The organism is Curtobacterium sp. VKM Ac-2865, assembly GCF_015350905.1.
In the GTDB taxonomy this organism is placed as follows: Bacteria; Actinomycetota; Actinomycetes; order Actinomycetales; family Microbacteriaceae; genus Curtobacterium.
This window is the reverse complement of record NZ_JADKRZ010000001.1, coordinates 682,678-794,829: the sequence shown is the minus strand read 5'-3', so window position 1 is coordinate 794,829 and position 112,152 is coordinate 682,678. Positions and strand designations below refer to the sequence as shown.

Genomic DNA, 112,152 nt, shown 5'->3' with positions numbered 1-112,152 from the left:
AGCCGTACCTCATGACCCCGGGAGGCAGCGTGTCGTGCCAGGGCCAGGAACGGCTCCACGTCACCCCGGGTGCCGGCTGTCAGCAGCATCATGCGCATCCGCCCAGTCTGGGCCGTGGGCCGTGAGCCGTGAGCCGTGAGCCGTGGGGCCGGTGTCCACGCAGGCGGCGTACGGTCGACCTCGTGACCGATGGCAGTGAGCGAACTGCGCGCATCGCGCCGTCGGGGATCGGGCTGGCCGTGCGTCGCCTCGTGCTGATCTCGCGCCCGGTGTTGTGGATCAACACCATCGGTTCCGGTCTGGTCGCCGTGTGGCTCACCGGTGCACTGTTCGACCTGCGGGCCCTCCCGGTCATCCTGTGGCTCACCCTGCCGTTCAACCTGCTCATCTACGGCGTCAACGACATCTACGACCAGGACACGGACGCGGCCAATCCCCGCAAGGGCTCGATCGAGGGCGCCAGGATCCGGCAGTCCGAGGTGCGGTTCATCGCGATCGCCGTCGCGATCGTCAACCTCCCGTTCCTCGTCGTCTTCGCCCTCACGCTGCCGCCGCTCGCGAACGCTGCGATCCTCCTCTACGCGGGCGTCTTCGTCTTCTACTCCGCACCGCCGCTGCGCTTCAAGGCGCGGCCCTTCCTCGACTCCCTGAGCAACGCGGCCTACGCGCTGCCGCTGGTCATCCTGCCTGCTGCCCTCGCGGTCACGCCGGTCTGGCCCGCCGCCCTCGGGCTGATGGCCTGGAGTGTGGCCAAGCACGCCTTCGATGCCGTCCAGGACATCGTGGAGGACCGCGACGCGGGCATCGAGACCACCGCGGTGCGGCTCGGTGCGCGCGGGACGGCCCTGTGGAGCGGATCGTGGTGGCTCGTCTCCACGGCGTTGTTCGCCGTGGTGAGCGTCCCCGTGGCCGCCGTCAACCTGCTCATCGCCGGCATCCTCGTGGTGCGCCTGCTCCGCGACCCGACGCCGGCCACCGGTCACCGCCTCTACCGTCTGTCGGTCGCCTTCCCCTACATCGCCGGGTCGTTCGCCGGGGTGCTCCTCATGGTCTCGATCGTGCTCGGGGGCTCGTCGTGAGCCGCGTCGTCGTGGTCGGTGGCGGGATCGGCGGTCTCACCGCCGCCGCGCTGCTCGCGCACGCAGGCCACCGCGTCACCCTGTTCGAGGCCTCCACCGAACTCGGCGGCAAGAGCCGTCGCATCCACCTGGGAACGGACCGCATCGACACCGGGCCGTCGCTCGTGACGTTCCCGGCGGTGTGGGACGAGCTGCTGCGGCGACTCGGGGACGGTGGGCGCGCCTCCGATCGCGCCCGCGACGACGGTCACCTCGAGCTGGTGCGGATGCCCGAGGTGGGCCGGTACTACCACGACGGCGAGCAGACCTCGCTGCCGGTGGCACCCGACCACCCCTGGTACCCCGCCTGGCGTCGGTTCTCCGACCTGCACGCGCCCCTCGCCGACGACGTGACCGAGCTGCTGCTCGCCGACCCCCTCGACCGGGCCGCCCTGCCGGCGCTCCGCAGGCTGCTGGCCGTCTACGGCTCGCGCCTCACCACGCGCGCCTACCTCGACAGCCTGCCATGGCTGCCGGACGGGCTCCGCGAGGTCATCGCGATCCACACCCTCAACGCGGGCGTCTCGCCCTCGCGCACCCCGGCCCTCTACGCGAGCATGCCGGCGATCATGGCGGAGACCGGCGCGTGGGTGCCGCATGGTGGCGTGTACGAGATCGTGCTGGCGCTGGGCCGGCTGGCCGAGGCCGCCGGGGTCGAGGTCCGCACCGGCGAGGCCGTCACCCGCGTCGAGCGCGGGTGGGTCACCACCGATGGAGGCCGCCATCCCGCTGACCTCGTCGTCAGTGCCCTGGACGCCGACCGGCTCGCCACGCTGATGGGTCCGTCGCGGATGCCGTCGCTGCCGCGCCTGCGTCCCCGCACCCTCTCCTGCTCGGCCATCGCGGTGTACGGCGTGCTCCGGGAGGCGTTGCCGGCGGAGCTCGCGACGCACAGCGTGGTGCTGCCGACGAAGCCGGCAGCACTGCACCGCAGCCTCGAGGCGGGCGACGAGCCGGCGGACACCATGGTGTTCGTGAACCAGTACCGCGCCGGAGCGGTGTACCCGAACCCGCGTGGCACCGTCGGCATCCTGCTCACCGCGCCGGCCGACGGCGGTCACTACACGGCCGAGCACCCCTTCGTGCGCCGCGAGGTCGACCGCGTGTCGTCCGCGATGGGACTCGACGAGCCCCTCACCGACCTCCTCGACGAGCAGGTGGTGCTCGATCCGCAGTACTACGCCGGTGGCGGCGAACCACACGGCGCGCTCTACGGGGCGGCGCGTCCGCCGTGGCTGAGCGGGCCGTTCCACCGCCCCTCCTACAACGACCCCTGGAGGCCGTGGCTGTGGCGCGTCGGCGCGTCGGTGCACCCCGGCGGCGGGATCCCCGCGGTCGTGGGCGGCGCGATGATCGCGGTGACCCGGCTGCTGAAGTCGACGCCGGTCTGATCCGGCCCTGAGGCCGGCTGGCCGCCGCGACGAGGACGGACGGGAGGCTCGGTGCCAGCTGGCACCGAGCCTCCCGTCCGTCCTGGGTCGTGTCTCAGGCCTCCGGGATGGTCCGCGCGTCGAAGCGCGAGGAGTCCCCGTCGGGGTCCGGGCCGCTCCGGCGGCCGGTGTCGAGGCCGTCGAGACGGCCGAGCTCGTCGTCGGACAGCGTGAAGTCGAAGACGTCGAAGTTCTCCGCGATCCGTCCCGGGTTCGTCGACTTCGGGATCGCGTTCCTGCCCTGCTGGACGTGCCAGCGGAGCATGACCTGCGCCGGTGTCCTGCCGTGCGCCTCGGCGATCTGCCGGATCGTCGCGTCCTCCATGACACTGACCCGCTCGTCGCTGCCCCAGCCGGGGTAGAACGTGATGCCGCCGATCGGCGACCAGGCCTGGTCGAGGATCCCGTGCTCCGCATCCGCGCGCTGCACGTCCGGCTGCGTGAAGTAGGGGTGCAGCTCGATCTGGTTGAGCGCCGGGATGACGTCGGTCTGCTCGAGCAGGGATCGGAGGTGGTGCGGCATGAAGTTGCTGACGCCGATCGCTCGGACCTTGCCGTCCGCGTACAGCGTCTCGAGCGCCTTGTAGGCCTGCACGGTCTTCTCGAACCGGTCCGGTGCGGGCTGGTGCAGGATCAGCACGTCGATCGTGTCGATCCCGAGCTTGCCGGTGGCCTTCTCGAACGCATGGAGTGTCTCGTCGTAGCCGTAGTCGGTGGGGAAGACCTTGGTCTCCACGACGATGTCGTCGCGGTCGACGTCGGACGCGCGGATCGCCTCGCCGACCTGGCGTTCGTTGCCGTACGCGGCGGCGGTGTCGATGTGGCGGTAGCCGACCTCGAGTGCCGTGCGCACCGCGTCGACGGTGTCCTCGGGGGAGCTCTGGAAGACGCCGAAGCCGATCGGGGGGAGCGTGAGACCGTTGTTGAGCGTGATGTCGTCCATGCGTCCGACGGTAGGTCGAACCGGGGCACGGTGGCGGGGGCTGTCAGTACCTCCTTCGGCCACTGTCGGCTGTTCCACCGTGACGGGCAACGCCGAGCCCGGTGCCCCAGCGTGCCTGGCGACGGTAGCGTGGGCGACGGAGTGGCGAGCGGCATCGGGGGAGCGGCATGAGTGAGACACCACAGGGAGTCCCAGCGGTCCATCGATCGCGGGCGACATCGGTCACGCTGGCGGTCCTGGCGCCGGTGGCGCTGGTGGTGTCCCTCGTGCCGTACGGCATCGGCGGACTCCTCGCCCACTACGGCACTCCCGGCAGCGATCCCGGGGACTTCGCCGGGTACGGCGTCGCCGCGCTCGTCCTCGGTCTCGTGATGCCCGTGTGGGCGCTCGTCTGGGGGATCCTGGACTACCGCCGCACCCGGCAGCTCCCGGGGAGCGCGGCACTGCTGCTCGGCGCGCTGACGACCGGGATCGCCCTGTGCGTGATCCTGCCCGGTGGGATCATGATCATCCGGACCTCGGCGATGCTGAGTGCTGCGTACGGGTGAGCCCCGTGGCGGTCACCGCAGCTTCGGCGGGCCCGAGTACCTGGCGGCGATGACCAGGCCGTAGACGCGTGACCAGACGTACGCGATGATCGCGACGCCGAGGCCTGCGAGACCTATGCCGCCCAGGACCGCGCTGTTCAGATGAGCCGTCGTGTCGATGCCGAACGCCACCAGCCCGATGAGCGCTCCGACGAGCGCGACGAGCTGGATCCGCACCTTCAACCGGACGCGCTTCTCGTGTGCTGTCCTCGCGATGACGTCTGACATGGTGTTCCCCGTCCCTGGCAGACCACCTGCCCCCACGATGATCGTACCGGGACGTCCGGCCGCGTCGGGAACGGTCTGGCGGTCTGGCGGTCCGGCGGTCCGGCGGTCCGGCGGTCCCACGATCCGGCGTCCTTCGGCCCAGGGCGAGGCAGACGCCACGTTCGAATTCGGCCGTGACGGATCCGGTTCGCGAGACTCGGGATCTGCGAACCGGATCCGTCACGACCCGATGGCAGGACAGCCGTTCGGTAGCGGTGGTCCCGCGACCGCGACCCGGTCCCGCCACGGATACCACCTGACCGCCCGCGTCGTCATCAGCTCTGTACGACGAGCGCGACTGCGAACAGCACGAACGCGATGCCGGCGGCGGTCGAACGGAGCACGTCGATGCGCTCCCACCGGGTGACGACGGTGCGCCAGTCCGCCGGTGGGTGCTCGGGGTCCCAGCCGTCCACGCGGATGTTGATCGGCACGGTACCGAGGAACGAGGCCAGGAGGAACGTCAGCAGCGCCACGGCGCCAGCGACGCGGATGGCGAAGCCGTCGGCGGTGCCCGCGGCGACGAGGACCGCGATCGAGGCCGCGACAGTGGGGAGCATCAGGATCGGCACCACCACCTTGAGCCGCTTGACCAGAGCCACGCGGGTGGCGAGGTGCGCAGTGTCCGGCAGCGACGCGATCGCGGGCTGGACTCCCCACCGCACGACGAACTCCTCGCCAGCGAGCAGACCGGCGAGGACGACCTGCACGACCAGGAGCGCGGTCATGACCTCGCGCCGATCGAGCCGAGCAGCGCTGATGCTGCGCGCTCTGCTGCGGCGATGATCGTGGCGTCGGACGCACCTCGTCCGGCAGCGGCAGCGACGGCGGCGTTGATGCTCAGGAGCGCCATCCGCAGGACCATCACGTCCTCGTCGTCGTGCTCCGGCACCAAGTCCGTCAGCGCGTCCACGAGTGCGTTCAGCGCTGTCCCGATCCGGTCGCCACCGGAGTCAGCCAGTCCGCGGAGCAGGAGCGGGTTGGCAGTCATGAACCTGATGCCGCGCAGCTTGTCGCCGGAGAACGACCGCACCCAGCCCAGGACCGCAGTCTCGAGCAGATCGGACGTGCGCGGTTGATCGCGCAGCCAGGCCACTGCGGTGATCCGGGCATGCCGCGACTGTACGGCCGCGTGCCCACGCCGTCAACCGGCCGGTAGGTAGATGGTTCCTGAGATCAGGAGGAGGGCCTGCTGAACAGGTTGACGACGTTGCCGTCCGGGTCCCTGAGGAGCGCGGAGCGGTTGCCCCACGGCATCGTGGTCGGTTCGAGGACGACGTCCCCGGGCTCGGGCCGGAGCCTGGCGAAGTCGCCGTCGACGTCGGCCACCTCGAACTCGATGACGACCGAGCGGTTCGTCGCGGGCCGCAGCGCGCCGCCGAGCATCGCGACCGTCGCGGAGCTGGCGATGGCGAGGACCGCGCCCGGTCCGCCGAACTGCGCGAAGACGGGTGACGGGCGCTCGGCCTGCTGGCCGGTGACCTGCTCGTAGAAGGCGACGAGGCCGTCGAGGTCGTCGGTGATGATGCGGATGGATGCGAACGACATGGGGTTCCTCCGGTGGTCGGTGACGTCGGACCACCACCGTCGCCGGTCGTCGCGACACCGTGGTGTCGGTGTTCCCGCGATCCGCTGGGACCGGTTCAGTCGTCGGCGACTGAGCGCAACCGTCCGTACTGGATCGCGAGGTCCTCAGGCCGCACGGTGCGCTGCGCCGGCCGCTCGTCGGTGACCTCGATCGAGCGCATCCGGTCCGCACGGAACGCCCGGACGCCGTCACGGAGTCGGCACCACGCGACGAGGTACCACTGCCCGTCCTTGCTGATCGATCCCAGCGGTTCGACGTCGCGGACGGACTCTGCGCCGGTGCCGTCCTGGTAGCGGAGCCGCACGACGCGGTCCGAGCGGAGGGCCGCCGCGAACTCGGCGGGCAGCACCGTCTGGTCCTCGGGCTCCAGGAAGTGCACGCGGGAAGCGAGCGCACTGGCCCGTGCGGCGTCCGCGTCCGGCATCACCGCGAGCAGCTTCCTGCCGGCGGTGTGAGCGGCGTGCCGGAAGGGGCTGTGCCGGAGCGTGCCGAGCCCGATCAGCACCGCGAGGGCCTCGTCGAGCGTGAAGCCCGCCGGGCCGAGGGTCGCAGCCGCGTCGATGACGTACCCGCCCGTGCGGCCGGGTTCCACCCAGATCGGCAGGCCCGACTGCTGCAGGGCGGCGAGGTCCCGCTCGATGGTCCGCACCGACACCTCGAACCGCTCCGCGAGACGACGAGCGCTCCGCGGACGAGGTGACGTCGCTCGCAACTCCTCGACGAGGCCGTAGAGACGATCGGTGCGGTTCACGGAGCAATCATCCGCCAGTTCGCACCGGTCGACTGCGGTCCGTCAGGCGAGGGTGCTGTCTGGTGCCACCTCGAACGCCTCGAACCGTCCGTCGGCGAGCACGTCCACGATCAGCTGGCGCGACCCGGCGACGATGGTCGAGTCGGTGTCGATCTCGGTCGCGACGACCCAGGTGTGGCCCTCCGGCCACAGCAGCTGCGGGGTGTGCCCGACCTCGAGGTACGTCCCCACGCGGGCGTCGTCCATCCACGAGGGGTCTGCCAACGCCGGCAGGGTCATCCCCAGCACGATGTACGCACGATGCGGCAGGTGGAGTCGTGGCCCGGCCAAGGACGCGCGGAGGGCCTCCTGCTGCGCTCGGTGCTCCGCTGCCATGCGTTCCCCGTACTCGCGGAGTTCCGCCCGCTCGGCGGCATCGGGCGAACCGCCCTGCCATCCGACCGCCAACGTCGAGCTGCCGTTCAGGTCACCCCAGCCGTCCCAGACGGCCGCCACCACGTCGAGCGGGGTGGTCGTCGCGACCGTGAGGTGCTCCGTCAGCGCTGCGAGCTGCGTCGGGTCGAACCACCCCTCCTCCGGCAGCCGACGCGCCACCCGTCGTCGAAGAGCAGCTCGGTCTCGTCGTCGCGTCCGCTCACCGCGCTCCACGCCACGTCGGGGTGCACCGTCCGTCCGGTCCTGGCTGCCACGTCGGACCACCGCCACACGCTCGACTCGAGCACCAGCGGTTCCCCGTGTTCGTCGGCGGTCGACGGGTCGACCCGGTCCGCGGTCAGGGGGTGCAGCAGGCGGACGTACGCCTCGAAGCCGGAACCGGCCGTCCCGCCGACGGTCCCGAAGGCTGCCATGCGCGGGAGCAACCAGGCGGACCGGGCGGGATCGGTGATCAGCTGCATCCGGCCGAGCGTAGTGGGGACGACGCGGGTGCGGTGCGGCGTCAGACCCGGGCGATCCGGAGCACGGTGTCCACCAGGCGGTCCGTGTCCTTCGCCGGGTCGAGCGGGGCGCCGAGCTGTGCCCAGAGGTACGCGGGTGCGATCACGAGCTCGATGCACCCCATGCCGTCGATCGCGGTGACGTCGGCGGCGTCGAGCATCGACTGGAAGTCGTCGACGCGCGGCTGGACGAGCTCGGTCACCGCCTGGAGGTCCGGCGCTGTCCGTGACGCAGCCAGCAGGGCGCGGAGCAACCCGAGCGCATGCGGGCCACGCAGACTCGTGAGGAGCTGGTCGACGTACCTCGTGAGGTCGGCGCGGAGGTCGCCCGTCGCCGGGATCGGGGAGGCCTGCCGGACGTCGCTGACCACGACGTCGAGCAGGAGCGACTCGATGGTCTGCCACCGCCGGTAGACCGTGGTGGCGTGCACGCCCGCGCGGTGCGCGACCGCGGGCACGGTGAGTTCCGCTGCCGGGTCGGCGAGGGTCTCGCGGACCGCGTTCAGCACGGCTTCCCGGGTGCGAGCGGTCCGTCCACCCGGACGGAGGGAACCGGCGACTTCTGGCATGCGGCCAGCCTATTGCACATTTGACTGCATTAGGTATGCTCCAGCTACTAACGCAACACCAGTTGCAGGAACGGAGCATCCTCATGACGCACGCGCTCATCGTCGGAGCCGGCATCGCCGGCGACACCCTGGCGCTCTGTCTCGCCAGGGACGGATGGCAGGTCACCGTGGTCGAGATCGCCTCCGAGCTCCGGACCGGCGGGCAGACCGTCGACCTGCGGGGCGACTCGCGGCAGGTCCTCGTCGACCTCGGGATCATCGACGCGGCGCTCGGACGACTGATCCCGCAACGTGGCATCGCGTGGATCCGCGCCGACGGCACACGGATGGCCGAGATGCCGGTCGAGGCGTTCGGCGGGCACGGGTTCATCTCGCACGAGGAACTCCTGCGGGCCGACCTGGCAGCGCTCCTGCACGACGAAGCCCGTGCCGCCGGTGTCGTGCACCGGTTCTCGGACACGGTGGACGCGCTGACGGACACCGTCGACGGGGTCGAGGTGCGGTTCCGGTCCGGGCAGGTCGGAGTGTTCGACCTGGTCGTCGGAGCGGACGGCACCCATTCCCGGACGCGAGCGCTGCGGTTCGGGCCGGAGTCCCGCTACCGGAAGCCCCTCGGTCTCGCGCACGCCTGGTTCACCTTCGAGGAGCGTCCCGGAACGGCACCGCTGCACGGGTGGGCGCTGTCCTACAACGAGCCGGGGCGTCGCGGTGTGACCGCTCGACCCGGGCACGACGGCCAGCAGCAGGTGGGGTTGACGTTCGCGGCATCCTCGGTCCCGCGCGACAGGGACGAACAGCTCGCGCTCCTCGACACCGTGTTCGCGACCACCGGGTGGCGCACTGCCGAGTTCCTCGACGCAGCACGCACCGCGCCGGACTTCGCACTCGACACCTACGACCAGATCCACGTCCCCGACAGCTGGTCCGACGGACGCGTGGTGCTCATCGGTGACGCCGCGTGGTGCGCCAGTCCACTCAGCGGCCTCGGGACCGCACTCGGTCTCCGCGGAGCAGCAGAACTGGCCGGGGCCCTCCGGCAGCATGCCGTGCACGAGGACGCGTCCAGCGCTCGGGTGGACGCAGCACTCGAGACCTACGAGGCCGCCATGCGCCCCCGGGCTGCTGCAGCGCAGCGACTGCTGCCGGGACGCGTGGCCATGGTCGCGCCGCAGCACCGCTGGGGCATCCACGCGAACGCCCTGGCGATGCGCGTGCTCCAGTCACGCGTCCTGCTGCCCCTCGTCGGGCTGCTCGCCCGCGACCGAGGCCACGATCCCGCGAGGGAACAGGCCTCGGTCGCCGGGTGACTCAGTCGGCGTCGACGACGACGGCGGTGATCACCGGGGTGCGGCGGTGCCGGCGGAGGAACCAGCGCTCGAGCCCCTCCGCGATCGCCCGCTCGGCCGCGGAGCCGTCGATGTGGCCTCGCCCGGCTGCCTCGGCGAGGGCCTTCGAAGCGACCTGTTCGGCGTGCTGCATCCACCCGGCTTCCTCGACGAAGCCCTTCGGCAGGAACTCGACCGGGTCGACGAGCTTCTGCGTGCCCTCGTCGAAGATGCCGAGGACGGTGATGTGCCCTTCCTCCGCCAGGGCGAGACGGTCCTTCAGCGCGGACTCGGTCGCGACCCCGATGGTGGTCCCGTCGACGAACACGTACGGGGCGGGGATGCGACCGACGATGCGCGCCCTGCCTCGGTCGAGGTCCACCACGACGCCGTCCTCGACGACGAGGACCCGGTCCTCCGGGACGCCGGTCCGCACGGCGAGCTCGGCGTTGGCGACGAGGTGCCGCCACTCGCCGTGCACCGGCAGCACGTTCTTCGGCTTGACCAGGTTGTAGCAGTAGACGAGCTCCCCGGCGCTGGCGTGTCCGGAGACGTGCACCTTCGCGTTGCCCTTGTGCACGACGGTCGCGCCCCAGCGGATGAGCCCGTTGATGACGCCGTAGATGGCGTTCTCGTTGCCCGGGATCAGGGAACTCGCCAGCAGGATCGTGTCGCCCTCACCGACCGTGATGATGTGCTCGCGACGAGCCATCCGGGACAGCGCGGCCATCGGCTCGCCCTGTGAGCCGGTGCAGATGAGGACGCTCTTGTGGTCGGGGAGCTTCCCGAGCCGCTTCAGGTCGACGACGAGGCCGTCCGGGATGTGCAGGTACCCGAGGTCGGCGGCGATGCCCATGTTGCGCACCATCGACCGCCCGACGAAGGCGACCTTGCGTCCGTGCCGCTGGGCGGCGTCGAGGACCTGCTGGATGCGGTGCACGTGGCTGGCGAAGCTGGAGACGACGATGCGCTTCGGGGCCTCGCGGAACACCCGGTCGATCGCCGGTGCGATGTCCTGTTCGGCCGTGGTGAAGCCCGGCACCTCGGCGTTCGTCGAGTCGACGAGGAACAGGTCCACGCCCTCGTCACCGAGCCGGGCGAACCCGTTGAGGTCCGTCAGCCGGTGGTCGAGCGGGAACTGGTCCATCTTGAAGTCGCCGGTGTGCAGCACGGTGCCGGCACTCGTGCGGATGGCGACGGCGAGGCCGTCCGGGATCGAGTGGTTGACCGCGACGAACTCGAGGTCGAACGGACCGGCTGCGTGCCGGTCACCCGCGGCGACCTCGTGCGTCTTCGGGGTGATCCCGTGCTCCTGGAGCTTCGCGGTGATGAACGCCAGCGTCAGCTTCGACCCGATCACGGGGATGTCGGGGCGCTCCTTCAACAGGTACGGGACACCGCCGATGTGGTCCTCGTGGCCGTGGGTGAGGACGATGCCGTCCACCTGGTCGAGGCGGTCCCGGATCGCGGTGAAGTCCGGGAGGATGACGTCGATGCCCGGCTGGGTCTCCTCGGGGAACAGCACGCCGCAGTCCACGATGAGCAGCTTCCCGCGGTGCTCGAAGAGGGTCATGTTCCGCCCGACGTCGCCGAGGCCGCCGAGCGGTGTGACCCGCAGTGCGCCACGCTTCAGCGCGGGGGGAGTCTTCAGGTCGAGCGCGTGCTGGGGGGCTGGCATGGTGGGAGATGTTGCCTCTCGTCGATGAGCCCGCGGGGACTCGGCAGTCGACCCAGCGTAGACGGACCGCAGTCCACGGCGTGACGCCGCGCCTGGCTGTCAGGCGCCGAAGCACCCGATGTCGGACTGGTCGTGGCCTTCCCCGATGCCCACGCCGAACGACTCCGGATCGGTGACCGAGCGGGTCGTGCCGAGCGGCCCGGCGGTGGTCACGACCAGACCGTGGAGTCGACCGGCGTCTGCTCCGTCGTCCAGCACGACACGGCCGACGACGACGAGCTCGCCGTGTGCCGGCACCACGACGCCGCTGTCGATCGGCACGGTGCGGCCGAACTGGCGGGGCATGTCCGGTTCGTCGGTGATCACGAGCCCGGGGCTGTCCATGGTCGGCTTCGTGGCGATGGACAGGTGCGAGAGCGCCAGGTGGTGCAGCTCCACCGCTCGGACGTCACGCACCCGGATGCCGTGCCAGGTGTCGTTCCGGAACGAGGTCGCGAACCATGCTGCGGCCGACGTCGCCCCGGCCGGGTAGGTGCCGCAGACGCCACCACCATCACCCCTGGCATCGGTCGAGAGCGTGCTCCCCGGCGCGACCACGACACCGAAGCCGACCGCCAACGCCACGGCTCCGACTGCGCTCGCCCCGAGGATTGCTCGTCCGATGTCCACACTGCTCACCGTAGAGGACCGCCGGCGCTGGTGGCCGTCCCCGACTCTCGTGCCAGCGCGCCCGCTTGGGGGTGGCGACGGCGGAGTTCGGGACCGACCCGGGCCTCCCGGCCATGGTGGCGACCGTGTGTGGGTCGGCGAGCGTCCTCAGCGCTGGTCGAGCTGTCCCGCGACGGCGGGGAGCAGCAGGGCCACCGCGGCGTCGGTCACCTCGTCCACCTGGTCCGGCGCGAGTCGGCCGGTGCTGGCCAACGAGCTGATGCCCTCGAACATGCCGGCGACCAGGTACGGCAGGGGGCCCGGACGACCCTGGCCCTGCTCGCCGAGCATCGCGGCGCCCTGGGCGAAGAACCGGGTCGCCGCCTGAGCCGCTGGCGAGTCGACCGCGCGGGGAGCGCCCGCGAACATCAGCTCCATGAGACGCCCGTTCTCGAAGGCGAAGCGGACGTGGGCGTGCGCGTAGTCGCTGAGGCGGGCGTGCAGGTCCTCGTGGCGGTCGGCGGTGCCGAGCGCGGCCGTGAGCTCGTCGAAGCCCTCAGCGGCGATGGCGTCGAGGAGCGCGTCCCGGTCCGGGAAGTGCCGGAGCGGTGCGCTGTGGCTGACCCCGGCGCGCTTGGCGAGCCCGCGGATCGTGACGGCCTGGGCTCCCTCCTCCATGAGCAGCTGGCGGCCCTCGGCGATGAGGACCTCCCGCAGCGAGCCGTGGTGGTACGGAGTGGACATGGACCGATCGTACCGCAATGTAGACGTTGACAACAATGTGTGCGCCGTCTACATTTGCGACATGACGAACTCGACTCCCACCGCCGACCTGGCCGGCCGCACCATCCTCATCACCGGCGCCACCAGCGGGATCGGCCGGTCCACGGCGGTCGCCGTCGCTGCCAGGGGCGCCCGGGTGGTCCTCGCCGTCCGCGACACCGACAAGGGCCGGCGCGTCGCGGCCGAGCTCCCCGGGGCGGCCGGCACCCACGTCGTGCGGGCCCTCGACCTGGCGGACCTCGCCTCCGTCCGTCGCTTCGCCGACGAGACGACCGAGCAGATCGACGTCCTGGTGAACAACGCCGGGGTGTCCGCGTCGACGCTCGGTCGCACGCGCGACGGGTTCGAGATGCAGTTCGGCACGAACCACCTCGGGCACTTCCTCCTGACGACCCTGCTCCTGCCCCGGATCACCTCGCGCGTGGTGACCGTGTCCTCCCAGGCGGAGCGGATGGGCCGGCTGGACCTGGCGGACCTGAACTGGCAGAGCCGCCCGTACGCGGGTGGTCGGGCGTACGCGGACTCGAAGCTGGCCAACCTCGCCTTCACCCTCGAGCTCGACCGCCGTCTCCGTCAGGCCGGCTCGCCCGTGCGGGCCCTCGCCGCACACCCCGGGATCGTCGTGACGCCCATCTACGACCGCCCGGCCGGCACGCGTGCCGGCCTGTGGGACGTCCTGCTGCCGGTCATCGGCCAGGGGCCGGACCAGGGCGCCCTGCCCGTGCTGCTCGCGATCACGGGTGACCTGCCAGGAGGCTCGTTCACCGGTCCGGAGCACCTGTTCCACATGCGCGGTGGGGCACAGGTGATCACGGCCTCCGCCCGGGCGCAGGACGCGACCCTCCAGGCCGACCTGTGGGCTGCGTCCGAGGCCATGACCGGCAGCACCGGCACCGGCACCGCTCGTAGTGCGGATTGATGCCTGGCTCTCCCTGGACGAGCGTGCTCGACCTCGACGCCGGACACGAGTACGTCGTGATGGCCACCCGCTTCACCGTCCAGTCCCGGCGACGGCTGCTCGGCATCATGGCTGCGACGCAGGGACTCTGGCAGTCCCTCCCGACCACGCCAGGACTCGCCGGCCACCAGTTCGCGGTGTCGCCGGTGCGGGGGACGCTCTCCACCCTCACGGCCTGGCGCGACCGGCCCTCGCTCGAGGCCTTCGTGCGCGGCCCGCTCCACGCATCGCTCGCCACGGACACCCGTCCGCTGATGCAGGCCAGCCGGTTCGTGGACTGGGTCGCCCTCGGGGCCGACCTGCCGCCGTCGTGGCGGGGAGCGAACGAGCGGCTCGACGCCGCTCAAGCGCGCTGACGACTGCTCCCACCTGGCCGCGGCGGTGCAGACTGAGCGTCCCACGACCCCTGAGGACACCCATGCAGCCCCTGACCCTCGACGGCTCCGTCGCCCTCGTCACCGCCGCCTCACGCGGGATCGGCCGCGCGATCGCACTCGACCTCGCCGAGCACGGCGCCGACGTCGCCCTCGGCGTGCGGGACCCCGACGCCGCCGCCGAACTCGCCGACACCATCCGGGCCACGGGTCGCCGCGTGGCCGTGGTGGCGATGGACGTCACCGACCTCGCCGCGTGCCGGTCGGCGATCGACAGGGTGGTCGCTGAGCTCGGGACGATCGACGTGCTCGTGAACAACGCCGGCGGCGGGATCGTGGAGGACGCCCTCGACGTCACCGAGGAGCACTTCGACACGGTGTGGGAACTCAACACCAAGTCGACGTTCTTCGTCTCGCAGCACGTCGCGAAGCACATGCGGTCCTCCGGCGGCGGCTCGATCGTGAACATCGCGTCCCAGGCCGGCCTCGTCGCGTTGCCGGGGGAGTCGTCCTACTGCCTGAGCAAGGCGGCCGTGATCCACATGACCAAGTGCCTCGCCGTCGAGTGGGGCCAGTACGGCATCCGGGTGAACGCCGTCGCACCGACGTTCGTGGAGACCGAGGGGACCGAGACCGCGCTCGCCGACGAGGCGTTCCGCGCGGACACCGTCGAGCGCATCGCCGCGCTGCACCGCATCGGCCAGCCCCGCGAGGTCGCGGCGGCGGTCACCTTCCTGGCCGGCGCGGGCGCCTCGCTCGTCACCGGGACGGCCCTGCCGATCGACGGCGGCTGGACGGCGCGCTGACCCCGGTCAGGAGGCCGTGGCCGGCTCCGCCTGTCCGCTGAACTGCTCGACGAGGGTGCGTTTCAGGACCTTGCCGCTCGGCCCGAGCGGGAGGGCGTCCAGGACGTGCACGACGCGGGGGAACTTGTACGCCGCGATCTCCGCCGACACGAAGGCGACCAGGTCCTCCGGCGTCACGGTCGCGTCCGCCCGCAGCACCACGGCGGCCTCGATCTCCTGCCCGTGCACCTCGTGCGGGACGCCGAAGACCGCGGCCATGGTGACGTCGGGGTGGGTCGCGAGGACCTCCTCCACCTGCCGCGGGTACACGTTGTAGCCGTTCCGGATGATCATGTCCTTCGTCCGGTCGACGATCGTCAGGTAGCCGTCGGCGTCCTTCGTGCCGAGGTCACCCGTCCGGAACCAGCCGTCGACGATCGCCGCCGCTGTGTCCTCGGGCCGGTCGAGGTACCCGTTCATCAGGTTGTGGCCGCGGATGACGAGTTCGCCGACCTCGCCGCGGGGCAGCAGCACGGTGCGGTCGGTGGTCGCCGCGTCCGCGATCTCGACGTCGACGCCCCAGACCGGGGTGCCGATGGTGCCCGGCCTCGGTGGTGTGCCGACGTGGTTGAACGTCGCGACGGGGGAGGTCTCGGTCAGTCCGTAGCCCTCGTGCACCGGGGCGCCGTACACCTGCTGGAAGCGCTCGAGCACGGCGAGCGGCAGCGACGCGCCACCGGAGATCGCGTAGCGGAGCGCCGGGCGGTCCTCGCTCCGGGTCGCCGCGTCGAGCAGCGCCATGTACATCGTCGGCACGCCCATGAAGATCCCGCACCGGTGCTCGACCATCGCGGCGAGGGCCGAGTCGCCGTCGAACTTCGGCAGCATCACGATCGTCGCGCCGGCGCGGAACCCGGTGTTCATCGTGCAGGTCTGCCCGAACGTGTGGAACAGCGGGAGCGCCCCGAGGAGCACGTCGCCGTGGTGCATGTCGAACGTGGTGAGCAGGTTCGTGTTCACCTGCTCCAGCAGGGCGAAGTGCGATCCCTCCGCGCCCTTCGGCTGGCCGGTGGTGCCGCTCGTGTAGAGGATCGTCGCGGTGTCGAACGGGTCCCGCGGGACGTACGTGGTGAGGGGCTCGCTCGAGGCGGCCAGGGCCTCCAGGCGGTCCGGGGCGTCGTCACCGTCAGCCGACGCGGCGGGGGCGAGCACGGTGACGACGTCGACCCCGGCCAACGCGGCACCGGCAGCGCCCTCGCCGAGCAGCGGGGCGGCGCACACCAGGAGGGTCGCCGCGCTGTCGCGGAGCACGTACTCGATCTCACGGCGCTTCAGGAGCGCGTGGACGGGGACCGCGACCGCACCGAGCGCGAGGGTGGCGTAGTAGACGCGGGGGAAGTCGGCCACGTTCGGCACGAGCATCGCGACGCGGGCGCCCGCCGTGACACCGCGGGCACGGAGCGCACCGGCGTAGGCGAGCGTCTGGGACCAGAGCTCGGCGTAGGTGGTCCGCTGGTCGCCGACCACGACGGCGACGTCGTCCGGGTACCGTGCCGCCGACTCGGCGAGGATCGCGGCGACGGACGCCGTGGCACGGCTCCTGGGGATGGTGGTGGTCTCGGGCATGCCGGGCTCCGTCTCCGTTGACGAGGGGATGCTCAGGATCATACGGCGACGCCCCGACGCTCGGCCGCACCCCGTTCGGGCACGGCCCGTAGTGTCGTGGGGGTGAGTGTGATCATCGCCGGGTGCGGCGACCTCGGCATCGAGGCAGGACTCCGGTTCGCAGCGGCCGGCCACCGCGTCGTCGGACTCCGACGCTGCGCCGAGCTCGTCCCGGACCCCATCGAGGGACGGTCCGTGGACCTGCGACAGGACGTGCCGACGATCGACCAGGACGCCGAGGTCGTCGTCGTGGCGCTCGCCGCGGGCAGTCGGCAGGTCGAGGAGTACCGCGCGACCTACGTCGACGGACTGCGGAACGTGCTGGACGGCATCGCCGCGGCCGGTGTCGCACCGCGGGTCCTCGTCGTGTCGTCGACGGCCGTGTACGACGTCGAGGACGGCGCGACCGTGACCGAGGACACCCCGGCGCGCGGCGGCACGCCCACGGCGGACGTGCTCCTCGAGGCCGAGGCGCTGCTCCGCGAACGCGCACCCGAGGCCGTCCTCGTGCGCCTCTCGGGCATCTACGGACCCGGCCGCGAGCGGCTCGTCGACCAGGTCCGGAGTGGCGCAGCCCGCCTCGCGCCGACGCCCGACGGGTCGATGCTGACGAACCGCATCCACCGGGACGACGCCGCTGCGGCGCTCGTGCACCTCGCCGCGCTCGACACCGTGCCGCCCGTGGTGCTCGGCACCGACGACGAACCCGTGCGGCTGGACGCCGTGCTGCGGTTCCTCGCGACGGAGCTCGGGCTGCCCGAGCCCCCGGTGCGGACCGAGGGCGACGCGGACCGGCGTGCGGGCGGCGGCGAGAAGCGGCTGTCGAACGCGCTGCTCCGCTCGACCGGGTTCACGTTCGCGTACCCGACGTACCGCGAGGGGTACCGCGCGGTCCTGGCGGGCGAGGGCACCCGCCACCCCTGACCCCGCCGACCGACCCCGAACGACCGCACGGCCGTCACCGCGACAGCCGCGTCGGCCGCGACCCGGCGCTCAGCGCCCCGCTGCGTCCAGCACCGTGCCGGCCACCGCGCGCGCCACGGTGGTGTCGTACCCGGGGTCGCGCAGCCGCATCGCGAGCGAGCCGGACACGACGAGCGCGAGCTGTTCGCCGACGGCCGGCGCGGCGGCAGCGCCGACGACGTCCACCGCCATCGCCGTCAGTCGTGACCGCAGCACGTCCGACTCGACGTCGAGCACGGCACGGATCTCCGCGGGTGCGTCCGCGTACTCCGACGCCGTCCCGAGGAACGCGCACCAGCGTGAGGCGTCCGACCGCGTCCGGAAGGCGTCCAGCGCGTCGAACACGGCGAGGACCCGGTCGCGGGGTGCCGTCGCCGCTTCGACCGCGCGGGTCCAGGTGTCCTCCCAGTCCTGCTGCCGCCGGGTGAGCGTCGCGGCCACCAGGGCCTCCTTGCTCGGCCAGCCGCGGTAGAGCGTCGCCGAGGACACCCCGGCGCGCTCCAGGACGGCGTCCACCGAGGTCGCCGCGATGCCGCGCGCGAAGAAGAGCTCCTCGGCGGCGTCGAGCAGCTTCCGCTCGGTTCCTGCACGCATCGCCATGCCAGCACCCTAGACTCCGAAAAGTGAAACGATCGTTTTCGAACGGGATGCACCCGACCGCCCTCGTCGTCGTCGGCACCGCGCTGATCGCCGTGACCTACGGGCTCGTCCGCCTGGCGTACGGCCTGGTGCTGCCCGACGTGCAGGCGGACCTCGGGCTGAGTGCCAGCACCGCGGGTGGCATCGCGTCCGGGGCATCGCTGCTGTACTGCGTCGGCGCGGTCGTCGGCTTCGTCCAGGCGGCACGGCACCCGCGCGCGCTCGTCGTCGCCGCCACGCTCACCGCGGCCGTCGGCTCCGTCGGGATGGCGCTGGCGCCGGACGCCGGGGTGTTCGGCGCCGCCGCCGTGCTCGGCAGCGCGGGCGCCGGTCTCGCCTCGCCGGCGCTCGTCCAGGTGGTGATGCGGAACGTCGCGCAGGCGGGGGTCTCCCGGGCGCAGACGATCGTGAACTCGGGCACCGGGCCGGGGCTGGTGGCCGCGGGGCTCGTCGCCCTCGTGGTGCTGCCGGACTGGCGCGCGGCGTGGCTCGTCGCTGCGGGCAGCGCGGTCCTCGCCGGTGCAGCCGTCCTGCTGCTCGACGCGAACGCCGACACCGACACCCACGACACCGACACCGACACCGACACGACCGAGCACGACACCGACACCACGCCCCACCGCCCGACCCGACCCTGGTTCCGCCGCCACACCACCCCGCTCGTCGCCGCGGGCCTGCTCGGCGCCGGCTCCGCCGCCGTCTGGAACGCCGGCCGCGCGGCCCTCGTAGCAGCCGGGGCCGACCGGACCACCTCGATCGTGGCGTGGATCGCGATCGGCGTCGGGGGAGCGGCCGTCGTGCTGACCGCGAGGTGGCTGGCCGACCTGGGGCACCGGCGGGCGTGGGCGGTCACGGTGACGGCGGTGGCGATCGGCACCCTCGCCCTCGGTCTCGCCCCTGGGCAGGTCGTGGTCGCACTCGTGGCCTGCGCCGTCTTCGGCTGGGGCTACACCGCCGCGACGGGCGCTCTGCTCACCTGGACCGCCGCGATCGACGCCGAGCGGGCCCCCGCCGGTGCCTCGATGCTCTTCGTCGTCCTCGTGCTCGGACAGGCCGTCGGTGGCGCGGTCGCCGGCTCGGCCGTCGACGCGGTCGGCTACGGCGCGACCCTGATGGGTGCCGCGGTCGTGACCGCGCTGGCGGTGGTCGCGACCACCCACCGGACGGGAGGCTCGGTGCCGGCTCGCACCGAGCCTCCCGTCCGCCATGGGGCAGGATGGTGACCGTGAACCCTCAGGAGCAGCAGCCCCGGTGGCGGAAGACGTGGTCGATGGTCCAGGTCGGTGTGCTGTCGGCCGCCGTCGTCACGCTGATCGTCCTGCTGGTGACCGGTGACGGCAGCCTGGACCGCGTCTACGCGGTCGCCCTCGTGTTCTTCGGGATCGCGCTGCTCGGGCACACGACGTTCCTGGTGTACACGGCACGGCTCGAGCAGCGCGACCGCCGCTGACGCCAGGTCAGGGGGTGACCATGCCCCCGTTGACGTTGAGCGTCTCGCCGGCGACGAAGCTCGACTCCTGCGACGCCAGGAACACGTACGCCGGGGCGAGCTCGGCCGGCTGGCCGGCGCGGCCCATCGGCGACTCGCTGCTGCCGAACTCGGGCAGGGACTCGGGGTCGACGCCACCGGTGACCTGGAGCACCGACCAGGTGGGGCCGGGGGCGACGACGTTCACGCGGATCCCGCGCTCGACGAGCAGCTGCGACAGCCCCTTCGAGAAGTTGTTGATCGCGCCCTTCGTCGCCGCGTAGTCGAGCCGGTCCGGGGCGGGCTGGTAGGCCTCCATCGACGCGGTCGTGATGATCGTCGAGCCGGGCTGCAGGTGCGGCAGCGCCGCCTTCACGAGCCGGAACAGCGCGAAGACGTTGACGTCGAAGGTCTCCTCGAACTGCTCGTCGGTGATGTCGAGCAGGTCGGGCTGCCAGCGCTGCTTGCCGGCCACGCTGACCAGGGCGTCGAGCCCGCCCAGCCCGGCCACGGCCTCCTCGACGAGTCGTCCGGCGTACGCGCGGTCCCGCAGGTCGCCGGGGATCGCGACGGCGGTGCGACCCGCCGCGCGGATCTGCTCGATGACCTGGTCGGCGTCCTCCTGCTCGTCGGGCAGGTACGCGAGGGCGACGTCGGCGCCCTCGCGGGCGTAGGCGATCGCGACGGCTGCGCCGATGCCGGAGTCGGCACCGGTGATGAGCGCCTTGCGGCCGGCGAGCCGGCCGGTGCCGCGGTAGCTGTCCTCGCCGAGGTCGGGCACCGGCGTCATCCGGGACTGGAGGCCCGGCTCGGCCTGGGTCTGCGGCTCCGGGGAGACGTTCGGGTAGCGGGAGCGGGGGTCGCCGAACTCGTACTGGTCGGTGGGCATGGCAGTGGCCTCCGGGCGGATCGTGGGTGGGGATCGGACGCCCACCAGTCAACGCTCGCAGTGCTCTGTGTCGGCTCGGTGCCGCCTCGGCGGCGTGCGCGAACCGGACCGCGCCGGCCGTGCCGACCGCGGTGCTCGCCGCTCAGTCGCTGGCGACGTGCAGCAGCAGCGGACCGAGCAGCCCGATCACCCAGATGGCGACGATCGCCGCGGCACCGATCGCGAGACCCCGGCGCTTCCACCGGCGGCGCGGCGTGGGCGGCGTCTCGCCCCACATCTGCGTCCGGACGAGCATCCGGTTCGCCTCACCGACCAGGTGGCGGATCTCCGGGTCGTCGAGGTCGAGGCGCCCCTCGCGGGCGTGCTCCGCGATCGCGGTCGCCTCCTCGAGGGAGAGCCCGTCGCTGGTGCCGTTCCGACCTGCCATGGCGCCATCGTCCCACGACCTCGGGAGGACGGTCAGCCGGGTGCGCGTATCGAGGACGCATGGGAAAACGGTTCCGCGGACAGGTCGTCGTCATCACCGGAGCATCGAGCGGGATCGGCCGTGCCGCAGCGCACGAGTTCGCCCGGCGCGGTGCGACGCTCGTGCTCGCCGCACGCAGCCACGACAGCCTCGAGGCCGCCGCCGCCGAGTGCCGGAAGCTCGGCGCCGAGGCGATCGCCATCCCGACGGACGTCGCCGACGAGCACCAGGTCAAGGACCTCATCGCCACGGTCACCAGCCGCTACGGCGGGATCGACGTCTTCGTCGGCAACGCGGCGCTCTTCGTCTACGGCCTGTTCGAGCAGACCCCGACCGAGGCCTTCAAGCGCGTCGTCGACACGAACCTCTACGGCCACCTCAACGCCGTCAAGTACCTGCTCCCGCACTGGAAGCAGCGCGGCCGGGGCACGTACGTGCTCGTCGGCAGCATCCAGTCCCTGCTCTCGGCGCCGTACCAGTCGGCGTACGTCACGAGCAAGCACGCCGCGCTCGGCCTGGTGGACGTGCTCGGTGACGAGTTCGCCGGCACCGGCATCGAGTTCACCACGTTGATGCCCTCGACCATCGACACCCCGATCTACCAGAACGGCGCCAACTACACCGGCAAGAACTCGCACCCGCTGCCGCCGACGGTCTCGGTCGAGCGCGCGGGCAAGGCGGTCGTGCAGGCCGCGGTCCACCCGAAGCGCTACCGCTTCGTCGGCCGGATCCAGGCGTCGCTCGTGCCGCTGCAGTACGTGTTCCCCGGGCTCTTCCACAAGATCACCAAGCCGATGGTCGAGATCTTCGCGCTCCGCGGCAAGCAGGCGCCGACCGACGGCAACCTGTACCAGCCCGCCGACGCGGGCAACGCCACGAACGGTGGCTGGGTCGCCAAGCGTCGGCGCGTCACGCGCCCGCTCGTCTGGCTCGGCGCTGCTGCCGCCGTCGCGGTCCTGCTCGGCGGTGGCCGCCGCCGCTGACGGTCTGCGGCGCTGACGCGCTGTCGGCCTGGAGGCTCGGTGCCGGACCGGCACCGAGCCTCCCGTCCGTCAGGTGGTCGCGACCACGGCGCCCACAGCGGTCAGTCGACGACGGCGGCGACCGCCTCGATCTCCACGAGCTGGTCGTCGTAGCCGAGGACGGTGACGCCCATGAGCGTGCTCGGGACGTCGTGGTCGCCGAAGGCGTCGCGGACGACCTCCCACGCGGCGAGCAGGTCGGCCTGCCGTGAGGACGCCACGAGCACCCGCGTCGACACCACGTCGGTGAGCTCTGCGCCGGCATCCGCGAGGGCCTGCCGGAGGTTCGCGATGCACGCGGCCGCCTGTCCCGCGGGATCACCCACGGCGACCGTGCGGCCGTCGGCGTCGAGCGGGCAGGAGCCCGCGAGGAACACCAGCCGGGCCTCGGCGGGCGCGGTCGCCGCGTAGGCGTACTGGGCGACCGAGCTGAGCGTGGCGGAGCGGATGAGGCGGACGGCGCTGACCATCCGTCCATCCTGGCCCATCCGTCTGCGGCTGCTCAGGCCGTGTCGGCGCGGTGTGCGCGGAGCGCCTCGACCACGAGCGCGTGGTCGTCGTGCATCTCCAGCCCGCTGACCCCGACCGCGCCGAGGAGCATCCCGCGCACGAGCACCGGGAACCCGCCGCCAGCAGCCTGGTACTGCCGCGGGTCGAGGGCGGCGGCCTCGTCGAAGGTGCTCCCGCCGACCTCGTACTGCGTCCGCACGGCCAGGGTCGAGTGCGCGAAGTGCCGGACCACGCGGAACTTCCGGTCGAGCCAGGCGTCGTTCACGGCTCCGGAGCCCGGCGTCGCGGCGTGGAACACCCGCTGCTCGCCGAACGACACCGCGATGCCGATGCCGAGCCCGCGTTCGAGCGCGGTCGCGCGCAACCACGACCCGACCGCCCACGCGTCGTCGTGGTCGAACGCGTCGTGGTCGAGCTCGCGCTCCTCGTCGAGCAGGACGCGCAGCTTCTCGTCGGGCTCGAGCGCGCGGTACCGCGCTCCGTCGGTGTCGCTCATGGGGCTCCTCATCGAGTCGGTGACGGGGCGTGCGCCCCGCTCGCGACGCTAGCCCCCACCCACTGGCCTCGCACCGTGCGTGTTGCTGCAGTCGGTGCGGCGACGGTCGCCCGGTGCGAGGTCATGGCAGCGCACGGAGTGGGGAACCTCGCACGGAGCGGGGGCGGTCAGGAGCGGACGAGCCGGGCGATCGCCTCGGAGGCCTCCTTGACCTTGGCGCTCGGGTCGCCGCCGTCGGCCACCGCATCCGCCACGCAGTGGGTCAGGTGGTCCTCGACCAGGCCGAGGGCGACGGACTGCAGCGCCTTCGTCATGGCGGAGACCTGCGTGAGGATGTCGATGCAGTACTGCTCGTCCTCGACCATGCGCTGCAGGCCCCGCGCCTGGCCCTCGATCCGCTTGAGGCGCTTCAGGTAGGCGTCCTTCGACGAGATGTAGCCGTGCGTGTGGTCGGTCATGACGCCTCCGGGAGTCGGTACCCCTCCAGGGTATGGTATCGCGCTGATGCGGTTGACGTGGTTGACACGGCGGTCGTAGGATCGGTTGACACGGTTGCAGGAGGGCGGACACGATGCCGACGACACAGCACGCAGGGACCAGCACGACCGAGGCGGCGCTGCTGTCGGCGATCCGCGACCGACTCCGCGGGGGACGGTACGACGAGGCCCTCGCCGCGGTGCCCGACGTCGGGGCACTCGCCGACCGGATGGTCGCGGCGCTGCCGTCGGTGAAGCACGAGGCCGACGAGCTCATCGGCCCCTTCTACGACGCGTCCTCGCTCGCGGCGTGGCGCGGGGTCACGCGGCAGGCGATCAGCAAGGCCAGCGCGAAGGGCGACCTGCTCGGCCTGAAGATCGGCGACGGCAGCCGGATCTTCCCCTCGTTCCAGTTCGGTCCGTCCGGAGCGCCCCTGCCGCACCTCCGCGAGGTCCTGGCGCTGCTCGACCCGGAGCGCATCGACCCGTGGGGCAGTGCGCTCTGGCTGAACACCGTCGCCGACGAGTTCGGCGGGACCACCGCTGCCCAGGCGCTCCGCGACGGACGGCACGACCCGGTGCTGCGTGCGGCGCGCCGGGCCGAGCGCGCCTGGCTGGCCGACGCGTGACCGAGCGCCGCACCGAGGTCGCGCAGCTGGCCCCGACGGCGGAGGCCGACCTCGCGGACTTCCCGAGCGTCGAGTCGCGCGGCACCACGTTCTACCGGGCGAAGCGCCACGACCGCGGTGCCTGGTGGTTCGCGAGCACCCCCGCGGACGCTGACGGCGTCGACGGTGGACGGTTCGACCTGGCCGACCCGCGTGGCACCTGCTACTGGGCCGACTCGGTCGAGGTCGCCGTGCGCGAACGACTGGCCCACCACACGCTCCACACGAACACCGTGTTCGTCGGTCGTGCGCGCGAGATGGTCGTCGTCGCGGCTCGTGCGTCCCGTGGTCGTCGCTTCGCCGACGTCACGGCCCCCGACGCCGTCCGGCACGGGGTCGGGGCAGAGCTGCAGACGATGGTCGACTACCGCGTGCCTCAGGCATGGGCGCGGGCGTTCAACGCCACCGGGTTCGCCGGGGTCCGGTACAGCACGCGGTTCACGAGCGACGCTGCTCCGAACGCGTGGGCGGTGTTCGGGGACGCCGGTGTCCCTCGGCGACCGCGCCCGGAGCGTGTGCACCGCGACGGAGTGTCGGCGTGCGTGGAGTCCGGCATCCGGGTGCTCGAGGACGGGTCGACGGCTGGTCCCGAGCGCTTCACCATCGTCCCGCCGCCGCGCTGACGGATCCGGTCCGCGTTCCCCGGCTTCCCTGAACCGGATCCGTCACGAGCCAGACCGAAGTCCCGGGCCGGGTGGGGATCGTTGGGGGTCGTTGGTGTCGTTGGTGTCGGTGGTGTCGGTGGTGTCGGTGGTGCGCTCTACCGTGACGGCCGTGGTGGAACCCGTCGACGCGTGGTGGCGCCGCCGACAGTGGTCGCGCGGTGTGCCGATGCCGTACGCCGTGGGGGAGTTCCGCGAGGCGTGGGCGTCCTACCCGGTGCTCATCCGGCAGTACCACCCCGACTGGAACGCCGGCGTCGTCCTGACGCAGGTCCCGCCGGCGGCCGAGGTCCTGCTGACGTGGGAGTGCGACGTCGGCCACGTCTTCGTCGCGACCCCGGCCGAACAGCGCGGTCGCCCCGGGCGCGAACGCCGACGCTCCGTGTGGTGCCCCGAGTGCTCCCTGATGGCGAAGCCGCAGCGCTGGCCCACGCTCCCCGAGGACTGGCCCGCCGCGGTCCCCGCTCCGCAGCGCGCCGTGCGAGCGACGGGCCGACAGACCCTGCCCGCAGCGCCCGCCCGCCGTGGTGGTGGGAGTGGTGGCTCGGGCATGCCCGTCGGGGCGGTCGCCTCGTCGCGGGCTGGCCGAGGCGTCGGGCGGTCGTCGGGCACGCGGGCCGCGGTACCGCGCACGATCTGCCCGAAGACGCCGAGGCTGCCCTCGGGGGAGCCGTTCGTCAGCGTCTGCGCCCCCGCGACGGCCTCGGCGGTGGAGGCCGAGCTCCGCGCCGCACTGTCGTCCCGGTTCGACTTCACGTTCGACCAGAACGCGATCCGCCTCGACCGCCCGTTCCACGACCACGTCGAGGCCTGGCCGGACGTCATCCTGCCGGAGCTCCGCGTGGCGATCGAGTACGACTCGACCGGACGCCACGGCCTCGAGCACGTGGGGTCACGCGAGGACTCCGACCGGCGGAAGGACCGCGCCCTGCGGAGCGTCGGGTGGGAGGTCGTCCGGATCCGCACCGGTCGGCTGCCGGCACTCGGCCCGTACGACCTGCAGGTGTCGGGCATCTCCGGCCGCACGGTCGACCGGCTCGTCGACACGCTCCGCGACCTGCGCGGAGCCCTGTTCGTGGACGCCTACGCCCGCTGAGCCCGCTGAGCCCGCTCGGCCAGCGAGCCCGACCCGCTGCGGAAGGACCGCAGGCGCAGGCTGTTGCTCACGACGAAGACCGACGACAGCGCCATCGCGGCACCGGCGATCATCGGGTTCAGCAGGCCGGCCATCGCGAGCGGGACCGCGGCCACGTTGTACGCGAAGGCCCAGAACAGGTTGGCCTTGATCGTGCCGAGGGTGCGGCGCGCGAGGGCGATCGCGTCGGCCGCCGCGCCGAGGTCAGCACGGACGAGGGTGATGTCCGCGGCCTCCATGGCGGCGTCCGTCCCGCTGCCCATCGCGATGCCGAGGTCGGCGGCGGCGAGTGCCGCAGCGTCGTTGACACCGTCGCCGACCATCGCGACGGACCGGCCCTCCCGCTGCAGTCGGACGACGGTCTCGTACTTGTCCTCCGGCCGGACCCCGGCGATGACGTCCTCGATGCCGACCTCGGCCGCGACGGTGCGCGCGACGTCCTCGGCATCGCCCGTGAGCATGACGGTGCGCAGCCCCATCGCGTGCATCCGCCGGACCGCGTCGCGGCTGGTCGGTGCGACGGTGTCGGCGACGCTGACGACGCCCCGAGCGGTACCGTCCCAGGCCACGACGACGGCGGTCGCCCCGGCGCGCTCGGCCGTCCGGACGGCCGCGGTCAGGTCCTCGGTGACGCCGACGGCCCACTGGTCGGCGAGCCACGCCGGTCGGCCGACCAGCACGAGGGACCCGTCGACGACGGCCTGCACGCCGAGCCCGGCGCTGGACCGGAAGGCGTCGGCGACCGGGTGGTCCGGGGCCGCGGCGACGACCGCCCGCGCGACGGGGTGTTCCGACCCGGCCTCGGCGGCGGCGGCACGGGCCAGGACCTCCTCCTCGGTGGTGCCGGCCAGGGCGGTCACACCGTGCACGGTCATCCGCCCCGTGGTGACGGTGCCGGTCTTGTCGAGCACGACGGTGTCGACGCGACGGGTGGCCTCGAGCACCTGGGGGCCTCGGATCAGGATCCCGAGCTGGGAGCCGCGTCCGGTGCCCACGAGGAGCGCGGTCGGCGTCGCGAGGCCGAGCGCGCAGGGGCAGGCGATGACCAGGGTCGCGACGGCGGCGGTGAACGCTGCCTGTACGTCCCCGGTGCGCAGGAGCCAGCCGACGAGGGCCAGCACGGCCAGACCCAGCACGATCGGCACGAAGACGGCGGACACGCGGTCGGCCAGGCGCTGGACGTCCGCCTTGCCCGTCTGCGCGGCGACCACGAGCCGACCGATGCGGGCGAGTTCGGTGTCCCGGCCGACCCGGGTGGCCTCGACCGTGAGACGGCCGCCGGCGTTGACGGTCGCACCGGTGACGGCGTCGCCAGGGCCGACCTCGACGGGGACGGTCTCGCCCGTCATCACGCTGGTGTCGACCGCGCTGCTGCCCTCGACCACGACGCCGTCGGTGGCGATGCGGTCACCGGGACGGACCACGAAGCGGTCGCCCACCCGGAGCGCCGTGGTCGGCACGTCGGTCTCGACGCCGTCGCGGAGCACCCGCGCGGTCGGTGCGCCGAGTGCCAGGAGTGCCTGCAGCGCGGCGCCGGACCGGTCCTTCGCCCGCGCCTCGAACCACCGGCCGGCGAGCAGGAACACCGTCACCGCGGCAGCGACCTCGAAGTACGGCTCGGGGGCCGTGCCCGGGTGCGGCAGCCAGGTGAAGGCCATCCGCATGCCGATCGTGCCGGCACCGCCGAGCACGAGCGCCCACACGGACCACAGCGTCGCAGCGGCGACCCCGACGCTGACCAGGGTGTCCATCGACGCGGCACCGTGGCGGGCGTTCACGGCGGCGGCACGGTGGAACGGCCACGCGCCCCACACGGCGACGGGGAGCGCCAGGACGAGCGCGACCCACTGCCACCCGGGGAACTGCAGCGGCGGGACCATCGACAGGGCGACCACCGGGACCGCCAGGGCCGTGGAGACGACGAGCCGCCGACGCAGCGGTGCCGTCGCGTCAGAGTCCTCCGGAGCCGGTTCGGGCAGGTGTGCCCCGTAGCCGGCGGCCTCCACCGTGCGGATGGCGTCGTCGACCGCGAGCTCGGCCGGCAGGGTGACCGTGGCGCGCTCGGTCGCGTAGTTCACGCTGGCCGAGACACCGGGGAGCTTGTTGAGCTTCCGCTCGATGCGGTTCGCACAGGACGCGCAGGTCATGCCCTCGATCGTCAGCTCGACGGGGGTGTCCGTGGCCGTCACGAGGCGACGAGCGTGTAGCCCGCTTCCTCGACGGCAGCGGCGACGTCGTCGGCCGACAGGGGCTGGCTGCTGGTCACGCGGGCGGTCGAGACACCACCGACGGTGAGTTCCACCGCGACGTCGGTGACCCCGGGCAGCGCGCTGAGCTCCTCGTCGACACTCATCACGCAGTGCCCGCACGTCATGCCGGTGATCCCGTAGGTACTCGTCAGCTGCTCGCTCATCACGTCAGTCCCTTCGTCGTCGTGCCTCCCATCGTATACCCCATGGGGGTACCACGGGCGGTGAGATCGCAGTTGGTGTCGGGTCCGCGCGTGCGGAGGCGACATGAAGTGCGACCTCAGCGCCGCGACCGGTCGCGGGGCGCCGCCGCCGACGCCGGCGACGACGGCGACGACGACGGCGACGGACCGGCTCAGCCGCGGAGCGCGAGCGCCTCGCTGGTCCACCGCGCGTGGGCGTCCCACGGGTCGGACACCCCCGCGGCGACGACGTCGACGTGCGCGAGCAGCTCCGGCGTCACGCGGAACCACTCCGTGCCGGGGTACCGCGTCGCCGCGAACTGCTCGTGGCGTCGGCGCTCCAGGCGGCGGTCCCCGCGCTCGAACGCCAACAGGTCCTGGTGGCTGATCCGGGCGAGCCGCTGCCGGGGGTTCGCGGTCGTGCCGATCTTCACGCGGTCGCCGACGTGGTCGCGCTGCCGCAGGTAGTAGACGACGTCGACCCGCGGGGGAGCGAGGTCGCCGTCGGGCACCTCGCCCCACCGCCACTCGCACACCGCGCACACCATCCCGACGGCGAAGCGCACGCCGACCCGGGATCCGCACACGGGACACGGCCCGGGCAGCAGGTCCTCGACACCGACCGTCTCGGCCGCGTGCTCCGCGACCACGGCGACGTGCAGTTCGCACAGCGGCACCGGCGCGCCGGGCGCGGCGTCGCCCGCGCAGCCGGGGACGCAGCAGGACGGGACCATGCGCGGCACGCTACCCGGCACGTCCGACGCCACCCGCGCCTCCAGTCCGGCACCGGCTGCACCCGCACCGGACCGACGGCCGACGGCCGACGCTCAGGCGAAGATGACACCGATCGGTTCGCGCTTCTCCTCCTGGAACCGGTCCTCGGCACGGCCGAGCGCCCAGTACGCGGAGAGCGACAGGTCGCGCTTCTCCAGCTGCCACTCGTCCTGCAGCAGCCGACGGATCGCCTTCATCGCGGCCCGCTCGCCGTGCGCGAACACCTGCACCGGACTGGAGGGACGGGTCAGCGCCCGGGCCGCTGCCACCAGGAGCGTGCCCGGCTCGGCGCCGGTGGCGTCCCGGTGCAGCCACCGCAGGTCGACGCCGGCCGGGTGTCGGAGCTCCTGCTCGTCGCCGGGCCCGGCCACCTCGACCAGGGCGACGCCCGTGGCGGCGTCGTGCATGGCCTCCAGGGCGGCGCCGACGGCGGGCAGTGCGCTGTCGTCGCCGAGCAGCACGTGCGTGACGGCGGGGTCGTCGCTCGGGGCGTAGCCGCCGCCGGGGAAGGACATGGCCAGGCGGTCACCGGGCTGCGCCGATGCCGCCCACGGTCCGGCGAGCCCGTCGTCGCCGTGCACCACGAAGTCGACCGCGATGGTGCGGGTGCCGTGGTCCACGGCTCGGACGGTGTACGTGCGGCGGGCGGGCCGGTCCTGCTTCGGGAGCGTCTCGCGCAGGGCCTCGAGGTCGTACGGCGGTTCCAGGCCGAGCCCGGGCTTCGCGAGCAGGAGCTTGACGTACGTGTCCGTCGCGGCGAGGCACTCCGGGTCGGCGCCGGCGACGAAGTCGTCGAACGCCGGGCCGCCGAGGTGCACGCGGACCATGTGCGGCGAGAGGCGCTCCGTGCGGTCGACGACGAAGACGGACTGGGGGCGGTTCTTGGAGCTCATCGTGGGGGAAGGGTCCTCTCGGGTGGCGACCGGGTTCCTGGGAGAAGACCCTTGACGTCGCCAAGGGTAAGGCTAGCCTTACCTCCATGGACACCACGGTCACCCCGTTCTCCGAGCTGTTGCGCCGACGCACGCACCGCTCGCACGGGACGTCCGCGGGCACCGGGTTCATGCTCGACCTGGTCGACGGCCGGTGCGACGTGGCCGACTACGCCGCCCTGCTCGGGCAGTACGCCTTCGTCTACGACGCCCTCGAACGCGCTGCCGGACGGATGGCGGAGCACCCGGTCGCCGCGCCCTTCGTCACCCCGCAGCTCACCCGCATGCCGGCGATCCGCGCGGACCTGGAGTACCTGGTCGGGCCCGACTGGGCCGAGCTCGTCTGCCCGCTCCCCGCGACCACGGCCTACGTCCGCCGCCTCAACGAGGTCGCGTCGACGTGGCCCGGCGGGTTCGTCGCGCACCACTACACGCGGTACCTCGGCGACCTGTCCGGCGGTCACCTGCTCGGCTCCCTGCTCGCGGAGCAGTTCGGGTTCGACACGAACGGCGTCCTCTTCTACATCTTCGACCAGGTCGCGGACCCGACCGCGTTCGGTGACACGTACCGGGCGCAGCTCGACGCGGCACCGTGGGACGACGCCGAGCGCGAGCGTGTCATCGCCGAGGTGGAGCTGGCGTACGCGCTGAACACCGGGCTGCTCGCCGACCTCGACGCCCAGCGCGGACCGCTCGCGCCGCCGTCGTCCGTCGCGACCGCCTGACCGCGGCAGCGCGTCGCAGCCACCGCGCGTCGCGCACGGTGCCACCGCGCGGCGCGCATGGTGCCACCGCGCCAGTGCCGTCCGGACGGTCGTCGTCATGCGCGGCTCCCTCCCGATACGCTGCTGAGGTCCCGGACCGGTACCCCGGGCGAGCCTGACCCGAAAGGACCCCATGACGGCGATCGACGGTTCGACACGCTTCGGCAGTGCCCGCGACGATGTCAGCGGCGCGGTCGACAGCGACCTGCGCGCTGACGTCCGCTACCTCGGCGAACTCCTCGGCCGGGTGCTGCGGGAGAGCGGCGGCGACGAGCTCCTCCGCGACGTGGAGTCCCTGCGCGCCGCGGTCATCACCGCGTACGAGGGCTCCGACGCCGACGGTGCCGCACGGGCCGAGGCCGTCGTGGCCGACATGTCCGCCGAGCGGGCCGAAGAGGTCGCACGGGCGTTCACCACGTACTTCCACCTGACGAACCTGGCCGAGGAGCACCACCGCGTACGCGTGCTCCGGCTGCGCGGGGACGACGGCGGCGTCGCGGGGGACTCCTTCCCGGCGACGTACGCGCGCCTCGTCGACGAGCTCGGCCCCGACGAGGCCGCCGCGCGACTCGACGGCCTCCGGTTCCACCCCGTCCTGACCGCGCACCCGACCGAGGCCCGTCGTCGCGCGGTCACCACGGCCGTCCGACGCATCACGGACCTCATCGACGAGCGGGACTCCGCGAAGAACGCGATGGCCCGCGCGGAGAACGAGCGCCGGCTGCTCGAGGAGATCACGACCCTCCTCCGCACGTCCCCGCTGCGCACGACCCGGCCGACCCCGCTCGACGAGGTCCGCACGGCGATGAGCGTGTTCGACCAGACGCTGTTCGAGATCGTCCCGCAGGTCTACCGTCTGCTCGACGACCGGCTCCTCGGGGACGCCGCCGGCAGCGCCCCCGTCCGCGCCCCCGCCTTCGTCCGCTTCGGCACGTGGATCGGCGGCGACCGCGACGGCAACCCGCACGTCACGGCCGCCGTCACCCGTCAGGCCGCGGAGATCGCCGCCGAGCACATCCTGCTCGGCCTCGCCCGCGCCGCCACCCGCATCGGCAGCACCCTGACGCTCGACCACGACGAGACCCCGGCCGACCCGGGACTCACCGCGCTCGTGTTCGCGCAGGAGTCCCTCGACGCCGAGATCGCCGAGCGCATCGGCATCCGTGCGCCGAACGAGACCCACCGGCGTGCGCTGCTGTTCACCGCGGCCCGTCTCGACGCCACCCGTCGTGGCGAGCCGCGCCTGGCGTACGACGGTCCCGAGGCCTTCCTGGCCGACCTCCGCGTGATCCAGGCCTCACTGGTCGTCGGCGGTGCAGCCCGGCCGGCCTACGGCGAGCTGCAGAACCTCATCTGGCAGGTGCAGACGTTCGGGTTCCACCTCGCCGAGCTCGAGATCCGTCAGCACTCGCAGGTGCACCGGACCGCCCTGGCCGAGGTCCGGGCCGGCGGCGCGCTGAGCGAGACCACGGAGGAGGTCCTCGCGGTCTTCCGGACGATCGCCGACCTGCAGCGTCGCTACGGCGTCCGGGCATCGAACCGCTACATCGTCTCGTTCACGCAGTCCGCCGCCGACCTCGCGAACGTGCACGAACTCGCGGTCGCCGCCCTCGGGTCCGTCGAGGACGCGCCGGTGCTCGACGTCATCCCGCTGTTCGAGACCTTCGCGGACCTGCACGCCAGCGTCGACATCCTCGACGAGGCCGTCCGCACCGAGGCCTTCCAGCGCCGCCTCGCCGTGACCGGGCGGAAGCTCGAGGTGATGCTCGGCTACTCCGACTCCTCGAAGGACGTCGGCCCCGTCTCGGCGAACCTGGCGCTCTACGACGCCCAGGCCCGCATCGCCCGCTGGGCCAGGGACAACGACGTCGAGCTCACGCTGTTCCACGGCCGCGGCGGCTCGCTCGGCCGCGGTGGCGGGCCCGCGAACGAGGCCGTCCTGGCGCAGCCGCCCGGGTCGATCGACGGCCGCCTGAAGATCACCGAGCAGGGCGAGGTCATCTTCGCCCAGTACGGCGACCAGGACATCGCGGCCCGACACCTCGAGCAGATGGCCGCGGCGACGCTCTTCGCGTCCTCGCCCTCGAACGAGTCCCGCACCGAGGCCGCCGCCGACCGCTTCCGCGACCTCGCGCAGCGCCTCGACGACGTCTCCCGCGAGGCCTTCCACGGCCTCGTCAAGGCCGAGGGCTTCGCACCGTGGTTCGCCCGGGTCACCCCGATGGAGGAGATCGGGCTGCTGCCGCTCGGCTCCCGTCCCGCCCGCCGCGGCCTGTCGGTCGAGTCGCTCGAGGACCTCCGCGCGATCCCGTGGGTGTTCTCCTGGACCCAGGCCCGCATCAACCTCGCCGGCTGGTACGGCCTGGGCTCCGCACTCGAGGCCGTCGGTGACCTCGACCTGCTCCGCACCGCGTTCCGGGAGTGGCCGCTGTTCGGCGCGATGATCAAGAACGTCGAGATGTCCCTGGCGAAGACGGACGAGCAGATCGCCCGCCGCTACCTCGACCTCGCGGACCGCGACGACCTGGCGGGTGCCGTCCTCGACGAGATGGTCCGCACCCGCGACTGGGTCCTCCGGGTCTCCGGCGGCTCGGACGTCCTGCAGGACCGTCCGGTGCTCGCCCGTGCCGTGCGGCTCCGCAGCCCCTACGTCGACGCCCTGTCGCACCTCCAGCTCCGGGCGCTCCGCGCGATCCGCACCACGGGGAGCACCGACCCGACGGACGCCGACCACCGGCTGCTGCTGCTGACGGTGAACGGGATCGCCGCCGGCCTGCAGAACACGGGCTGACCCGCCGCCTGGTGCGAGGTCGCGCACGGTGCGCGCGACCACCCGGCGGACGGGAGGCTCGGTGCCAGCTGGCACCGAGCCTCCCGTCCGTCTCGTCGCGACCAGGCACCGGACGGTCACCCTCCCCGAGTGGTCGCGACACCCCGTCGGCGCGACGCCGACCGGTCACGGATCGTCGCTCCGCCGCCGTCCGAACGACGGTTGCCGGCCGCTCGGCACACCTGAGCGGGGTGTCGTGACCGCTCGCGGCCCCGCCGGCCGCCGACGAAGCGCCACCCGGGGGCTGCGTCGAATCGATTCGGCACCGCGTAACGTTGCCGCCGTGACGACGGCGCGCACCCGCAACCGACCCATCCGGACGACCCTGCCCCCGATCGTGCCGCTGGCGCTCATCGTCGGGGTGTCGCCCTTCGCGACGGACATGTACATCCCGGCGCTGCCCGCGATCGCCCGCGACCTCGGCAGCACCCCGAGCGCCGTCCAGCTCTCGCTCACCGCGTTCCTCGTGGCGTTCGCGGTCGGGCAGCTCCTCGCCGGGCCGGTCAGCGACGGGATCGGCCGCCGCCCCCTGATGCTCGGCGGGACGGCGCTGTTCGCGCTCGCCTCGCTCGGCTGCGCCCTGGCGCCGGACGTCGGCACGCTCGTCGTCGCCCGGGTCGTGCAGGGCCTCGCCGGGGCCGCCGCCGCCGTCGCCGGTCGGGCGATGGTGTCCGACGTCACCGAGGGGCCGCGGATGGCGAAGGTCTTCGGCACGCTCGCCGCGATCAACGCCATCGGCCCGGTCGTGGCGCCGCTGGCCGGGGGAGCGGTGCTGCTCGTCGGCACGTGGCGGGTCATGTTCGTCGTGCTGGCGGTCCTCGGCGCGGTGTTCTTCGCCCTCGTCGTGCCGTTCTTCCACGAGACCCTGCGTCCTGCTGCCCGTGGTGGGATCGGCCTCGGTGCGAACTGGCAGCGCATCCGGCAGCTGGTGGCGATCCCGCGCTTCCGGGCGTACCTGCTCACCGGGGTGCTCTCGACGATCGGCTTCTTCGCCTACATCGCGACGAGCTCGTTCGTGTTCCAGACGCAGTTCGGCTTCTCCGAGCAGCTGTACACGATCGTCTTCGCCACGAACGCCACGATGATGATCGTCACGACGCTCGTGTTCCGACGGGTCGTCGGGCGGTTCTCCGAGGACGCGCTGCTCACCACCGGTCTGCTCGTCGGGACGATCGGCGCCGCCGGGGTGTTCGTGTCGGCGGTCTCCGGCCTCGGTCCGGTCGCCGTCTGGTGCTCGCTCGCCGTGGTGACCGCCGCGTGGGGCTTCGTGCTGCCGGCCGCGATGACCCGCACGCAGCACGTCGGCGCCGCGCACCCGGGGACGGCCGCCGCACTGCAGGGAGGCCTGTCGTTCGGGCTCGGCGGGCTCGGCACGCCCCTGGCCGGGCTGCTCGGCGGCACCGCGATCGCGATGGGGTCGGTCATGGTGGTGCTCATGGGCGCGGCGGTCGTCGTGCAGGTCGTGGCCACACGACGCGCCGACTGACGGCGGAGCACCGGAGAACCGGTAGGGTCGCGGAGCAAGACGTTCCGATCAGAGGGGGCTTCCGCATGGACATCGTCGTACACGAGACAGGCACGGACACCGCCGTCCTGGAGTGCACCGGCCGACTCAACATGGTGTCGGCTCCGGCGTTCCGCGAGACCGTGGCCTCGGTCGTCGACGGCGGGCACCACCGGGTGGTCGTCGAGCTGTCCGGGGTGGAGTTCATGGACTCCTCCGGACTGGGCGCCCTGGTGGGCTGCCTGAAGACCGCGCGACAGGCCGGCGGGGACCTGCGCATCGCCGCCCCGTCCGAACAGGTGACGATGGTGCTCACGCTGTCGAACATCGACAAGATCCTGCGCACGTACCCCGACGGGGACGCCGCGGTCGCCAACTGGGCCTGAGCGGGACCACCGTGGCCGAGCACCGCCTCGACTTCGCGTCGCCGCCGGACGACGTCACCGCCGTCCACGAGTTCCTCGCACGGGTCTGGGGCACCGAGCCCTCCGTCGGGCCCGAGGACCGCATGGCCTTCGAGCTCGCCCTCGTCGAGCTCGCCTCCAACGTCGTCGAGCACGCCGGTGCCGACGCGCGGGTCGCCTGCTCCCTGGCCCTCGCGGTCCGCGACGGCGGCCTGGAGGCTCGACTCACCGACGACGGTCTGCCTGCCTCCGTCGACCCCTCGGCCGCCGAGCTCCCCGACGCGTCCGCTGAGAGCGGTCGCGGTCTCGCACTGGTCGGCATGGTCGTCGACGAGCTGCGCTACGCGCGTGAGGGCGAGACGAACACCTGGACGGTCCGCCGTCTGATCCGGTAAACGCAGCGAGTCGGCCGGAACCCGCAAAGTCGTGTGAACGATTGAGACACCTGGCATCCGCCGTGTCACGATCACCGCGATGAACGACCAGTCCGATCCCAGGAGCACCTTCGAGACCTCGGGGACCGTCCTCGAGGACGCCCTGCGGATGTACGAAGACGCCTACGAGGGTGCCGGCTTCACCGCCGCACGCACCGATCGTCCCTTCGCGTACCGGTTCCGCGGCGTGGGCAACGACCAGATCTCCTTCCGCTCGACCCGCTTCGACGCACGCGTCCGCGGCGAGGTCGAGATGCGGGACGAGTACGCGGTGATGTGGACGGCCGACGGCGGCGGACGCATCGACATCGGCCGTGACGAGGCCCTGCTCCGTCCCGGGTCGCCGATGATGTTCCCGTCCGGCCGACCCTTCGTCTTCGAGCTCGCCGACGTCCGGCAGAGCCTGGTGCAGTTCGAGCGGACGCACCTCGAGGAGATGGCCGCCGAGCTCCACGGCGTCCAGCCCGGGCCGCTCGTCTTCGACCACACCGCGGCACCGCGCCCCGAGGACCTGCGCGCCTGGAACCAGCAGGTGCAGCGCGCGGCTGGTGTCGTGCTGGGCTCCCCGCCCGTCTCCGCCATCGGGCTCGCCGAGATCGCGAGGGCCACGGCGCTCGCGCTGCTGAGGACGTTCCCGCACCGCCTGCTCGCACCCGAGGTCCCGCTGCCGCAGGGTGCCACCGGCCGTGTCCGCGAGGCCGTCGAGTACATGCACGCGTTCGCCCACACCCCGATCTCCACGACCGACGTCGCCGAGCACGTGGGCCTCAGCGTCCGCGGGCTGCAGCAGGCCTTCCAGCGACAGGTCGGGACCGCGCCGAACTCGATGCTGCGCGGGATCCGCCTCGACCGCATCCGCGAGGAGCTCCGTCGTGGCGCGCCCGGCGAGCTGACCGTGGCTGCCGTCGCCGTGCGCTGGGGGTTCGCCCACCTCGGCCGCTTCTCCGCCGCGTACGCCACCCGCTTCGGCGAGTACCCGCGGGACACGCTGCAGGCCTGACCACCCCGACCGCGGGGTCACCTACGCTCGGGGTGTGAGCAGACCGCGACCGTGGGTGATCGTGCCCGGGATCTGGAACTCGGACGCCGAGCACTGGCAGTCCGTCTGGCAGGCCGACCGGCGCGAGGACGCCGTCCGCATCGCCCCCACCTCGTGGTCGGAGCCCGACCCGGCCGACTGGTCCGCGGCCCTCGACGCAGCGGTCACAGCCGTCGACGGCCCGCCGGTCCTCGTCGCGCACAGCCTCGGGGTCCTCGCCGTGGCCGACTGGCTCGCCGAGCACGACGACGGCCGGGTCGCCGGAGCGTTCCTCGTCGCGCCGCCCGACCCCGACGCGCCGGGCTTCCCGCACGCGGCCAGGGGGTTCGCGTTCCCGACGCGGGGAACGACGACGCCGACGCTGGTCGTGGTGAGCGACGACGACCCGTACTGCACCCGCGACCGCGCCGAGGGACTGGCCGCGGTCCTGGGTTCCGACGTCGAGCGGATCGGTGCCCACGGACACGTCAACATCGCCAGCGGGGTGGGGGACTGGCCGGCCGGTCGCGCGCTCCTCGAGGCCTTCGTCGACCGACTCTGACACGTCGGGAGCCTCACGGTCGTCACGGCTCCCGCATCCGGCCCTGCTCGCGCCTGACATGCCAGCCGATCCCGCGACACACCGCCGATGTGCCGCGGAGTGACGCTCACGATGTTTCATACTTCCACCATGGAGACGCAGTCCGGGACACGCACCCCGCTCGTGGACCCCTTCGGTCGCGAGGTCGAGGAGTGGCTCAGGGACGCCCCGGCCACCCGCACCCCCTACCTGGCCGACCTGGTGGTGCCCCCCGTCACGGGTCCCGTGCAGCGTCCGGACCTGCTGGTCGAGACGCCGGCCGGGCCCTCCGAGGTCACCCCGGAGTCCACCGAGGCCGCCGCCCCCGAGTCCGCCGCAGTCGCTGCCACCGAAGCCGTTGCGCCCGCCCCGTCCGACGACACCGCGTTCCGACGTCCTCGCGACCACGGCCGGCACCGCTCGCTCTGCGCCCCGTCGTTCCCTGAGCCGCCCGAGCGCCTGGCCCTCCGCTTCGAGGAGCTCGCCGTCGAGGTCTCCGCGCAGAGCGGCCGCGCGACGCTCGAGCGCATCGTCGTGCTCGAAGAAGAGGTCCGCCGCCGCGACGAGGACCTCGCCCGCCTGCAGGCGTGGGAAGCCGCCGTCGCCGACCTGTCCGACCCCGAGGTCGACGCCGCCCGCGCCTACGCCCGGTCCGTGTTCGACGACCTCCTCGCCGATGCCGCTGACGAGGCCGACCGCCGTGACCGCGCCGCAGCTCGTCGTGCAGCGACCACCGGCGCCGTGACCGTCCTCGCCCCTGCACCCATCCCCGTGCCCCGCGCCGCTCCGGCGCTCGTGCTGCCCGTCGCCGCACCGGTCGCTGTGACCGGCACCGCTGCGTCGGACGACACCGATGCCGACCGTGACGAGCCCGCGCGACTCGTGCCGAGCCTCCTGGCCGTCACGCCGGTGTCCGCGAACACGCGACCGACCCCGCTCGTCTCGCCCGCCACCGGGCCGACCGTCATCGACCGCGACGCCTTCGCGGCGGTCCTGCGGGCGCACCGTGCGGAGTCCGACGCCACGGCGGCCACGGCCAGCACACCCGTCGTCTTCCCCGAGGAGCACGCGGCGGCCCTGTCCGAGGCGTCGACCGCTGCAGACGACGACACTGCGACTGCCCGCCCCGGCTGGTGGGCCCGCGTCGTCGCTGCCGTCCTCCGCGCAGTCGGCCGTCGGTGACCGCGAGCCGGACCCCGTCGACGTGCGGGGCCCGGTCGCTCCGGTCCGCTCGGTAGACTGACGGGATGCCGACGCTCCGCGATCTCCAGGCCGTGATCGAGACCCTCTGGCCCGTTGCCGGCACCGAGTCATGGGACGCCGTCGGGCTCGTCTCCGGCGACCCGGACGCGGTGGTCGAGCACGTGCACCTCGCCGTGGACGCCGTCCCGGACACCGCGCAGGAAGCCGTCGAGCTCGGGGCCGACCTGCTCCTCACGCACCATCCGCTGCTGCTCCGCGGCGTGACGACGGTCGCCGAGTCGACGTACAAGGGCTCCGTCCTCGCCACGCTGATCCGCGGCGGGTGCGCGCTCGTCGCCGCCCACACGAACGCCGACGTCGTGACGACCGGCACCTCCGCGGTCCTGGCGGAGCGGCTCGGGCTCACCGACCTGCGCCCGCTCGAGCCCGGCGACGCCGACGGCACCGGGATCGGTCGTGTCGGGGTGCTCGCCGAGCCGGTGTCGCTCGGCGTCCTCGCCCGGCGCATCGTCGACGTCTTGCCCGCCACGGCCTCCGGCGTCCGCGTGTCCGGCGCCTACGACCGGCCCGTCCGCACCGTCGCGCTCTGTGCCGGCGCCGGGGACTCCCTGCTCGGCAACGCCGCCGTGCTCGACGCCGACGTGTACGTCACGAGCGACCTGCGCCACCACCCGGCGTCGGAGTTCCGCGAGCAGGCGATGCTCGTCGACGGCCCGGCCCTCATCGACACCTCGCACTGGGCCACCGAGTGGCTCTGGCTCGACGTCGCCGCCGAACAGCTCCGCCAGGACGCCGGCGTCCGCGTCACCGTGAGCGACCTGCGCACCGACCCGTGGGACTTCGCGGTCCTGCCGTCAGCCCCCACCACCGAGCACCACAACGAAGGAGCCTGACCATGAAGGCAGCACCCGAGGACCAGGTCATCCTCCTCGACGTCCAGCGACTGGACAACGACATCACCCGGATCGCCCACCGCATCAGCTCCCTGCAGAAGGGCGACCGGCTGACCGAGCTCGGCAAGACCGCCTCGTCGCTGCGCAGCGAGCTGGCCGCGGCGACCGGTGACGTCGAGGACTCCGAGCGCGACCTCGCGCGGCTCGAGTCCGACACCTCGACCGCACAGGCCCGGGTCGAGCGGGACACCACGATGCTCCAGCACGCCAACGCGAAGGACTCCGCCGGCCTGCAGAACGAACTCGATTCGCTGCAGCGCCGGATCGGGGACCTCGAGACCTCCGAGCTGGAGATCATGGAACGGCTCGACGTGTACCGCGCCCGCGTCGGTGACGTCGAGGCCCGCCTGGCCGACGTCGAGGCCGCGCGCGCCGGGCTCGTCGCCGAACGGGACACCGAGATCCAGCGGCTCGAGAACGACCGCGCCGCGGCCACCCAGAGCCGCGCGGACATCGCCGCGAAGGTCCCCGAGGACCTGCTCGCGCTGTACGAACGCCAGCGCGCGCGGTACGGCTTCGGCGCCTCGCTGCTCCAGGGCGGCGTGTCGACCGCCTCGGGCGTGACCCTCACCGGCGCGGACCTGCAGGCCGTGCGCCGTGCTGCTCCGGACGACGTCGTGCTCTGCCCCGACAGCGAGGCGGTCCTGGTCCGCACGAAGGAGTCCGGGCTGTAGACCGGAACACCGACAGACGGGAGGCCCGGTGCCAGCTGGCACCGGGCCTCCCGTCTGTCTGGTCTGACGTGGCCTGCGCGAACGGGCCGGCCGTACGCCGGGTTCTGTCCCGCCTCGCGGCGGTGACGGCCATCTCTCTCGGACCGACGTTGCCGTCGGCCTCCAGCGGTCTACCCGAGGACTCGGCGAGCAGCCTCAGCGTCCTCTGTCTGACCTTGCTCCGGGCGAGGTTTACCGAGCGGATCCGGTCACCCGGACCCCTGGTGGTCTCTTACACCACCGTTTCACCCTTACCGGTGTCGCCACCGGCGGTCTGTTCTCTGTGGCACTGTCTCGCGGATTGCTCCGGGTGGGTGTTACCCACCGCCCTGCTCTGTGGAGCCCGGACGTTCCTCGGCACTCCCGAGGGAGTGACGCGACCGTCTCACCGACCCGTTCGCGAGATCAGTCTAGAGCCAACGGTGAGATCGCACTTCGTGTCGGGTCCGGGGCGCCGGACCCGACACGAAGTGCGATCTCACCGGAAGGGGGCGTCGCAGCCGTGCGGGGACGTTGAAGCGCCCGCGGCTGCGGCCGCTACTTCGAGGTCGCCGCCAGGGTCGCCGCACCGATGATGCCCGCGTTGTTGCGGAGCGTCGCGGGGATGATGTCGGCCTGCAGGTCGAGCAGCGGCAGGAACTCCTCGTACTGCTTCGACACCCCGCCGCCGACGACGAAGAGCTCCGGGGAGAGCAGGGCCTCGAGCCGCGAGTAGTACTTCTGCAGGCGCTTCGCCCAGTGCTTCCACGACAGGTCGTCGCGCTCCTTGGCCGCGAACGACGCCTTCGTCTCGTAGTCGACGCCCTCGATCTCCAGGTGCCCGAGCTCCGCGTTGACGATGAGCACGCCGTCGTTGATGAGCGCCGTGCCGATGCCGGTGCCGAGGGTCGTCACGATGACCAGGCCCTCGCGCCCCTTCGCCGCGCCGAACTGCTGCTCGGCGAACCCGGCGGCGTCGGCGTCGTTGACGAAGTGGATGGAGCGGCCGAGCTCCTTCTCGAACAGCGCCTCGGCCTCGAAGCCGATCCACTTCTTCGACACGTTCGCCGCCGACATGGTCTTGCCGTCGCGGACGATCGCGGGGAAGCAGACACCGACGGGGACGTCGGACGCCGGGGAGAGCTCGTCGAGGATCGACTTCGCGACCTCGACGATGTCGTGCGGCTTGCCTCCCTCTGGCGTCGCCTTCTTGATGCGTTCCGTGGTGAGTTCGCCGGTCGCCGTGTCGACGATGGCGCCCTTGATGCCCGTACCGCCGATGTCGACGCCGACTGCGAGGGAGGTCATGTGGAGCCTTTCGGTAGGGAGGGTGTCAGGAGACGGTGAGGAGTTCGGCACCGCGCTCGGTGACGACGAGCGTGTGCTCGAACTGCGCGGTCCAGGACTTGTCGCGGGTGCTGACGGTCCAGTCGTCGGCCCAGATGTCGGCTTCGATGCCGCCGAGCGTGAGCATCGGCTCGATGGTGAACACCATGCCGGGCTCGATGACGGTGTCGTAGTGGGCGGCGTCGTAGTGGGGGATGATCAGCCCGGAGTGGAACGCCCGGCCGACCCCGTGCCCGGTGTAGTCGCGGACGACCCCGTAGCCGAACCGCTTGGCGTAGGCCTCGATCGCCCTGCCGATCACGTTCACCTGGCGGCCCGGCGCGACGGCCTTGACCCCGCGACGCAGTGCCTCTTCCGTCCGCGTGACGAGGTCCTGGACCTCGGGCGCCGCCGTGCCGACGACGAACGTGCGGTTCGTGTCGCCGTGCATGCCGTCCTTGAACGCGGTGATGTCGATGTTCACGATGTCGCCGTCCTGCAGCACGGTGTCGTCGGGGATGCCGTGGCAGATCACCTCGTTCAGCGACGAGCAGAGCGACTTCGGGTAGCCCCGGTAGCCGAGCGTCGAGGGGTACGCCCCGTGCGACACGACGTACTCGTGCCCGATGCGGTCGAGCTCGTCGGTCGTGACACCGGGACGGATCGCGGCACCGACGGCGTCGATGGCCTGCGAGGCGATGCGACCGGCCGTGCGGATCAGCTCGACCTCGTCCGGGGTGTACGTGTCGCCGAGGCCGTGCTCGTGGGGCTCGACCCGACCGACGTACTCTGGCCGCTCGATGTCCTTGGGGACGGCCCGCTGCGGGGAGATGCGGCCGGCGGTCAGGTGTCCGTGTTCGTCCCGGGGCATGCGCACCACTCTAGTGGCGCACCGACGCGGGTCGTGGCCGGTGCCGCGCGGGTACGGTGGCGGCATGAGCGACGAACGCATCGAGTCCCAGTGGTGGTTCAACGACAAGACCCGCACGGTCGAGCAGGGCCCGCAGTCCCCGCAGCGCGACCGCATCGGGCCCTTCGAGACGCGCGAGGAAGCGGAGCACGCCCTCGAGCGCATCCAGGCCAACAACGACAAGTGGGACGAGGAGTCCTGACGGCTCGCGTTCCCGACGCGGCCCGCTGACTGACTGGAGGCCCGGTGCCAGCTGGCACCGGGCCTCCCGTCCGTCTCGGGGTTCCGTCAGCCGTCGACCGCGGGCGACGGCCGGTACGTGATCGGGAGCCGGCGGTCACGGCCGAAGGCCATGCCGGAGGTCTTCGGGCCGATCGCGCCCTGACGGCGCTTCCACTCGGAGCGGTCGACCAGGCGGGTGACCTCGGCGACGGTGGCCGCGTCGAAGCCCATCGCGACGATGTCCGCGGCGCCCTGGGCGCGGGTGACGTACTGCTCCAGGATCGCGTCGAGGACCTCGTACGGCGGCAGGCTGTCCTGGTCCTCCTGCCCCTCGCGGAGCTCCGCGGACGGCGGCTTGCTGATCGAGTTCTCCGGGATCGGCTCGGTCTCGCCGCGGGACGCCGCGACCGCGTTCCGCCAGCGGGCCAGCGCCCACACGGTCGTCTTCGGGACGTCCTTGATCGGGGCGAAGCCGCCGACCGAGTCGCCGTAGATGGTGGAGTACCCGACGGCGAGCTCGGTCTTGTTGCCCGTGGTCAGCACGAGGTGGCCGTCCAGGTTCGACAGCCCCATCAGGATCAGGGCGCGGACGCGGGCCTGGATGTTCTCGGCGGCGAGCCCGGTCAGCCCGAGTTGCGCGTCGAAGGGTGCGACGAGGTCGGCGATCGGCTCCGTGCGGTACTGCATCCCGAGCCGTGCGGCCACGTCGTCGGCGTCCGACCGGGAGTGCGTCGAGGACCACCGCGACGGCATCGAGACGCCGAACACGTGCTCGGCGCCGATGGCGTCGACGGCGATCGCGGCGCACACGGCGGAGTCGATGCCGCCGGACAGGCCGAGCACGACCGAGCGGAACCCGTTCTTCCGCACGTAGTCGCGCGTGCCGAGGACGAGGGCGTCCCACACGGCCTGTCGGTCGTCCGGCAGTTCGGCGACGTCGCGGGGGAGCGGCGGGCGGCCCGCGAGCTCGCCGGGCGTCGTGTTCGGGGTGTCGAGCGACACCCGCTGCACGTGCTCGGTGACGACGGGGTCGGTGGCCGGGGCCGGGTCGACGTCGACGAGCAGCAGGTGCTCGCGGAACTGCGGTGCCCGGGCGATCACCGTGCCGGTCTCGTCGACCACGACGGAGTCGCCGTCGAAGACCAGGTCGTCCTGCCCGCCGACGATGTTGACGTACGCGACGACCGTGTCCGACTCGGTCGCACGCCGGGTGACGAGGGGCAGCCGGACCTCGTCCTTGTCGGCCACCCACGGCGAGGCGTTGACGACGAGCAGCAGACCGGCGTCCGCGTCGAGCACCCGGGCGACGGGGCCGCCGTCGCGCCAGAGGTCCTCGCAGATGACGATCGCCACGTCGACGTCGGCGATCCTGGCCACGAGAAGGTCGTCGCCGGGGATGAAGACCCGGTACTCGTCGAACACCGAGTAGTTCGGCAGGTGGTACTTGGCGGTCGTGGCGACGACGCGCCCGTGCTGCAGGACGCTCGCGCAGTTCTTCGCGATCGCGGTCGGGGCCGTGCTGACGTCGACGGGCCGCGGGGTGAAGGGACCGTCCGGGTGCCCGACGACGACCGCGACGTCCCCGAGGCCCTCGTCGTCGAGGGTGCGGGCGAGGTGCTCGACGGCCGACCGCGCGGCGCGCAGGAAGGACGGACGCGAGGCGAGGTCCTCGATCGGGTAGCCGGAGATCGCCATCTCCCCGGTGGCGACCAGGTCGGCGCCGCGTGCTCGAGCGGTGCGGACGACGTCGACGATGCCCGCGGCGTTCCGGGCGAAGTCACCCACGACCGGGTTGGTCTGGGCGAGTGCCAAGCGGAGACGGGGCATGAGCACTAGCCTATTGACCACGGTCGCGAGCTCGACCGTGGAACGCGGAAAGGGCGTGCATGGACAAGCAGACGGACTTCGTGCTCCGCACCATCGAGGAGCGGGGCATCAAGTTCATCCGACTCTGGTTCACGGACGTCATCGGCACGCTGAAGTCGGTCGCGATCGCCCCGGCCGAGGTCGAGGGCGCGTTCGCCGAGGGCATCGGGTTCGACGGCTCCGCGATCGAGGGCCTCAGCCGCTCGTACGAGGCCGACGTCCTGGCGCACCCGGACCCCTCGACGTTCCAGATCCTGCCGTGGCGCGGTGAGATCGACCCCACCGCGCGGATGTTCTGCGACATCGCGACCCCGGACGGCCAGCCCGCCGTGGCCGACCCGCGCAACGTCCTCAAGCGCACCCTGGCTCGGGCGAGCGACCACGGGTTCACGTTCTACACGCACCCCGAGATCGAGTTCTACCTGCTCAAGGACCGCGACTGGAAGGACGGCGGCCCGAAGCCCGTCGACCAGGCCGGCTACTTCGACAACGTCCCCGGCGGCAGCGCGCACGACTTCCGTCGCCGTGCCGTCCGGATGCTCGAGGACCTCGGCATCTCGGTGGAGTTCAGCCACCACGAGGCCGGCCCCGGGCAGAACGAGATCGACCTGCGGTACGCCGACGCGCTCACCATGGCCGACAACATCATGACCTTCCGCACCGTGGTGAAGGAGGTCGCCATCGAGCAGGGCGTCTACGCGACGTTCATGCCGAAGCCGATCTCCGGGCAGCCCGGCTCGGGCATGCACACCCACGTGTCGCTGTTCGAGGGCGACCAGAACGCGTTCTTCGAGCCCGGCGGCGAGTACCAACTGTCCCCGACGGCCAAGCACTTCATCGCGGGCCTGCTCCGGCACGCCCCGGAGATCACGGCGGTCACGAACCAGTTCGTGAACTCGTACAAGCGCCTCTGGGGCGGCGACGAGGCCCCCTCGTTCGTCACCTGGGGTCACAACAACCGCTCGGCCCTGGTGCGGGTGCCGCTCTACAAGCCGAACAAGGGCCAGTCCTCGCGCATCGAGTACCGCGGCATCGACTCGGCGGCCAACCCGTACCTGGCGTACTCGCTCATCCTCGCTGCCGGCCTCAAGGGCATCGAGGAGGGCTACGAGCTCCCCGCCGAGGCCGAGGACAACGTGTGGAGCTTGACGGACGCGGAGCGCAAGGCCCTCGGGTACGCGCAGCTGCCCGCCAGCCTCGACCACGCGCTGTCCCTGATGGAGGACTCCGAGCTCGTCGCGGAGACCCTCGGCGAGCAGGTCTTCAACTTCGTGCTGCTGAACAAGCGGCAGGAGTGGAAGCGCTACCGCGACCAGGTCACACCGTTCGAGCTGGACACCAACCTCGGCATGCTCTGATCGTCCCGGGTACCCCATGACCGGCAGGACGAAGACGTCGCGCTCCGAGCTGGCCCGCGTGGGCTTCGCGGAGCTGTCGGAGAGCCTCGACCGGCTCGCCGACCTGCAGGAGCGCTTCGGTGCGGCCATGCGGGTCTCGGTGACCGACGTCCCGGGGCTCTGGGGCGTCACCGCTGACCCCGACGGCGCGCTCCGACGGCTCGAGCGGCTCATGGAGCGCCACCCGGACGAACTCCGCGCGGTGCTCGAGGACGACGCCGCCACCGAACGGCTCGTGCGGCTCCTCGGTGCGTCCGTCGGGCTCGGGGACTTCCTGCAGCGACGCCCCGCCGAACTCGCGCTGCTGCTCGACCCGGTCACGGCGCCGTGGTCGCAGCAGGCCTACACGGCGTCGCTCACCGCGGCCGTGGACGGCGCCGTGGACGAGGCAGCGCGGCTGCGTCTCCGCGTCCGCTACCGCCGGCACCTCGCGCAGATCGCGCTGTTCGACGTCCTGAACCCGTCGCCGACCGACGCCTTCCCCGCGGTCGCCGCGGGCCTGGCCGACCTCGCCGGCGCCGCGCTCGACGTCGCCGTCGACGTCGCCCGGCGCGAGGTCCCCTTCCCGCGCGTCGACGTCGACACCACCCCGCTCGCCGTCATCGCGATGGGCAAGGCGGGCGCGCGGGAGCTCAACTACGTCAGCGACGTCGACGTCATCTTCGTGACCGAACCGACGCTGGACGCCGACGCGGGCACCGGCGTCGGCACGGACCGCGCGGTGCTCATCGCCACGCGGATCGCGATCGCGGCGACGCACGTCATCACCGACCTCGCCGCCGAGCCCGGGCTCTGGGAGGTCGACGCGAACCTGCGCCCCGAGGGCAAGGACGGCGCCCTCGTCCGGACGCTGGACTCCCACGTGGCGTACTACGAGCGCTGGGCGAAGGGGTGGGAGTTCCAGGCGCTGCTCAAGGCGCGACCGATCGCCGGCTCGATGGACCTGGGGGACCGCTACGCCGCCGCCGTCGCCCCGTTCGTGTGGACCTCCTCGGACCGCCCGGGCTTCGTGGAGTCCGTGCAGCGGATGCGCGAACGCGTCACCGACAACATCCCGGACGCCGAGGTCGACCGCCAGCTCAAGCTCGGCCCCGGCGGCCTGCGCGACGTCGAGTTCACCGTGCAGCTGCTGCAGCTCGTCCACGGGCGCGACGACGAGGGCGTCCGTGCCCGCTCGACCCTCGACGCGATGGACGCCCTGGCGGCCGCCGGGTACGTCGGTCGTCCCGAGGCCGCCCGCTTCGGCCCGGACTACGCGCTGCTCCGCGTGCTCGAGCACCGCATCCAGCTCCGGTACCTCCAGCGCACCCACCTGATGCCGTCGGACGAGGACGAACTCCGCGTCCTCGCGCGGTCGAGCGGTCTGGCGACGTCCGCCGCCGCGCTCGAGACCCGGTGGCGCTCGGTGAAGCTCGAGGTGCGCGGCCTGCACGAGCGCCTGTTCTACCGTCCGCTGCTGTCGGCGGTCGCGGCGTCGGACGGCGAGATCGTGCTGACGAGCGACCAGGCGAGCGACCGACTCGGTGCGATCGGCTTCGTCGACCCGGACGGCGCGCTCGGGCACATCCGCGCACTGACGCAGGGCACGAGCCGTCGTGCCGCGATCCAGCGCAACCTGCTGCCCGTCCTGCTCCGGTGGATGGCGGAGGGCCCCGCCCCCGACCGCGCACTGCTCGCCTTCCGCCGGCTCAGCGACCGCCTGGGGGAGTCCAGCTGGTTCCTCCGCATGCTCCGGGACTCCTCGGGCGCCGCGCACAGCCTGACGACCGTGCTGTCCGAGTCGGCGTTCCTGTCCGGGCTCCTCGAGCGGTTCCCCGAGGCCGTGGCCTGGCTCGACGAACCCGAGACACTGCTGCAGGCCCGGCCCGTCGCGGCCCTGCTCTCCGAGGTCCGGGCGACGACCGCCCGGCACGGGGACGACGTCGACGCGGCCGCCTCGCTGATCCGCTCCGTCCGGCGGCGCGAGACCCTGCGCCTGGGCATGGCCGCCACGCTCGGCCGGATCGACGTCGACCGGCTCGGGCCCGCTCTGAGCGACATCACCGAGGCCACGCTGACCGGCGCGCTCGACCTCGCACGGCGTGACGCTCCCGTCGGTCTGGAGTTCGGCGTCATCGCGATGGGGCGCTACGGCGGTCGTGAGCTCGGGTTCGGCTCGGACGCCGACGTGCTGTACGTCCACCGCGGCACCGACCTGCCGCCGGAGACCGCCTCGCGCGCGGCGCAGACGATCGTCCGCGAGCTGAACCGCCTGACCGAGGACGCGCTCTACCCGTTCGACCTCGACATCGACCTGCGCCCCGAAGGCAAGAACGGGCCGGTCACCCGCACGCTCGACTCCTACGGCGCCTACTACGCCCGCTGGTCCCTCACGTGGGAGGCCCAGGCGCTGCTCCGTGCCCGCGGTGCCGTCGGGGACGACGCCCTGCTCCGCGACTTCGAGCACCTGGCCGACCGCACCCGCTACCCGGCGTCGATCGCCGAGCGCGAGGTCCGCGAGGTCCGGCGCATCAAGGCCAGGGTCGAGTCCGAGCGCCTGCCCCGCGGTGCCGACCCCGCCCGGCACCTCAAGCTCGGCCGTGGGTCCCTCAGCGACGTCGAGTGGTTCGTGCAGCTGCTGCAGCTCCAGCACGCGCTGCACGTCCCGGCACTCCGGACCACGTCCACGCTCGACGCGCTCGACGGTGCCGTCGCCGAGGGGCTCGTCGCGCCCGAGGACGGCGACCGCCTGGCGGCCGCATGGCGCTTCGCGTCACGGACCCGTAGTGCCCTCGTGCTCTGGTCGGGGAAGACGACCGACGTGCTGCCGGTCGACCGCATCCAGCTCGAGGGCATCGCGCGGCTGATGGAGTACCCGCCGGGGTCGGCGTCGGAACTCGAGGAGGACTACCTCGGCGTCACCCGACGTGCTCGACAGGTCTTCGAGCGCGAGTTCTACGGCGCCTGACGCTCCGCGACACGCCCGGGCACCCTCGTTCCGTGTCGCGCGGTCCGCTCCGCGCACGTTAAATCCTCGTGTCGTGATCCGTCCCCCGCAACGGCCCGGTCTGTACCCCGACGGGCGCTGGGGTCGGCGGCGTGGCGGGTGTGCGACGGACGGCGTGGGCCCTCGGATCTCGTCCTGCGGGCGGTCCCGGCGACGCGCCCGGTGACCCGGTCGCGACCAGGGCTTTCCCAGGGACGCACACCGAGCCTCCAGGTCGGTGGTCTGGCCGTGGACCGCCAGGGACGCGGTCCGTGTGGTCCGCCGATGTGCTGTCAGCAACGCAGGGGACCACTCCGGTGGGTCGCGAGGGGGACTCCGACGTACCCCGTCACGGAATGGTCGTGCCCCCGGTCGAGGGGCACGTTGCAGCGGTCCACTCCGGGATGCGTGAATGGGGTCACCCGAACCGACCCCGATTCTCCGATGGCGCGGAATCTCCCCCTCGAACGTTGCAGCAGGGATCGATGTTCACCTTCATTCTGCAGATCAGGCAGATGGTCGACGGGCACCCCGAGTTCTACCTGTTCGCCGTGTACTCCGCGGTGATCTGGTTGCTCTGGGTGCTCAAGGTCGTCCTGTCCGCCCGCTACCGCCCCTTCACCGGCACGTACACCGGGACGACGAGTGTCGTCGTCCCTGTCGTGGACGAGCCACTCGACCTCTTCCGGGACGTCATCGGCCGCATGGTCGAGCAGCGTCCCGGCGAGATCATCGTCGTCATCAACGGCGCGCGCAACGAGGCCCTCGAGGAGGTCTGCGACGAGTTCGCCCCACTCGTCCGCTGGACCCACACCCCGATCCCCGGCAAGCGCAACGCCGTCAAGGTCGGCACCGAGATGTCGAACGGCGACATCACGGTGCTCGTCGACTCCGACACCGTCTGGACGCCCGGCGCGCTCGAGGAACTCCTCCGGCCGTTCGCCGACGAGTCCGTCGGCGGTGTCACCACCCGTCAGCGCATCCTCGAGCCCGAGCGCTCCTGGATCACCCGCTGGGCGGACTGGCTGGAGAACTCCCGCGCGCTGTACTCGATGCCCGCGCAGAGCGTCCTCGGACAGATCGGCTGCCTGCCCGGGCGGACGATCGCGTTCCGCCGGAACATCCTCATGCGCGTCATGGACAAGTTCATGCACGAGAAGTTCATGGGCGTCTTCCTCGAGGTCTCCGACGACCGCACGCTGACGAACCTGACGCTCAAGGAGGGCTACCGGACCGTCTACCAGTACACGTCGCTGGTCTACACGGACGCTCCGCTGCAGGTGAAGAAGCTGTTCAAGCAGCAGCTCCGCTGGGCACGCGGCTCGCAGTACAACACGCTGCGGATGATGCCCTGGATGCTCGGTCACGCCCCCGTGCTGGCGCTGTTCTTCATCACCGACATCATCCTGCCGTTCATGCTCTTCGGCGTGATCGCGGGCTGGATCTACCGCGCGTTCACCGGGCAGGGCGAGAACCTGTACCAGGGGATCCTGCACCAGTACGGGTTCTCCACCGGCTTCGTCTACGTCGCCGCGCTCATGGTCCTCTCGAGCGTGCTCAGCATGGCCATCCGGCAGATGCGACACCTCGCCGAGAAGCCGAGCGACTTCTTCCGCCTGCCGATGTTCATCATCGTGTCGACGTTCTTCCTCATGCCGATCCGGCTCGTCGGCTTCTTCCGACTCGGCCACGCCAGCGGCTGGGGCACCCGTGCCGGTGCCTACGCCGGTGGACCGATGGAGGAGGAACCCGTCCAGCCCCAGGCCGTCGCCACGCAGACGCCGGTCAGTCCGGTCGACCGGGTCCCCGCCGGGTACGCCAGCGACCAGGCTGCGGTGGACCGGGCCTTCGACGAGCTGTTCACGTCGCCGGACGGCCGAGCCGGTGAGCTCGACGTCACCACCAACTCCACGACGACCGTCCTCGCCACGCGGCGGGAAGCGGCGGCTGCGGCTGCTGCGGCCCCCGCTGCTGCGGCTCCCGCTGCCCGCACGGCAGCCGCGAGCTCCGCTCCGGTGAAGGCCCGTCGTCGGTACAACCCGTACGCGTCGATCCCGTACTTCATCGGGTTCGCGATCTTCGCCCTGGAGGCGTTCCTCATTGTCTGACCTCTTCCGCTCCACCAGCACGTGGTGGGCACCCTCCTCCAAGCACGCCAAGCGCACGGCCGTCGGCACCACCGCGATCGTGCTCGCCCTGGCCCTCATCACCTGGAACGTCTGGATCTCGCCGTCCAGCCCCGTCTCCACCGCGGTCCACCACGCGCTCGGCGTGAAGACCGCGCAGGAGAAGACGGTGGACGCGAAGGCCCTCCAGGTCCGGCTCGACGCCGCACAGCAGCGGATCTGGAAGCTCGAGGGGCAGCTCAAATCCACGAACGCCCAGTCGGGTTCGCGGGGCGACCAGGTCTCCCAGCTCAAGGCGCAGATCGCGTCGCTCCAGTCGCAGCTCGGGTCGGCGAAGGCCTCGGCTGCCGGCGCGAAGTCCGCGGCCGGTGCGAAGGGCGGGTCCGGGTCCGGTGGGTCCGGTACGTACGGTGCCTCCGGCACTTCCGGTACGGGAGGCTCGCACGGCTCGGGTACGTCGGCCGACGGTGGCGGGTCCGGTGCCCCGGCGACGAACCCGAACACCGGTCCGTCGAAGGACCCCGATCCCGTCACGCCGGTCGTCACGCCCACGAAGGCACAGGTCCTCGCGCAGTCGTCGCGCTGGTACGGCCTCTACACGGCGCAGTCGCCCTTCAACTGGGCCGAGTACGACGACGTGTCCCAGCAGGTCGGCAAGGCGACGAACATGGTCGGGTTCTTCCAGGGCTTCGACCAGGACTTCAACGCCAACGCCGTCCAGCGTTCCTGGGCGAACGGTCGCGTCCCGCTCATGACGTGGGAGTCCGCGCCGTCGAAGACCGGCAACGACCAGAAGTACGTCGAGGGCTACACGAACCAGGACATCGTCTCGGGCAAGTTCGACGCCTACCTGACGAAGTACGCCGACGCGCTGAAGGCCAACGGGCAGCCGGTGGTCATCCGTCTCGACCACGAGATGAACGGCTCCTGGTACAACTGGTCCGAGGGTGCCGCGCAGCAGAACGCACCGAAGTCCTACGTGGCGATGTGGCAGCACGTGCACGACGTCTTCACGAAGGCCGGCGCGAACGACTACGTCATCTGGAACTGGGCCCCGAGCCGCATCGACAAGCTCGGCAACGCCAAGTACCAGACACTCGACTACCTGAAGGCGTACTACCCGGGCCCGTCGTACGTCGACTGGGTCGGCATGAGCGGCTACTACCGCACGGCCTCCGAGGACCCGACCTTCTCGAACACCTTCGACGCCACCCTCCGCCAGCTCCGGGACGTGGCTCCTGGCAAGAAGATCCTCCTCAGCGAGGTCGGCGCCACGGAGTCCGGTACCACCGTGACGGGCGGGCAGAAGTCCAAGTGGCTGACGTCCCTGTTCGACGGGCTCGCGAAGCCGGAGAACGACGACGTCATCGGGTTCTCCTACTTCAGCGAGACCGCCACCACCGTGGTGGACGGCGTCCGGTCGACCAACGACTGGCGTCTCAACTCCCGAGCGGACAGCCTCCAGGCGTTCGTGGACGGCATCTCGCGCACCGACACCGACTACGACCTGCAGGAGGTCAAGCAATGACCGCTCAGAAGCACTCCGACGAGGACACCCGTCCCGCGCCCGTCATCAGCGTCATCGGCACCGGCTACCTCGGCGCCACCCACGCGGCCGCCATGGCCGAGATGGGCTTCGAGACCATCGGCGTGGACGTCGACCCGGCCAAGCTCGCCGCACTCTCCGCCGGCCAGGTCCCGTTCTTCGAGCCCGGCCTGCCCGAGCTCATCACGAAGCACGTGGCCAGCGGCAAGCTCCGCTTCACCGCCGACATCGCCGAGGCCGTGGCGGCAGCGGACGTCCACTTCGTCTGCGTCGGAACACCCCAGAAGGCCGGCTCGCACGCCGCGAACCTGGCGTACGTGGAGAGCGCCACCCGTGGCGTCGCCGAGAACCTGACCCACCCCGGGGTCATCGTCGGCAAGTCGACGGTCCCGGTCGGCACGGCAGCTCGGCTCCGCGGCATCGTCCGCGAGTTCGCCCCCGTCGGCATCACCGCCGAGCTCATCTGGAACCCGGAGTTCCTCCGCGAGGGCAAGGCCGTCGAGGACACCCTGCACCCGGACCGCCTGGTCTGGGGCGGCGCGTCCGAGGCCGCCGACGCCGTGATCCGCGAGGTCTACGCCGCACCGATCAGCGAGGGCACCCCGGTCATCACGACGGACCTCGCAACCGCGGAGCTCGTCAAGGTCAGCGCGAACGCGTTCCTCGCCACGAAGATCTCGTTCATCAACGCGATCTCCGAGATGTGCGCCATCACCGGTGCCGACGTGACGACGCTCGCCGACGCCCTCGGCCACGACGCCCGCATCGGCCGGAAGTTCCTCAACGCCGGCCTCGGCTTCGGCGGCGGGTGCCTGCCGAAGGACATCCGCGCGCTCATGTACCGCGCGAACGAGATCGGTGCCGGCCAGGTCGTCGGGCTCATGCAGCAGGTCGACGAGATCAACATGGGCCAGCGCCAGCGGGTCATCGACATGGCGATCGACGCCGCCGGGGGATCGGTCCTGAACCGCCGCGTGGCCGTCATCGGCGCGGCGTTCAAGCCGCTCACCGACGACGTCCGCGACTCGCCGGCGCTCAACGTCGCCGCGGCGCTGCACCTCCGTGGCGCCCAGGTCACGCTCTGGGACCCGGAGGCGATGGAGACGGCCAAGCGCTCGTTCCCGACCCTGAGCTACACCACGTCGATGACCGAGGCGCTCGAGGGTGCCGACATCGTCCTCGTCCTCACCGAGTGGGACGACATCATCGACGCCGACCCGGTCGCCCTCGGGGACCTCGTCGGACGCCGCGTCGTGATCGACGCGCGCAACTGCCTCCCGGTCACCGACTGGGTCAAGGCGGGGTGGTCCGTCCGTTCCCTGGGACGTCCCACGCCGGTCGCGGGTGCACCCGTGAGCGTTGCTGCCGGATCCAACGACGTGCTGGCCACCAGCCGCTAGTCGCCTGCAGCAGACGGGGTCCGTGCCGGGGCGGTGCGGGCCCCGTTTCGCGCGCCCGGGCGAGCCGCGCGTGGCCGGTCGAATCGCGCGTACCGAGTCGAATCGCGCGTCGCGGGTCGTTCCGCGCGTCCCAGGCCGCCGCGCAGCACGTCGAATCGCGCGTAGCGAGTCGAATCGCGCGTCGGAGGTCGATTCGCGCGTAGGGGGTCCTTCCTTCCGACCCGCAACGCGCGTTCCCGCTTCCCATCGCAACCGTTATGGGTGCAACCGCACCCGCCTGGAGGCCCGCCACCGGGCCTCCAGGCGGTCCCGTCCGGGACGCCGGCCGCAGCCCGCGCGCCGAGTCTCGGCCCGGCGGACACTTCGCGCCGTCCGGCGGGCGCGTCCTGTCCGCCGAACCGAGTCTCGGCCCGCACACCTGCCCCGGCTCGCGCACCTGCCCCGGCACGCGGAAGGGCCCCGCACCTGACGGTGCGGGGCCCTTCGCGGGTGGAGCGGAACTCAGACTCCGAAGTACAGCTCGTACTCGAACGGGTGCGGACGCTGCGCCATCGGCAGGATCTCGTTCTCGCGCTTGTAGTCGATCCACGTCTGGATGAGGTCCTCGGTGAAGACGTTCCCCTTGAGCAGGAACTCGTGGTCGGCCTCGAGTGCTGCGAGCGCGGCGTCGAGCGAAGCCGGCACCTGCGGGATGTTCTTGGCCTCCTCCGGGGGGAGCTCGTAGAGGTCCTTGTCGACGGGCTCGTGCGGCTCGATGCGGTTCTGGATGCCGTCGAGGCCCGCCATCAGCTGCACGGCGAACGCCAGATACGGGTTGCCGGAGGCGTCGGGCGCGCGGAACTCGATGCGCTTGGCCTTCGGGTTGGTGCCCGTGATCGGGATCCGGATCGAGGCCGAGCGGTTGCCCGCCGAGTAGACGAGGTTGACGGGGGCCTCGAAGCCCGGGATCAGACGGTGGTAGGAGTTGATCGTCGGGTTCGTGAACGCCAGGACGGCCGGAGCGTGCTTGAGCAGGCCACCGATGTACCAGCGAGCGAGGTCGGAGAGGCCGCCGTAGCCGTTCTCGTCGTAGAAGAGCGGGGTGCCGTCGGACCAGAGCGACTGGTGCGTGTGCATGCCCGAGCCGTTGTCACCGAAGATCGGCTTCGGCATGAAGGTGGCGACCTTGCCCCACTGCTCGGCCGTGTTCTTCACGATGTACTTGAACTTCAGGATGTCGTCCGCGGCGTGGACCATCGTGTCGAACTTGTAGTTGATCTCCTGCTGGCCGCCGGTGCCCACCTCGTGGTGCGCGCGCTCGAGCTCGAGGCCGGAGTCGATCAGCTTCAGCGAGATGTCGTCGCGCAGGTCGGCGGTCTTGTCGACCGGCGACACGGGGAAGTAGCCGCCCTTGTACGGGGTCTTGTTGGCGAGGTTGCCGCCCTCTTCGGTGCGACCCGTGTTCCAGGCGCCTTCCTCGGAGTCGACCGCGTAGAACGACTCGTTCTGCGTGACCGAGTAGCGGACGTCGTCGAAGATGTAGAACTCGGCCTCGGGGGCGAAGAACGCGGTGTCCGCGATGCCGGTCGAGGCGAGGTACTTCTCGGCCTTCTTGGCGACCTGGCGCGGGTCACGGCTGTAGATCTCGCCGTTGCGCGGGTTGTAGATGTCGAACACCATGATCAGCGTGCGCTCCGCGCGGAACGGGTCGACGTACGCGGTCGTCACGTCCGGGATGAGCTGCATGTCGGACTCGTGGATCGACGCGAAACCGCGGATCGAGGAGCCGTCGAAGAGCTGCCCGACCGAGAAGAAGTCCTCGTCGACCGTGGACGCGGGGATGTTGAAGTGCTGCTGGACCCCGGGGAGGTCCGTGAAACGGATGTCGAGGAACTTGACGTCCGTGTCCTTGATGAAGGCGAGCACCTCGGAGGAATCACTGAACATGTGAGTCGTTCTCCTACTGGTTGGGTGGTGGTTCGAGGGGACCGAGAGGCACCCTCCGACGAGGCTAGAGACACGGGGTTTCCCGGACGTGACTGCGTTGTTTCCGGCGTGTTACGCACCCGGTGTCGCCTACCCTGGAGGCATGGCCCGCCCCACCTCGTCGTCCTCCTCCGCTGCTGGTGCCGGTGCGGGGGAGTGGCCCGGCAAGCTCCTCGGGCTGCCGCAGTCCGGGCCTCGGTCGATGGCCAGCTTCGGGCGGCGGTTCGTCGCGCTCGTGATCGACTGGGCGCTCGCGTGCCTCGTGTCGCTCGGCCTCGGGACCTACGGCGACGCGGGCAACTTCATCACGCTCGGCATCTTCGCCGCGCTGCAGGTCGTCTTCATCCCGCTGCTCTCCGGGTCGTTCGGGCAGGTCTGCCTCGGGCTCCGCGTCGTGCCGGTCCGCGGTGGCTACGTCGGGGTGTGGCGTCCGGTCGTGCGCACCGTGCTGCTCTGCATCGTGGTGCCGGTGCTCATCCACGCGAAGGACGGCCGCCCGCTGCACGACGCGGCGGCCGGCACGGTGCTCGTCCGGCGCTGAGGCGCGAGTGCGTGCGCCGCGCGGCCAGGACGCGCGGGCAGGTGCGCCCCGCGGGCAGGCGGGCCGCGCCCCCGTGCGAGGTCGACCACTCCGTGCCCCGCGACCGCGCTGCACGGGGTGGTCAACCTCGCACCACCTGAGGAAGCGTGCACGGTGCGCGACGCAGAACGCCCCCGACCGCAGCGGTCGGGGGCGTTCAGCGACGTCAGGCCGTGGTCAGCGCGGACGACCGGCGCGGACCCGCGTGGGGTCGATGCCCTTGGGGATCGCCGACGCGGGGCTCTGGGTGAGGGAGTCGAGACGGTTCGCCACCGCGAGGACCTCGTTGCGGTTGAGCGACTTCTTGTACTTGTTCATCGCACGGGGGAGCTTGTGCAGCGTGACCTGGTCCGAGCCGTCACCGACGTGCACGACGTGCACGGGGACGTTCGGGACGATGCGCTGGACCTTGCGGCGCTCCTCGTCGACCTGGCGGGAGATGTTGCCGACCTGGCCCTCGGTGATCAGCACGACGCCAGGCGTCCCCACGGCACGGTAGACGGCGGACTGCGAACGGCCGTGGACCGCGACGGGCATCTCGCTGGAGCGCCACTGGCGACGGAGCGAGTTGGACAGCACGGCACCGACGGCTCCGGGCTGGCCCTCGATCTGCGAGTATGCGGCACGTTCGGCCAGTCGCCCGAGCACGATCAGGAACAGCAGCACACCGAGGAGCACACCGGCGAGGATCCACAGGACGATCGCCAGCCAGTTCTGCCCCGGCAGCAGGAGCGCCAGGAGGACCCCGAGGACGACGGGGACGAGGAACGCGGCAGCGAACCACCAGATGGACGTCGGGTCTGCCCGACGAGTCATCTGGAAGACCTGGAACATCTGCTTCAGACGTCCCGGCTCCTTCGCCTTCGCCTTCGTGTCGGTCGAGCTGCTTCGTGCCATGCCCCCAGGATACGGCCTGACGGCCGTCGTGTGGACCGTCGGTGAACAGCTGTGGGCGAACCCAGTTCTCCACAGACGGTCGCACCCGGCCGGGAGGCTCATCCCGCCGCAGCCACGCTGGTCACCATGCCAACGACCACCGTCGAACACCGCTGGGTCGGCCCGGACACCGGCCCCTTCGCTGTCTGGGTGGCCGACCGCTGCGCGGCCGAGCCGCAGCACTGCGTCCGTGTCGCCACCGTCGGTCGCAGTGCCTCCGGACGGCTCGTGGTGCAGACCGAACAGCTCAGCGGCATGCCGCTCCCCGACGCCCTCGACCGCATCGGGGTGCCGACCACCGGCGTCGCGGTCACCCTGACGCTCCCGCTGCTCGAACTGGCCGTCGACGCCGCTGCCGGCGCCGTGCTGCTCGGGGACGCCCGTGCCGACGACGTCCTCGTCGACGACTCCGGCGCGCCGGTCCTCGTCGACCATCCTCCAGCCGTCGACCCCGGCTCGGCTCCTGCGCGGACCTCGGAGTCGCCCGGCACGGTCGCCCTGTTCCACGCGGTGCGGAGCGTGTGGGAACGGGTCGACCCCCGTGAGCCGTGCCGCGCCGCGGTCGACGACGCCGTGGCCGGGGCGCTCGGGGGTGCGGTGGAGGACCTCCGACGCCTCGTCGCCGTCGTGCAGGCGACGGGCCCGCCGCGTCCTGTCCGCTGGGACCCCCCGGCGGACGTGTACGCCGTTGCGACACCTGCGCCGCCGGCCGCCACCGGGATCCTCGCCGTGGTGCAGGACGTCGTCGAGCGTGGCGTGCGGCTCGGCGCCGGCGGTACCCGGGTGGCACCGCGGAAGGTGCTCGTCGGGGCGGTCGTCGCCGCCGGACTCGTCGCGGCCGGCGTGCTGGGCCTCAGGGGCACATGACGACGGCCCCGGCTCCCACGAGGGGAGCCGGGGCCGTCGGTCAGACCTGGACGTGCGGGTCAGTACCCCAGGTTCGGGGCGAAGTTGCCCTCTTCGAGGCGGTTCTTCACCGCGACGAGGTAGCGCGACGCGTCCGCACCGTCGATGATCCGGTGGTCGTACGACAGCGCCAGGTACACGAACGAGCGGATCGCGATGGCCTCCTGGCCGTCCACCTTCACGACGGCCGGACGCTTGGTCACGATGCCCGTCCCGAGGATGGCCGACTGCGGCAGGAACACGACCGGGGTGTCGAACAGCGCACCGCGCGAACCCGTGTTGGTCAGCGTGAAGGTGCCGCCGGCGAGCTCGTCGGGCTTCAGCTGGTTGTTGCGGGTGCGCTCGGCCAGGTCGGCGATCGCCTTCGAGAACTGCGCGAGGTCGAGCGAGGCCGCGTCCTTGATCACCGGGGTGAGCAGGCCACGCTCGGTGTCGACCGCGATCGAGACGTTCTCCGTCTCCGGGTACACGATCTCCTCGCCGTCGACGGTCGAGTTGATCTTCGGGTGCGCCTTGAGCGCTTCCGAGGCCGCCAGGGCGAAGAACGGCATGAAGGAGAGCTTCGCGCCGGTCTTCTCGAGGAACTCGGCCTTGTGGGCGTCGCGGAACTGCGCCACCTTCGTGACGTCCACCTCGACGACGCTCGTCAGCTGGGCGGTCGAGGTCATCGACTGCACGGCACGCTCGGCGACGACCTTGCGCAGGCGGGTCATCTTCTCGCGGGTGCCACGGAGCGGGGAGACCTCGGCGACGAACGGGCCGGCCGCGGCTGCGGGTGCAGCGGAAGCAGCAGGCGCCGCAGCGGGCTTGACGGCGGCGAGCACGTCCTCCTTGCGGATGCGCCCACCGACACCGGTGCCGGTGACGGTCGACAGGTCGACGCCCTGCTCGTTGGCGAGCTTGCGCACCAGCGGCGTGACGTAGCCGGACGCTGCGCCGGTCTGCGACGGGTTCGGGACCTCAGCCGACGCCGTCGGCGCGCTCGAGACCGCGGCGGGCGGTGCCGGGACCGCAGCGGGGGCCGGAGCGGCAGGTGCGGGCGGAGCCGGCGCCGCGGCGGGCGGCGGGACCGGGGCAGCCTGCGGCACGGGGGCTGCGGCAGGCGGTGCCGACGGAGCGGCCGGCGCTGCGGGCTGGGTCTGTCCGGCCGGAGCCGGCTCGGGCTCGGTCGGCTCCGGGGCCTTGGCCTCGGTGTCCTGCTCGGTGCTCGGCGCGGCCTCGGGCGCTTCCTCGTCGGCAGCGGCCTCGTTCGACTCGGACGAGTCCGACGCGGAGGAGTCCGACGAACCGGAGTCGCCGTCGGAGGACCCGGAGCCGTCGCCGATCTTCACGAGCGGGGTGCCGACCTCGACGGTCTCGTCCTCCGGCACGAGGATCTCCTCGATCACGCCGGCGATCGGCGACGGGATCTCGGTGTCGACCTTGTCGGTCGAGACCTCGAGCAGCGGCTCGTCGACCTCGACCCGGTCACCGACGTTCTTCAGCCATCGGGTCACCGTGCCCTCGGTGACGCTCTCGCCGAGCGCCGGGAGGTTGACGGATTCGCTCATCGGGTGGACTCCTCTTCGCAGGGGTGGTTCGTGGTGGTTGTCTGTGGCATCGCGCGCCGGCTCACAGGGCGTGGAGGGGCTTGCCCGCGAGGTGCATGAGCGCCTCGCCGAGGGCTTCGCTCTGCGTCGGGTGCGCGTGGATGAGCGGCGCGACGTCCTCGGGGTGGGCTTCCCAGTTCACGGCGAGCTGGGCCTCGGCGATGAGTTCGCCGACGCGGGCACCGATCATGCTGATGCCGACGACGGGGCCGTCGACGACGCGCACGACCTTGACGGCACCGGCGGTGCCGATGATGTGGCTCTTGCCGTTGCCGGCCAGGTTATACTCGTAGGAGTCCACCTTGTCAGCGCCGTACTCCTCTTCCGCCTTCGACTGCGAGAGGCCGACGGAGGCGACCTCGGGGTCGGAGTAGGTGACCTTCGGGATGTTCTTGTCCTCGATGACCACGGGGTTGAGCCCCGCGATCTCCTCGGCGACGAAGATGCCCTGCTGGAAGCCGCGGTGCGCGAGCTGCAGGCCCGGGACGATGTCGCCGACGGCGTAGACATTCGGGACGTTCGTGGCGAGGCGCTCGTTCGTGATGACGAAGCCGCGGTCCATCGTGATGCCGACCTCGTCGTAGCCGACGTTCTGCGTGACGGGGCCACGGCCGACGGCGACGAGCAGGACGTCACCGTCGAAGGTCCTGCCGTCCTCGAGCGTGACGACGACGCCGTTCTCGTGCTGTTCGACGCCCTGGAACCGGGTGCCGAGCGAGAACTCGATGCCGCGCTTGCGGAACGCGCGCTCGAGCTGCTTCGACATCGACTCGTCCTCGGCGGGGACCAGGTGGGGGAGGCCCTCGACGATGGTGACCTCGGCGCCGAAGGACTTCCAGACGCTGGCGAACTCGACGCCGATCACGCCGCCGCCCAGGATGACGACCTTGTTCGGGACGTAGTCCATGCGGAGGGCGGTTTCGGAGGTGATGACCCGGCCGCCGATCTCGAGCCCGGGCAGGGACTTCGAGTACGACCCGGTGGCCAGCACGACGTTCTTGCCGGTGACGGTCTGGTCGCCGACCTGCACGGTGTTCTGCGAGGTCAGACGGCCCCAGCCCTCGACGACGGTGATGCCGCGGGCCTTGATGAGGCCCTGCAGGCCCTTGTACTTGGAGTTGATGACGCCCTGCTGGTACTCGATGACCTTGGGCACGTCGACACCGGCGAACTCGGCCAGGACGCCGTACTTCTCGGCGTCACGCGCGCCGTCGGCGATCTCGGCGGAGTGCAGCAGCGCCTTCGTCGGGATGCAGCCGCGGTGCAGGCACGTCCCTCCGAGCTTGTCGCCCTCGATGAGCGCGACGCTCATCCCGAGCTCGGCTGCCCGGAGCGCGGCTGCGTACCCGCCGCTCCCGCCACCGAGGACCACGACGTCGTAAGTCTGTTCCGTCACCTGGTGCTGCTCCCTCGTGCATGTCGGGGCCGGATCCGTTGTGGTGGTCGCGGCCCGCACATGGACACCACCGCGGCGGCGTCCGACGGTCGGACCGCATGGTTCCGGTCCCGTCCCGTGTCGTTCCGGTGGGTGGCGCATCGACGCCTGCCCACCGGAACCAAACCTACTACTTGGACTGGAGGTCTTCTGCGAGCGAGATGAGGGTGCGGACCATCGCGCCGGTCGGTCCCTTGCCCAGCCACCCGTAGCCGCCGCCCTTGTTCTCCGAAGGGCCCGCGATGTCGAGGTGCGCCCAGGGGACACCCTCGCCGACGAAGCGCTCCAGGAACTTGCCCGCGAGCAGCATGCCGCCGGCCGGGTTGCCCACCGTGGCGTTCACCATGTCGGCGACGTCGCTGGACAGCCGGGCGTCGAGCTCCTCGGGGAGGGGCATCGGCCAGATCGGCTCGGCGACGGCCTCGGCGAGGGCACGGACACGGGCCACGAGGTCGTCGGTGCCCATCAGGCCGGTGGTGCGGTCGCCGAGCGCGACGACCTGGGCACCGGTGAGCGTGGCGACGTCGACGACCGCGTCGGGCTGCTCGAGCGAGGCGGCGGCCAGGCCGTCACCGAGGACCAGCCGGCCCTCGGCGTCGGTGTTCGTGACCTCGACGGTCTTGCCGTTCTTCAGCGTCAGGACGTCGCCGGGGCGGATCGCCGACCCGGACGGCATGTTCTCGGCCAGGCAGAGCCACGCGGTGACCTTGACGTCGAGGCCGAGTCGGGCAGCGGCGACGGTTGCGGCGAGGACGGTCGCGGCGCCGGTCATGTCGGTCTTCATGCCGAGCATCGATGCGGCCGGCTTGAGCGAGAGCCCGCCCGAGTCGAACGTGATGCCCTTGCCGACGAGGGCGAGGTGCTTCGTGGCGGAATCCGGCGCGTACCGGACGACGACCAGCCGCGGGGGACGGACGGACCCGGCGCCGACGCCGAGGATGCCCCCGAAGCCCTGCTCCTCGAGCGCGGTCTCGTCGAGGACCTCGACGGTCAGCGGCAGGTCGCCGGCGAGCCCGGTCGCGACGTCCGCGACGTCCGACGGGCCGAGGTCCAGTGCGGCGGTGTTGACGAGGTCGCGCACCAGGGCGGCCGCGTCGGCGACGATCGCCGGGCGCACGGTGGCGTCGGCGACGGCGGACGGGGCGAGCACGACGACGCGCTGGTCGCCCAGCACCGGTCCGGTGCTGCCCATGCCCTTGTGCCGGGTGAACGAGTAGGCGCCGAGCGCGGCACCTTCGAGGGCGGCGTCGACGAGCTCCTCGGAGTCGGTCGGCAGCGCGAGCGCGATCGAGGACACGAGGGGGAGCTGGCGGACGGCGCTGCCGGCGGCCGAGCGGACCGCGGCGGCGTCGGTGCCGGCGCCGAGCCCGATCAGCGCGATGCTGCGGGCGCTGACACCGGTGCCGGGCAGGCGCACGAGCTGGTCCTTCGCGCCCGTCACGCCGATCGCCGCGAGGTCGAGGTCGTCGAGCGCGGAGAAGGGCGTGGTCGCGGGGGCGACGATCGTCGCGGGAGCGCCGTCGGTGCCGGGCCGGACACCGACGACGAGGACGTCGGCGTCGATCGAGGAGGGGGAGGTGGAGTCAGTGGAGAGCGTCGGTCGGACCATGCTCCAACCCTATCCAGGCACTGTTCGCTGTCGGCGTGGGCGTCGTGGCGGGTGGTGTCGGGGCCCCCGCCTAGCATTGGGACGGTGAACCGCCCCGAGGACCTCTACACGTTCGACGAGTCCGCCCCGACGGTCCCGACCGGCCTGCACCTGGTCGCCGGGCTCACGGGGTTCGCGGACGCCGGCTCGGCGGTCGCCCAGGTGACCACCTCGATCCTCGAGCGGCTGGACACCCGGCTCGTCGCCGAGTTCGACCCGGACGCGCTGCTCGACTGGCGTGCCCGTCGCCCGGTGATCACGTTCGAGCACGACCACATCACCGACATCGAACCGCCGCGGCTCGCCCTGCACCTGGTGCGGGACGAGATCGGGCAGCCGTTCCTCTTCCTGTCCGGCTACGAGCCCGACTTCCAGTGGAACCGGTTCGTCCGCGCGGTGACCGACCTCGCCGCCGAGCTCCAGGTCGTGGACACGACGTGGGTCCAGTCGATCCCGATGCCCGTGCCGCACACCCGCCCCGTCAGCCTGACCGTGTCGGGCACGCGCGCCGACCTCATCGAGTCGATGAGCGTCTGGAAGCCGGAGACCCAGGCACCCGCGAACGTCCTGCACCTCGTCGAGCACCGCCTGACCGAGCTCGAGCGCCAGGTCACGGGCCTGGTGCTCCTCGTCCCGCACTACCTCTCCGACACCGAGTACCCCGACGCCGCCGTGGCGGCCCTGTCCGGGATCGCCGCTGCAACCGGCCTGATCTTCCCGACCGACGCCCTGCGCGAAGAGGGCCGCGAGTTCGCCCTCCGCGTCGACGAGCAGGTGGCCGGCAACGGCGAGCTGCAGCGACTCGTCGCGGCGCTCGAGGAGCGCCACGACACCTACATGGAGGGCAACCCCGTCGGCTCGCCCCTCACCGGCGTCGACGGCGAGGTCCCCACGGCCGACGCGATCGCGGCCGAGCTCGAGCGGTTCCTGGCGGACCGCCGGGACGCCTCCGACGACTGATCCGGGCTGGAGGCTCCACCACAGCCGTCCGCGCCGCGCACGTGCTCCACAGCTCGTCCTGGCAGTGGTGACGCGCCGCTAGCCTGGTCGGGTGAACTCCCGCCGTGCCTTCGTCGTGTGGGGCGTCGCGGTCCTCGCGTACGTCCTTGCGGTCGTGCAGCGGTCCTCGCTCGGCGTGTCCGGCGTGGACGCGCAGGACCGCTTCGCGGTCTCCGCCGCCGTCCTCTCCACTTTGGCGGTCGTGCAGATCGCCGTGTACGCGGGGCTACAGATCCCCGTCGGGATCGCCCTCGACCGGATCGGGCCACGGCGCCTGGTGCTGCTCGGCGCGCTGCTGCTGGTGCTCGGGCAGGCCGTCGTCGCGGTGTCACCCACGATCGGCCCGGCGGTGGTCGGGCGGGTCCTGGTCGGTGCCGGGGACGCGATGACCTTCATCTCGGTGATCCGCCTGCTGCCGATGTGGTTCAGCGGCCGGATCCTGCCGCAGATCTCGCAGTGGACGGGCAACCTCGGGCAGGTCGGCCAGATCGCCTCGGCGTTCCCCTTCGCGCTGCTGCTGCACAGCGCCGGGTGGACCGTGGCGTTCGGGGTGGCTGCGGCGGCCAGTGCCGTCGGGCTCGTCCTGGCGTTCGTGTTCGTCCGCAACGGACCCGTCCCCGTCCGAACCGACACGATCCCGCTGCCGCACACCTGGTCGGCGGCGTTCCACACCTTCGGGCACGCGCTCCGCCGCCCCGGCACGCAGCTCGGCTTCTGGTCGCACTACGTCACCCAGTCCTCGGGCACGGTGTTCAGCCTGCTCTGGGGCGTGCCGATGCTCCGCGGGCTCGGCTACTCCTCGACCGAGGCCGCTGGGTTCCTCACCGTCATCGTCGCGGTCGGGTTCGTCGCCGGGCCGCTGCTCGGGGTGCTCTGCGCCCGGTACCCGCTCCGCCGGTCGAACCTGGTGCTCGGCGTGGTCGTCCTGCTCGGTGTCGTCTGGACGTTCGTCCTGCTCTGGCCGGGACACCCGCCGACCTGGCTCCTGGTGCTGCTCGTCGTGGCGATGGGCATCGGCGGCCCCGGCTCGCTCATCGGGTTCGACTTCGCGCGTTCGTTCAACCCGATGGGCTCCCTGGGGTCGGCGAACGGGGTCGTCAACGTCGGGGGCTTCCTCGCGGCCTTCGTGATGATGTTCTGCATCGGCCTGCTCCTCGACGCCGTCGCCCGGGCCACGGGGGAGACCGTCTTCGCCTGGGCGAACTTCCGGGTCGCGCTCACCGTGCAGTACGTCGTGGTCGGGTTCGGTGTCGGCATGCTGTTGCACGCCCGGCGTCGCACGCGCGCCCAGATGCACCTGCAGGACGGAATACGGGTCGCACCGCTCTGGGTTGCACTCGTTGCACGCCTGCGCAAGCGGACCGTGCAATAATGAGACCAGGACCCGTTCGGGCCTCCCATGTACAGGTGCTCTTCCAGGGCGCGTGTTTCGTCGGGGGACTTGACATGGGTCCTCATGCTGCCCTGAACGGGCGGCGTTGCCAGGAGCAACGGGGCCAGTGACGCGGGGGAACTGCGGCACGGGTCCCGCGTGGCAGAGGGAAGGCCACGACCCCAGGAACGTGGCACGACGAGAGAGGTGATCGCATGGCTGCCCGGAGCACGACGATCGATCCCACGAAGGACAACGCCGACACGGTGACCGAGGCCGAGAGCCCCGAGACCGACGGCACCGCTGCGCCGAAGAAGCGCGCGACGAAGGCCCCCGCCAAGAAGGCGGCTGCCCCGAAGAAGGCCGCGGTGAAGAAGCCCGCGACGAAGAAGGCCGCGTCCGACGAGGACGAGGACGAGACCGTCGAGCCGGCAGAGGCAGTCGACGCGACGGACGACACCGACGACGACACCGAGGACAAGCCGCGCACCGCCGCGGTCGAGGCCGCCAACGCCGTCGCCGCGGGTGCGCTCGTCATCTCGCAGTCCGACGACGACGAGGCGCCGGTCTACTCGACGACGATCACCGGTGCGACCGCCGACCCCGTCAAGGACTACCTCAAGCAGATCGGCAAGGTCGCGCTGCTCAACGCGGAGCAGGAGGTCGAGCTCGCGATGCGCATCGAGGCCGGTCTGTTCGCCGAGGACAAGCTCCAGCACGTCACCGGCCTGTCCAAGCCCGAGGAGCGCGAGCTCCGCTGGGTCGCTCGGGACGGCCAGCGGGCGAAGTCGCACCTGCTCGGCGCGAACCTCCGCCTCGTCGTGTCGCTCGCCAAGCGCTACACCGGCCGTGGCATGCAGTTCCTCGACCTCATCCAGGAGGGCAACCTGGGCCTGATCCGTGCCGTCGAGAAGTTCGACTACACCAAGGGCTTCAAGTTCTCGACCTACGCCACGTGGTGGATCCGTCAGGCGATCACCCGCGCCATGGCCGACCAGGCCCGCACCATCCGCATCCCGGTGCACATGGTCGAGGTCATCAACAAGCTCGCCCGTGTCCAGCGGCAGATGCTGCAGGACCTGGGCCGCGAGCCCACCCCGGAAGAGCTCGCCCGTGAGCTCGACATGACCCCGGAGAAGGTCGTCGAGGTCCAGAAGTACGGTCGCGAGCCGATCTCGCTCCACACCCCCCTGGGTGAGGACGGCGACTCCGAGTTCGGTGACCTCATCGAGGACACCGAGGCGGTCGTGCCGGCCGACGCGGTGGGCTTCACGATGCTGCAGAAGCAGCTCGAGAGCCTGCTCGACTCCCTGTCCGAGCGCGAAGCCGGTGTCATCCGGATGCGCTTCGGCCTGGGCGACGGTCAGCCGAAGACGCTCGACCAGATCGGTGACACGTTCGGTGTGACGCGTGAGCGCATCCGCCAGATCGAGTCCAAGACGATGGCGAAGCTCCGCCACCCGTCGCGGTCGCAGTCGCTGCGCGACTACCTCGAGTAGGCCGAGCGGTGCGCTTCTTCATCCCGATCCTCATCGGGCGGATCCTCCGCGCCCTCGCCCGTGCGCGGGGCGGGGGGTCCGCCTACCCGGGCTTCATCGTCCTGAAGCTCGTGCCGGACTTCCTGCAGCGCGTCACGGAGCAGTTCCCCAACGGGGTCGTCTTCGTGCTGGGGTCGAACGGCAAGTCCACGACGACGCACATGATCTCGGACATCGTCCGGGCACACGGGCTCCGGGTCTTCACCAACCCGTCGGGCGCGAACCTGCCGCAGGGCATCGCGTCCGCGCTGCTGTCGGAGGTCTCGCTGACCGGTCGGCTCAAGGCGGACATCGGCATCCTCGAGGTCGACGAGGCCTTCGCCGTGGAGCTCGCCGGCATCCTGTCGCCGTCCACCGTGACGATGCTCAACGTCCAGGTCGACCAGCTCTACCGGTTCTTCGAGACCGAGCGCGTGGCGACGATGATGCTCGACACGGCGGCACTGTCGACCGCGAACGTCATCACCAACCACGACGACCAGTTCCTCGACGCCTACACGGCCGTCGACGGCCAGCGGGTGCTGCGCTTCGGTGCGAGCCCCGCCATCGTCGCCGCGAGCCCGAACGGCCTGCAGAACGCCGACGACTTCGACCGCGCTGACGCCGAGCAGTCGGTCATCGACGCCGAGGTCACCGAGCACACCGGCGACGCCGCGACGATCGCCTTCGCGGGATCGGACATCGCCGTGCGCCTGCCCGCCCGTGGGCTGCACTACGCGGTCGACGCCGCTGCGGCGACGGCCACGGCCAGTGCCGCGCTCGGCACGCAGTTCCGACCGGACGCCGTCACGCGGGCCTTCTCGACGATGAAGCCGGCGTACGGCCGTGGTGAGCGACTGCCCATCGCCGGCGAGTCCGCCGAGTTCACGATGTTCAAGAACGCCGCGAGCCTGCAGCTGAACCTCGACGCACTGCCGGACCACCCCGAGCAGGTGCTCATGGCGATCGACGAGGGCACCCCGGACATCTCGTGGATCTACGACATCGACTTCTCCAAGCTCGACCACGTCGACGTCGTCTCCGGTGACAAGGCCTGGCAGATCGCGATCGCCCTCGAACACGCCGGCGTCCGGATCGGCCGGGTCGAACCCGACGTCGAGACCGCCATCAAGCACATGCAGGGCCTCGGCACGACGAGCACCGGCACGAAGAACTTCATCGTCAACTACGAGATCATGATGATCGCCCGGAAGGCCCTCGGCCACCCGGACCTGGAGAAGACCGCATGACGGCCGATCGCCTGACCATCCTGCACGTCTACCCGCGGCAGATGGGGGTGTCGGGGGACCGCGGCAACGTGGTCGCCCTCACCCGTCGTGCCGCCGCCGCCGGCCTCCCGACCGAGGTCGTCGAGTACGCCCCGGGCGGCGACCTGCCCGCCGCGGCGGACGTCGTCGTCATCGGGAACGGCCCGCTCAGCGCGATGCGGTCCCTCGGGAGCGACGTCGCGCGCATCGCAGCGCCCCTCCGCGACCTCGTGGCCGCGGGCGTGCCGATGGTCGCGGTCGGTGGCGGGTTCGACCTCGCGACGAACGAGGTCATCCCGACGGAGGGCGCTCCGGTGCAGGGGTTCGGTGTGTTCGATGCCCGAGCCGTCCGCGGTGCCGAGCGTCGCGTCAACTACTTCGTGCTCGAGACCCGCTACCCGCTGCTCGACGGTGCCTCCAAGCGGCTCGCAGCGTTCGAGGACCACGCCACGCGGATCGAGCTCGGCGCAGGCGTCACCCCGTTCGCTGACGTCGTCTCCGGTGGCGGGAACCAGGCCGGTTCCCCGGTGGAGGGCGCCGGCCGCGGGACCTCCTTCGGCACCCACGCGCAGGGCCCGCTCCTGCCGCTGAACCCGGCCCTCACCGACGGTGTCCTCGCCGCGGCCGCCGCGCGGCGGGGCCGCGAGTACGCGCCGGACCCGGAGCAGACGGCGACCATCGACCGGTACGCGCGCGAAGCGCGGGCGACGGTCGACCGCTACGTCGACAAGGCGTTCAAGCGCATCGCGTGACGCTCACGAAGGCCGGGCCCGCACGGGCCCGGCCTTCGTCGTCCCCGCGATCGTGGCAACAGTTGCCAGAGCCGACACATCGGCAACGGGATGTGAAATGTTGGAGGCCGACAAAGGAGGCCTCATGCACCACACCAAATCCGTCCTCGCGCTGGTCGGCGCACTCGTCGTGACACTGACCACGACGGGTGCCATCGTCCAGACAGCTCCTGCTGAGGCTGCAACGCCGCGCATCAGTTCGGCCTGCAGCTCGGTCCCGACGACCACGACCGAGTACGACGGGATACCCGGGCCGATCTTCTACAAGCGGCTGCAGTGCATGGCCAGCAAGGCTGGGTACGCAGGCGAGATCGACGGCCAGATGCGATCAGACGCATGGGTCTTCGTCGCAAAGCGACTTGCGGTCGGCGGGTACTACCAGTCTGGGAACTTCTACGGAACCGAGCACCCCCTCACCATCGCAGCGCTGCAGCGGTGGGCGGCCGACCACGACCGCTACAGCGGCCCCATCGACGGCGTGTGGGGGCCGAACAGCTACCGAGGTGCCGCCTGGGCGCTGAACCGCGAGTTCTAGAAGGGTCCACAGACAGACAGGAGGCCCGGTGCCAACTGGCACCGGGCCTCCCGTCTTGCTGTACTCGCGCCTCGGCGCGCTACTTCGACTCGCGGAGTCGGCTGCTCTCGTCGTGCCATTCGATCGCGGTGGCTGCGAGCTTGTCCTTGAACTCCGCGCCGTGGTGGGCGCAGAAGAACAGTTCGCCGCTGGCCATGGTGGCTCGGATGTAGGCCTGCGCTCCGCAGCTGTCACACCGGTCGGCAGCGGTGAGCTGGTGGTTGCTGACGTCGTCGATGGAGAGGTCCTGCACGGTCTGGGTCATTGCTGTGCTCCTCACGGATTGCAGGTGGTGCTTCCTGGTTGCACCATTTCAACACGTGCTGCCTGGATGTACGGCATTGGGGCACTCCATTTCGCTCAGCGCGGACCGATCGTCCCCAGTGCGAGTGTCAGGGCCGTGGTGTCGGCCGTGCTGGGTAGGCTCGGGAGGTGAGCTCCGACTACTCCGCACGGCATCTCTCCGTCCTCGAAGGACTCGAGGCGGTCCGGAAGCGTCCCGGCATGTACATCGGGTCGACGGACTCCCGTGGTCTGATGCACTGCCTGTGGGAGATCATCGACAACTCCGTCGACGAAGCCCTCGCCGGACACGGTGACGAGATCGGCGTGCGGTTGTTCCCGGACGGGTCCGTCCAGGTCACCGACACCGCCCGGGGCATCCCCGTCGACGTGGAGCCGAAGACCGGCCTGACCGGGGTCGAGGTCGTCTTCACGAAGCTGCATGCCGGCGGCAAGTTCGGGTCGGGGTCCTACGCGGCGTCCGGCGGGCTCCACGGTGTCGGCGCCTCGGTCGTGAACGCGCTGTCGGAGCGCCTCGACGTCGAGGTCGACCGCGGGGGCAAGACCTACGCGATGTCGTTCCGTCGCGGGGAACCCGGGCTGTTCGACGACTCGGACGGCATCGGCCCGGACGCACCGTTCAGCCCCTTCACCTCCGGCAGTGAGCTGCGCGTCGTCGGCAAGGTCAAGAAGGGCGTCACCGGCTCGCGGGTCCGCTACTGGGCCGACCGGCAGATCTTCACCAGGGACGCCGCCTTCAGCATGGCGGACCTGGTGAACCGTGCGCGCCAGACGGCGTTCCTGGTGCCCGGACTCGGCCTCACGATCACCGACGAACGCCCGACCGCGATCGCCGCGGCCGCCGAGCGCGCCGCCGCGACGGGTGTCGAGGTCGCCGAAGGGCCGGTCGTCGAGCGCTTCCGGTACGAGGGCGGCATCGGCGAGTTCGTCGAGCACCTCGCCGTGGACGGTGCGAAGACCGACGTCTGGCGCATCCAGGGCTCCGGCACCTTCAAGGAGACGGTGCCGATGCTCGACGACAAGGGCCACATGGTCTCGACCGAGGTCGAGCGCACCTGCGAGGTCGACATCGCCCTGCGCTGGGGCGACGGCTACGAGACGGTGTTCCGCAGCTTCGTGAACATCATCGCCACGCCGAAGGGCGGCACCCACCAGGCTGGCTTCGAGGCCGGGCTGGTCAAGGCCGTCCGCACCCAGGTCGAGGCCAACGCCCGCAAGCTCAAGCTCGGGCAGGACAAGCTCGAGAAGGACGACGTGCTCGCGGGACTCACCGCCGTGCTGACCGTCCGGCTGCCGGAGCCGCAGTTCGAGGGCCAGACGAAGGAGATCCTCGGGACGCCGGCCGTCCGTCGTGTCGTCGACTCAGTCGTGTCGAAACGGATGACCGAGATCCTGACGTCGACCCAGCGCACCGAGAAGGCCCAGGCCGCCGGACTGCTCGAGAAGGTCGTCGCGGAGATGAAGACCCGCATCTCAGCCCGAGCGCACAAGGAGACCCAGCGCCGGAAGAACGCGCTCGAGAACTCGTCCCTGCCGACGAAGCTGGCGGACTGCCGGTCGAACGACGTCGAGGGCACCGAGCTCTTCATCGTCGAGGGCGACTCCGCGCTCGGCACCGCCAAGCTCGCGCGCAACAGCGAGTACCAGGCGCTCCTGCCCATCCGCGGCAAGATCCTCAACGTGCAGAAGGCATCCGTCGCGGACATGCTCTCGAACGCCGAGTGCGCCTCGATCATCCAGGTCATCGGCGCCGGGTCCGGTCGCACGTTCGAGCTCGACCAGGCCCGGTACGGCAAGGTCATCATCATGTCGGACGCCGACGTCGACGGCGCCCACATCCGCACGCTGCTCCTGACGCTGTTCTTCCGCTACATGCGGCCGATGATCGAGCAGGGCCGGGTGTTCGCCGCGGTGCCGCCGCTGCACCGGGTCGTCGTCATCAACCGCGGCAAGCCGAACGACACGTTGTACACGTACTCCGAGCAAGAGCTGCAGGCCGTGCTGAAGAAGCTGGCGAAGTCCGGGAAGAAGTACCAGGAGCCGATCCAGCGCTACAAGGGGCTCGGCGAGATGGACGCCGACCAGCTCGCGGAGACGACGATGGACCGGGCGCACCGCACTCTGCGTCGGGTCCAGGTGCCCCATGCCGAGTCCGCTGCGAAGGTCTTCGAGCTGCTGATGGGCAACGACGTCGCCCCGCGCAAGGAGTTCATCCTGGCCGGCGAGGGCCTGGACCGCGACCGCATCGACGTGTAGGTCCCGTCGCGCGGTCCTGACCAGGTGAGACGCCCCCGTCTGCACGAGACGCCGGTGTCTCGTGCTCGGGACAGCCGCTGAGGCCCCGTGAGACACCCCCGTCTGTGCGGAACGCCCCGGAGTCATCGAGACGCCGTCGAAACTGGCGGCGTCTCAGCCACTCCGAGGCGTCTCGGCCAGACGGGGGTGTCTCGACGCGAGACGGGGGCGTCTCGGTCGGAGTGCACGAGACCCGAGCCTCGCGCGGCGCGAGCGTCGCGCTAGGCCTCGTCGCCGCGCCGCCGCCGGGGCAGGACCGAGTCTCGGCTGGGCGGACACTTTCGAGCGGTCGGAGCGCGAGTTGTGTCCGCGGGGCCGAGACTCGGCCGCGTGCGGCGGTGGCGCGCGCTACGCCTCGCCGCGCGTGCCGTCGAGCGTCGCCGCGCTGCCGCCGATCGACGCCACGACGTCGTCGAGCGGGCTGCCCGACCCGTCGCGCTTCGACATCCAGTCCGGCAGCGTCCGGGCAGCGCCGTCCGTCCCGACCGCGTGCGGCGGCGCGATGCCGGACCACGCGACGGTCAGGCCGTCCTCGCCCTTGAGGAACGCGTGAGCCCGCACACCCTGGGTCGCACGGCCCTTCGCGGGGAACTCCGACAGTGACGAGACCTTGGCGCGTCCGGTGTCCGTGCCGGGCAGGGCGGACGAAGACGTGGAGACGGTGGCGACGACGGCGTCCTCGGTCGGCGTGACGGCGCCGAACCAGATCACCGAGGCACCGGAGGACAGCGCCACGCCAGCGACCCCGCCGGCGGGCAGACCCTGCGCACGGACGGCGGCCGCCCCGAACCGGAGCAGCTGCGCGTTCGAGGTGATGAACACGAGGTCGTCCGACTCGGCCGACTGGGTGGCGCCGACGACCTGGTCGCCGGGCTTCAACCCGATGGCCACGAAGTCGGGCTTGTCCGGCCAGGCCCCGGGGACGACCCGCTTCACGACGCCCTGCGCGGTGCCGATCGCGAGCGAGTGCTCGGACGCGGCGCTGAGGTCGACCACGGCGACGACGGCCTCGCCGCGGGGGATGCCGAGGTACTCGTGCACCCGCACGCCGGCGTCGAGCCGGACGGCAGCGGGCGGGACCGACGGCACGTCGACGGGGGAGAACCGCACGATGCGGCCGGTCGAGGTGAGGGCCCCGACCTGCCCGCGGACGGTGCTGAGCACGCTGGACATGACGGCGTCGTGCTTGGAGCGCTTCGGCACCCGCACGACCCCGAGTTCGGCGGTGGGGACGTCGACCCGGACGAGCCGCCCGGTGGTCGACAGCAGGACTCGGCACGGGGCGTCGGCGACCTGGAGGTCCTCGGGGTCGACCACGGCCTTCTTGCCCCCGCGAACAGGGGCATCGGCCTCGGTCAGCAGGGTCCGGCGCGGCGTGGCGAACTTGTCCGACACCTCGGTGAGCTCCAGCGCGACCTGAGCGCGCAGACGGTCGTCGGAGGCGAGCAGCTCCTCGAGCGCGGCGATGTCGGCGAGGAGCTGGTCCCGCTCGCCCTCGAGCTCCATCCGGGAGAACTTCGTGAGCCGGCGGAGCCGCAGTTCGAGGATGTACTCGGCCTGCACCTCGGACAGGTCGAACACGTCCCGCAGACGGCTGCGTGCGGCCTCGGAGTCGTCCGACGTGCGGATGACCTGGATGACCTCGTCGATGTCGAGGATCGCGATGAGCAGGCCCTCGACCAGGTGCAGGCGTTCGCGTCGGCGCGCCATTCGGTACTCGGAGCGCCGGGTGACGACGGCGATGCGGTGCTGCACGTAGACGTCGAGCAGCTCGCGGAGCCCGAGCGTGCGCGGGGACCCGTTGACCAGGGCGACGTTGTTGATGCCGAAGCCCTCTTCGAGCGGGGTGTGCTTGTAGAGCTGCTCGAGCACGGCCGCGGGGTTGAACCCGGACTTGATGCCGATGACGAGCCGCAGCCCGTGGTTGCGGTCGGTCAGGTCGTTCACGTCGGAGATGCCGACGAGCTTCTTGGCCTGGACGCCGTCCTTGATCTTCTCGATCACGCGCTCGGGGCCGACCAGGTAGGGCAGCTCGGTGACGACCAGGCCGGTCTTGCGCGGCGACAGGGTCTCGACGCTGACCTTCGACCGGGTGCGGAAGGTGCCGCGGCCGGTGGCGTAGGCGTCGCGCACGCCGGACAGCCCGACGATCGTGCCGCCGGAGGGCAGGTCGGGACCCGGCACGTACTCCATGAGTTCCTCGAGTGACGCCTTCGGGTGCATCAGCAGGTGCTTGGCGGCCTCGACCACCTCACCGAGGTTGTGGGGGGCCATGTTCGTCGCCATGCCCACGGCGATGCCGGACGCGCCGTTCACCAGCAGGTTCGGGAACGCGGCGGGCAGCACGCCCGGCTGCATGATCTGGTTGTCGTAGTTGGGGACGAAGTCGACGACGTCCTCGCCGAGGTTCTCCGTCATCGCCATCGAGGGTTCGGCGAGCCGGGCCTCGGTGTACCGGGCCGCGGCGGGGCCGTCGTCGAGCGACCCGAAGTTGCCGTGGCCGTCCACCAGGGGCACGCGCATCGTGAACGACTGCGCCATGCGCACCAGGGCGTCGTAGATGGCGCCGTCGCCGTGCGGGTGCAGCTTGCCCATCACCTCGCCGGTGACGCGGGCGCTCTTCACGTGGCCGCGGTCCGGCCGCAGGCCCATCTCCGACATCTGGTACAGGATGCGGCGCTGCACGGGCTTCAGGCCGTCGCGGGCGTCCGGCAGGGCACGCGAGTAGATGACCGAGTACGCGTACTCGAGGAACGAGCCCTGCATCTCCTCGGAGACGTCGACGTCCTCGATGCGCTCACCGTCGGGGAGACCGACTGTGTCCGTGCGTGCCATGGGACCTTTCTGGGAGGATCGGAGGGTGACACTGAGCCTACCGACGGCCCCCGACGCCACCGCGAACCTCGCCGACGTGCTGCCGAGTTGCCTCGTGGCGCTCGGCGCTGCGGACGACACGTGGTTGCGCACACACGGCCTGGAGGCCCGGATCGCCCTCCGTCCCGCCCGTTCCGCGGTCGTCGTCCTGGTCGACGGCCTGGGGGCCAACGCGCTCGGCGCGCGTGCCGGGCACGCCCGGTTCCTGACGGGCTCCCGGAAGCGCCTGCGCAGCGGCTTCCCGACGACGACCGCCGCGGCGCTCTCGACCCTGACGACCGGTCGCTCGCCCGGCACCCACGGCGTGGTCGGCTACAGCGGCTGGAGCCCGGACACCGGAGCGGTCGTGAACCTGCTGAGCGGGTGGGACGACGAGGTGCCCGCCGGGTGGCTCCGCACGCCCACCCTGTTCACCGAGGCACCGGCCGTCGGCGTCGACCCCGTGGTCGTCGGTCCGGCACGGTACGAGTCGTCGGGCATGACCGCGAACGTCCTCAGCGGCGCCCGGTACGTCCCCGCCGACACCGTCGCGCAGCGGGTCGACGCGGCGGTCGCGGCCACGCTCACCGGCGCGGCGCTCGTGTACCTCTACGTCCCGGAGCTCGACTCGATCGCGCACAAGCACGGCTGGCAGTCCGACCGGTGGACCGCGGCGCTGGAGTCGCTCGACGGGGAGCTGGCCCGCCTGGCCGTCGGCGTGGCCCGCGACGTCGGGGTCCTCGTCACGGCGGACCACGGCATCCTCGACGTGCCGGAGGACGCGAACATCGCCATCGACCCCGACCTGCTCGAGGACGTCGTCGGCGTCGCGGGGGACCCGCGCTGCCGCCAGCTCACCGTCGCCCCGGGGACGGACGTGCCCGCGCTGGTCGAGGCCTGGCGCAGCACCTACGGCAAGCGGGCGTACGTCGCCAGCCGCGACGAGGCGATCGCGGCGGGTTGGTTCGGCGCGGTGTCCGACGACGTGCTGCCGCGCATCGGCGACGTGGTCGTGGTGGCGCGGAGCACGTGGGCGTTCAACGACGACCGGGCGCTGAAGCCCGGTGCGGTGCCGAAGCGGATGATCGGCCAGCACGGGGCGATGACCGACGACGAGCTGCTCGTGCCGCTGCGCCTCGCCGGGGCGTTCGCGAGCTGAGCTCGCGCGCACGACCCGCACCGGGCCCTGGACGCGAGCAGCCCGCCACTCGACGTGCGTGGCGGGCTGCTCCGGGCCTCCCGGCCGTGGTGGTGTGGGTTCAGACCTCGTCGTCGGGACGCGTGCCGAACACGATCTCGTCCCAGCTCGGCATCGAGCGGCGGCTGCGCTTCTTGCGGTCCTGGCGGCCCTCGGACTCCGGGGCCGAGGACGGGCGGCCGTCCGGCTGTGGGGCCGTGTCGTTCGTGTCGGTGAAGCCGTGCAGCGGGATGTCCACCACGCTGACCGCGCCGCGCTGCTCGTCCTGCTGCTGGTCGGCGAACGTCACGGACTCGCGCTCACCGCGGCGACGCCGGAGCGCCTCGAGCAGGTCGGCGGTCTCGTTGCCCGGAGGACGCTCCTCGATCTGCGCGGTGCCGATGCGGGGGAGCGGTGCGCGGAGCGGGGCACGCTCGGGGACCTCGGGGTTGGTGACGGCTTCGTCGGGCTCGTCGACGCGGAAGGCGCCGGAGTCGAAGCGGGTGCCGTCGGTGTCCTGCTGCTCGTACTCGACCGCACGGAGGCGGGGCGCGAGCCCCTCGTCCTCGGTGTGCGAGAGCCGATGTGCGTCGCTCGTGTCGGGCGTCAGCGTCGAGGTCTTCGGGTCGAACGACCACTGGGCGTCGTGCTCGACCTCGCCCGCGGTGTAGCGGACCTGCACCTGCCAGCCGTTCTCCACGTGCTTCCAGCTCGACCAGGTGACGCCGGTGGCCTCGCCGGACTCCAGGCGGGCCGTGATGGCGTCGCCGAACACGTCGGGTGCTGCGTCGTCGGACGGCGTCACCGGCACGCGGCGGGCGGCGTCGAGCATGAAGGCGCGCTCGGCGAGGACGGGGCCCTCGAAGCGACGGACGTACTCGACGTCGACGTCGAGCGCCGAGGCGACGTCGGCCGGGTCGGCACCGCTGCGGATCCGGGCCTGGACGTCCTTCGGGGACACGCGCTTCTGCGGCATGCCGTCGGGGTTCGCCTGCCGGACCTGCCCCGGCAGCGCCGAGGTGACGGGCAACCGGAACTCGCTGCCGCCGTCGGTCGCGAGCAGGAGCGCCCCGGACTCCACTCCGATGACTCTGACGTCTTGCATGGTTCCGCCTTCCGAGCAGTTGCGTACGGTCTGCGTCGTACCCGGGAAGTATGCAGCGGTGGAGGCCCGATCCCGGGGAGGCGCACGGGCGTGCCGCCGGGGTGTCGCCAGATCGGTCCCGGCCTGCGGGAATGGCCGGAGCACGTGCCGGGTTGCACGCCCAGACGAGCCGCTGACCGCTCAGTTTGCATCGAGGCGGCACGTGTTGGATACTGTCGCCGCCGATCTCCGGCGACGACCTCTCGATACGAGAAATGGATGGGCATGGCCACCGATTACGACGCCCCCCGGAAGACCGACGACAACTCCGATTCGGAGTCGATCGAGGCCCTCAAGGAGCGCGTGCCCGACAAGATGTCCGGAGTCGTCGACGACGACTCCGACAACCCCGGCAGCTTCGAACTCGCCGGACAGGACCTCAGCGACGTCGACCTCGACGTCGTCGTGCTGCCCCCGCAGGTGGACGAGTTCACCTGCGTCGAGTGCTTCCTCGTGAAGCACCGGTCGCAGCTCGACCACGAGTCGAAGCTCGGCCCGGTCTGCGCGGAGTGCGCCGCGCTCTAGGGCACGCACGCGAACGTCGAACGGCCCACGTCCCCTCGGGGGCGTGGGCCGTTCGTCATGTCCGGGGGCGCACCGCGGGGGCGTCCCACGGGGGTGCGGCGGGCGCGGGTCAGGACCGCAGGGCGTCGACGACCTTGTCCGGGTCCCGCACGCTGACGAGCCAGTACGGCGTGGGGTCGGCGTCGTCGCGGACCTCGACGCGCACGACGGGCCGGACGTACCCCCGGAAGAGCGTCCACGCCCGGGCGTCCAGCTTCGGCCCGCGCTGCGTCGTGGCCTCGGCCCCGTGGAACGGCACGACCTCGCCGACGGCCGCACGCGGCAGGTGTGCCCGTCCGGCGCGGAACTCGGTGTCCGTCACCTCGATGACGGGTGCGACGGCCCACAGGAGCACGAGCACGCCGACCTCCATGGCCGCGGCGACGATGATCCCCGTCACGATGCTGATCGGCAGGAACACGAGCAGGCTCGCGGGGATGACGAGCGCCGTCGCCAGGTACAGGCTCGGCGGCGCCCAGAGACGTTCGCGGTACAGGGTCACGAGACCATTCGACCACGACTCAGCTGAGGTCACGGAACGGTCACGGGCTGCACTACCCTCGTCACGTGACCGAACCTGTCGACGTGCTCTGGACCGGGGAGAACGCTCCCGTCCACGCCCACCCCGGTGATGCCGGCGCCGACCTCGTCTCGACCGAGGCCTTCGTGCTCGCTCCCGGTGCGCGCCGCCTGGTCGGCACGGGCGTCTCGATCGCCCTGCCCGACGGCCACGCGGCCTTCGTGGTGCCCCGCAGTGGTCTCGCGGCCAAGCACGGCATCACGATCGTGAACTCGCCCGGCACGGTCGACTCCGGCTACCGCGGCGAGATCAAGGTCGCGCTGCTCAACACCGACCAGACCGAGCCGTACGAGGTCCACGTGGGCGACCGCATCGCGCAGATGATCGTCATGCCGGTGCCCCCGGTCGTGTTCACGCGGGTCGACGAGCTCCCCGACAGCGTCCGTGGCCTCGGCGGCTTCGGCTCCTCGGGCTACGGTGGCACGAGCGCCGACCCTGGCGCGCAGACGAACCACAGCACGAGCGCCGCAGCCGGCGCTGAGACAGACCTGAACCAGACGGAAGGAACGCAGCGATGAGGATCGGCCGACGCAAGCGTGACGAGGTCGAGGTGGCCGCTGCGGTCGCCGACGACGCCGAGGTCGCGGAGACCTCCCCGGAGGTCGACATCGCGGTGGAGGCCGACGCCGGACTCGACGAGGTCGACGCCGTCGCGCCGACCGGCAAGTCCGCCCCGGACGACCGCGAGGAGTCGGGCCCGCTCGACGAGACCGAGGCCAACCCGGTCCGGCCGTACGTCGACCTGGGCGGCGTGAAGATCCTGCCGCGCGAGGGCCTGCACCTCCGCCTCGAGGTCGAGGAGGGCTCGCAACGCGTCGTCGCGGTCGGGCTCGACTACGACGACTCCACGCTCCAGGTCCAGCCGTTCGCCGCACCGCGGTCCACCGGCCTCTGGCACGAGATCCGCGCGCAGATCGCCGACCAGATCGAGCGCCAGGGCGGCACCGTCACCGAGGTCGACGGCCCGTTCGGCCCCGAGCTCCGCGCCAGCGTCCCGGTCGTCGTCGACGGGGACGGCGGCGTCGCCGGCGCCCGTCCGGCCCGCTTCATCGGCGTCGACGGACCCCGCTGGTTCCTGCGTGGCGTGATCGCCGGCAAGGCCGCCGACTCGCCCGAGGACGCCGAGGAGATCGAAGAGCTCTTCCGCAGCGTCGTCGTGGTGCGCGGCACCACGCCGATGCCGCCGCGCGACCTGATCCCGCTGCACATGCCGAAGTCGACGCAGTCGGCGATCTGACGACCAGGAGGCCCGGTGCCGGACCGTCTCGACCCTGCTGACCCCGAGGGGGCCGCGTCTGCTGACGCGACCACCCCGGCCGCTGACGACCGCTCCGCTGACGACCGCTTCGCCGACGAGCGTGCCGAGCCGCTGTCGCTGAACGCGCAGCTCCGCGACGCCGTCCGGAACGCGGGCATCGGCCAGGTGGCACCGGGAGAGGCCCCCTCCGGCCGCGCCCTGGTGACCGCCGTCGGTGGCGTGCGAGGCCTCGCCGAGTCGGTGCTGCCGGGCTTCGCGTTCCTGATCGTCTACGCGATCACGAAGGAGCTCGTCCCGAGCGTCGTGATCCCCGTCCTCGTCGGGCTCGTGTTCGTCGTGCTCCGGCTGGCCCAGCGGCAGTCCCTGGCGATGTCGTTCGCCGGCATCCTCGGCGTGGCGATCTCGGCCGGTCTGGCACTCATCACCGGCAAGGCGGAGAGCAACTTCATCCCCGGGATCCTCATCAACCTGGTGTGCCTGGTCGGGCTCCTCGCGACGCTCGCGATCCGCCGGCCGCTCATCGGGCTCATCGTCGGGCTGCTCCTGCCGCAGGACGAGGACGGCACGGGCACCGACTGGCGTGCCGACCCGGGCAAGCGCCGCGTGCTGACGGTCGCCACCTGGCTCTGGGTCGGACTGTTCACGCTCCGGCTGGTCATCGAGATCCCGCTCTACCTGACGGCGCAGGTCGAACTGCTCGCCGGCATCAAGCTCATCACGGGTGTCCCGCTCTACGCGGCGATGCTCTGGGTGACGTGGCTGCTCACCCGCACGGTGTTCAGGCGCGAGCCGGACCAGGCTGCCGTGTAGAGTTCTCTCGACATCAAGACATCTCCGCGGGGGCATCGCACCCGGCGGCGAAGGTCTACCGTGCTGGTGGGACGGCCCACGAGGACGAGGGCACGATCGATCAACTCAGGAGGCGGCACAGTGGCTGCAGTCAACAGCTTCGGCTCGAAGGACACGCTCTCGGTTGGGGGTGTCGACTACGCGATCCACCGGATCGACTCCGTCCCCGGACACGAGAAGCTCCCGTACAGCCTCAAGGTGCTGCTCGAGAACCTCCTCCGCACCGAGGACGGCAAGAACGTCACGGCGGACCAGATCCGCTCGCTCGGCTCCTGGCGTCCCGAGGCGGACCCGGACACCGAGATCCAGTTCTCCCCGGCCCGCGTGGTCATGCAGGACTTCACCGGTGTGCCGTGCATCGTCGACCTCGCCACCATGCGCGAGGCGATGGCCGACATCGGCGGGGACCCGAACAAGATCAACCCGCTGTCGCCGGCCGAGATGGTCATCGACCACTCCGTCATCGCTGACCTCTTCGGCAGCGCGGACTCCCTGCAGCGCAACACCGACCTCGAGTACGAGCGGAACGGTGAGCGCTACCAGTTCCTCCGCTGGGGCCAGACGGCGTTCGAGGACTTCAAGGTCGTCCCCCCGGGGACCGGCATCGTCCACCAGGTCAACATCGAGTACCTGGCGAAGGTCACCTACACGCGTGACTTCGACGGCGAGATCTACGCCTACCCGGACACCCTCGTCGGCACCGACTCGCACACGACGATGGTCAACGGCCTCGGCGTGCTCGGCTGGGGCGTCGGCGGCATCGAGGCCGAGGCAGCGATGCTCGGCCAGCCGGTGTCGATGCTCATCCCGAAGGTCGTCGGCTTCAAGCTCTCCGGTGAGATCCCGGCGGGCGTGACCGCGACCGACGTGGTGCTGACCATCACGCAGCAGCTCCGCAAGCACGGTGTCGTGGGCAAGTTCGTCGAGTTCTACGGCGAGGGCGTCAGCGCCGTGCCGCTCGCGAACCGCGCCACCATCGGCAACATGAGCCCCGAGTTCGGCTCGACGGCCGCCATCTTCCCGGTCGACGACGTCACGCTCGACTACCTCCGCCTGACCGGCCGCGACGAGGCCCAGATCTCCCTCGTCGAGGCCTACTCCAAGGAGCAGGGCCTGTGGCACGACGCCTCTGTCGAGCCCGCCTACTCGGAGTACATGGAGCTCGACCTCTCCACGGTGGTGCCCTCGATCTCCGGCCCGAAGCGCCCGCAGGACCGCATCGAGCTCTCCAAGGCGAAGGACCAGTTCGAGGTCGACCTCGCCAACTACGCGAGCATCGACCACACCGAAGAGGACAAGGCCGTCGCGGACACCTTCCCGGCGTCCGACCCGGTCGCCGCCGCCCCCGGTGACGAGCACGCGGTCGACGACCTGCAGGACGCCCCGGCGTCCGAGGTCCCGGCGCACGCATCCAGCGCGCCCGGCTCGGTCTCGAAGCCCACGTCGGTCGCGATCGCGGACGGTGCCCCGTTCACGATCGACCACGGCGCCGTCGCGATCGCCGCGATCACGTCGTGCACGAACACGTCGAACCCGTCGGTCATGATGGCCGCCGGCATCCTCGCGCGGAACGCCGCGAACAAGGGCCTCACCGCCAAGCCGTGGGTGAAGACCACCCTGGCGCCGGGCTCCAAGGTCGTCACGGACTACTACGAGAAGGCCGGTCTCACGACCTACCTCGAGCAGCTCGGCTTCTACACGGTCGGCTACGGCTGCACCACCTGCATCGGCAACTCGGGCCCGCTGCCCGAGGAGATCTCGCAGGCCGTGCAGGACAACGACCTCGCCGTCACCGCGGTGCTCTCGGGCAACCGCAACTTCGAGGGACGCATCAACCCCGACGTGAAGATGAACTACCTGGCGAGCCCGCCGCTGGTCATCGCGTACGCCCTCGCCGGGTCGATGCACTTCGACTTCGACACGGACGCCCTCGGCCAGGACCAGGACGGCAACGACGTCTACCTGGCGGACATCTGGCCCGACGCGGCCGAGGTCCAGCAGGTCATCGACACGTCGATCGACACCGCGATGTTCACCCACGAGTACGGCTCCGTGTTCGAGGGCGACGACCGCTGGAAGAACCTGCCGACCCCGACGGGCGACACCTTCGAGTGGGACGCCGAGTCGACCTACGTGCGGAAGCCCCCGTACTTCGACGGCATGACCATGACGCCGGACGCCGTCTCGGACATCTCCGGCGCCCGCGTGCTGGCCAAGCTGGGCGACTCGGTCACGACCGACCACATCTCGCCGGCCGGTTCGATCAAGGCCGACAGCCCGGCGGGCAAGTACCTCGCCGAGCACGCGGTCGACCGCAAGGACTTCAACTCCTACGGGTCGCGTCGTGGCAACCACGAGGTCATGATCCGCGGCACGTTCGCGAACATCCGCCTGCGCAACCAGCTCCTCGACGGCGTGGAGGGCGGCTACACCCGCGACTTCACCACCGCCGACGGCGAGCAGTCGTTCATCTACGACGCCTCGCAGCACTACCAGGAGCAGGGCACCCCGCTCGTCGTGTTCGGCGGCAAGGAGTACGGCTCCGGCTCGTCGCGCGACTGGGCGGCCAAGGGCACGAGCCTGCTCGGCGTGAAGGCCGTCATCACCGAGAGCTTCGAGCGCATCCACCGCTCGAACCTCATCGGCATGGGCGTCGTCCCGCTGCAGTTCCCGGCGGGCGAGACGATCGAGTCCCTCGGGCTCGACGGCACCGAGGTCGTCTCGATCTCCGGGCTCACCGAGCTGAACGAGGGCCGCACGCCGAAGACGGTGCACGTCACCGCCGAGCCGAGCGCGCACTCGCCCGAGGGCAAGCAGACCGTCGAGTTCGACGCCGTGGTCCGCATCGACACCCCCGGCGAGGCCGACTACTACCGCAACGGCGGCATCCTGCAGTACGTGCTCCGGTCGCTCGTCTGAGCGAGTCGGGCACGGGTCGCTGAAGCGACCAGGACCGGACGGGAGGCGCGGTACCAGCTGGCACCGCGCCTCCCGTCCGTTGTCGGTCACCGCGAATAGAGTGGGCCGACAGCCCCACGAAAGGAGCGCCCGTGAGTCTGCTCGCCAGCATCACGTCGCCGCGCGACCTGAAGCGTCTCTCCGACGCCCAGATGACCGAACTGTCGGCCGAGATCCGCAAGTTCCTCGTGGCCGAGGTCGCCAAGACCGGCGGCCACCTCGGACCGAACCTCGGGGTCGTCGAACTGACGCTCGCGATGCACCGCGTCTTCGACTCGCCGCACGACCCGTTCGTGTTCGACACCGGGCACCAGTCCTACGTGCACAAGATCGTGACGGGGCGGCAGGACTTCTCGCACCTCCGGGAGCGTGGCGGCATCGCCGGCTACCCGCAGCGGAGCGAGTCGGAGCACGACATCGTGGAGTCCTCGCACGCCTCCTCGTCGCTGTCCTGGGCGGATGGGATCTCCCGTGCCTTCCGGCAGACCGGCCAGTCCGACCGCACCGTCGTGGCCGTCGTCGGGGACGGCGCGCTCACGGGCGGCATGACGTGGGAGGCGCTCAACAACATCTCCGACGACAACGACCGCCGGCTCGTGATCGTCGTCAACGACAACGGGCGCTCGTACGCCCCGACGATCGGTGGCATGGCCCGCTTCCTCAACTCCGTGCGCACGCGCCGTGAGTACCGGGAGCTCTACGAGAAGAGCCAGGCGGCGGCTGCCCGCTTCGGCGCTCCGGGGCGTGCCGTGTACCGAGGGCTGCGCGGGGGCCTGCACGGGTTCCTGTCGCGCGTCACGAACAACGAGTCGCTGTACTCGAACCTCGACATCAAGTACATCGGGCCGGTCAACGGGCACGACCAGCAGGCGATGGAGGCCGCGCTCCGACAGGCCAAGGAGTACGGCGCGCCCGTGATCGTGCACGCCATCACGGAGAAGGGCCACGGCTTCGAGCCCGCCCTGCGTGACCAGGCCGACCAGTTCCACGCCGTCGGGCACATCGACCCGGAGACGGGCGAGTCGCTCGACACCGCGTCGGGTCCGTCGTGGACGTCGGTGTTCGCGGCCGAGCTCGCCGCGGTCGGCGCCGCTGACCCGCGGGTCGTCGCCATCACGGCCGCCATGCTCCGCCCGACCGGCCTGCACCTGTTCCAGGAGCAGCACCCCGAGCGCGTGTACGACGTCGGCATCGCCGAGCAGCACGCCGTCACCTCCGCCGCCGGCCTGGCGTACGGGGGACTGCACCCCGTGGTCGCCCTCTACGCCACGTTCCTCAACCGGGCATTCGACCAGGTCCTGATGGACGTCGCCCTGCACCGCGCCGGCGTGACGTTCGTGCTCGACCGCGCCGGGGTCACCGGGCCCGACGGCCCGTCGCACCACGGCGTGTGGGACCTCGCGCTGCTGCAGGTCGTCCCCGGGATCCGCATCGCCGCCCCGCGTGACGCGGCCACGCTGCGCGAGGAGTTCCGCGAGGCCATCGCCATCGACGACGCCCCGACCGTGCTGCGCTGGTCGAAGGGCCAGGTCGGGCCGGACATCCCCGCGCTGTCCCGGACCTCGGACGGGGTGGACGTGCTGCACGCGTCGGACGCGTCGGAGGACGTCCTGTTCGTGGCCGTCGGCTCGATGGTGCCGGTCGCGCTCGAAGCCGCCGGACTGCTCGAGGCCCAGGGCATCGGCGTCACCGTCGTGGACCCGCGGTGGGTCGTGCCGATCCCCGCCTCGCTCATCGACATGTCCCGCGCGCACCGCCTGGTCATCACGATCGAGGACGGCGTCCGTGTCGGCGGTGTGGGCACGCGGCTGCGGCAGGACCTCCGCGCCGCCGGTGTCGACACCGGGGTGAACGAGCTCGGGTTGCCGGACGAGTTCATCGACCACGCCACCCGGTCGCAGGTCCTGGCGGACGCCGGACTCACGGCGCAGGCGATCGCCCGCGACGTCATCGACCAGGTCGTCGGCACGAAGGTGCCCCAGGCGAAGCCGGCCCGGTCGCGGGAGTCAGCGGCGTCGGACCGCTAGGGCTGGTTGCGGGCGCCGTCGGAGTCGCGCTGATCGCGCCCCCGTACGGACATCGCGCCCCTTGGTGACGGGGCGCGATGTTCGTTGCGGGGCGCGATGCGGCGGAGAACCCGTCGCCGCGACTAGCGGGACGCGGGGCCGACGATGCGCGGGTCGTGGAACGTGCCGCCGAAGACGCGCTCGGACGCTCCACTCCGGTCGAGGTACGGGCTGATGCCGCCGGCCTGGAACGGGTAGCCCGCGCCGAGGATGAGCCCGAGGTCGATCTCCTCGATGTGCTGGACGACACCGTCCTCGAGCATGCGGTGCACCTCGTCGGCCAGGGCGTCCTCGAAGCGCTGCTGCATCGTCGAGGCGTCGACCGGGGCGGCGTCCTTCTTCGACGGCGCGACGAGCTTGACGGCAGCGGGGTCGTACCCGGTCACCGCGCCCTTCTTGTCGCGGGTCAGGATCGCGCCGTGCTCGGCGATCCGCTTGAGGCCGTCGCCCGGGTAGAAGCGCTCCGGCCACGCGGCGTGGTGCGAGTCGAGCACGTGGGCGCCGACCGGCAGGCCGACGAGCTCGAGCAGCTCGAACGGGGACATCGGCAGGCCCAGGGGAGCGGCGCCCTCTGCCACGGTCTCGAACGAGGTGCCCTCCTCGACGCCGCGCATCGCCTCGCCGAGCACCCGGGCGAGGACCCGGTTGACGACGAAGCCGGGCTGGTCGGCCGTGACGATCGCGGTCTTCTTCAGGGTCTTCGCGACCGCGAGCGCCGTGGCGAGGGCCTCGTCGGAGGTCTTCGACGCCCGGACGACCTCGAGCAGCGGCATCACGGCCACCGGGTTGAAGAAGTGGAAGCCCACCAGGCGCTCCGGGTGCTGCAGCACGGACGCCATCTCGTCGACGGACAGCGACGACGTGTTCGTGGCGAGGATCGCGTCGGGGGCGATGACCTGCTCGATCTTCCGGAACACGTCCTGCTTGACGCTGAGCTCCTCGAACACGGCCTCGATCACCCAGTCGGCGTCCGCGAAGGCGTCGTAGGACACCGAACCGCTGACGAGCGCCCGGACGCGGTTGGCGTCGTCGGGCGACAGCCGTCCCTTGCCGAGCATCTCGTCGATCGACGCCCCGATGCGGGCGACGCCGGCGTCCACGCGTGACTGGTCGACGTCGGTGATGACCACCGGCACGCCGAGTCGTCGGGCGAACAGCAGCGCGAACTGCGACGCCATCAGCCCCGCGCCGAGGACACCGACCTTCGTGATCTTCTTCGCCTCGACGCCCTCTGGGGCACCGACCGGACGCTTGGCCCGCTTCTGCACGAGGTCGAACGCGTACATCGACGCGGCGAACTGGTCGCCGGAGAGCAGGTCGGCGAGGGCGTCGTCCTCGCCGGCGAACCGCTCGTCGAGCGACCCGGACTTCGCGGCCGCGACCAGGTCGAGCGCACGGAACGGGGACTTCGGCACCGAGCCGATCTTCGACGTGACCTGCGAGCGCGCGACCTTCACGACCGTGCCCCAGGCGGCCTTCTCGAGCATGCCCGGCTCGTTCTTCCGGACGACCTTGGTGCGACCGGACACGACACCGTCGGCCCACGCCACCGCAGACGGCAGGAACGTCACCGAGGGGATGAGGGCGTCGCCGATGCCGAGGTCGACCGCTGCCGGACCGTCCATCAGGCGGTTGTTCTTGAGCGGGTTCTCGACGATGACGCGGAGCGCCTTCTCGGGGCCGATCAGGCGGGGGAGCAGCGTCGCGCCGCCCCAGCCGGGGATGATGCCGAGGAAGACCTCGGGCAGCCCGATGCCCTGCGCCGCCGAGGAGAACACGCGGTACGTGCAGTGCAGCGCGACCTCGAGGCCACCGCCGAGCGCGATGCCGTTCACGAACGCGAACGAGGGCACGCCCAGGTCGGAGAACTTGCGGAGGGTGGCGTGGCCGAGGGCTGCCAGGTCGTGGGCGACCTCGCGCGAGGGCACCGACGACGCCTGGGACAGGTCGGCCCCGGCGGCGAAGCAGTACTCCTTGCCCGTCACGGCGACGGCCTGGACGTCCCCAGCGGCCGCCGAGGCGCGCAGGGTGTCGAGCACGTCGGAGAGCTCGCGCAGGGTGCGCGGACCGAGCGTCGAGGGACGCTTGTAGTCCTTGCCGTTGTCGAGCGTGATGAGCGCGAGCGTGCCGCCGGAGGGCAGCGCGACGTGCTTGACGTACGAGTGGGTGACGACCTCGTCCGCACTCAGGGCGGTCAGCTGGTCGTTCTCGGCGATGGTCATGGTCAGGCCGCCTTCCGTGCCGCGGACTTGCTGAACGAGGGGTTCTCCCAGATGACGGTCCCGCCCTGGCCGAGCCCGATGCACATCGTGGTGATGCCGTACTTGACGTCGGGACGCTCGGCGAACTGCGCCGCGAGCTGGTTCATCAGGCGGACGCCGCTCGACGCCAGCGGGTGCCCGACGGCGATCGCGCCGCCCCAGGCGTTGACGTTCGGGGAGTCCTGCGCGATGCCGTAGTTGTCGAGGAAGGCGAGCACCTGCACGGCGAAGGCCTCGTTGATCTCGAACAGGCCGATGTCGTCGATCGACAGACCGGCCTTCGACAGCGCCTTGTCGGTGGCGGGGACCGGGCCGACGCCCATCACCTCGGGCTCGACGCCGGCGAAGGCGAACGAGACCATGCGCATCTTCGTCGGCAGGCCGTGCTCCGCTGCACCGGCGGACGAGGCGAGCAGGCTCATCGTCGCGCCGTCGTTCAGGCCGGCGGCGTTGCCGGCGGTGACCCGTCCGTGGGGCCGGAACGGCGTCTTCAACGCGGCCAGGGCCTCCAGGGTGGTGCCGGGGCGCGGCGGCTCGTCGGCCGACACGATGTCCCAGCCCGCTCCGGTGTTGACCTCGACCGGGACGACGTCCGGCTGCAGCTTGCCGGCGCCCCAGGCGGCGGCGTAGCGCTGCTGGGACTGCACGGCGAAGGCGTCGGTGCGGTCCTTCGTGATGGCGGGGAAGCGGTCGTGCAGGCGCTCGGCCGTTGCACCCATGACGAGGGCGTCACTCGAGACCATGCGCTCCGCGACGAAGCGCGGGTTCGGGTCGGCGTTGAAGCCCATCGGGTGGCGTCCCATGTGCTCGACCCCACCGGCGATCGCGATGTCGGCCGCGCCGAACGCGATGGCGCCCGCGAGGGTCGTGACGCTCGTCATGGCACCGGCGCACATGCGGTCGATGGCGTAGCCGGGGACGGACTTCGGCAGACCGGCGAGCATGCCCACCGTGCGGCCGAGGGTCAGGCCCTGGTCGCCCTGCTGCGTCGTCGCGGCGACGGCGACGTCGTCCACGGCGGCTCCGTCGAGGGAGCTGTTCCGGTCGAGCAGGCCGCGCATCGCGTGCACGGCGAGGTCGTCGGCGCGGGTCCGCCAGAACACCCCCTTCTCCCCGGCGCGTCCGAACGGTGTCCGAACGCCGTCGACGAACACGACGTCTGATGCCTTTGCCAAGCTGGCCTCCACAGATCCACATCGATCGAGTCGGGACTTTCGCGTGCGTCCCGACCCTGGCCGGGGCAGACCCCGGCGACGACCCGACGCTATGCCCCGCGGCTGAGGGGCCGCATGTCGGTTGGTCGGTTCCTACGACGAGGCGGGAGTCGCCCCGCCGTCGTCCTGTCCTGCTGCCACAAACGCCTCGGCGATGCGGGCTGCGGTCTCCTCGACCTGCCAGTCGCGCGCGTCGAGGGCCGCGAGGGCCGCTCCGACACCGGCGGGCGAGACGTCCGCGGGCGGTTCCCACGCCACCGTCCGGAGGGTGTCCGGGGTGAGGAGGTTCTCGAGCGGGATGTCGAGCTCCTCGGCCCGCGCTGCGACGGCGGCCCGTGCGGCCTTGTAGCGGCGGTCGGCCTCGGGGTTGCGGTCGGCCCACGCGCGGGGCGGCGGCAGGGTCGGCTCACCACGGCCGCGGAGCTTCGGCAGGTCCTCGGTCGTGCGTCCGGCCTCGACGGCGGCCCACCAGCGGTCGAGCTCGGAGCGGCTCGCCCGGCCTGTGAAGGCCTTGACCGCCGACAGGTCCTTGCGGGTCTCCGGTGCGGCTGCGGCGGCGGCGACGATGGCCGCGTCCGGGATCGTGCGGCCCGGGGCGATGTCGGTCTCCTGGGCGAAGGCGTCGCGTGCCTCCCACAGCGACCGGGCGATGGCGAGGGCGCGCTGCCCACGGAGCGCGTGCATGCCGGACAGGCGGCGCCAGGGCTCGGCCTTCGGCGGCTTCGGGGCGCGGTTCAGCACGGCGTGGAACTCCTGCTGCGCGATCTGCGTCTTGCCGGCCTCGTCGAGCGTCGCGGCGAGGGCGTCGCGGAGGTCGGGGAGCAGCTCGACGTCGAGCGACGCGTACACGAGCCACGACTGCGGCAGCGGACGGGTCGACCAGTCGGCGGCCGAGTGGGCCTTCGCGAGCGTGATCCCGAGCAGCTGCTCGACGACGGCGCCGAGGCCGACCCGGGGGAAGCCGGCGATGCGCGCGCCGAGCTCGGTGTCGAAGATGCGCGTCGGCACGAGACCGACCTCGCGCAGGCACGGGAGGTCCTGCGACGCGGCGTGGAAGAGCCACTCCTCGTCGACGATCGCGTCCTGCAGCTCGCGGAAGTCCCCGATGGTGATGGGGTCGAACAGGAAGGCGCCGGCACCGCGGCGGAACACCTGGATGAGGTAGGCGCGCTGCGAGTACCGGTAGCCGCTGGCGCGTTCGGCGTCGACCGCGACCGGGCCGTGTCCGGCGGCGATGCGCTCGACGGCGGCGAGGTAGTCCTCGCGCGACTCGATGACCTTGACCGCGTCGTGGGTCGCTTCGAAGGACGGGACGACGGCGGCGGCCGGGGCGGGGCCCGCGGTGGCCGGGGCGGCGGCGGCATCGGCGGCAGGGGCGTCGACGGGCGGCGCACCGGCGCTCGTCGCACCGGCGCCCGGCGCGGCGACGGGTGCCGGCGCGGCGGCAGGTGCCGTTGCGTCGGCGGGTGCCGTTGCGGCGGCAGGCTCCGGCGTCACGGACGTGGCCGAGCTGTCCGCCAGCACCGACTCCGGCACGGCGAACGGGTCGATCGGGACGCGGCGGGGAGCAACGGGGTCAGTCACGGGCGAGCCTCCTGGGGCCGAGGAGCGTCACGCCGTCCGACGACGGCGGGAGTCCTGCGAGCATGGCGACGATCTCCTCCCAGGCCTCGACGTGCGCGACGAGGTCGGTGCCGCGCGGCGTCCACGAGGCCCGGAGCTCGAGCTGCGCGCCGTCGCCCTGGGCCGCGAGGTCGCCGTAGCCGCGGGAGATGATCTTGGTTGCGGTGCCCGACGCGTGGTCGTACTCGGCCCCGTTCGCCGCGAGGGCGTCCACGAGCCAGCTCCACGTCACGTCGGCGACGAACTCGTCGACGCCGATCTCCGGCTCGAGGGGTGCCTGCGCGAACGTCACGATGCGGAACGCGCCCGCCCACCCGGCTGGTTCTTCGGGGTCGTACAGGGCGATGAACCGTCCGGTGCCGAGGTCGGAGTCGACCCCGTGCTCCACGCCTGAGACGTCCGCAGCCAGCGCGATCGAGAAGGGTGCGAGGCGGGACGGCGACGGGATCTCGGTCACCGTGGTCTCGCTGCGGGTCCCACCCGTCGACACGAACGCGCGGAGGCCGGCGAAGGCCTCCGGTTCGGCCGTGGGCTCATGGGTGTCGGACACGAATGCAGACTAGGCTCCGGACCATGTCCCGTTCCGCGCGACCCGCCGTGGAGCCAGCGCCGGGTGCCGCGCGCTCCGCCGGACTCATCGCCCTCGGGACCGGTCTCGCCGCCGCTGCGGTGGGCACTGCCGTCGTCGGGGGTTTCGTCGCCGCGATCGCCCGGATGGTCGTCACGCCGGACCGCAAGCGCACCGAGCGGGTCCCGATCATCGAGGTCGACCGCATCCACGGCACCGTGACCCTCGAGCGCACGCCGGACACCGAGCTGCAGGGCCGCTACAGCCTGTGGTTCGGCGGTGGCACCGGCCACATGCGGGTCGGCGACGTGGTCGCGATGACGCCGACCACCGTCACCCGACGCATCATCGCGATCGACGCCGGCGACCCGACCGACGCCCGCCGCGGTCGGTGGGGCGGCTGGTTCTACCTGACCCCCGGCGAGCTCGACGTCCCGGTCGAGGACGTCGACGTCCCGACGCCGAACGGTCCCGCGCCCGCGTGGGTCGTCCGCGCCGACGACCCCGCCGCGCCCTGGGCCGTCCTGGTGCACGGCCGTGGCGTCACCCGCGCCGAGACCATCCGCGCCGTGCCGGTCTTCCGCGCCGCCGGCTACTCGGTGCTCCTCGTCTCGTGGCGCAACGACGGCGTCGCCCCGAAGAGCGTCGACGGGCGCTACGGCCTCGGCTCCACCGAGTGGGAGGACGTCGACTCCGCCCTCCGCTGGGTCGCCGCCCACGGTGCGACGAGCGTCGTGCTGATGGGCTGGTCGATGGGCGGCGCGGTCGTCCTGCAGACCCTCGTGCGGTCGCCGCTGGCGCACCTGGTCGACGGCGTCGTGCTCGAGTCGGCCGTCGTCGACTGGCACGCGGTGCTCAAGTCCCAGAGCCGCGCGATGCGCCTGCCGCGGGTGGTCCGGAAGGTCGCGCAGCGGGTGCTCCGCACGCCGGTGCTGCACCGCCTGGCCGGGCTCGCGCAGCCGGTCGACCTCCGCGAGCTCGACATGGTCGCGCGCGCCGACGAGCTCACCGTGCCGATCCTGCTGCTGCACAGCGACGACGACGGCTTCGTGCCGTCCTCGGCGTCGCACGCGCTGGCCGAGGCCCGCCCGGACCTGGTCCGGCTCGAGGTCGCGCACGACGCCCGGCACACCAAGCTCTGGAACCACGACGCCGACTGGTTCGACGCCCGCATCCTCGCGTGGCTGACCGAGGTGGTCCAGCGGGACGGTGCGGCCAGCGCGCGGTAGACGCGACCGCAGGACGGACGGGAGGCGCGGCGCCAGCTGGCACCGCGCCTCCAGTCCGTCAACGGGTCGGGTCTACGCGACTGCCGCGCGGACCTGCCGCTGGACGCGTCCGAGCATGCCGACCATCCCGCGGATGCGCAGGGGGCTGACCGCCTCGGACAGCCCGATGGTCAGCGGGTAGTCCGCCGGCACGGCGAGCACCTGGTCGACGGTCAGGCCGGACAGGCCCTGCGCCAGGATCGACGCGAAGCCGCGCGTGGTCGGCGACTCACGCGGGGCGGTGGCGTGCATGCGGACCATGTCGGGGGCGTCGCCGTCCTCACCGACGGTGACCAGGATGAACACGGGGGACTGGCACTCCTCGACGCGCTCGAGTTCGTCCTCGTGGCCCTGCAGGCGCTCCGGCAGCGCGGGCAGCTCGTTCGAGAACTCGAGGAGCAGCTGCAGCCGGTCGGCCTGGGTCAGCGCGAGGAAGTCGTCGCGGGTCTCGGCGAGGACGGCGGGGAGCTCGGTGGTGTCGCTCATCGGGTCGGCAGTGCTCCCGGCTCGGTGCCCTGCACGATCGGGACGCGGACGGCGCTGCCCCACTCGGTCCAGGAGCCGTCGTAGTTGCGGACGTTCTCGTACCCGAGCAGGTGCTGCAGGACGAACCAGGTGTGGCTCGAGCGCTCCCCGATGCGGCAGTACGCGATGACCTGGTCGGCGTCACCGATGCCGGCGCCCTCGCGGTACACGGCGTCGAGCTCGGCCCGGGACTTGAAGGTGCCGTCCGGTGCCGCCGCGGTGGCCCAGGGGATGTTCACGGCAGTGGGGATGTGGCCGCCGCGCAGGGCGCCTTCTTCCGGGTAGTCCGGCGCGGTGGTGCGGTCGCCGCTGTACTCCGGGGCGCTCCGGACGTCGATGAGGGGCTCGCCGAGGTGCGCGAGGACGTCCTCCTTGAACGCGCGGACCGGGGCGTCGTCGCGCTCGACGACGGGGTACTCGGAAGGGGTGACGGCGGAGCGGTCGGTCGTGACGGGGCGGTCCTCGGCGATCCACTTCGCGCGCCCGCCGTCGAGCAGGCGGACGTCCTGGTGGCCGAAGAGCGTGAAGACCCAGAGGGCGTAGGCGGCCCACCAGTTGTTCTTGTCGCCGTAGATGACGACGGTGGTGTCGCGGCTGATCCCCTTGGCGCCGACGAGCCGGGCGAAGGCCTCGCCGTCGATGTAGTCGCGCTGCACCGGGTCGTTGAGGTCCGTGTGCCAGTCGATCTTCACGGAACCGGGCACGTGGCCGGTCTCGTAGAGCAGGACGTCCTCGTCGGACTCCACCACCACGAGGTCCGCGGTGCCGACGGCTCCGGCGTCGAGCTGGTCCTGCAGCCACGCGGTCGAGACCAGCCGCTCGGGGTGGGCGTAGTCGCGGAACGTGTCGGACGGGTCGACCGGTGCGGTCATCGGGAGGCCTCCTTGTGCGTGGTGGCGCCGGACTAGGATCGGTGCTCGGCGTCGGGAGCAACGGTACGCGGACGTACTGTCACCCCGGTGCAACGTGACCTCGCACGACTCCCTTCCCGGAAGGCCCTCCTTGCCACAGCACCTCGTCGACCGTGACCCGCAGGTGTCGCCGCAGCAGATGGCCGCTGCGCTGGTGCCCCCGCCCCAGTTCACGGACGCGTCGTTCGACTCCTACCGGCCGGACGCGGACTACCCGTCCCAGGCCGACGTCCGCGACGCCGTCGCCGCGTTCGTCGCCACCCGCCCGGAGCCGGCGAAGCGCGGGCTGTTCGGGCGCCGTCGAGCCGCTCCGGAGACGCCGACGACGTCCGGGGTCTACCTCGACGGTGGGTTCGGTGTCGGCAAGACCCACCTGCTGGCCGCGGCCTACCACGCAGAGCCCGGCCGGAAGACGTTCGGCACGTTCATCGAGTACACCGCACTCGTCGGCGCGCTCGGCTTCCAGGGGACGGTGGACCTGCTGCGCGGCACGTCGCTGGTGTGCATCGACGAGTTCGAGCTCGACGACCCGGGCGACACCATGGTGATGACGCGGCTGATCCGGGAGCTCAGCGACACCGGCACCCGCTTCGCCGCCACGTCGAACACACCACCAGGAGCCCTCGGCGAGGGGCGCTTCGCCGCGCAGGACTTCCTCCGCGAGATCCAGGCGATGTCCGACCGGTTCGACACCATGCGCATCGACGGCCTCGACTTCCGTCGACGGGCCGTGGACGAGTCGGCTCGCGTCGTGTCCGACGTGGCCGCCGAACTGCCGGGAGGCCCCGCTCGCGTCACACAGGACGACTTCCGGTCCGTCGTGGCCCACCTGGCATCGGTGCACCCCTCGAAGTACGTCGCGTTGGTCGACGGGCTCGACGCCGTCGGGCTGACCGACGTGTCCGAGTTCCGCGACCAGACGGACGCGCTGCGCTGGGTGGCGCTCGTCGACCGGCTGTACGACGGCCAGGTGCGGATCGTCGCGTCGGGCACAGCGCTGGACCAGGTGTACCCCGAGTCGATGCTCGAGGGCGGGTACCGCAAGAAGTACCTGCGCGCCGCGAGCCGCGTCGTCGCGCTGACCCGCGCTCTGGACTGAGCCGCGCTCTGGGCTGGACCGCCTGGGCGCCGGCGGCTGCGTGGCGGGGTCCGGGGGAGCCTCCAGGCCGATCCGGTGCCGTTCCCTGCCTGCCGGTAACACGACGTTTACACGGCAGCGCATCGCGTTACACCCGCGAAACACGCTGCGTTCCCCTGTGAAACACCACCTCGCCAGACTCTGTCCTACCCGAGGCGGACTCGATCCGTACCGCGACCGAGAGGCGAGACATGCTTGATCAGGGCAACACGACGTTCGTGTTGGTGATGGCGGCGCTGGTGTTGTTCATGACACCAGGCCTGGCGTTCTTCTACGGCGGACTGGTGAAGGCCAAGTCCGTCATCAGCATGATGATGATGTCGTTCGGAGCGATCGCGCTCGTGAGCGTCCTCTGGGTGCTCTACGGCTACGCGATCGCGTTCGCCAACACCGGCGACCACACAGCGATCTCCGGCGTCGTCGGGTTCTTCAGCATCGACTGGAACCAGCTCGGCCTCGGCCAGGCGTTCGAGGAGGCCACGGCCTCGAAGATCGACGCCGCGTACCCCTCGATGGCCTTCGTCGGCTTCCAGGCCACGTTCGCGATCATCACGGTCGCGCTCATCTCCGGTGCGATCGCCGACCGTGCCAAGTTCGGCGCGTGGATGATCTTCGCCGGTGTCTGGGTCACGGTCGTCTACTTCCCGGTCGCCTCGTGGGTGTTCAACCTCACCTCCGGCTGGGCTGCCACGTGGGGCGTCATCGACTTCGCCGGTGGTACCGCGGTGCACATCAACGCCGGTGCAGCGGGTCTCGCCCTGGCGATCGTCCTCGGCAAGCGCGTCGGGTTCGCCAAGGGCGCGCACAAGCCGCACAACCCGCCCTTCGTCCTGCTCGGTGCCGCGATCCTGTGGTTCGGCTGGTTCGGCTTCAACGCCGGGTCCGAGGGCGCTGCTGACGGCATCGCGTCCATCGCCTGGGTGAACACGCTCGCCGCCCCGGCCGCCGCGATCCTCGGCTGGCTGCTCATCGAGAAGCTCCGGGACGGCAAGGCCACGTCCGTCGGTGCCGCCTCGGGTGCCGTCACCGGCCTCGTCGCGATCACCCCGGCCTGCGCTGCGCTCACCCCGGGTTGGGGCATCGTGCTCGGCTTCCTCGCCGGCATCGTCTGCTGCTTCGCGATCGACTGGAAGTACCGCCTCGGCTTCGACGACTCGCTCGACGTGGTCGGCGTGCACCTGGTCGGCGGCATCTTCGGCACGCTGTTCCTCGGCTTCTTCGCCAACGACACCGGCCTGATCTACTCCGGCTCGTTCGAGCAGCTCGGCAAGCAGGCCGCAGCCGCCGGCGCCGTCGGTGCGTACTCGTTCGTGCTGGCCTTCATCATCGGGTTCATCATCGAGAAGACCATCGGCTTCCGTGTGAAGACCGAGGACGAGGTCGCCGGCATCGACACCGCGGTCCACGGCGAAGAGGGCTACGTCCTCTACGACCAGGAGGACAGCACCCCGGTCTCCGTCCGGTAGCTCCCGGCCTCTGTCCGGCCCGACGGCCCCTGCGCTCCGGCGTGGGGGCCGTCGGCGTGTGGTGCGCGGTGTGTTGGTGGCGAGGGTGCGCTGTTCGTGGCGCGGTGCGCGTGGCGTTGCGCGCGGTTGTCGTTGGGCCTGGTGCGAGGTTGACCACTCCGTGCCGAGACACGAGCTCGCACCGGGTGTGGAAGCGGGCACGGGCTGGGCGGGCCCGCACGGTGCTGCGGCCCGCGGTACCGATCGCCAGGGGCGGGCGCCAGGGTGAGCACATGACGGAGGCCCGGTGCGCGTCGGACGCGCACCGGGCCTCCAGGCTGTTGGCTCAGGTCACCAGGCGAAGTCCTCCGGCGACGTCTTGTGGCCGGGGAAGAGCTCGTCGAGGCGCGCGAGCGCCGCGTCGTCGAGGCGGATGTCCGTCGCACGGACGGCCGACTCCCACTGCTCCATCGTGCGCGGCCCCGTGATCGGCGCGGTGACGCCGGGCTGGTGGAGGAGCCAGGCCAGCGCGAGCTCGCCCGGGGTGTGGCCGAGCTCCTTCGCGAAGCCCTCGTACGCGGTCAGCTGGTCGCGGTGGCCCTCGACGTACTCGGCGCTGCGGCCGCTGAGTCGACGCGAGCCCTGCTCGGTCTTCTCGATGATGCCGCCGAGCAGGCCGCCCTGCAGCGGGGACCACGGGATCAGGCCGAGGCCGTAGTGGCGGGCGGCGGGCAGGACCTCGCGCTCGACGTCCCGGACCACCAGGTTGTAGATCGACTGCTCGCTGACGAGGCCGAGGAAGTTGCGGTGCTTCGCGGCCTCTTGCGCCTGGGCGATGTGCCACCCGGCGAAGTTCGAGGAGCCGACGTAGAGCACCTTGCCCTGGGCGACGGCGAGCTCCATGGCCTGCCAGATCTCGTCCCACGGGGTGTCCCGGTCGACGTGGTGCATCTGGAACAGGTCGATGTGGTCGGTCTGCAGGCGACGGAGGCTGGCGTCCAGCGACTGCCGGATGTTGTACGCCGACAGCTTGCCGCCGTTCGGCCACTGGATCATCTCGCCGTAGACCTTGGTGGCCAGCACGGTCTTCTCGCGGCGCCCACCGCCCTTGGCGAACCAGCGGCCGATGATCTCCTCGGTGGCGCCCTTGCCCACCGAGCCGCCGTAGCCGTTGGCGGTGTCGAAGAAGTTCACGCCGAGCTCGTGGGCCCGGTCCATGATCGCGTGCGAGTCGTCCTCGCTGGTCTCCGGTCCGAAGTTCATGGTGCCGAGCACTGCTCGTGACACCGACAACCCTGTCCGTCCGAGGTGTGTGTAGTCCATGGGTCTGGTCTACCCGCTGCTCTCCGCGGGCTGCCAGGCCCTGCGAGTACCGGTGATGGTGAGGGGAGGAGGACACATGCCAGCGAAGGACGAGATCCCGAGCACCCTGCAGCGGTCGCCGGAGCACGCGCAGGAGGTCTACGCGAAGACGCTCGACTCGGCGAACGAGACGTACGGCGAGGGGGAGCGGGCGCACCGCACCGCCTTTGCGGCCGTCAAGCACGAGTACGAGAAGGTCGGCGACCACTGGGAGGAGAAGGAGTCCTCGGGGCCGTCGGACTCCGGCGCTGCGGGCACGCGCGGCTCGGGCACGACCGAGGACGGCGTCGACGCCAACGCGTCGAAGGCGCACCTGATGGACGTCGCGAAGCGGCTCGAGATCAGTGGTCGGTCCTCGATGACGAAGGACGAGCTGGTCGAGGCGATCAAGAAGGCGAACGCGCGGGCGACCGCGAAGGCGCGGCGCTGAGCGGTCTGGAGCCGATCCGCTGACGGACAGGAGGCGCGTGGCGGCATCGCCACGGGCCTCCTGTCCGTCTGCGGGTGGAGTCAGAGCGCCGTGTCGGACCGCCGCTGCTGGTCGCCGGTGTCGTCGGCGTCGTCCTGCTTGCCCTTGCGGCGCCAGGGCAGTCCACGGCCGAGCTGCTTCGGGGCCTTCTGGTCGAGGATCATCGGGAACTGCGTCGGCGGGAGGCCGAAGCCCTCGCGCGAGGCCTGGATCACCTTGCGTCCGAGTGCGTGGTTGCCGATCCCGCCCACCGCCGCCCCGATGCCGAAGGGCAGCGCACGCCCGAGCATCGACGTGCCCTGACGTGCCACGAAGCGCTTGATGAACGAGTCGCGGATCTGCTTGCCGATCCCGCTGACGGCCTGCTTGGGCAGCGACGACGCCACCATCTCGCCCCAGAACGCCGTCCGGACCTGGCCGCCGGCCGCCTGGCCCGCGAGCTGCTTGATGAGCTGGGTGCCGGGCGCGCCGAGGATCATCGCCATGACCAGTGTGCGCGAGCGCTCCGGGTCGTCGAGGGCGATGCCGTGCACCTCGGTCACGGACTGGGCGAACAGTGCCGTTGTCTCGAGGAAGCCGATCGTCTCCGCCCCGCTGAGGCCGAAGCTCGCCACCATGCCGATGCCGGGCACCACCGCACTCGCACCCACGGCAGCGCCGCCGGTCGTCACTGCGGCGAGGTACTGCCGCTCGAGGATCTGGATGATCTCGGCGGGCGAGGCGTTCGGGTGACGCCGCCGCACAGCGTTGACGTGCGCGAGGACGACGGGGCGCTGGACGTCGATCACACGGTCGAGCATCTTGGCCCAGCCCTTGGTGGTGGTGGTGGGGACGTCGGGCTTGGGGGTGGTCTGGTCGATCGGCGCGGAGGGCAGGGGGATGATCGCCTGGTCCCGCTGGTCCGACCGGTTGTTCTGCTTCGGGGCCATGCCGCAACGGTACGCCGAGCATGTGGGAGGGTCGCTGGATGGCTGCAGAACACGCGCTCGACGTCGTCCGGCGGGCTGCCGGGTACCGGACTGTCGGTGAGGTGGCGGCGCTGGCCCCTCGGGTGGCGGTGTTGGACCCGGGGTCGACGCTGGTGTCCGGAGCAATAGCACTCGGCGACGACGTGGTGCTGTACCCCGGCGTGGTGTTGTCTGCGCGGGGTACGGGGTCGATCACGATCGCGCCGGGGGCGGTGCTCGGCCCGGGGTCGGTGAGTGTGATCGCCGACGACGGCGAGGTCTCGATCGGGGCCAGAGCCTTGCTGGGCCCAGGCGGCGTCACGATCGTTGCTCGTCGGGGCGCTGACGTCGAGGTCGGCGAGGCAGTCCGCCTGCAGGGCGGGGTCTTCGTCGAGGGGCCGGCGTCACTCGGTGCCGGGTCGCAGGTCCTCGGCACCGTCGCGGTGCGGGACGTGGTTCTCGGAGACGGCGGGGACCACTCCGCGCCGGACCCGGACGACCGCGGCGGTGTCATCAAGGGGACGGGACGTGTGCACGGTGTCCGTGTGGGTGTCGGCGAGGTCATCGGCGTCGGTGCGGGTGCCCGCCCCGGGACGACGAGGCTCGAGGTGGACCGGCAGAGAGCACACCACCCGGTCGAACCAACGAGCTGAGTGGCTGCCTGCTCACGTGCACTCTGGGACGTCATCGGCACGGGACGCCCACCCGGACGAGCGTTGCCCGCACGATCTCGAGGTCCATCAGGTCGGACCAGCTGAACCGGACGACGAACCGCACCTCGGGGAACGAGCGCAGGAAGTCCTCCCGACGTTTCTCCTGCCAGTGGGCATCAGCGGTCGATCTGCCGCCGAGCATCGCCGGGTCCTCGTACTTGGCCCGTCCGTCGACCTCGACCACGACGCCCTGGTCCGGGAACCAGAAGTCCACGCTGGCTCGTCGCTCGCCGACGCGCGCGAACTCGTGCTGCTGCACCGGGTCGGGCGCTCCCAGCTGGCGGAAGCGCACACGTGCGATGGACTCCGCTGGCGATCCCGACAGCGTCGAACCCATCGCCAGGGCAGCCTGTGCCCGCGTGTGCCCCTTCGGCTCGACGGCCGCCAGCTCCCGTGTCAGGTCGTCGACTGAGGCGAGCCCGTGCCTGAGCGCGTGGTCGATGGCGGGCACGGATCGAAGGGCCGGCTGCGTTGCGGCAACGTCGACGATCGTCCGGGGGAGTGGGGCGACGGGGATGCCGTTCACCAGACCCGGCTCTGAGAACGGGTGCTGGGAGACCCCGTGCCGGACGAACCACGCCGTGACCGTCGTGTGCGTCGTCGTGGCGTCGAGGAGGTGGACCTTGGGTGGCCACGGGCCGACGTGCGGGAGTCCGAGGAGGCTGCTCGCGGACAACCAGCCCACCGCCGCCCCGACCGGGATGCGTGGTACCGACGCTCGGATGAGCAGGACGTGGCGGTCGGCAGGGCGGAGGCTGTTGATCGACCCAGCACGGACGAGGACCCCGGGGCGAACCCGTTCGAGCGTGCCCCGCCGAGCGGCACGTTCCGCTGCTCGCCGCTCCGCGCTGCCGAGTGTCCCGGTCCGCATGAGTTCTATGTCGAAGGCCGCTGATCCCATGGACCGATGGTCACGGAAGTCATGCGAACCGATCGGCAGCGTCGGGTGATCTGTGGAGGAGTCGGTCGCAGCGCGCAGGTGTGGAGGACTCGTTCGTCTGCAACGACCGACATCGCATCAGTCGTTCGACTCGTGCGGTGTCGATTGATGCGCACGAGGACGTTGCGTCCGCATCATTCGACGTGACACAGCGTGATCGACTTCTGCGGAGTCGACGTATGCGTCTGCAAGTTCCGACCGGCGGGGGTGGCGGACGGGCGAGGGCAGCGGCAGGGGAGGCAGCGGCGGGGCGGCCGGGCGGGCGCCGCCCCCGCGCTACGCCCGCACGAGCTCGGCGCGCAGCGGCAGGTCCTGGCCGTCGAGGATGAACTGGGCGCCGACACCCGTGCGGGCGTTGACCACCACGGGCGCGAGCAGGTTCACGGTCATGCCGGCATCGGAGCCGGACCCGGCGTTCGCCACCACGAGCAGCATCGCGTCCGCGGCCGAGTCCAGCCCGATGGAGGCGGCCTGAACGTCCGACAGCTCCGGCGCGTACGACGGCAGGTGCACCGCGGCGTCGAGCAGGAACAGCCTCGGGTCCTCGACCCCGGTGTCCGTGGAGCCCGAGCCGACCAGCGCGAACAGGCCGTCGGTGTGCTCGATCGGGGAGAGCACGAAGGCGGAGAGCGGCTCGAGGCCGAACGGGGCGACGGTGAAGGTGAGGGCGATGTTCATCGGAGGTAGTCCATCAGGGTCGGCTGCAGCACCTTCGCGGTGACCGCGAGCGCTGCCTGGTAGTTGGTCTGCTGGAGCTGGAGGTCGAGGACGGCCTTCGCGAGGTCCTTGTCCTCGACCGACGACCGGCGGGCCTCGAGGTCCACCGAGGAGGACTTCAACGAGGACTGCGCGGTGAGCGCGGACGCGTGCCGCACACCGACGTCCGCCTGCACGCCGCGCACGGTCGTCAGGTGCGCGTCGAGCTCGTTCAGCCGGGGGTTCACGTTCACGCCGTTCTGCAGGTCGGTCACGATGGAGTCGATCGCAGCGAACACCGAGGTGCTGCCGGTGCCGAACACGGCCTGGCCGGAGGTGTCGACGCGCACCGAGGAGCCGTCCCCGATGCGACGGTCCACGGTCGCCGTGGACGACGCCCACCCGGTGGCCGGGTCGAACGCGGTCGCCGCGGTGGTGGAGCCGGCGAACACGGAGCGGGAGCCGTACTTCGTGTTGGCGGACGCGGCGAGGTCGGCGGACAGGGCGCGGAGCTGCGTCACGACGGCGTCCCGGTCGGTGTCGCTCATGCTGCCGGTGTTGGCGGCCTGGACCGTCAGGTCCCGGGCCTTGGCCAGCACGGAGTACACGTCGCCGAGGGCGCTGTCGGTCGTGGCGAGCCAGCCGGCGGCGTCGTCCGCGTTGCGGGTGAACTGCGCGTTCGCGGCCTGCTCCTTGCGGACCTGCATCGCGGACGCGGTGCCGACGGGGTCGTCGGAGGGCTTGCCGATGTTCTTCAGCGTGGTGGCCTGCTCGGTCAGCTGCGCGAGCTTCGCGGCTCCGGCCTGCAGCCGGTTGGTGGCTGCCGCCATGGACATCTGGGTGGTCACACGGGCGATCACGGTCATCCCCTCCCGACGAGGCCGACGCGGTTGATGAGGGTGTCGAGCATCTCGTCGACGGCGGTCAGGACGCGCGCCGCGCCCTGGTACGCGTGCTGGTAGCTCAGCAGGTTGACGTTCTCCTCGTCGAGGTCGACGCCCGCGCTGGACTGCTGCTGGGTCCTGGCGCTGGTGAGCGCGAGGCCGGAGAGCGTGGACTCGGACGTCGCCGACCGGGAGGCCGTGCCCACGCCCGCCACGAAGGCGGACCAGGTGCGGTCGGGAGCGTCCAGGGCAGCGCCCAGCTGCCCGATGGCGTCCGCGACGGAGCCGTCGTGGTCGCCGGCGGCGTTCCGGGTCGCGAGGCCGCTCGCGTCGGTGGGCAGGACCGTCAGGCCCTGCGCTGCGGGGCCCCCGGCAGCGAACGCGAAGAAGTCGGTCCCGGTGGCGCCGGCCGCGGTCGTGCCGGTGCGGTGCACAGCGTTCACCTGCGTCGCGATCGCGGTGGCGGTGGCGTCGTAGGCGGCGGAGGCCTGCGCGAGCGCGCCGCCCGTCCCGCCCTGGTTCGCCGGGGCGAGCAGGGAGAGGTTGCCGGCGATGGAGCCGCCGCCGAGCCCGACGGCCGAGCCGGAACCGGAGGTCCAGGTCAGGGTGAGTGGCGCGCCGTCGCTGAGTCGGGTGCCGCCGCCCAGGGCGATCGACCGGGCATCGCTGCCCTGCACGAGCGGGTTCCCGCCGATGAGCACGTCGACCGTGCCGTCGGCGTTGGTCCGGGTGGTGCCGCCCGCGAGCGATGCGACCTGCTCGGTGAGCTGGTCGCGCTGGTCGAGCAGCTCGTTGGCGCTGCCGCCGCCGGCGAGGGTGGCGCGGATGCGGCCGTTCAGGTCGGCGATCTGCTTCGCCGCGTCGTTGAGCTGCTGGACCTGGCCGACGACCGTTCCGCGGACGCTCGTCCACTGGGCGTCGACGGCCTTCGAGCCACTGGCGAGCGCGGCGACGACGGTGCCGGCCGCGCCGAGGAGAGCGGTCCCGGCGCCGGGGTCCTCGGTGTGCGACGCGAGGTCGCTCCACGACGACCAGAACGCGTCGAGCTTCGCGGACAGTCCGTCGGTGCCGGGCTCGTGCAGCCCCGTCTCGAGCTGATCGAGGGCGGTGGCCCGGGTGGTGGCGTACGCGGAGGAACCCGCGGCTGCACGGACACCCGCGTCGAGGGTCATCGAGCCGAGCCGGGCGATCCCGTCGATGGAGACGCCCTGGCCGGCGAGGGCCGCGGTGCCGCGCATGAAGCCCGTCTGCGCCGTGGGGACCGACGACTGCGTGACGCGCTGCCGCGTGTAGCCCGCGGTGTTCGCGTTGGCGATGTTCTGCCCGGTGACGTCGATGCCGGCACGGGCGGCGCTCAGGCCGGAGTACGCGGTCGCGAGGGACCCGAAGGTGCTCACCATGGCTACAGGCTCCCGTCGAAGAGGCGTGCCTCGCCGTCCGAGCGCCCGGAGACCCCGGCGGCGTCGTAGGTGGCGGTGTCGCCGACGGACCCGGCGAGGGTCTCCTCGGTCGACTGTGCAGCGGTGCGGAGGAAGCGGTCGTTCTCGTCCCGGAGCGCGCCGATCTGCGTCGTCAGTTCGAGCATCGCCTGCAGGTGCGACGCGAGGATCTCGCCCCACGGGCCGGCCGGGGCAGCGGCGACGACCTCGCGCAGGGGAGCGTCGGGGTCGACGCCCCACTCCTCGGCGACGGCGGCGCTCTGGGCGCTGCGCTCGAGGCCGGTGGTGCGGAGGCGTGCGAGCACCTGCTCGACCTCACGGCTGGCGTGCGAGACCCAGCGGGAGCGGCCGGCGGCGAGCAGCAGCTGCTCCTCCTCGAGCTTGAAGGTGAGCATCTCGAGCAGCTCTCGTTCGCGCCAGAGCACGGCAGACAGGTCGTTCACGCTCATCAGCTCCTCCCGTTGTCGGTCGTCCAGTCGGACACGATGGACTATCGGCCAGTCCGGGAAGCGCGTAAGCAGGACGCCCCACGCGGCCCGCCGCCACCCTCAGAACAGGGGACAGGAACGGTCGTTCTCCTGCCCGTGTCCCCCCGAATGCGGACCCATCCAGACCCCTCGTCCCCCCGCATTGGGGCCGTTCACAGGGGTGTCCAGCCGATTGCCAGCCGCTACCTTCAGAAGCGCACCACCGGGGGACACCCGGACGGCGTCGGGAACGGCGTCGGTGCACCGCTCGGAGGGAACCGGGCGGGACCTCGGCGTACCGACCGGCCACCACGCGGCCGGTGTTCGTCGTGCCCACGGACGGGGTCAGTCAGCACGAGACGACCAGGGGAAGACCAATGGAACGCACCGAACGCAACGCGATGATCGTCGAGCACCTGCCGCTCGTGGGCTACATCGTCGCCGACGTCCGCGCCCGTGCCACCCACCTCGACCGCGACGACCTCGCCGCCGTCGGTTCGCTCGCCCTCGTCGCGGCCGCCGACGCCTTCGACCCCACACTCGGCGTCCCGTTCGGCGCGTACGCCAGGACGCGCATCACCGGCGCGCTCGCGGACGACATGCGCTCAGCCGACTGGGCGAGCCGGGGGACCCGCAAGCGCATCCGCGAGGTCCTCGCCACGCAGGAGGCCCTGTCCGCCCGTCTCGGCCGCAGCGTCTCCGTGCAGGAGATCGCCGACGCGATGGGCGTGGACCGTCAGACCGCCGTGGACGCGATGAGCGACGCCGGCCGCACGACGAGCCCGATCGACGAGACCGTGCACGACACCGTCGCCGCCGACCTGCCGCTCCCCGGGGACGAGCTCGTCGACACCGAGCGCGACCGCTACCTCCGCGCCGCCGTCGAGGCACTGCCGGAGCGCATGCGCTTCGTCGTGGAGGCCGTCTACTTCGGGGACCGCTCGGTGACCGACGTCGCCGCCGAGCTCGGCATCACCCACTCGGCCGTCTCGCAGCAGCGCTCCGAGGCGATGCGCCTGCTCCGCGACGGCCTCGCCACGCACTACGGCGACGGCCAGCCGGCCCCGGAACCCGCGTCGCGCACCACGGCCGCGCGCCGCAGCGCCTACCTGGCCCGCGTGGCCGCGAACGCCACGGCCGGGGTCGCCCGCGCCGTGCAGCACGCGGCCGCGACCCACCAGGTGGTCGCGAGCTGAGACCAGGAGGACGATGTCGGAGAAATCCGTCCCCGTTCTCCTAACGCCTCCGGCCGACCGGCCGACAGGCAACGATGCCAGCCCACGGACGGGCCGGCGAAGACCCACACTTCACGGAGGAATTCACCATGGGTATGTCCATCAACACCAACCTCTCGGCACTCAACACGTACCGGAACCTGAACTCGACGCAGAACGACCTGTCGAAGTCCCTCGAGAAGCTCTCGACGGGTCTCCGCATCAACCGTGCTGCCGACGACGCGGCCGGTCTGTCGATCTCCGAGGGGCTGAAGTCCCAGGTCGGTGGCCTCACGGTCGCCGCCCGCAACGCGCAGGACGGCATCTCCGTCGTGCAGACCGCTGAAGGTGGCCTCACCGAGACCCACTCCATCCTCCAGCGCATGCGTGACCTCGCCGTGCAGGCCGGCAACGACTCCAACAACGCCGACTCGCGCACCGCCATCACGACCGAGGTCGGCGAGCTCCAGAAGGAGCTCACCCGCATCTCGGCCTCGACCAACTTCAACGGCATCAACCTGCTCGACGGGTCCGCCGGTGCGGCCGGGGACGGCAAGCTGACGTTCCAGGTCGGTGCGAACGGCGACGACGCCAGCAAGATCGACGTCGACCTCGCCGGGGCGAACGTGAAGACGGTGGCCGACGCGCTCACCACGGGGACCGACGGCAAGATCGCCTTCGACACCAACGCGAACGCCCAGAAGGCGATCGTGGCGATCGACGCGCAGATCAAGTCGGTCTCGACCGCTCGCAGCAACATCGGTGCCGTCCAGAACCGCTTCGACCACGCCATCAACGTGACGAACGTGGCCAAGGAGAACCTGACCGCTGCGAAGTCCCGCATCACCGACGTCGACATGGCGGAGGAGATGGTCAAGTACACGCGCGACAACATCCTCAGCCAGGCCGGCACGTCGATGCTCGCGCAGGCGAACCAGAGCACGCAGGGCGTCCTGTCGCTGCTCCGCTAGCCACCACGCGCGACGCGTGACCAGCGCCGCCCTCCGGGACAGTTCAGGCCTCCCGGGGGGCGGCGCACCCCTGCGTGCCGTCGTCGGCGCGCGCCCCGATCTGCCCCGTTGAACAGGAGCACCCATGTCAACGTCCTCCGTGTCGAGCGGCAGCTTCGCCATCGACGGACTCGTCTCCGGCCTGGACACCACGAGCCTCATCAACTCGCTGATGTCCATCGAGACGGTCCCGCAGACGCTCCTCAAGAACAAGGTCACCGCGACCACCGCGTTCGTCTCGTCCCTGCAGACCATCAACTCCCTGGTGCAGACCCTCGCGACGAAGGCCACCGACGCCGCCAAGCCCGCGTCCCTCGACGTCTTCTCCGCCACCAGCTCGTCACCCGGGGTCACGGTCGCCACGAGCGCCACCGCCGCCCCCGGGTCCATCAGCTTCTCCGTCGGGTCCACCGCGTCCGCCCAGGTCGGCGTCACCGCGGCGATGTCGACGTGGTCCGCGGACGCACAGCCGCTCACCATCAAGAAGGCCGACGGCACGACCACGACCGTCACGCCGAAGTCCGGCTCCCTCGACGACGTCGCCGCCGCGATCACCAAGTCCGGCGCCGGGGTGACCGCCACCAAGGTGCAGGCGGGGACCGCGGCCGACGGCACCCGGCTCTGGCGGCTCCAGCTCAGCTCGACCGCCTCCGGTTCGGCCGGTGCCTTCACCGTCCACCGCGGGACGGCCGACGAGGTCGCCGCGGGCACGGCGACGAACGTGCTCACGGAGACCGGGGCCGCGGTCGTCAAGCAGGCGAGCGACGCCTCGGTCACGCTGTGGGCCGGCACCGCTGCCGCGCAGACCGTGACGAGCGCGTCGAACACCTTCCGCGACCTCGTGCCCGGCGTGGACGTCACCGTCTCCCAGGCCACCACCGACCCCGTCACCGTCTCGGTCGCGCAGGACACGACCAAGGCCCAGGCGGTCGCGTCCGGTCTCGTCGACGCGATCAACGCGGTCGCGTCGTACTACGCCTCGAACACCAAGGTCACCAGCACGACGAGCCCGTCCACGGGCGCGACGACGACCACGGCGGGTGTGCTCCTCGGCGACGCCAGCAGCCGGGACGCCGTGCAGCGGCTGACCAGCACGATGTCGGCCCCCGTGAACGGCAAGTCCCCGTCGTCGATCGGCATCTCGATCACCCGGTCCGGTGACTTCACCTTCGACGCGGACGTCTTCCAGAAGGCCCTCGCCGCGGACCCGCAGGGCACCCAGGCGATCCTGTCCGGGATGGCCACCGCCGTCGGTGCCGCTGCGACGTCGGCGTCGGACAAGTACACCGGTTCCATCACCACCGCGATCACCGGCCAGCAGGCCGTGGTCAAGGACCTCAACGACCAGATCGACCGCTGGACCGACCGCCTCGCGGCGCGGAAGTCGACGCTGCAGACGCAGTACGCGGCGCTCGAGACCAGCCTCAGCAAGCTCCAGTCGCAGTCGAGCTTCATCGCCAGCCACCTCGCCTCGACCTCGTCGAGCTGAGCAGGAGACCCTCATGTACACGAACCAGACGCAGCGCCGCAGAGCCCAGTACACGAACGAGTCGGTGCTCTCCGCGACGCCCGCCCAGCTCGTCACGATGCTCTACGACCGGCTGCTGCTCGACCTGCACCGTGCCGAGGCCGCCCAGGTCGGGTCCGACTGGGACGCCGCCCGCGACCAGCTCCTGCACGCCCAGGCCATCGTCGGCGAGCTGTCCTCGACCCTGCGCATCGACGCGTGGGACGGCGGCGAGGGCCTGCTCGCGATCTACAACTACGCCTCCACGTCGCTCATCACCGCGAACGTGCACCGCGACGTGCAGGCCACGCGCGACTGCGTCCGCATCCTCGAACCGCTCCGCCAAGCCTGGCACGACGCGGCCGCCGCGATGCCGGCCGCCCCGACCGTCGTCGGCGCGCACGCGGGCGGAGCACTCGGTGTCGCCTGACACGGACAGCACCAGCGGAGCCGACACGGACGGCACCACCGGTGCCGACACCGACGGCACCACCGCATGGGAGGCCGTGCTCACGTCCCTGGAACAGGCGACGGTCGACGGCGACCCGGCCCCGTGGCACGAGCCGACCGGGCTGGGACCGATGCCGCGCGCACTGGCGGGACGAGCCTCCCGGCTGCTCGCCGCGCAGCGGGACCGGATGGCGACGCTGGAAGGCGACCGCCGGCAGGCGCTGGAGCACCTCGGTGCGCTCCGCCAGGTCGACGCGACCCGCGCGCCGCAGCGCTCCGTGTACCTCGACGCCTCCGCCTGAACCAGACCCGGCCCCCGTTCGGGGCGAGCGCTAACGGGGTCCGCGACGGGCTCCGATAGCGCCACACGAGCACGGATCGCTCGACCACCGGCCAGGGATCGGCCACCACCGCACGGCGACGTCACCACACGTGACGGCGCCGCGTCCGAGGGGGACCCCTGTGTTCGATTCCGTGACGTCGGCAGCGCTGCAGAGCGCACTCGACGGGCTGTCGATGCGCCAGCGCGTGATCGCGAACAACATCGCGAACATCAACACCACGAACTACCACGCCGAGAAGGTGCAGTTCGAGGACGCGCTCGCGAAGTCCATCGTCGACGGCAAGGGCTCGACGACGCCGACCATGGCGCGCAGCCTCGAGCCGACGAACACGAACGGCAACAACGTCAACCTGGACGAGGAGACGCTGTCGAACATCGACACCGTGCTCCGGTACCAGTTCGCCACGCAGGCGATGAACTCCGAGCTCACCAGCGTCCGTGCGGCGATGCGGACGAACTCGTGACCACGTTCGACGCGATCGGGATCGCGAGCACCGGCCTCACCGTGCACCGCAAGTGGCTCGACGCGATCTCCGACAACATCGCCAACGTCAACACGGTCAAGTCCATGGACGACACCGCCTTCCAGGCCCGCTACGTCGAGGTGCAGGAGGGCAACGGCGTGTCCGGCGCCTACGTCAAGGGCGCCGCGTTCGGCAGCGCCGCCGGCCGTGTCACGTACGACCCGGACAACCCGCTCGCGAACGCCGAAGGGTACGTCCGCATGCCGGACATCGACCTCGGCACACAGATGGCGGACCTCATCATGGCCCAGCGCGGCTACCAGGCGAACGCCGCCGTGGTCGACCGTGCCAAGACCGCCTACGAAGCGGCACTGCAGATCGGGAAGAACTGATGCCCATCGACGGCGTGAACGGCGTCACCACGAACGCCATGACGAACGCGCTCACCTCGGTCTCCGGGACGAGCAGCGACATCGGCACCTCGGCCACCAGCGGCACCGGCGGCAGTGGCTTCGCCGCGTCGCTCGGCAACGCGGTCGACGGCCTGCAGCAGCTGCAGAGCGACTCCAAGACGCTCGCGCTCAAGGCGGTCACCGGCAACCTCGACGACATCCACGACGCCACCATCGCGTCCACCCGCGCACAGGTCACGCTCGAGCTCGTCGCCGCGGTCCGCAACAAGGGCGTCGACGCCTTCAACGAGATCATGAGGATGCAGGCCTGATGCCCGCTGCACTGCAGAACCTGTTCGGTCGCCTCGGCGGCTACGTCAAGGGCTTCACCGCCGCCCAGCGCACCATCGCGATCATCGGTGTCGCCGCGCTCGTGCTCGGCGGCTTCGCGCTGGCGTCGTGGCTCGGCAAGCCGTCCTACGCGCCGCTGTTCACCGGCCTGGCCGCGGCGGACGCGAGCTCGGTCACCGACCAGCTCACGACCGACGGCGTGCCGTTCCAGCTCACCGACGGCGGCGCGACGATCCTCGTGCCGCAGTCGAAGGTCTACACGGAACGGCTCAAGGCCGCGTCGAACGGGCTGCCGTCGTCGAACGAGGGCGGCTACTCGCTGCTCGACACGATGGGCGTGACCAGCTCCGAGTTCCAGCAGGACGTCACGTACAAGCGCGCGATCGAGGGCGAGCTCGCCAAGACGATCTCCGCGATGGACGGCGTGCAGACCGCCACCGTGCAGCTCGCGATCCCGAAGAAGTCGGTGTTCGTGTCCGAGGAGAAGGACCCGACCGCGTCGGTGTTCATCGCCACGAAGAACGGCACCGAGCTCACGACCGACCAGGTCCAGGCGATCGTGCACCTGACCAGCGCCGCAGTCGAGGGCATGCAGACCACCGACGTGTCCGTCGTGGACCAGAAGGGCCAGACGCTCTCCGCCGTCGGTACCGGCGCGACCGGCTCCGGCAGCGACCAGGCCGCCGACTACGACGCCGCGACGAGCAAGAAGATCCAGGACCTGCTCGACACCACGCTCGGCGTCGGGAACGCCAGCGTCGTCGTCTCCGCGACGATGAACCAGAACACGGGCACCCGCACGGCGGAGTCGTACACGACGCCGACCACCGGCCCGGTCGCGCTGAACGAGTCGTCCACGACCGAGCAGTACGGCGCCGGCAGTGGCGCCGGTGGCAAGGGCGCGACGGGCGTCCTCGGTCCCGACAACATCGCCGTGCCGAACGGCACGGCCGCCAGCGGTTCCACTGCCGGCGACGACGGCTACAAGAACGAGTCGGCCACGAAGAACAACGCCGTCGACCACACCACCGAGACGACGCAGATCCCCGCCGGTGCCGTCGACCGCCAGACGGTGTCGGTCGCCCTGAACAGCAAGGCCCCGTCGGTGCAGAGCGCGAACCTGCAGAGCATCAACGACCTGGTGTCCGCCGCCGCCGGCACCGACACCGCCCGCGGCGACCAGGTCAAGGTCGCGATGATGGACTTCGACACCAGCGCCGCCGACGACGCCGCGAAGGCGCTCAAGGCCCAGCAGGAGTCGGACCAGCAGGAGGCCCTCTGGTCCGCCATCCGGACCGCCGGCATCGTGGTGGGCATCGCGCTCGCCCTCATCACGCTGATGATCGTGCTCGTCCGCCGCGGCCGCCGTCAGGAGCGCGAGACCGTCGACGTCGGCGAGCTCGACGCCTTCGGCACCGCGTTCGAGCTGCCGATGGCCGTCGACGCCGCCGACGCCCGCGCCGGATTGCTCGCCGGCAGTGACCCGGCCACGGTCGCCCTGCCGACGATGCCGCACGACGACGCCCCGACCGAGATCCTGACCACGGACGAGGTCACGGCCGAGCGCCGCCGCCAGGACATCTCCGCCCTGGCCGAGCGTGACCCGAAGCGCACGGCCGACCTGCTCCGCGGGCTCCTGGACGACCGGAGCCCGGTGTGAACGGCCCCGCGGTCAAGGCCGGCGACCGCTCCCTGAGCGGTGCGCAGAAGGTCGCGCTGATCCTCATGCAGATGGAGACCGACCGCGCCGCCGAGGTGATGAAGCAGTTCTCCGAGCTCGAGGCCGAGGAGATCTCCGCCGAGATCGTCCGGATGCGCCGCGTCGAGGACACCGTCGTCGACCAGACCC

Annotated in this window: 110 protein-coding genes and 1 other RNA gene (2 of these 111 cut by a window edge); 61 read left to right on the top strand and 50 right to left on the bottom strand. The window is 71.6% G+C overall.

Annotation, left to right across the window (positions count from 1 at the left end; translation table 11 throughout):
* A protein-coding gene (locus ITJ54_RS03825; RefSeq protein WP_228508176.1) for a glycosyltransferase crosses the window boundary here: on the bottom strand, positions 1–92 show its start. It extends 1,099 nt beyond the left edge of the window; the window shows 92 of its 1,191 coding nt (coding positions 1–92); its start codon is at positions 90–92; its stop codon lies beyond the left edge, outside the window.
* Positions 93–182: 90 nt separating this feature from the next.
* Between ITJ54_RS03825 and ITJ54_RS03820 the strand changes: the two genes are divergently transcribed.
* On the top strand, positions 183–1,079 hold the full coding sequence (locus tag ITJ54_RS03820; RefSeq protein ID WP_194625950.1) for a UbiA family prenyltransferase: 897 nt from the start codon (positions 183–185) through the stop codon (positions 1,077–1,079).
* Positions 1,076–2,509, top strand: coding sequence for a phytoene desaturase family protein (locus ITJ54_RS03815; protein ID WP_194625949.1), 1,434 nt, complete (start codon positions 1,076–1,078; stop codon positions 2,507–2,509). The genes ITJ54_RS03820 and ITJ54_RS03815 overlap by 4 nt, the downstream gene beginning before the upstream one ends.
* A gap of 94 nt (positions 2,510–2,603) precedes the next feature.
* On the opposite strand, the gene ITJ54_RS03810 is transcribed toward ITJ54_RS03815, so the two are convergent.
* The gene (locus tag ITJ54_RS03810; protein WP_194625948.1) at positions 2,604–3,491 is read right to left on the bottom strand and encodes an aldo/keto reductase; all 888 of its coding nucleotides are present in this window, start codon (positions 3,489–3,491) and stop codon (positions 2,604–2,606) included.
* Between the two features lie 167 nt (positions 3,492–3,658).
* Between ITJ54_RS03810 and ITJ54_RS03805 the strand changes: the two genes are divergently transcribed.
* The gene (locus ITJ54_RS03805) at positions 3,659–4,039 is read left to right on the top strand and encodes a hypothetical protein (RefSeq protein WP_194625947.1); all 381 of its coding nucleotides are present in this window, start codon (positions 3,659–3,661) and stop codon (positions 4,037–4,039) included.
* Positions 4,040–4,051: 12 nt separating this feature from the next.
* Here the strand turns inward: ITJ54_RS03805 and ITJ54_RS03800 are convergent, their stop codons facing one another.
* The 8 genes from ITJ54_RS03800 to ITJ54_RS03765 all read right to left on the bottom strand — a co-directional run bounded on the left by ITJ54_RS03800 (position 4,052) and on the right by ITJ54_RS03765 (position 8,188).
* Positions 4,052–4,306 (bottom strand): hypothetical protein, encoded by a 255-nt coding sequence (locus tag ITJ54_RS03800; RefSeq protein ID WP_194625946.1) that lies wholly within the window; start codon positions 4,304–4,306, stop codon positions 4,052–4,054.
* A gap of 314 nt (positions 4,307–4,620) precedes the next feature.
* Positions 4,621–5,073 carry a DUF1772 domain-containing protein gene (locus ITJ54_RS03795; protein ID WP_194625945.1) on the bottom strand — a complete coding sequence of 151 codons (453 nt, stop codon included), beginning with the start codon at positions 5,071–5,073 and terminating at the stop codon, positions 4,621–4,623.
* On the bottom strand, positions 5,070–5,336 hold the full coding sequence (locus ITJ54_RS03790; RefSeq protein ID WP_194625944.1) for a hypothetical protein: 267 nt from the start codon (positions 5,334–5,336) through the stop codon (positions 5,070–5,072). Before ITJ54_RS03790 ends, ITJ54_RS03795 begins: the two co-directional genes overlap by 4 nt.
* Before the next feature lie 185 nt (positions 5,337–5,521).
* The gene (locus ITJ54_RS03785) at positions 5,522–5,893 is read right to left on the bottom strand and encodes a VOC family protein (protein ID WP_194625943.1); all 372 of its coding nucleotides are present in this window, start codon (positions 5,891–5,893) and stop codon (positions 5,522–5,524) included.
* 95 nt (positions 5,894–5,988) lie between these two features.
* Entirely contained in the window at positions 5,989–6,684 is a 696-nt protein-coding gene (locus ITJ54_RS03780) for a helix-turn-helix transcriptional regulator (RefSeq protein ID WP_194625942.1), read from the bottom strand.
* A gap of 42 nt (positions 6,685–6,726) precedes the next feature.
* Positions 6,727–7,278: a hypothetical protein gene (locus ITJ54_RS03775; protein ID WP_194625941.1), complete on the bottom strand. Its 552-nt coding sequence runs from the start codon at positions 7,276–7,278 to the stop codon at positions 6,727–6,729.
* Positions 7,221–7,580 (bottom strand): hypothetical protein, encoded by a 360-nt coding sequence (locus ITJ54_RS03770; RefSeq protein WP_194625940.1) that lies wholly within the window; start codon positions 7,578–7,580, stop codon positions 7,221–7,223. The genes ITJ54_RS03775 and ITJ54_RS03770 overlap by 58 nt, the downstream gene beginning before the upstream one ends.
* A gap of 41 nt (positions 7,581–7,621) precedes the next feature.
* The gene (locus tag ITJ54_RS03765; RefSeq protein ID WP_194625939.1) at positions 7,622–8,188 is read right to left on the bottom strand and encodes a TetR/AcrR family transcriptional regulator; all 567 of its coding nucleotides are present in this window, start codon (positions 8,186–8,188) and stop codon (positions 7,622–7,624) included.
* 83 nt (positions 8,189–8,271) lie between these two features.
* Between ITJ54_RS03765 and ITJ54_RS03760 the strand changes: the two genes are divergently transcribed.
* Positions 8,272–9,495 (top strand): FAD-dependent monooxygenase, encoded by a 1,224-nt coding sequence (locus ITJ54_RS03760; RefSeq protein WP_194625938.1) that lies wholly within the window; start codon positions 8,272–8,274, stop codon positions 9,493–9,495.
* A 1-nt stretch (position 9,496) separates the two neighbouring features.
* Here ITJ54_RS03760 and ITJ54_RS03755 read toward each other — a convergent pair whose 3' ends face one another.
* The 3 genes from ITJ54_RS03755 to ITJ54_RS03745 form a co-directional block, all read right to left on the bottom strand.
* Positions 9,497–11,191 carry a ribonuclease J gene (locus tag ITJ54_RS03755; RefSeq protein ID WP_194625937.1) on the bottom strand — a complete coding sequence of 565 codons (1,695 nt, stop codon included), beginning with the start codon at positions 11,189–11,191 and terminating at the stop codon, positions 9,497–9,499.
* Between the two features lie 99 nt (positions 11,192–11,290).
* Positions 11,291–11,860 carry a hypothetical protein gene (locus ITJ54_RS03750; protein WP_194625936.1) on the bottom strand — a complete coding sequence of 190 codons (570 nt, stop codon included), beginning with the start codon at positions 11,858–11,860 and terminating at the stop codon, positions 11,291–11,293.
* Positions 11,861–12,007: 147 nt separating this feature from the next.
* Positions 12,008–12,583 (bottom strand): TetR/AcrR family transcriptional regulator, encoded by a 576-nt coding sequence (locus ITJ54_RS03745; RefSeq protein WP_194625935.1) that lies wholly within the window; start codon positions 12,581–12,583, stop codon positions 12,008–12,010.
* Positions 12,584–12,644: 61 nt separating this feature from the next.
* Between ITJ54_RS03745 and ITJ54_RS03740 the strand changes: the two genes are divergently transcribed.
* From ITJ54_RS03740 to ITJ54_RS03730, 3 genes are all read left to right on the top strand, one after another.
* Positions 12,645–13,541, top strand: a complete 897-nt coding sequence (locus ITJ54_RS03740; RefSeq protein ID WP_194625934.1) for an oxidoreductase — start codon at positions 12,645–12,647, stop codon at positions 13,539–13,541.
* Positions 13,541–13,936 (top strand): hypothetical protein, encoded by a 396-nt coding sequence (locus ITJ54_RS03735; protein WP_194625933.1) that lies wholly within the window; start codon positions 13,541–13,543, stop codon positions 13,934–13,936. Before ITJ54_RS03740 ends, ITJ54_RS03735 begins: the two co-directional genes overlap by 1 nt.
* Before the next feature lie 62 nt (positions 13,937–13,998).
* Entirely contained in the window at positions 13,999–14,760 is a 762-nt protein-coding gene (locus ITJ54_RS03730; protein WP_194625932.1) for an SDR family NAD(P)-dependent oxidoreductase, read from the top strand.
* A gap of 6 nt (positions 14,761–14,766) precedes the next feature.
* On the opposite strand, the gene ITJ54_RS03725 is transcribed toward ITJ54_RS03730, so the two are convergent.
* The gene (locus ITJ54_RS03725; protein ID WP_194625931.1) at positions 14,767–16,365 is read right to left on the bottom strand and encodes a long-chain-fatty-acid--CoA ligase; all 1,599 of its coding nucleotides are present in this window, start codon (positions 16,363–16,365) and stop codon (positions 14,767–14,769) included.
* Between the two features lie 102 nt (positions 16,366–16,467).
* Here ITJ54_RS03725 and ITJ54_RS03720 point away from each other — a divergent pair, with 102 nt between their 5' ends.
* A complete protein-coding gene (locus ITJ54_RS03720) occupies positions 16,468–17,328 on the top strand; it encodes an SDR family NAD(P)-dependent oxidoreductase (protein WP_194625930.1) in 861 nt (286 codons plus the stop codon).
* Between the two features lie 69 nt (positions 17,329–17,397).
* On the opposite strand, the gene ITJ54_RS03715 is transcribed toward ITJ54_RS03720, so the two are convergent.
* Positions 17,398–17,967: a TetR/AcrR family transcriptional regulator gene (locus tag ITJ54_RS03715; protein ID WP_194625929.1), complete on the bottom strand. Its 570-nt coding sequence runs from the start codon at positions 17,965–17,967 to the stop codon at positions 17,398–17,400.
* A gap of 23 nt (positions 17,968–17,990) precedes the next feature.
* Between ITJ54_RS03715 and ITJ54_RS03710 the strand changes: the two genes are divergently transcribed.
* Entirely contained in the window at positions 17,991–19,229 is a 1,239-nt protein-coding gene (locus ITJ54_RS03710; RefSeq protein WP_194625928.1) for an MFS transporter, read from the top strand.
* Between the two features lie 2 nt (positions 19,230–19,231).
* Entirely contained in the window at positions 19,232–19,456 is a 225-nt protein-coding gene (locus tag ITJ54_RS03705; protein WP_194625927.1) for a hypothetical protein, read from the top strand.
* A gap of 7 nt (positions 19,457–19,463) precedes the next feature.
* Here the strand turns inward: ITJ54_RS03705 and ITJ54_RS03700 are convergent, their stop codons facing one another.
* Both ITJ54_RS03700 and ITJ54_RS03695 read right to left on the bottom strand, forming a co-directional pair.
* Complete coding sequence (locus ITJ54_RS03700; protein WP_194625926.1) at positions 19,464–20,363, bottom strand: SDR family oxidoreductase; 900 nt, start codon at positions 20,361–20,363, stop codon at positions 19,464–19,466.
* Positions 20,364–20,505: 142 nt separating this feature from the next.
* The gene (locus ITJ54_RS03695; RefSeq protein WP_194625925.1) at positions 20,506–20,790 is read right to left on the bottom strand and encodes a hypothetical protein; all 285 of its coding nucleotides are present in this window, start codon (positions 20,788–20,790) and stop codon (positions 20,506–20,508) included.
* 59 nt (positions 20,791–20,849) lie between these two features.
* Between ITJ54_RS03695 and ITJ54_RS03690 the strand changes: the two genes are divergently transcribed.
* Entirely contained in the window at positions 20,850–21,812 is a 963-nt protein-coding gene (locus ITJ54_RS03690) for an SDR family NAD(P)-dependent oxidoreductase (protein WP_194625924.1), read from the top strand.
* A gap of 101 nt (positions 21,813–21,913) precedes the next feature.
* Here the strand turns inward: ITJ54_RS03690 and ITJ54_RS03685 are convergent, their stop codons facing one another.
* The 3 genes from ITJ54_RS03685 to ITJ54_RS03675 form a co-directional block, all read right to left on the bottom strand.
* Positions 21,914–22,321, bottom strand: coding sequence for a RidA family protein (locus ITJ54_RS03685; RefSeq protein ID WP_194625923.1), 408 nt, complete (start codon positions 22,319–22,321; stop codon positions 21,914–21,916).
* Between the two features lie 32 nt (positions 22,322–22,353).
* On the bottom strand, positions 22,354–22,857 hold the full coding sequence (locus ITJ54_RS03680) for a heme-degrading domain-containing protein (RefSeq protein ID WP_194625922.1): 504 nt from the start codon (positions 22,855–22,857) through the stop codon (positions 22,354–22,356).
* Positions 22,858–23,024: 167 nt separating this feature from the next.
* Positions 23,025–23,315, bottom strand: coding sequence for a metal-sensitive transcriptional regulator (locus tag ITJ54_RS03675; RefSeq protein ID WP_071275827.1), 291 nt, complete (start codon positions 23,313–23,315; stop codon positions 23,025–23,027).
* Between the two features lie 113 nt (positions 23,316–23,428).
* On the opposite strand from ITJ54_RS03675, the gene ITJ54_RS03670 reads away from it, so the two are divergent.
* The 3 genes from ITJ54_RS03670 (at position 23,429) to ITJ54_RS03660 (ending at position 25,759) form a co-directional block, all read left to right on the top strand.
* Positions 23,429–23,962, top strand: coding sequence for a hypothetical protein (locus ITJ54_RS03670; protein WP_194625921.1), 534 nt, complete (start codon positions 23,429–23,431; stop codon positions 23,960–23,962).
* Positions 23,959–24,624 (top strand): RES family NAD+ phosphorylase, encoded by a 666-nt coding sequence (locus tag ITJ54_RS03665; RefSeq protein ID WP_194625920.1) that lies wholly within the window; start codon positions 23,959–23,961, stop codon positions 24,622–24,624. The genes ITJ54_RS03670 and ITJ54_RS03665 overlap by 4 nt, the downstream gene beginning before the upstream one ends.
* 151 nt (positions 24,625–24,775) lie before the next feature.
* Positions 24,776–25,759: a hypothetical protein gene (locus tag ITJ54_RS03660; RefSeq protein ID WP_194625919.1), complete on the top strand. Its 984-nt coding sequence runs from the start codon at positions 24,776–24,778 to the stop codon at positions 25,757–25,759.
* Here the strand turns inward: ITJ54_RS03660 and ITJ54_RS03655 are convergent.
* The 4 genes from ITJ54_RS03655 to ITJ54_RS03640 all read right to left on the bottom strand — a co-directional run bounded on the left by ITJ54_RS03655 (position 25,747) and on the right by ITJ54_RS03640 (position 29,896).
* Positions 25,747–27,987, bottom strand: coding sequence for a heavy metal translocating P-type ATPase (locus ITJ54_RS03655; RefSeq protein ID WP_323741582.1), 2,241 nt, complete (start codon positions 27,985–27,987; stop codon positions 25,747–25,749). The two genes, ITJ54_RS03660 and ITJ54_RS03655, sit on opposite strands and share 13 nt — an antisense overlap.
* Positions 27,984–28,211 carry a heavy-metal-associated domain-containing protein gene (locus tag ITJ54_RS03650; RefSeq protein ID WP_194625918.1) on the bottom strand — a complete coding sequence of 76 codons (228 nt, stop codon included), beginning with the start codon at positions 28,209–28,211 and terminating at the stop codon, positions 27,984–27,986. Before ITJ54_RS03650 ends, ITJ54_RS03655 begins: the two co-directional genes overlap by 4 nt.
* 191 nt (positions 28,212–28,402) lie before the next feature.
* On the bottom strand, positions 28,403–28,963 hold the full coding sequence (locus ITJ54_RS03645) for a GIY-YIG nuclease family protein (protein WP_194625917.1): 561 nt from the start codon (positions 28,961–28,963) through the stop codon (positions 28,403–28,405).
* Between the two features lie 93 nt (positions 28,964–29,056).
* Positions 29,057–29,896: a siderophore-interacting protein gene (locus tag ITJ54_RS03640; RefSeq protein WP_194625916.1), complete on the bottom strand. Its 840-nt coding sequence runs from the start codon at positions 29,894–29,896 to the stop codon at positions 29,057–29,059.
* A gap of 86 nt (positions 29,897–29,982) precedes the next feature.
* Between ITJ54_RS03640 and ITJ54_RS03635 the strand changes: the two genes are divergently transcribed.
* The 10 genes from ITJ54_RS03635 (at position 29,983) to ITJ54_RS03590 (ending at position 40,299) form a co-directional block, all read left to right on the top strand.
* Entirely contained in the window at positions 29,983–30,660 is a 678-nt protein-coding gene (locus ITJ54_RS03635; RefSeq protein ID WP_194625915.1) for a heme oxygenase (biliverdin-producing), read from the top strand.
* Between the two features lie 172 nt (positions 30,661–30,832).
* Positions 30,833–33,490 (top strand): phosphoenolpyruvate carboxylase, encoded by a 2,658-nt coding sequence (locus tag ITJ54_RS03630; protein ID WP_194625914.1) that lies wholly within the window; start codon positions 30,833–30,835, stop codon positions 33,488–33,490.
* 322 nt (positions 33,491–33,812) lie between these two features.
* The gene (locus tag ITJ54_RS03625) at positions 33,813–35,015 is read left to right on the top strand and encodes a multidrug effflux MFS transporter (protein ID WP_194625913.1); all 1,203 of its coding nucleotides are present in this window, start codon (positions 33,813–33,815) and stop codon (positions 35,013–35,015) included.
* Between the two features lie 65 nt (positions 35,016–35,080).
* On the top strand, positions 35,081–35,419 hold the full coding sequence (locus ITJ54_RS03620) for an STAS domain-containing protein (protein ID WP_194625912.1): 339 nt from the start codon (positions 35,081–35,083) through the stop codon (positions 35,417–35,419).
* A gap of 11 nt (positions 35,420–35,430) precedes the next feature.
* Entirely contained in the window at positions 35,431–35,832 is a 402-nt protein-coding gene (locus ITJ54_RS03615) for an ATP-binding protein (protein WP_194625911.1), read from the top strand.
* Between the two features lie 79 nt (positions 35,833–35,911).
* Entirely contained in the window at positions 35,912–36,871 is a 960-nt protein-coding gene (locus tag ITJ54_RS03610) for a helix-turn-helix transcriptional regulator (RefSeq protein WP_194625910.1), read from the top strand.
* 34 nt (positions 36,872–36,905) lie between these two features.
* A complete protein-coding gene (locus ITJ54_RS03605; protein ID WP_194625909.1) occupies positions 36,906–37,451 on the top strand; it encodes an RBBP9/YdeN family alpha/beta hydrolase in 546 nt (181 codons plus the stop codon).
* Between the two features lie 129 nt (positions 37,452–37,580).
* Positions 37,581–38,651, top strand: a complete 1,071-nt coding sequence (locus ITJ54_RS03600) for a hypothetical protein (RefSeq protein ID WP_194625908.1) — start codon at positions 37,581–37,583, stop codon at positions 38,649–38,651.
* Between the two features lie 65 nt (positions 38,652–38,716).
* Positions 38,717–39,565 (top strand): Nif3-like dinuclear metal center hexameric protein, encoded by an 849-nt coding sequence (locus ITJ54_RS03595; RefSeq protein WP_194625907.1) that lies wholly within the window; start codon positions 38,717–38,719, stop codon positions 39,563–39,565.
* Between the two features lie 2 nt (positions 39,566–39,567).
* On the top strand, positions 39,568–40,299 hold the full coding sequence (locus ITJ54_RS03590; RefSeq protein ID WP_194625906.1) for a zinc ribbon domain-containing protein: 732 nt from the start codon (positions 39,568–39,570) through the stop codon (positions 40,297–40,299).
* Positions 40,300–40,377: 78 nt separating this feature from the next.
* Here the strand turns inward: ITJ54_RS03590 and rnpB are convergent.
* From rnpB to map, 3 genes are all read right to left on the bottom strand, one after another.
* Positions 40,378–40,734: RNase P RNA component class A (rnpB, locus tag ITJ54_RS03585), an RNA gene on the bottom strand.
* A 141-nt stretch (positions 40,735–40,875) separates the two neighbouring features.
* Positions 40,876–41,625 (bottom strand): polyphosphate--glucose phosphotransferase, encoded by a 750-nt coding sequence (gene ppgK, locus ITJ54_RS03580; RefSeq protein WP_194625905.1) that lies wholly within the window; start codon positions 41,623–41,625, stop codon positions 40,876–40,878.
* Between the two features lie 25 nt (positions 41,626–41,650).
* On the bottom strand, positions 41,651–42,514 hold the full coding sequence (map, locus tag ITJ54_RS03575) for a type I methionyl aminopeptidase (protein WP_194625904.1): 864 nt from the start codon (positions 42,512–42,514) through the stop codon (positions 41,651–41,653).
* A gap of 64 nt (positions 42,515–42,578) precedes the next feature.
* On the opposite strand from map, the gene ITJ54_RS03570 reads away from it, so the two are divergent.
* The gene (locus tag ITJ54_RS03570) at positions 42,579–42,755 is read left to right on the top strand and encodes an SPOR domain-containing protein (protein WP_139200668.1); all 177 of its coding nucleotides are present in this window, start codon (positions 42,579–42,581) and stop codon (positions 42,753–42,755) included.
* An 86-nt stretch (positions 42,756–42,841) separates the two neighbouring features.
* On the opposite strand, the gene ITJ54_RS03565 is transcribed toward ITJ54_RS03570, so the two are convergent.
* A complete protein-coding gene (locus ITJ54_RS03565) occupies positions 42,842–44,602 on the bottom strand; it encodes an NAD+ synthase (RefSeq protein ID WP_194625903.1) in 1,761 nt (586 codons plus the stop codon).
* 59 nt (positions 44,603–44,661) lie between these two features.
* Here ITJ54_RS03565 and glnA (ITJ54_RS03560) point away from each other — a divergent pair, with 59 nt between their 5' ends.
* From glnA (ITJ54_RS03560) to ITJ54_RS03540, 5 genes are all read left to right on the top strand, one after another.
* Positions 44,662–45,999, top strand: coding sequence for a type I glutamate--ammonia ligase (gene glnA, locus ITJ54_RS03560; protein WP_194625902.1), 1,338 nt, complete (start codon positions 44,662–44,664; stop codon positions 45,997–45,999).
* A 16-nt stretch (positions 46,000–46,015) separates the two neighbouring features.
* The gene (locus ITJ54_RS03555) at positions 46,016–48,985 is read left to right on the top strand and encodes a bifunctional [glutamine synthetase] adenylyltransferase/[glutamine synthetase]-adenylyl-L-tyrosine phosphorylase (protein WP_194625901.1); all 2,970 of its coding nucleotides are present in this window, start codon (positions 46,016–46,018) and stop codon (positions 48,983–48,985) included.
* Positions 48,986–49,488: 503 nt separating this feature from the next.
* A complete protein-coding gene (locus tag ITJ54_RS03550) occupies positions 49,489–51,111 on the top strand; it encodes a glycosyltransferase family 2 protein (RefSeq protein WP_194625900.1) in 1,623 nt (540 codons plus the stop codon).
* Positions 51,104–52,657: a glycoside hydrolase family 26 protein gene (locus ITJ54_RS03545; RefSeq protein WP_194625899.1), complete on the top strand. Its 1,554-nt coding sequence runs from the start codon at positions 51,104–51,106 to the stop codon at positions 52,655–52,657. Before ITJ54_RS03550 ends, ITJ54_RS03545 begins: the two co-directional genes overlap by 8 nt.
* A complete protein-coding gene (locus ITJ54_RS03540) occupies positions 52,654–54,075 on the top strand; it encodes a UDP-glucose dehydrogenase family protein (RefSeq protein WP_194625898.1) in 1,422 nt (473 codons plus the stop codon). The genes ITJ54_RS03545 and ITJ54_RS03540 overlap by 4 nt, the downstream gene beginning before the upstream one ends.
* Positions 54,076–54,576: 501 nt before the next feature.
* On the opposite strand, the gene glnA (ITJ54_RS03535) is transcribed toward ITJ54_RS03540, so the two are convergent.
* Positions 54,577–56,001, bottom strand: a complete 1,425-nt coding sequence (glnA, locus tag ITJ54_RS03535; protein ID WP_071275783.1) for a type I glutamate--ammonia ligase — start codon at positions 55,999–56,001, stop codon at positions 54,577–54,579.
* A 142-nt stretch (positions 56,002–56,143) separates the two neighbouring features.
* Here glnA (ITJ54_RS03535) and ITJ54_RS03530 point away from each other — a divergent pair, with 142 nt between their 5' ends.
* Positions 56,144–56,581 (top strand): RDD family protein, encoded by a 438-nt coding sequence (locus ITJ54_RS03530; RefSeq protein ID WP_194625897.1) that lies wholly within the window; start codon positions 56,144–56,146, stop codon positions 56,579–56,581.
* 216 nt (positions 56,582–56,797) lie between these two features.
* Here ITJ54_RS03530 and ITJ54_RS03525 read toward each other — a convergent pair whose 3' ends face one another.
* A complete protein-coding gene (locus ITJ54_RS03525; RefSeq protein ID WP_194625896.1) occupies positions 56,798–57,517 on the bottom strand; it encodes a DUF4191 family protein in 720 nt (239 codons plus the stop codon).
* A 126-nt stretch (positions 57,518–57,643) separates the two neighbouring features.
* On the opposite strand from ITJ54_RS03525, the gene ITJ54_RS03520 reads away from it, so the two are divergent.
* Positions 57,644–58,423 (top strand): hypothetical protein, encoded by a 780-nt coding sequence (locus ITJ54_RS03520; RefSeq protein WP_194625895.1) that lies wholly within the window; start codon positions 57,644–57,646, stop codon positions 58,421–58,423.
* A 59-nt stretch (positions 58,424–58,482) separates the two neighbouring features.
* On the opposite strand, the gene sucB is transcribed toward ITJ54_RS03520, so the two are convergent.
* The 3 genes from sucB to ITJ54_RS03505 all read right to left on the bottom strand — a co-directional run bounded on the left by sucB (position 58,483) and on the right by ITJ54_RS03505 (position 63,095).
* Positions 58,483–60,012 (bottom strand): 2-oxoglutarate dehydrogenase, E2 component, dihydrolipoamide succinyltransferase, encoded by a 1,530-nt coding sequence (sucB, locus tag ITJ54_RS03515; RefSeq protein WP_194625894.1) that lies wholly within the window; start codon positions 60,010–60,012, stop codon positions 58,483–58,485.
* Positions 60,013–60,073: 61 nt separating this feature from the next.
* Positions 60,074–61,447: a dihydrolipoyl dehydrogenase gene (gene lpdA / locus ITJ54_RS03510; RefSeq protein WP_194625893.1), complete on the bottom strand. Its 1,374-nt coding sequence runs from the start codon at positions 61,445–61,447 to the stop codon at positions 60,074–60,076.
* Positions 61,448–61,616: 169 nt separating this feature from the next.
* Positions 61,617–63,095 carry a leucyl aminopeptidase gene (locus ITJ54_RS03505; protein WP_194625892.1) on the bottom strand — a complete coding sequence of 493 codons (1,479 nt, stop codon included), beginning with the start codon at positions 63,093–63,095 and terminating at the stop codon, positions 61,617–61,619.
* A gap of 84 nt (positions 63,096–63,179) precedes the next feature.
* Between ITJ54_RS03505 and ITJ54_RS03500 the strand changes: the two genes are divergently transcribed.
* From ITJ54_RS03500 to ITJ54_RS03475, 6 genes are all read left to right on the top strand, one after another.
* Complete coding sequence (locus ITJ54_RS03500) at positions 63,180–64,094, top strand: proteasome assembly chaperone family protein (protein ID WP_374116143.1); 915 nt, start codon at positions 63,180–63,182, stop codon at positions 64,092–64,094.
* A gap of 91 nt (positions 64,095–64,185) precedes the next feature.
* Entirely contained in the window at positions 64,186–65,505 is a 1,320-nt protein-coding gene (locus tag ITJ54_RS03495; protein ID WP_194625891.1) for an MFS transporter, read from the top strand.
* 215 nt (positions 65,506–65,720) lie between these two features.
* Entirely contained in the window at positions 65,721–67,004 is a 1,284-nt protein-coding gene (locus tag ITJ54_RS03490; protein WP_194625890.1) for an RNA polymerase sigma factor, read from the top strand.
* A gap of 8 nt (positions 67,005–67,012) precedes the next feature.
* Positions 67,013–68,272, top strand: coding sequence for a MurT ligase domain-containing protein (locus ITJ54_RS03485; RefSeq protein WP_194625889.1), 1,260 nt, complete (start codon positions 67,013–67,015; stop codon positions 68,270–68,272).
* Positions 68,269–69,042 (top strand): type 1 glutamine amidotransferase, encoded by a 774-nt coding sequence (locus tag ITJ54_RS03480; RefSeq protein WP_194625888.1) that lies wholly within the window; start codon positions 68,269–68,271, stop codon positions 69,040–69,042. The genes ITJ54_RS03485 and ITJ54_RS03480 overlap by 4 nt, the downstream gene beginning before the upstream one ends.
* A gap of 124 nt (positions 69,043–69,166) precedes the next feature.
* Positions 69,167–69,616 carry a hypothetical protein gene (locus tag ITJ54_RS03475; protein ID WP_194625887.1) on the top strand — a complete coding sequence of 150 codons (450 nt, stop codon included), beginning with the start codon at positions 69,167–69,169 and terminating at the stop codon, positions 69,614–69,616.
* Positions 69,617–69,695: 79 nt separating this feature from the next.
* Here ITJ54_RS03475 and ITJ54_RS03470 read toward each other — a convergent pair whose 3' ends face one another.
* Positions 69,696–69,920 carry a hypothetical protein gene (locus ITJ54_RS03470; RefSeq protein WP_071275757.1) on the bottom strand — a complete coding sequence of 75 codons (225 nt, stop codon included), beginning with the start codon at positions 69,918–69,920 and terminating at the stop codon, positions 69,696–69,698.
* Positions 69,921–70,087: 167 nt separating this feature from the next.
* Here ITJ54_RS03470 and ITJ54_RS03465 point away from each other — a divergent pair, with 167 nt between their 5' ends.
* Entirely contained in the window at positions 70,088–72,214 is a 2,127-nt protein-coding gene (locus ITJ54_RS03465; protein ID WP_194625886.1) for a DNA gyrase/topoisomerase IV subunit B, read from the top strand.
* 387 nt (positions 72,215–72,601) lie between these two features.
* On the opposite strand, the gene ITJ54_RS03460 is transcribed toward ITJ54_RS03465, so the two are convergent.
* Complete coding sequence (locus ITJ54_RS03460) at positions 72,602–75,088, bottom strand: DNA gyrase/topoisomerase IV subunit A (RefSeq protein ID WP_194625885.1); 2,487 nt, start codon at positions 75,086–75,088, stop codon at positions 72,602–72,604.
* Between the two features lie 25 nt (positions 75,089–75,113).
* Here ITJ54_RS03460 and ITJ54_RS03455 point away from each other — a divergent pair, with 25 nt between their 5' ends.
* On the top strand, positions 75,114–76,265 hold the full coding sequence (locus tag ITJ54_RS03455; RefSeq protein WP_323741581.1) for a nucleotide pyrophosphatase/phosphodiesterase family protein: 1,152 nt from the start codon (positions 75,114–75,116) through the stop codon (positions 76,263–76,265).
* Positions 76,266–76,365: 100 nt separating this feature from the next.
* On the opposite strand, the gene sepH is transcribed toward ITJ54_RS03455, so the two are convergent.
* Positions 76,366–77,388 (bottom strand): septation protein SepH, encoded by a 1,023-nt coding sequence (gene sepH / locus ITJ54_RS03450; protein WP_194625883.1) that lies wholly within the window; start codon positions 77,386–77,388, stop codon positions 76,366–76,368.
* A gap of 264 nt (positions 77,389–77,652) precedes the next feature.
* Between sepH and ITJ54_RS03445 the strand changes: the two genes are divergently transcribed.
* Positions 77,653–77,952, top strand: a complete 300-nt coding sequence (locus ITJ54_RS03445) for a DUF4193 domain-containing protein (protein WP_031263038.1) — start codon at positions 77,653–77,655, stop codon at positions 77,950–77,952.
* Between the two features lie 109 nt (positions 77,953–78,061).
* On the opposite strand, the gene ITJ54_RS03440 is transcribed toward ITJ54_RS03445, so the two are convergent.
* Complete coding sequence (locus ITJ54_RS03440; RefSeq protein WP_194625882.1) at positions 78,062–78,493, bottom strand: DUF3093 domain-containing protein; 432 nt, start codon at positions 78,491–78,493, stop codon at positions 78,062–78,064.
* 65 nt (positions 78,494–78,558) lie between these two features.
* On the opposite strand from ITJ54_RS03440, the gene dut reads away from it, so the two are divergent.
* The 5 genes from dut (at position 78,559) to dxs (ending at position 85,663) form a co-directional block, all read left to right on the top strand.
* Positions 78,559–79,089 carry a dUTP diphosphatase gene (dut, locus tag ITJ54_RS03435; RefSeq protein ID WP_194625881.1) on the top strand — a complete coding sequence of 177 codons (531 nt, stop codon included), beginning with the start codon at positions 78,559–78,561 and terminating at the stop codon, positions 79,087–79,089.
* Entirely contained in the window at positions 79,086–79,808 is a 723-nt protein-coding gene (locus ITJ54_RS03430; protein ID WP_194625880.1) for a DUF3710 domain-containing protein, read from the top strand. Before dut ends, ITJ54_RS03430 begins: the two co-directional genes overlap by 4 nt.
* 15 nt (positions 79,809–79,823) lie before the next feature.
* Positions 79,824–80,639 (top strand): DUF3159 domain-containing protein, encoded by an 816-nt coding sequence (locus ITJ54_RS03425; RefSeq protein WP_323741580.1) that lies wholly within the window; start codon positions 79,824–79,826, stop codon positions 80,637–80,639.
* Between the two features lie 120 nt (positions 80,640–80,759).
* Positions 80,760–83,597: an aconitate hydratase gene (locus tag ITJ54_RS03420; protein WP_194625879.1), complete on the top strand. Its 2,838-nt coding sequence runs from the start codon at positions 80,760–80,762 to the stop codon at positions 83,595–83,597.
* Between the two features lie 131 nt (positions 83,598–83,728).
* The gene (gene dxs, locus ITJ54_RS03415) at positions 83,729–85,663 is read left to right on the top strand and encodes a 1-deoxy-D-xylulose-5-phosphate synthase (RefSeq protein ID WP_194625878.1); all 1,935 of its coding nucleotides are present in this window, start codon (positions 83,729–83,731) and stop codon (positions 85,661–85,663) included.
* Positions 85,664–85,785: 122 nt separating this feature from the next.
* On the opposite strand, the gene ITJ54_RS03410 is transcribed toward dxs, so the two are convergent.
* The 4 genes from ITJ54_RS03410 to ITJ54_RS03395 all read right to left on the bottom strand — a co-directional run bounded on the left by ITJ54_RS03410 (position 85,786) and on the right by ITJ54_RS03395 (position 91,350).
* On the bottom strand, positions 85,786–87,924 hold the full coding sequence (locus tag ITJ54_RS03410; RefSeq protein ID WP_194625877.1) for a 3-hydroxyacyl-CoA dehydrogenase NAD-binding domain-containing protein: 2,139 nt from the start codon (positions 87,922–87,924) through the stop codon (positions 85,786–85,788).
* A 2-nt stretch (positions 87,925–87,926) separates the two neighbouring features.
* Entirely contained in the window at positions 87,927–89,138 is a 1,212-nt protein-coding gene (locus ITJ54_RS03405; protein WP_071276467.1) for a thiolase family protein, read from the bottom strand.
* A gap of 132 nt (positions 89,139–89,270) precedes the next feature.
* Positions 89,271–90,452 carry an HRDC domain-containing protein gene (locus ITJ54_RS03400; RefSeq protein WP_194626215.1) on the bottom strand — a complete coding sequence of 394 codons (1,182 nt, stop codon included), beginning with the start codon at positions 90,450–90,452 and terminating at the stop codon, positions 89,271–89,273.
* A gap of 301 nt (positions 90,453–90,753) precedes the next feature.
* Positions 90,754–91,350, bottom strand: coding sequence for a DUF3000 domain-containing protein (locus ITJ54_RS03395; RefSeq protein ID WP_194625876.1), 597 nt, complete (start codon positions 91,348–91,350; stop codon positions 90,754–90,756).
* A gap of 23 nt (positions 91,351–91,373) precedes the next feature.
* On the opposite strand from ITJ54_RS03395, the gene ITJ54_RS03390 reads away from it, so the two are divergent.
* Positions 91,374–92,597 carry an alpha/beta hydrolase family protein gene (locus ITJ54_RS03390; protein ID WP_194625875.1) on the top strand — a complete coding sequence of 408 codons (1,224 nt, stop codon included), beginning with the start codon at positions 91,374–91,376 and terminating at the stop codon, positions 92,595–92,597.
* A 72-nt stretch (positions 92,598–92,669) separates the two neighbouring features.
* Here ITJ54_RS03390 and ITJ54_RS03385 read toward each other — a convergent pair whose 3' ends face one another.
* Together ITJ54_RS03385 and ITJ54_RS03380 are read right to left on the bottom strand one after the other, a co-directional pair.
* Positions 92,670–93,122 carry a SufE family protein gene (locus ITJ54_RS03385; protein ID WP_194625874.1) on the bottom strand — a complete coding sequence of 151 codons (453 nt, stop codon included), beginning with the start codon at positions 93,120–93,122 and terminating at the stop codon, positions 92,670–92,672.
* The gene (locus ITJ54_RS03380; RefSeq protein WP_194625873.1) at positions 93,119–94,033 is read right to left on the bottom strand and encodes a sulfurtransferase; all 915 of its coding nucleotides are present in this window, start codon (positions 94,031–94,033) and stop codon (positions 93,119–93,121) included. The genes ITJ54_RS03385 and ITJ54_RS03380 overlap by 4 nt, the downstream gene beginning before the upstream one ends.
* A 130-nt stretch (positions 94,034–94,163) precedes the next feature.
* On the opposite strand from ITJ54_RS03380, the gene zapE reads away from it, so the two are divergent.
* Both zapE and ITJ54_RS03370 read left to right on the top strand, forming a co-directional pair.
* Entirely contained in the window at positions 94,164–95,171 is a 1,008-nt protein-coding gene (gene zapE / locus ITJ54_RS03375; RefSeq protein ID WP_267237971.1) for a cell division protein ZapE, read from the top strand.
* Between the two features lie 230 nt (positions 95,172–95,401).
* Positions 95,402–96,676, top strand: a complete 1,275-nt coding sequence (locus ITJ54_RS03370; protein WP_194625872.1) for an ammonium transporter — start codon at positions 95,402–95,404, stop codon at positions 96,674–96,676.
* Between the two features lie 330 nt (positions 96,677–97,006).
* Here the strand turns inward: ITJ54_RS03370 and ITJ54_RS03365 are convergent, their stop codons facing one another.
* Positions 97,007–97,978: an aldo/keto reductase gene (locus tag ITJ54_RS03365; protein ID WP_194625871.1), complete on the bottom strand. Its 972-nt coding sequence runs from the start codon at positions 97,976–97,978 to the stop codon at positions 97,007–97,009.
* Positions 97,979–98,054: 76 nt separating this feature from the next.
* Here ITJ54_RS03365 and ITJ54_RS03360 point away from each other — a divergent pair, with 76 nt between their 5' ends.
* Positions 98,055–98,447, top strand: coding sequence for a ChaB family protein (locus ITJ54_RS03360; protein WP_194625870.1), 393 nt, complete (start codon positions 98,055–98,057; stop codon positions 98,445–98,447).
* Positions 98,448–98,527: 80 nt separating this feature from the next.
* Here the strand turns inward: ITJ54_RS03360 and ITJ54_RS03355 are convergent, their stop codons facing one another.
* Complete coding sequence (locus ITJ54_RS03355; protein ID WP_194625869.1) at positions 98,528–99,415, bottom strand: hypothetical protein; 888 nt, start codon at positions 99,413–99,415, stop codon at positions 98,528–98,530.
* A gap of 38 nt (positions 99,416–99,453) precedes the next feature.
* Here ITJ54_RS03355 and ITJ54_RS03350 point away from each other — a divergent pair, with 38 nt between their 5' ends.
* Positions 99,454–100,086 carry a hypothetical protein gene (locus ITJ54_RS03350; protein WP_194625868.1) on the top strand — a complete coding sequence of 211 codons (633 nt, stop codon included), beginning with the start codon at positions 99,454–99,456 and terminating at the stop codon, positions 100,084–100,086.
* Positions 100,087–100,117: 31 nt separating this feature from the next.
* Here the strand turns inward: ITJ54_RS03350 and ITJ54_RS03345 are convergent, their stop codons facing one another.
* The 5 genes from ITJ54_RS03345 to ITJ54_RS03325 all read right to left on the bottom strand — a co-directional run bounded on the left by ITJ54_RS03345 (position 100,118) and on the right by ITJ54_RS03325 (position 104,554).
* Positions 100,118–101,047: a hypothetical protein gene (locus ITJ54_RS03345; RefSeq protein ID WP_194625867.1), complete on the bottom strand. Its 930-nt coding sequence runs from the start codon at positions 101,045–101,047 to the stop codon at positions 100,118–100,120.
* 315 nt (positions 101,048–101,362) lie between these two features.
* Positions 101,363–101,764 (bottom strand): flagellar assembly protein FliW, encoded by a 402-nt coding sequence (gene fliW, locus ITJ54_RS03340; RefSeq protein WP_194625866.1) that lies wholly within the window; start codon positions 101,762–101,764, stop codon positions 101,363–101,365.
* Positions 101,761–102,648, bottom strand: coding sequence for a flagellar hook-associated protein FlgL (flgL, locus tag ITJ54_RS03335; protein ID WP_267237970.1), 888 nt, complete (start codon positions 102,646–102,648; stop codon positions 101,761–101,763). The genes fliW and flgL overlap by 4 nt, the downstream gene beginning before the upstream one ends.
* Positions 102,645–104,066: a flagellar hook-associated protein FlgK gene (gene flgK / locus ITJ54_RS03330; RefSeq protein ID WP_194625864.1), complete on the bottom strand. Its 1,422-nt coding sequence runs from the start codon at positions 104,064–104,066 to the stop codon at positions 102,645–102,647. The genes flgL and flgK overlap by 4 nt, the downstream gene beginning before the upstream one ends.
* A 2-nt stretch (positions 104,067–104,068) precedes the next feature.
* A complete protein-coding gene (locus ITJ54_RS03325) occupies positions 104,069–104,554 on the bottom strand; it encodes a flagellar protein FlgN (RefSeq protein WP_194625863.1) in 486 nt (161 codons plus the stop codon).
* 395 nt (positions 104,555–104,949) lie between these two features.
* Between ITJ54_RS03325 and ITJ54_RS03320 the strand changes: the two genes are divergently transcribed.
* From ITJ54_RS03320 to fliG, 10 genes are all read left to right on the top strand, one after another.
* The gene (locus ITJ54_RS03320) at positions 104,950–105,768 is read left to right on the top strand and encodes a sigma-70 family RNA polymerase sigma factor (protein WP_194625862.1); all 819 of its coding nucleotides are present in this window, start codon (positions 104,950–104,952) and stop codon (positions 105,766–105,768) included.
* Positions 105,769–105,896: 128 nt separating this feature from the next.
* Complete coding sequence (locus ITJ54_RS03315; protein ID WP_194625861.1) at positions 105,897–106,757, top strand: flagellin; 861 nt, start codon at positions 105,897–105,899, stop codon at positions 106,755–106,757.
* A gap of 124 nt (positions 106,758–106,881) precedes the next feature.
* Positions 106,882–108,285 (top strand): flagellar filament capping protein FliD, encoded by a 1,404-nt coding sequence (fliD, locus tag ITJ54_RS03310; RefSeq protein ID WP_194625860.1) that lies wholly within the window; start codon positions 106,882–106,884, stop codon positions 108,283–108,285.
* Between the two features lie 13 nt (positions 108,286–108,298).
* Positions 108,299–108,733, top strand: a complete 435-nt coding sequence (fliS, locus tag ITJ54_RS03305) for a flagellar export chaperone FliS (RefSeq protein ID WP_194625859.1) — start codon at positions 108,299–108,301, stop codon at positions 108,731–108,733.
* Positions 108,723–109,055 carry a hypothetical protein gene (locus tag ITJ54_RS03300; RefSeq protein WP_194625858.1) on the top strand — a complete coding sequence of 111 codons (333 nt, stop codon included), beginning with the start codon at positions 108,723–108,725 and terminating at the stop codon, positions 109,053–109,055. The genes fliS and ITJ54_RS03300 overlap by 11 nt, the downstream gene beginning before the upstream one ends.
* 160 nt (positions 109,056–109,215) lie before the next feature.
* Entirely contained in the window at positions 109,216–109,560 is a 345-nt protein-coding gene (locus tag ITJ54_RS03295; protein ID WP_071275706.1) for a flagellar basal body protein, read from the top strand.
* Positions 109,557–109,952, top strand: coding sequence for a flagellar basal body rod protein FlgC (locus ITJ54_RS03290; protein ID WP_194625857.1), 396 nt, complete (start codon positions 109,557–109,559; stop codon positions 109,950–109,952). The genes ITJ54_RS03295 and ITJ54_RS03290 overlap by 4 nt, the downstream gene beginning before the upstream one ends.
* Entirely contained in the window at positions 109,952–110,284 is a 333-nt protein-coding gene (gene fliE, locus ITJ54_RS03285; RefSeq protein ID WP_194625856.1) for a flagellar hook-basal body complex protein FliE, read from the top strand. Before ITJ54_RS03290 ends, fliE begins: the two co-directional genes overlap by 1 nt.
* Positions 110,284–111,963, top strand: coding sequence for a flagellar basal-body MS-ring/collar protein FliF (gene fliF / locus ITJ54_RS03280; protein WP_194625855.1), 1,680 nt, complete (start codon positions 110,284–110,286; stop codon positions 111,961–111,963). Before fliE ends, fliF begins: the two co-directional genes overlap by 1 nt.
* Positions 111,960–112,152: the 5' portion of a flagellar motor switch protein FliG gene (gene fliG, locus ITJ54_RS03275; protein WP_194625854.1), read on the top strand. The gene runs 842 nt beyond the window's last position; the window shows 193 of its 1,035 coding nt (coding positions 1–193); the start codon lies at positions 111,960–111,962; its stop codon lies off the right edge, out of view. The genes fliF and fliG overlap by 4 nt, the downstream gene beginning before the upstream one ends.

What these genes read in the sequence shown, in the direction of transcription:
- ITJ54_RS03645 (WP_194625917.1), bottom strand. Translation starts at nt 28,963, where the DNA reads ATGGTCCCGTCCTGCTGCGTCCCCGGCTGCGCGGGCGACGCCGCGCCC.
- ITJ54_RS03600 (WP_194625908.1), top strand. Translation starts at nt 37,581, where the DNA reads ATGGAGACGCAGTCCGGGACACGCACCCCGCTCGTGGACCCCTTCGGT.
- ITJ54_RS03325 (WP_194625863.1), bottom strand. Translation starts at nt 104,554, where the DNA reads ATGAGCGTGAACGACCTGTCTGCCGTGCTCTGGCGCGAACGAGAGCTG.
- ITJ54_RS03355 (WP_194625869.1), bottom strand. Translation starts at nt 99,415, where the DNA reads ATGGCCCCGAAGCAGAACAACCGGTCGGACCAGCGGGACCAGGCGATC.
- ITJ54_RS03700 (WP_194625926.1), bottom strand. Translation starts at nt 20,363, where the DNA reads ATGCCCACCGACCAGTACGAGTTCGGCGACCCCCGCTCCCGCTACCCG.
- glnA (WP_194625902.1), top strand. Translation starts at nt 44,662, where the DNA reads ATGGACAAGCAGACGGACTTCGTGCTCCGCACCATCGAGGAGCGGGGC.
- ITJ54_RS03740 (WP_194625934.1), top strand. Translation starts at nt 12,645, where the DNA reads ATGACGAACTCGACTCCCACCGCCGACCTGGCCGGCCGCACCATCCTC.
- ITJ54_RS03635 (WP_194625915.1), top strand. Translation starts at nt 29,983, where the DNA reads ATGGACACCACGGTCACCCCGTTCTCCGAGCTGTTGCGCCGACGCACG.
- ITJ54_RS03530 (WP_194625897.1), top strand. Translation starts at nt 56,144, where the DNA reads ATGGCCCGCCCCACCTCGTCGTCCTCCTCCGCTGCTGGTGCCGGTGCG.
- ITJ54_RS03690 (WP_194625924.1), top strand. Translation starts at nt 20,850, where the DNA reads ATGGGAAAACGGTTCCGCGGACAGGTCGTCGTCATCACCGGAGCATCG.
- ITJ54_RS03505 (WP_194625892.1), bottom strand. Translation starts at nt 63,095, where the DNA reads ATGGTCCGACCGACGCTCTCCACTGACTCCACCTCCCCCTCCTCGATC.
- sucB (WP_194625894.1), bottom strand. Translation starts at nt 60,012, where the DNA reads ATGAGCGAATCCGTCAACCTCCCGGCGCTCGGCGAGAGCGTCACCGAG.
- ITJ54_RS03470 (WP_071275757.1), bottom strand. Translation starts at nt 69,920, where the DNA reads ATGACCCAGACCGTGCAGGACCTCTCCATCGACGACGTCAGCAACCAC.
- ITJ54_RS03490 (WP_194625890.1), top strand. Translation starts at nt 65,721, where the DNA reads ATGGCTGCCCGGAGCACGACGATCGATCCCACGAAGGACAACGCCGAC.
- ITJ54_RS03675 (WP_071275827.1), bottom strand. Translation starts at nt 23,315, where the DNA reads ATGACCGACCACACGCACGGCTACATCTCGTCGAAGGACGCCTACCTG.
- ITJ54_RS03370 (WP_194625872.1), top strand. Translation starts at nt 95,402, where the DNA reads ATGCTTGATCAGGGCAACACGACGTTCGTGTTGGTGATGGCGGCGCTG.
- ITJ54_RS03520 (WP_194625895.1), top strand. Translation starts at nt 57,644, where the DNA reads ATGCCAACGACCACCGTCGAACACCGCTGGGTCGGCCCGGACACCGGC.
- ITJ54_RS03755 (WP_194625937.1), bottom strand. Translation starts at nt 11,191, where the DNA reads ATGCCAGCCCCCCAGCACGCGCTCGACCTGAAGACTCCCCCCGCGCTG.
- ITJ54_RS03790 (WP_194625944.1), bottom strand. Translation starts at nt 5,336, where the DNA reads ATGACTGCCAACCCGCTCCTGCTCCGCGGACTGGCTGACTCCGGTGGC.
- ITJ54_RS03380 (WP_194625873.1), bottom strand. Translation starts at nt 94,033, where the DNA reads ATGACCGCACCGGTCGACCCGTCCGACACGTTCCGCGACTACGCCCAC.
- ITJ54_RS03620 (WP_194625912.1), top strand. Translation starts at nt 35,081, where the DNA reads ATGGACATCGTCGTACACGAGACAGGCACGGACACCGCCGTCCTGGAG.
- sepH (WP_194625883.1), bottom strand. Translation starts at nt 77,388, where the DNA reads ATGCAAGACGTCAGAGTCATCGGAGTGGAGTCCGGGGCGCTCCTGCTC.
- ITJ54_RS03590 (WP_194625906.1), top strand. Translation starts at nt 39,568, where the DNA reads ATGAAGGCAGCACCCGAGGACCAGGTCATCCTCCTCGACGTCCAGCGA.
- ITJ54_RS03565 (WP_194625903.1), bottom strand. Translation starts at nt 44,602, where the DNA reads ATGCCCCGTCTCCGCTTGGCACTCGCCCAGACCAACCCGGTCGTGGGT.
- ITJ54_RS03760 (WP_194625938.1), top strand. Translation starts at nt 8,272, where the DNA reads ATGACGCACGCGCTCATCGTCGGAGCCGGCATCGCCGGCGACACCCTG.
- map (WP_194625904.1), bottom strand. Translation starts at nt 42,514, where the DNA reads ATGCCCCGGGACGAACACGGACACCTGACCGCCGGCCGCATCTCCCCG.
- fliW (WP_194625866.1), bottom strand. Translation starts at nt 101,764, where the DNA reads ATGAACATCGCCCTCACCTTCACCGTCGCCCCGTTCGGCCTCGAGCCG.
- ITJ54_RS03685 (WP_194625923.1), bottom strand. Translation starts at nt 22,321, where the DNA reads ATGGTCAGCGCCGTCCGCCTCATCCGCTCCGCCACGCTCAGCTCGGTC.
- fliS (WP_194625859.1), top strand. Translation starts at nt 108,299, where the DNA reads ATGTACACGAACCAGACGCAGCGCCGCAGAGCCCAGTACACGAACGAG.
- ITJ54_RS03640 (WP_194625916.1), bottom strand. Translation starts at nt 29,896, where the DNA reads ATGAGCTCCAAGAACCGCCCCCAGTCCGTCTTCGTCGTCGACCGCACG.
- fliE (WP_194625856.1), top strand. Translation starts at nt 109,952, where the DNA reads ATGCCCATCGACGGCGTGAACGGCGTCACCACGAACGCCATGACGAAC.
- ITJ54_RS03550 (WP_194625900.1), top strand. Translation starts at nt 49,489, where the DNA reads ATGTTCACCTTCATTCTGCAGATCAGGCAGATGGTCGACGGGCACCCC.
- ITJ54_RS03320 (WP_194625862.1), top strand. Translation starts at nt 104,950, where the DNA reads ATGGAACGCACCGAACGCAACGCGATGATCGTCGAGCACCTGCCGCTC.
- ITJ54_RS03650 (WP_194625918.1), bottom strand. Translation starts at nt 28,211, where the DNA reads ATGAGCGAGCAGCTGACGAGTACCTACGGGATCACCGGCATGACGTGC.
- ITJ54_RS03670 (WP_194625921.1), top strand. Translation starts at nt 23,429, where the DNA reads ATGCCGACGACACAGCACGCAGGGACCAGCACGACCGAGGCGGCGCTG.
- ITJ54_RS03805 (WP_194625947.1), top strand. Translation starts at nt 3,659, where the DNA reads ATGAGTGAGACACCACAGGGAGTCCCAGCGGTCCATCGATCGCGGGCG.
- ITJ54_RS03680 (WP_194625922.1), bottom strand. Translation starts at nt 22,857, where the DNA reads ATGAGCGACACCGACGGAGCGCGGTACCGCGCGCTCGAGCCCGACGAG.
- ITJ54_RS03475 (WP_194625887.1), top strand. Translation starts at nt 69,167, where the DNA reads ATGCACCACACCAAATCCGTCCTCGCGCTGGTCGGCGCACTCGTCGTG.
- ITJ54_RS03795 (WP_194625945.1), bottom strand. Translation starts at nt 5,073, where the DNA reads ATGACCGCGCTCCTGGTCGTGCAGGTCGTCCTCGCCGGTCTGCTCGCT.
- fliF (WP_194625855.1), top strand. Translation starts at nt 110,284, where the DNA reads ATGCCCGCTGCACTGCAGAACCTGTTCGGTCGCCTCGGCGGCTACGTC.
- ITJ54_RS03630 (WP_194625914.1), top strand. Translation starts at nt 30,833, where the DNA reads ATGACGGCGATCGACGGTTCGACACGCTTCGGCAGTGCCCGCGACGAT.
- ITJ54_RS03765 (WP_194625939.1), bottom strand. Translation starts at nt 8,188, where the DNA reads ATGCCAGAAGTCGCCGGTTCCCTCCGTCCGGGTGGACGGACCGCTCGC.
- ITJ54_RS03445 (WP_031263038.1), top strand. Translation starts at nt 77,653, where the DNA reads ATGGCCACCGATTACGACGCCCCCCGGAAGACCGACGACAACTCCGAT.
- glnA (WP_071275783.1), bottom strand. Translation starts at nt 56,001, where the DNA reads ATGTTCAGTGATTCCTCCGAGGTGCTCGCCTTCATCAAGGACACGGAC.
- ITJ54_RS03695 (WP_194625925.1), bottom strand. Translation starts at nt 20,790, where the DNA reads ATGGCAGGTCGGAACGGCACCAGCGACGGGCTCTCCCTCGAGGAGGCG.
- ITJ54_RS03770 (WP_194625940.1), bottom strand. Translation starts at nt 7,580, where the DNA reads ATGCAGCTGATCACCGATCCCGCCCGGTCCGCCTGGTTGCTCCCGCGC.
- ITJ54_RS03570 (WP_139200668.1), top strand. Translation starts at nt 42,579, where the DNA reads ATGAGCGACGAACGCATCGAGTCCCAGTGGTGGTTCAACGACAAGACC.
- ITJ54_RS03745 (WP_194625935.1), bottom strand. Translation starts at nt 12,583, where the DNA reads ATGTCCACTCCGTACCACCACGGCTCGCTGCGGGAGGTCCTCATCGCC.
- ITJ54_RS03810 (WP_194625948.1), bottom strand. Translation starts at nt 3,491, where the DNA reads ATGGACGACATCACGCTCAACAACGGTCTCACGCTCCCCCCGATCGGC.
- ITJ54_RS03525 (WP_194625896.1), bottom strand. Translation starts at nt 57,517, where the DNA reads ATGGCACGAAGCAGCTCGACCGACACGAAGGCGAAGGCGAAGGAGCCG.
- ITJ54_RS03735 (WP_194625933.1), top strand. Translation starts at nt 13,541, where the DNA reads ATGCCTGGCTCTCCCTGGACGAGCGTGCTCGACCTCGACGCCGGACAC.
- ITJ54_RS03725 (WP_194625931.1), bottom strand. Translation starts at nt 16,365, where the DNA reads ATGCCCGAGACCACCACCATCCCCAGGAGCCGTGCCACGGCGTCCGTC.
- ITJ54_RS03540 (WP_194625898.1), top strand. Translation starts at nt 52,654, where the DNA reads ATGACCGCTCAGAAGCACTCCGACGAGGACACCCGTCCCGCGCCCGTC.
- flgK (WP_194625864.1), bottom strand. Translation starts at nt 104,066, where the DNA reads ATGGTGAGCACCTTCGGGTCCCTCGCGACCGCGTACTCCGGCCTGAGC.
- ITJ54_RS03350 (WP_194625868.1), top strand. Translation starts at nt 99,454, where the DNA reads ATGGCTGCAGAACACGCGCTCGACGTCGTCCGGCGGGCTGCCGGGTAC.
- flgL (WP_267237970.1), bottom strand. Translation starts at nt 102,648, where the DNA reads ATGACCGTGATCGCCCGTGTGACCACCCAGATGTCCATGGCGGCAGCC.
- ITJ54_RS03385 (WP_194625874.1), bottom strand. Translation starts at nt 93,122, where the DNA reads ATGAGCGACACCACCGAGCTCCCCGCCGTCCTCGCCGAGACCCGCGAC.
- ITJ54_RS03595 (WP_194625907.1), top strand. Translation starts at nt 38,717, where the DNA reads ATGCCGACGCTCCGCGATCTCCAGGCCGTGATCGAGACCCTCTGGCCC.
- ITJ54_RS03315 (WP_194625861.1), top strand. Translation starts at nt 105,897, where the DNA reads ATGGGTATGTCCATCAACACCAACCTCTCGGCACTCAACACGTACCGG.
- fliD (WP_194625860.1), top strand. Translation starts at nt 106,882, where the DNA reads ATGTCAACGTCCTCCGTGTCGAGCGGCAGCTTCGCCATCGACGGACTC.
- ITJ54_RS03480 (WP_194625888.1), top strand. Translation starts at nt 68,269, where the DNA reads ATGACGGCCGATCGCCTGACCATCCTGCACGTCTACCCGCGGCAGATG.
- ITJ54_RS03390 (WP_194625875.1), top strand. Translation starts at nt 91,374, where the DNA reads ATGTCCCGTTCCGCGCGACCCGCCGTGGAGCCAGCGCCGGGTGCCGCG.
- ITJ54_RS03555 (WP_194625901.1), top strand. Translation starts at nt 46,016, where the DNA reads ATGACCGGCAGGACGAAGACGTCGCGCTCCGAGCTGGCCCGCGTGGGC.
- ITJ54_RS03460 (WP_194625885.1), bottom strand. Translation starts at nt 75,088, where the DNA reads ATGGCACGCACGGACACAGTCGGTCTCCCCGACGGTGAGCGCATCGAG.
- ITJ54_RS03715 (WP_194625929.1), bottom strand. Translation starts at nt 17,967, where the DNA reads ATGGCGATGCGTGCAGGAACCGAGCGGAAGCTGCTCGACGCCGCCGAG.
- ITJ54_RS03800 (WP_194625946.1), bottom strand. Translation starts at nt 4,306, where the DNA reads ATGTCAGACGTCATCGCGAGGACAGCACACGAGAAGCGCGTCCGGTTG.
- ppgK (WP_194625905.1), bottom strand. Translation starts at nt 41,625, where the DNA reads ATGACCTCCCTCGCAGTCGGCGTCGACATCGGCGGTACGGGCATCAAG.
- ITJ54_RS03365 (WP_194625871.1), bottom strand. Translation starts at nt 97,978, where the DNA reads ATGGACTACACACACCTCGGACGGACAGGGTTGTCGGTGTCACGAGCA.
- ITJ54_RS03430 (WP_194625880.1), top strand. Translation starts at nt 79,086, where the DNA reads ATGAGGATCGGCCGACGCAAGCGTGACGAGGTCGAGGTGGCCGCTGCG.
- ITJ54_RS03610 (WP_194625910.1), top strand. Translation starts at nt 35,912, where the DNA reads ATGAACGACCAGTCCGATCCCAGGAGCACCTTCGAGACCTCGGGGACC.
- ITJ54_RS03785 (WP_194625943.1), bottom strand. Translation starts at nt 5,893, where the DNA reads ATGTCGTTCGCATCCATCCGCATCATCACCGACGACCTCGACGGCCTC.
- ITJ54_RS03345 (WP_194625867.1), bottom strand. Translation starts at nt 101,047, where the DNA reads ATGGGATCAGCGGCCTTCGACATAGAACTCATGCGGACCGGGACACTC.
- ITJ54_RS03730 (WP_194625932.1), top strand. Translation starts at nt 13,999, where the DNA reads ATGCAGCCCCTGACCCTCGACGGCTCCGTCGCCCTCGTCACCGCCGCC.
- ITJ54_RS03360 (WP_194625870.1), top strand. Translation starts at nt 98,055, where the DNA reads ATGCCAGCGAAGGACGAGATCCCGAGCACCCTGCAGCGGTCGCCGGAG.
- ITJ54_RS03410 (WP_194625877.1), bottom strand. Translation starts at nt 87,924, where the DNA reads ATGACCATCGCCGAGAACGACCAGCTGACCGCCCTGAGTGCGGACGAG.